Raw genomic sequence first — 96,619 nt, 5'->3', positions numbered from 1 at the left:
GTCGTGGACAGGCTGGCGAGCTTCCGCAGGTCGAGATCGGCGCCGATGCGCCGCCAGGCCTCGAGGCGCACGGCCTTCGGCGCCATCACCGAATCGATGCCGAGCAGCGAGACGCCGCGCAGGATGAAGGGGGCCACGTTCGACGGCAGGTCCATGCCGCCGGCCAGGCCGCACGCCGCGACCGCGCCGCCATAGGAAGTCATCGACAGCACATTGGCCAGCGTGTGGCTGCCGACCGAATCGATGCCGCCGGCCCAGCGTTCCTTGGCCAGCGGCTTGGCGGGCTGGCTGAGTTCGTCGCGCGAGATCACCTCGGCGGCGCCGAGATTGATCAGATAGGGGCTTTCGGCATTGCGTCCGGTCGACGCGATGACGTGGTAACCCAGGCTGGACAGGATGGAGACCGCGATCGAACCGACGCCGCCGGCGGCACCCGTCACCACCACCGGGCCGCGATCGGGCAGGATGCCGTGCCGCTCCAGCGCCATGACGCAGAGCATGGCGGTATAGCCGGCGGTGCCGACCGCCATTGCGTCATGGACGCGCATGCCTTCCGGCAGCGGCACCAGCCAATCGCCCTTGACGCGGGCGCGGCCGGCATAGGCGCCGAAATGCGTCTCGCCGACACCCCAGCCGTTCAGGATGACCTTGTCTCCCTTGCGCCAGTCGGGATTGGAGGACGAGATGACCGTGCCGGCAAAGTCGATCCCCGGCACCAGCGGCCAGCGGCGAACCACCGGCGCCTTGCCCGTAATGGCCAATCCATCCTTGTAGTTCACCGTCGTCGCCTCGACCGCGACGGTGACGTCACCCTCCATCAGGTCGGCTTCGGTGAGGTCCGTCACGGCGACCGACTGTTTCTTGTCGGCGTCGCGCGAAACGAGGATGGCTTTGAATGTTTGGGACATCTTTTTCTCCGCGAACTTGCTTGGCGTCCTGGACTTTGCGGCGATGGCCGCGCGGGGTCAATCTTCGGAAGACTTGGCGTTCGAAGCTCTGGGCTCGCGGCGCCAGCCGATGAGTTCGTCGAAGACGACCAGTGCCGCGCCCACGGAAATGAAGGCGTCGGCAAGGTTGAACACGGCAAAGGACCAGACCGGCGTGTGGAACAGGATGTAATCGATGACGTGGCCATAGACGGCGCGGTCGATCAGATTGCCCAGCGCGCCGCCGATGATCAGGGCAAAGCCGGTGCGGGCGATGACACGGCCCGATGGCGTGTGGGTGGCGAGGTAGAGCACGAAAGCCACGACTAAAGCGGCGATGATCACCAGGCCGGTATCACCGAAGGAGGAGAACATCGAGAAGGCGATGCCGGTGTTGTAGGTGCGAAACAGCGCCAGGAACGGCACCAGGTCGAGCTTTTCCTGGAAGGGCAGGCCGGTCTCGACCAGATGCTTGATCCACTGATCGAGGGCGATGGCCGCGACGACGAGCAGCGCGTAGGGGGACCATGATCTCACGGGCGGGCAACCTTCATTGCTGGTCAGCGATTGGCTCGAGCTTCAGCGCGCCGCGCCGGATCTCGAACAGCATGATGCCGGTGGCGACGGCGAGATTGAGCGAATCGGCGCGGCCCGCTTGCGGGATCCTGAGCAGACGGTCGCAACTCGCCGCAAGGCTTTCAACGAGGCCCTGTTGCTCATTGCCCATCATCAGGAGCACGGGTCCACGGGAAAAATCGACCGAGCGGTAGTCGACCGCGCCCTTCAGATGGGTGCCGGCGACAAGGCCAGAAAAGCCGCCCCGCCACGCAAGGAAGGCCTCGGTCGTTGCCTTCGCCACCGGCACGGAGAAGATCGAGCCCATGCTGGCGCGCACCGTCTCCACGGAAAACGGATCCGTGGTGTCGCCGACCAGGATGACGCCCTTGGCGCCGACGGCATCGACGGTGCGGATGACGGTGCCGAGATTGCCGGGATCGCGCACCCGGTCCAGCGCCACCCAGACATCGCCATTGTCGGCGCGGATGTCCTTCAGGGCCAGGAATCTCTGCGAAAAGACGCCGACCACCATTTGCGGATTGTCGCGGCGGGTGATGGCGACAAGAACTTTTTCCGACACTTCGAGCACCGTGCCGCCGGCGGCAACCGTGCGCGCCGCGACCTTCTCCACCGCCGGGTTGCCGCGCCCGGCCTTGGCGAACACAAGCGTCCTGACCTGCCAGCCCAAGTCGAGCGCATCGATCACCAGCTTCAGCCCCTCGGCCATGAAGGCGTTCTGCTGGTCGCGGAATTTCTTCAGGGCGAGTGCCTTGATGTCCTTGATCAGCGGATTGGCGAGGCTGGTGACTTCCTTCACCTGGCCGGGTGCGCCCACATGCCGTTCGTTCATTCAGGCCACCCAACGCGAAAACAATGAGGTCGAAAGCGCCCTGCCAGCGGACTTTTCGCGGATGATCAGCTCACCCGATTCAACCCTGCCGCCCATGCCGGCGAAGGTGTCGCGCATCAGAGCGTGGATAGCGAAGAAGGAGGCGCGGATGGAATAGGCGGTCAGCACCACCGCAAGCGGCCTTGGGGTCAGGATCGCGCGGCATAGATCGGTCAGGGCAGGCAGATCCTCGAACAATTGCCAGACCTCGCCCTTGGGGCCACGGCCGTAGGCCGGCGGGTCGAACAGGATGATGTCATAGCGGCTGCCGCGGCGTTCCTCGCGCTCGGCGAACTTCACCGCGTCGTCGACGATCCAGCGGATCGGCTTGCCGCCGAGCCCGGCCATCTCCTGGTTTTCACGCGCCCAGCCGATCGCCTTCTTCGAGGCATCGACATGGGTGACCTCGGCACCGGCGCGGGCCGCCACCAGCGAGGCGAGCCCGGTATAACCGAACAGGTTGAGCACCTTGACCGGCCGCCTAGCCGCCGCGATCAGCCCGGCCATGTGGTCCCAGTGCGAGGCCTGTTCGGGAAAGACGCCGACATGGCGAAACGAGGTGAAACGGCCGAGATAATCGATGCCGTCATGCTTCATCGGCCAGGTCTCGCCGAGCGGCATCTTCGGGAAACGCCAGCGGCCGATGCCCTCTTCGTCGGTGTCGCCGGTGAAGATGGCGTCGGCGCGCTCCCACTCCCTCGCCGGCAAGGCTTTCTGCCAGATCGCCTGGCCCTCGGGCCGCACGATGCGGTAGGGGCCGTATTGTTCGAGTTTCTGGCCCGCGCCGCTGTCGAGCAGCGCATAATCTGCATTCGGCGCCACTTCGAGAATCAGCGGAAGCTGCTCGGCGGGCAGGGCGCCGTCACGGCGGGCAAGGATGCGCGGGGCTGAATTCGGTGTGGACTGGGTATCCGGTTTCGCGGCACGCGGTTCGCGCGGCCTGGCGTCCGGCCGCCCACGCGTCTCGTGCGGACGCACTTCACCGGTTCCGCTTTTCACGGTCGGGCGGTTGTCGCGGCGTTTGTCGCGAAAAGACTTCAAGCGGGAGTATCTCCGAGCGGCGTGCCGCTTTTGGCATGAGGACAGCGGCGGTGCAACCAAGTCTGCCACAACCAACTCTGCCGTTCATGTCGGCCAGCGATGGACCAATGTCAAAGAAACGGGCAAATCTGCCCCATGTCTCGCTCCGAACGCCTGCTCGACCTTATCCAGTGCCTGCGCCGGCACCGCCGGCCGGTGAGCGGACAGGTGCTGGCCGATCAGCTCGGGGTCTCGATCCGCACACTCTATCGCGACATCGCCACGCTGCAGGGGCAAGGCGCGCCGATCGAGGGCGAGGCAGGGCTGGGTTATGTGCTCAAGCCCGGCTTCTTGCTGCCGCCGCTGATGTTCACCGACGAGGAGATCGAAGCCATCGTGCTCGGTTCGCGCTGGGTCGCCAAGCAGCCGGACCTGCGTCTCTCAGCCGCTGCCGCCAACGCGTTGGCCAAGATCGCGGCCGTGCTCCCGGACGATCTGCGCGAGGATCTCGATGCCTCGACCCTGTTGGTCGGGCCGCCGATGACGGCCATTGAAGGCATAGATCTTGGCATCGTGCGGCAGGCTATCCGCCATGAACGCAAGCTCGGCTTTCTTTATCGCGATGCCGGGGGTGCTGCTTCGCAACGTGTGGTCTGGCCGTTCGCGCTCGGCTTCTTCGACAAGGTGCGGGTGGTGGTGGCGTGGTGCGAGATGCGGCAGGATTTCCGGCATTTTCGCACCGATCGCATATCCGCCCTCGACGCCATCGATGCGCGCTATCCGCGTCGTCGCCAGGCGCTGCTCAAGGAGTGGCGGGCGACGCTCGATAGGCCGCGCGGGCCATGATGGCTACTGCCAGAATCTGACAGTAGCTCGCTCTATATCGGCCAAGTCGTAACGTTGAAAGCTTGGAGAGCAGTCATGGCAACCCCGAATTTTGTCATCCTCTATGTCGACCAGCCGCTCAGGAGCGGCGCCTTCTACAGCGCGCTGCTGGGTCGCGAACCGGTCGAAAGCGCGCCGACCTTCGTGCTGTTCGTGCTGGACAACGGGTTCAAGCTCGGTCTCTGGTCGCGCCATACGGTCGTGCCGGCGGCGGCGGCGTCCGGTGGCGGCGCCGAGATCGTGTTTGCGCTGGAGACCCCGGAGGCGGTCGACGCCACCCATGCGGACTGGTCCGGACGCGGCTTGAAGATCCTGCAGACGCCGACCGACATGGATTTCGGCCGCACCTTCGTTGCGCTCGATCCCGACAATCATCGCCTGCGTGTCTACTGGCTGTCCGACGGGCAGCAGGCCAATGGAGAACGGAAATGAGCGCGTATTGGATCGCGGTTGCGTCGGCGCAGCATGTGCGGCGCGGCCGCAAGGACGGCTTCATGCAGGTCAACCACGGCAAGGCGGCGCCGCTGCGTCGCATAAAACCCGGCGACGGCATCGTCTACTATTCGCCGACCACGATATTGGGCGAAAAGGATGCCTTGCAGGCTTTCACGGCAATCGGCACGGTGCGGGAGGGCGAGCCCTATCAGGGAGACATGGGCGGCGGCTTCACGCCTTTCCGGCGCGATGTCGACTGGACGAACGCTGAAGAAGCGTCGATCAAGCCGCTGCTCGACCGGCTGGCCTTCACCGCCGGCAAACCGAACTGGGGATATCAGCTGCGCTTTGGCCTGTTCGAAATCACCGATCACGATTTTCGCCTGATCGCACAGGCGATGGGCGTCGAAATGCAGGGAGCGGTAAGCTAGGCCGTAGACTCATAAGCGCGCAGCCACAGGCGCATTGACGCGAGCTGGACCATAGCGAGGAAGTTGTCGGCGAGCTTGTCATAGCGGGTTGAGACGCGACAGAAGTGCTTCAACTTGGAGAAGAAGCGTTCGATCAGGTTGCGCTCGCGGTAGAGCCGCTTGCTGAAGCAGGGCTTCCATTTCCGGTTGCTCTTGGCCGGGATGTTGGGCGTGGCACCCTGCTCCTGGATCAGTTCCCGGATGCGGTCGGCGTCGTAGGCTTTGTCGGCCAGCACGATGGTGCGTGGGCCAAGATGATCGAGAAGCCGATCAGCGATCTGACCGTCATGTGCCTGTCCTGCTGTCAGGCTGAGCCGGATCGGGAGCCCTTGCGCGTCGACGACGACGTGGATCTTCGTCGTGAGCCCACCACGCGATCGACCGAGACAATGATCTGGATCCCCTTTTTTGCCGTCGCAGCCTGCTGGTGCGCCCGGATGGAAGTGCTGTCGATCATCTGTATGGCGCCGTCGTGGGCGGCGCTGATGGCGTCCATCAGGCGGTCCCATACGCCTGCCTTCCGCCATCGCACAAACCGGTTGTAGCAGGTGGTCCGCGGCCCGTAGCGCTCAGGCAGATCCCGCCACGGCGCGCCGGATCGTAGCACCCAGTAAATACCGTTCAGCACGCGGCGGTCGTCGACGCGCGGAACGCCTCGCGATTTGTTGGGTAGCAGCGGCTCGATCACGCGCCATTCGAAGTCGGTCAGATCATATCGGCTCATGCCGACGCTGAATCAGCTTCTCTCGGCTCGGGCAAGCCTTTCAATCGACAACGCTGATCGAAACCGGGGTGCCGTCCGGCAGGTCCTTGGTCTGCGTGTAGATCGAGGCCGTATAGCTGATCCACTCACTCCACGAGCACATCCAGATGTTGTCGGTCTTATACTCTCCACCGAACAGGGGGAGCGTCGTGAAGGCGTAGCACTGGGAGGCGGTTGGGTTCATCCCCGCCGACCGGCACTGATCCACCAGCGGGCGCAACAACCAACCATCTTCATCATTGATGCACCGCTGACGAAACTCCTCCTTAGAAGCAGCGATCTTTGTGATCGAAGCCGCAGACACTTCCAGCATGTGAACTGCACCGTTGGCATCAGCTAAAAATATGTCGGCGAATAGGTTGGCTCCCACGACAAGGCATCGCGCTGGCAAAACGTCCGCCCACCCGCTTAGATCGGCGGCGGTCACCTCATCGGGAAGGAAATCCGAGCGAGCATGGTCCATCGCGCGACCATGAACGGTAAGCCGACCGGCGACAAGCTGGGACGCCTCAGTCTGTATCGTTTATGAGTTTACGACCTAGTCGCCATCGACTCCCTGGCCAATCAGCGCGATAGTTTTGGACAGCAAGGTTCGGATGCGGCCGGAGGGTGCCATGCGAGAATTGCCATCCAACGTCGATGCGGATGCCGTGATTGAGGTTGGCCGTTATCTGGACGATCACGCCAAGACCACAGCGGTTTCATTGTCCGAAGCGCTCCGCGTGATTAGGGGTCGCCTGATCGGCTCGCCGATCGGTGACAGTGGTCTGGAGGAACTGATCATGGAAAGCGCCTCAACCAGACACTTGGCGATCCTGCTTGATAACCGCTAGTGCCGCCGCATCACAGGCCAAAAAAGCAGTCGGCGCGCTAGTCGTTACGTGACAAGGTCGGGTGCGGAAATGGCCCGCTATGGTGTGCAGCCGGCCAGAGACACCGGAAGGTTAAATCGGGCGCTGCTGAGGTTGGTCAGCCACCCATCTTCTTCGCCATCGCGGACTGTTGTCGGTGGCGCCCATGCTTGTGGCTACGAAAGCCGTGTCTGTCGCGGCCTGATATGGCTACAATCGCCTTATGGCAGTTCGAATAGTGGTTGTGCTGGCGCTTGTTTTCGCGTTCGCCTACGGGTTCGCAAAACTGGCGGAACGTTATGGCCGCGTGGGCGGTCGGATCTCTCCATGTCCGGAGTGGTCAAACCCTGATTGCCCGGACCCGAACGCGCCGCCCCGCTAGGCCTTCAGCGCCTTATAAACGGCGATGCCGGCTGCGAGGTCCTCGAGCGCCGCGCCAACCGACTTGAACAGCGTGATCTCGTCGGCGCTCCCACGGCCTTTCTTCTGGCCGCGCGCCAGGCCGTGCAGGTCGGCGACGATGGCGTCCGGCTTCAGCACGCCTGAGGCCAGCGGCTGGACGATGTCGCCGGCTTCCTTGGTGGCGCCGGCGCGGGTGTCGACATAGACTCGGGCGCGGGCGATGGCGTCGTCATCACTTTCACGCATCGTCGGGGTGAAGCCGCCGACCAGGTCGACATGGGTGCCTGGCCGCAACAGCGCGCCCTTGATCAGCGGCGTTGTGGTGATGGTCGCCGAGGAAACGATATCGGCCTCACCAAGCTCGGTATCGAGGTCGGTCGCGGCGCTGGCCGCAAAACCGTCGGCGCGCAAACCGGCTGCGACTCTCTCGGCGTTTGCCGGGGTGCGGTTCCAGATGCGGATGGTTTTGATCGGCCGCACGGCCGAATGGGCCTTGGCCAGGAACGGCGACAGGGCGCCCGCGCCGACCACAAGCAGCCGCGAGGCATCGTCGCGGGCAAGGTATGACGCCGCCAGCCCCGAGGCGCAGGCGGTGCGCCACTGTGTCAGCCGCTGGCCGTCAATCAGGGCTTCCGGTTCGCCCGTTGCGCCGTCGAGCAGGAGATAGAGCCCCATCACGGCGGGCTTGCCGATGGCGTTGTTGTCGGGTGAGACGGTGACGATCTTGACGCCGATATGGCCACTGGAAGACGTCCCGGTGGCGTTGAAATCGGTCCATGCCGGCATCAGCAGCAAGGTCGAGGCGGCACCATCGGGCCGTTCGACCGTGTGGTGATGCCTGACCGGTTGCACCGCACCCTCGCGGAATGCCGTGCGCAATGTCTCGACCAATCCAGGAAAGGTCAGCGCATGATCGACCTCGGCGGCCGAAATGGTCAGCATGGATGGCTCCGTGGAACGAAAGGCGCCGGCCGGCGGCTCAACTGGTCGGTTTTGGCAATGCTGACCCTTGGGCTGACCCTTGGGCCGATCCTTGAGCGGATCCTTGCGGCACCGAGGGCGCGCGGCTGACCGCCTGGCGCAGGCTTTCCGCCTCGACGCCGCGCTGGCGCGCCAGTTTGCGGTAGCGGCCCTGCTTGACCCAGGTCGCCAAGCTGCCGACGATCATGCCGATGGCAAGTGCCAGGAACAGGAAGATGAACAGCGGCAAGGTGAGCGTCAGTTTCGGATTGCCGGGATTGAACGGGTCCAGCGTGAAGGCGACGAGTTCGCGGTTGGCGACGGCCAGTGCGATCAGGATGATCGCCAGGGGCACGAAGACCACGATGAGCATGAAACGATTGAGCATTATGTTTTCCGTCGGAACCTGGCGCTGGCGCCGCGCCTACTTGCCGCCGTTCAGCCTTTCGCGCAGTTCCTTGCCGGTCTTGAAGAACGGCACCCATTTCTCCTCGACCTCGACGGATTCGCCTGTGCGCGGATTGCGGCCGGTGCGGGCGGGGCGGTTTTTCACCGAAAAAGCCCCGAAGCCGCGCAACTCGACCCGGTTGCCCTCGGCGAGAGCGTCGGTGATTTCGTCGAAGATCGCGCCGACGATGTTTTCGACGTCGCGCAGGAAAAGATGCGGATTGCGCGTGGCAATAATCTGCACAAGTTCGGACTTGATCATCAGACGGGTCCCCGTGAAAGCAGTTCGGTCGAAATTATGAGGATGATTTTATTGGCTTTTTCAGCTGTCCCAAACCGCGCTCAAGGGTGCCAGACAGAAACGAGGCCGTCAAGAAACAAGCGGTCGGCGCCAAGTTCGTGGATGACATCGCTGCTGTAGTCGGACAGGCCAAGCGCGCTGCCCACCGTTTTTACCATGGCTTTCGACCACAGGAAGCTGCCGCGCCGCTCCGTGTCCTTCCATTCGACCACCTTGAGCTTGGCGTCGACACCCTTGGTCGCCAGCCAGTCGATCGCCTCGGTTTCGCCGCCGACTGCATCGATCAGCCCGTTGGCGACACCCTGGCGGCCGGTGAAGATCGATCCGTCGGCAAGCGCCAGCGCCTGTTGGTGGGTCATCTTGCGGCGTTCGGCGACGATGCCGACAAACCAGTCGTAGCTGTCAAGGATGAGCTTGCGGACCATGGCGCGCTCGTCGTCATTGGTCGGCTTGAAGGGAGAAGGGGAAGCCTTGAGCGGCGAAGATTTCACTTCCTCCAGCTTGATGCCGAGCTTGTCCATCAGGCCGCTGACGTCGGGATACTGGATCAGCACGCCGATCGAGCCGACGATCGAGGTCTTGCGGGCGACGATGTGGTCGGCCGCACTTGCGATCATATAGCCGGCCGATGCGGCGAGCGTGCCGACTTCGGCCACCACCGGCTTGTCGGCGGCGACCTTGCGCACTTCCTCATAGATCGATTCACCGCCCACGGTGGTGCCGCCGGGTGAATCGATCGCGAGGATCACTCCCTTCACCTTCGACGATTTGCGGATGTCTTCCAGTCGCTTGATCAGTTCATCGTCCTCGGTGATCGTGCCTTCGATCCTGACCTTGGCGATATGGTCGACAGCCGAGCCGCCGAGATCGTCGCGATAGAACCAGGCCGACAGCGCGATCACTCCGAGGGCCACGATGCCGATGGCCGCAACACGCCAGAATGTCAGCTTGCGCCGCAAACGGCGGCGGTCGATCAGGTCGTCGGCTCTCAATGCCATGGTCAGCCTCACAGTCGGCGGGAAGAGACGCTTTTAGACCATGATGTCTTCATCGGGAAGCAGTTCCGTCTTGCCGACGGCGCGGCAATCCGCCCGCGGCGATCCCAACACTGTCCTTTTTGTGACTGGCCTGCGCAAGGGACGCAAGGTAAGGGAGGAGCAGAGATGGTGAAAAAACGGCGCAGGCGCGCCCATTTCTGCTATCAAGTACCGGCTGTTGTGCCGACCTCGTTTTCGTTTGTACAACCACAGTTGTCACATTTTTGCGGTTTTCGTGGGCTTGTGCTTGCTTGAGAGTGCCGGCCCCCCACCTATAGGCGGTGTTCCTTGGCGGGCAGGGTCTAGAAGAAAGCAGTCATGTTAGCGCGATCGAATGAACCGACCAGCCCCGAGACGGCGTTGGCTCCCCCGTCGGATGGCTGGACGCGGGGCGATGCGTTCGACCGCGCACAGCGTCATTCGCGCCGCGTGCGCGTGCTCAAATTCGCCGTGCCCCTGGCCGCGGCGCTGATCGCCGTCGCCTTCCCGATCTATTCCTATCTGGCCGCCCCCGTCTCGGTCGCCGTGCAGTCGGAAGGCGCCGCCTTTTCCAACGGCAAGCTGGTGATGGCCAATCCCAAGCTCAACGGTTTCACCAAGCAGAAGCAGCCCTATTCGATGACGGCCCTGCGGGCGATCCAGGATGTCAACACGCAAGGCATCATCGAGCTCGAAGGCATAGACGCCAAGGTGCCGGTCGGGCCGGACAATGTCGCTGCCATCAAAGCCTCGCACGGTACCTACGATCGCGACGGCAATACGATGAAAATGACCAGCGACGTCATGATCACCACGACCGACGGCATGCAAGCCAAGTTCAAATCGGTCTTCCTCGACATGGGCAAAGGCACTATGAAGACGGACGACCCCGTCGACGTCAGCAGTGGCGGGTCGCAAATCACGGCGGATTCCCTGTCGGTCCAGGACAATGGCAAGATCCTGGTGTTCGAGAAGAGGGTGCGCGTCAACATCGATCCCGCCAGCGTGAAGGCGGCTGAGGCAAAGGGCGAAGAATCGAATGTGGCACAATAGTTCGACACGGCTTGCGGCCGCAACTTCGGCGCTGCTCCTGCTGGGCCTTGTGCCGTCGCTGGCGCAGTCGGGTGCCAGCAGCCAGTCCGGGCTCAAATTGTCCGGCGACAAGCCAATCCAGATCGAAAGCGACAAGCTGGAGGTGCGGCAGGCCGAGAACGTCGCCGTGTTCACCGGCAACGTCACTGTCGTCCAGGGCCCAACGCTGCTCAAGGCCGGCAAGATGATGGTCTATTACGTCAAGGATCCCAACGCGGCAGCCAAAGGTACCGAAGCGGCGGGTGCCGCGATGACCGGCTCCGCCAACATCGATCACCTCGAAGTCAGCAGCAAGGTCTACATCAAGTCGGATGACCAGGTTGCGACCGGCGACAATGGCACCTTCGACATGAAGACGCAGGTGCTGGTCCTGTCCGGCAAGGAAGTGGTGCTGTCGCAAGGCCCCAACGTGCTCAAGGGCTGCAAGCTGACCGTGCAAATGAAGACTGGCCTGGCCAACGTCGATGGTTGCGGGGGACGTGTCATCATGTCGATGACCCCGCCGAAATCGGATGCGCCAAAGGCGGGAGCGACGAACCCCTGATGGCCAGTCTGTCATCGCTGACGGCGCGTCTTCCGGGACGCGCCGCGGCCAAGGTTTCGGCTCCGGCCACGATCACCGTCGACAAGACGAAGTTCAAGGGAACCTTGATCGCCAAGGGCCTGACCAAAAGCTACAAGGGTCGCAAGGTCGTCAGCGGCGTCACGCTTGGCGTGCGTGCCGGCGAGGCCGTTGGCCTGCTTGGCCCCAATGGCGCCGGCAAGACGACCTGTTTCTACATGGTTACCGGCCTGGTGCCGGTGGATGAAGGCACGATCGAGATCGACGGCTTCGACGTCACCTCGATGCCGATGTACCGCCGTGCGCGCCTCGGCATCGGCTATCTGCCGCAGGAGGCATCGATCTTCCGAGGCCTCAATGTCGAGCAGAATATCCGCGCCGTGCTGGAAGTGGTCGAAAAGGACCGCAATGCGCGCGAGCGCAATCTTGACGAACTGCTCGAGGAATTCCACATCAGCCACCTGCGCAAGGCGCCATCCATGTCGCTCTCCGGCGGCGAGCGGCGGCGCCTGGAAATCGCACGCGCGCTGGCGACGCGCCCGGCCTACATGCTGCTCGACGAGCCGTTTGCCGGCATCGATCCGATCGCCGTCGCCGATATCCAGCAACTGGTGCGCCATTTGACGGCGCGCGGCATCGGTGTCCTCATCACCGACCACAATGTGCGCGAGACCCTCGGGCTGATCGACCGTGCCTACATCATCCATGCCGGCCAGGTGCTGACCCATGGCCGCGCCGATGAAGTGGTGGCGAACCCGGATGTGCGGCGGCTTTACCTCGGCGAGGGCTTTACGCTCTGATCGTTTTCTCATGCAATTCCGGGCGGAGGACCGTTTCCGGAAATTTGCCTCAGGCGTGAAATTTGTTTCCTGGCACGATTTTTTGCGTGCCGCGGGCTGATTTTTCGCGATTTTGCTCCGGGATAACGCTCCGGTAAGCGGCTCTTGCTAGGCTTTGCCTTGACAAGCAAAAGCCGGGCCAGTTTGTATGGCCGGCTGCCGAATTCATTTCGGAAGGCCCGGACGCGTACAGGAGGCGTTTGAAACCGAAGCATGGCGTTGGCGGCGAAACTTCAGCTCAGACAGTCTCAGTCGCTGGTGATGACGCCGCAGCTGATGCAGTCGATTCGGCTGCTGCAGTTCACCCATGTCGAGCTTGAGCACTTCATCGACGAGGAGATCGAGCGCAACCCGCTTCTGGAGCGCGCCGAGCCGCAGGATGACGCCGCGAGCGACCAGGCGCAGAAGATCGAGGCAGAGCCGCCAGCGGCCGCCGAGGGCGACTGGTTCGAGAACGAGGCAGGGTGGAGCGCCGAGGCGATCTCGGAAAAACTCGATACGTCGCTGGAGAACCTGTTTCCCGACGATCCCGGCACCAGCGAGCGGCTCGGACCCGACCTGACGGCGCAATGGAAATCGGCTTCAGGCAGTGGCGGCGGCTCCTCGTCCGAGGGGCTCGACGCCGGCGACATGGCGTCGGGCGCCATCACCTTGCGCGATCATGTCGGCGAGCAGGTCGCCCTCGCCTTCGTCGATCCCGCGGCGCGGCTGATCGCAGGCGAACTGGCCGATGGCCTGGACGAGGCCGGCTATGTCAGGGCTGATATGGAGGAGATCGCCGCGCGCCTGGGCATCGATGCAGCCAGCGTGGCCAAGGTGCTGGCGGTGTGCCAGACCTTCGAGCCGACCGGCCTGTTCGCCCGCGATCTTGCTGAATGTCTTTCGCTGCAGCTTGCGGCGCGCGACCGTCTCGACCCGGCGATGAAGGCCCTGGTCGCCAATCTCGAGCTCTTGGCACGGCGTGATTTCCAGACTCTGAAGCGGATCTGCGGCGTCGACGAGGAGGATCTGCTCGACATGCTGGCTGAGATCCGGGCACTCGATCCACGCCCGGGCATGGCGTTTTCGGGCGGCGCCAGCGACGCCATCGTCGCCGATGTCGAGGTGCGCGCGGCCAATGACGGCAGCTGGACCGTCGAACTCAACGCCGAAACGCTGCCGCGCGTGCTGGTCGACCATATCTATTTCGCCCAGGTGTCGCCGCAGGCGAAGAACCAGGCGGAAAAGGATTTCCTGGCCGAATGCCTGCAGAACGCCAACTGGCTGACGCGCAGCCTCGACCAGCGGGCAAAGACGATCCTCAAAGTGGCCTCGGAAATCGTGCGCCAGCAGGATGCGTTCCTGGTCCACGGCGTGCGCCAGCTGAAGCCGCTCAATTTGCGCACGGTGGCCGACGCCATCGGCATGCACGAATCGACCGTCAGCCGGGTCACCGCCAACAAGTACATGCTGACCCCGCGCGGCGTGTTCGAACTGCGCTATTTCTTCACCGCCTCGATCGCCGCGTCGGGCGGCGGCGACGCGCATTCCTCGGAAGCGGTGCGTGACCGCATCAAGCAGCTGATCGACGAGGAGAAACCCGTCGATGTGCTTTCGGATGACGCGATCGTCGACATGCTCAAGGAGAACGGCGTCGATATCGCCCGGCGCACGGTCGCCAAGTACCGGGAAGGCATGAATATTCCGTCTTCCGTGCAGCGCCGGCGCGAGAAACGGGCGCTGGCCAGCGCCGGGCGCTAGGCGCCTGCGATTTTCCACAGCTTTCGAGCTTCATTGACAAGCCGCGGGGAAGTGGCTAGAAGCCCGCCCGCATGAGACGGGCCCGATGCCCGCTAGCGGATGGTCCGTCACGACAATGGCTTCGGGACGGTCAAAAAGGCGGCTTGTGATCAACCGGAAAGTTCGGATTTAAATCGGCGCGAGTGACGCCGCAAAGCTTGTGCGCACGGATCACGAGTATAAACTCGGGCAAGTTTGAAGCCTGAGCAAGGAAGGTCAGTTTTCAGATGAATCTGCGCATATCGGGAAAACACATGGATATCGGCGATGCGTTCCGCACACGCATCAACGATCGTGTCGGCGAAGCGATCGGCAAATATTTCGATCGCGGCTTTGCGGGACACGTCACCGTCATCAAATCGGGCTCGCGCTATTCGGCGGATTGCATGATCCGGCTGGATTCCGGCGCCTCGCTGCAGGCCACGGGCGATGCCCAGGATCCGACCCTGGCCTTCGAGGCCGCGGCCGATCGGCTGGAGACCCGGCTTCGGCGCTACAAGCGCCGTCTCAAATCGCACAATTCGGGCAACGCCAATGGCGAAATGACCGACATCGCCTATACGGTGATGGCGCCGCTCGCCGATGACGACGAGGAGATCCCGGAGGATTTCGCGCCGGCCATCGTTGCCGAATCGACCCTGACGCTGAAGACCATGTCGGTGGCCTCGGCGGTCATCGAGCTCGATACCAAGGACAGTCCGGTGTTCGTTTTCCGCAACGCCGGAACCGACCATCTCAATATCGTCTATCGCAGGCCCGACGGAAACATTGGCTGGATCGACCCGTCCACGACCAAGGTCGCGCAGGGATAAAAGCCAGCCGCACGAGGGGTGGGGACTGGCCACGGCAGGCGAACAAGGGATTTTCAAGCATGGATCTGAGCGATCTTATCAGCGTTCCGGCGATTTTGCCGGCGTTGAAGGCGAACTCCAAGAAGCAGCTTCTGCAATTGCTTTCCGAACGGGCGGCGGCGATTTCGGGCATTCCGGAGCGGGAAGTGTTCGACACCATCCTGCAGCGTGAGCGGCTTGGCTCGACGGGTGTCGGCAATGGCATCGCCATTCCGCATGGCAAGCTCGCCGGGGTGAAGCGCATCGCCGGTGTTTTCGCGCGGCTGGAAACGCCGGTCGATTTCGAGTCGCTGGACGACCAGCCTGTCGATCTGGTGTTTCTGCTTCTGGCGCCTGAAGGGGCGGGCGCCGATCATCTGAAGGCCTTGTCGCGCATCGCGCGCGTGCTGCGCGACGCCGACACGGTAGCCAAGATCAGGGGGACGCGCGACGCCGCGGCGATCCACGCGCTGTTGTCGGACACGCAGGCCTCGCACGCCGCCTGAAGCTGTATTTTGAAAATGCCTGCCAAGGGCCGCCGCGAGCGGCCCTTTTCGTTTCAGCCAACCGGTCGCCTTTAGTGAATGGCGACGGTGGTCAGGTCGTTTTCCATGGCGCCGGCCAGCGCGCGGTCACGCGCGTCGGAAAGCAGGATCGGCTGGCCATTGGCGGCAAACAGCGCCCACAGTTCCAGGCCGGGCGCGATTTCACCGATGTTGGGGAAGCGGCCGAGCAACTCATCGCTCGAGACCTTGCGCAGATAAGCGACCGAGCCTTCGCCGAGATGGGCGAATTCACCGCTGGTCATGGTGATATTCTCGTCAGTTCTGGTCATTTCAAGCCTCCTTGGCGCGAGGACGCCGCTCAAGGCCATCCCGCATGAGAGCCATCGGTAAAGATCAGTCTTTCACCGATATATTTATTTTCCGTACCAGCCGTTCGGACTCCGGCCGATCGAGGTCGATCGACAAAAGGCCGTTCTTCAGCTCCGCCGCGATCACCCGCATGCCGTCGGCCAGCACGAAACAGCGCTGGAACTGGCGCGCGGCAATGCCGCGATGAAGGAATTCGCGCTCGGTGTCGTCGGTCTGACGACCGCGCACGACCAGCTGGTTTTCCTCCGTCGTCACATCGAGATCGCTTTCGGCGAAGCCGGCGACGGCGAGCGTGATGCGCAGCCTTTCGGCCTTGCCGTCGGTGCCGCTGAGGCGCTCGATGTTATAGGGAGGGTAGCTGTCACCGGATTTCGCCAGGCGCTCCAAGGTCTTTTCCATGGCGTCGAAACCAAGGAGAAGCGGGCTGGAGAAAGGCGTCATTCGGCTCATGTTACACTGTCCTCTCAAGAGCGACATAAACTGGAAAAACCCGGATGGCATTTTTCCCGATGGCCTTGATATGGTCCGCCCCGAGACCAAGTTCAAGCCACCACAAGACCCGCCCAAAAAGACCAGGCCTTGGACTCACAGGAATAATCGACATGGCGCTTGAAACGACGCGCGGATGCAAGGAGAAGCCCTGCGGTCGCCCTTCAGTGTGCGATCGATCCGGTGAGCTCACGGCCTCCCAAACAAGGAATTGAAATGCCCCAACCCCGCAAGATCATCATCGACACCGATCCCGGCCAGGACGATGCCGTCGCCATTCTCTTGGCGCTCGGCAGCAGCGAACTGGAGATCGCCGGCATCACCGCCGTTGCCGGCAACGTGCCGCTGAAGCTTACCGAGAAGAATGCCCGCAAGATCTGCGAACTGGCCGGTCGCCCGGAGGTCAAGGTCTATGCCGGCGCCATCCGTCCTTTGGCGCGCACACTGGTCACCGCCGAGGAAGTGCATGGCAAGACTGGTCTCAACGGCCCGCAGTTGCCCGAACCGACGATGAAACTGCAGGAGCAGTATGCCGTCGACTTCATCGTCGAGACGCTGATGAAGGAAGAAAGCGGCACCATCACGCTCTGCCCGCTCGGGCCGCTGACCAACGTCGCGCTGGCGCTGATTCGCGAGCCGAGAATCGCGCCGCGCATCAAGGAAATCGTGCTGATGGGCGGCGGCTTCTTCGAGGGCGGCAACGTCACGCCGGCGGCCGAATTCAATATCTATGTCGATCCGCAGGCCGCTGATCTGGTGTTCAAGTCCGGCATCCCGATCGTGATGATGCCGCTCGACGTCACCCACAAGGCGTTGACTACCACCAAGCGCACGCAGGCCTTTCGCGCGCTCGGCACCAAGGTCGGCATCGCGACCGCCGAGATGCTGGAATTCTTCGAGCGCTACGACGAGGGCAAGTACGGCACCGATGGCGGCCCGCTGCACGACCCCTGCGTCATCGCCTATCTCTTGAAGCCGGAACTGTTCAAGGGCCGCAACTGCAATGTCAGCGTGGAGACCGCCTCGGAACTGACCATGGGCATGACCGTGATCGACTGGTGGGGCGTCACCAGGCGGGAAAAGAACGCCATGGTGATGCGCGACATCGACCATGACGGCTTCTTCGCGCTGCTGGTCGAGCGGCTCGGGCGGCTCAACTGACGTCAGAGCACACTTCGTGAGCACGCGTCTTCACCCATCGAGCAGTCGATGGGTGTCGGCGCCCTGCTTGTGATGTTGCCGCTCAATGGGAATGAGCGAGCCGACAAGATGCGGTCGGCTGACATCGTCGTCAATCGATATCCGCGTGTCGTCGTATGAAGGCGTACAGTCGAGGCACTTCGATATGTCGCTGCAAAAAAGGCGATTGACGCAGTTACTTCGATCTCGAAAACGCCAGCCAGAGGCCGCCGCCGACGAGGAAGCTGCCGCTGATCCTGGACATGAGCTTGATGCGGCTGGCCGACAGCAGGCGCCCTGCGCGGCCGGCGGCGAGCGCGTAGGTCGAATCCGATATGGCGGCGAAGATCATGGCGGTGAGGCCCATGACGGCGATTTGCAACGAATAATTGCCTTGCGGCGCGATGAACTGCGGGAAGAAGGCGCCGAAGAACACCAGGGTCTTGGGATTGCTGAGCGCCACCAGCAGGCCCTGCAGGAAGAAGCCGCCGCGCGGCTTTCTCGCCGTTCCGTCGGCATTCAGCGTGCCCTTGGAACGGAACATCTGCACGCCCATCCAGATCAGGTAGGCGGCGCCGATCAGCCTGACCCATTCAAACCAGTGGCCCATGCCCGCGATCAGCGTGTTGAGGCCGATGCCGACGATGGCGATCATGATGGCAAGCCCGGCCTGCGTGCCCGCGACATTGGCCAGGCCGGCGCGGGTTCCATGGCGGATGCTGTTGGCGATGATCAGCGTGACGGTCGGTCCCGGCACCAGGATGATGACGATGCAGGCGAGAACATAGGCGGCGTAGAGTTCCAGCGACATGATTTTTCCTCAAAATGCCGCCAATGCGGCGTGGCGGGCGGCAATCAATGCATGGCGGCGGCCTCTGCGCAAGCCAGAGACGAAAAGCCGGGCCTTTGCACGCGCGTCAGGCGCCGGCAGGCCAAGGCAGTGTCGTCTCATAGGCGGCGGCCGCCCTCAGCACCGCGAGGTCGCCGCGCGGCCGGCCGATCAACTGCATGCCCATCGGCCGGCCCATGTCGTCGAAGCCGACCGGTACATTAACCGCCGGGCAGCCGCCAAGCGTTGCGAAGGCGGAAACCTGCATCCAGCGGTGATAGCTGTCCATCGACCGTCCCGCGACCACGCTTGGCCAGTGCGTGCCGACCTCGAAAGGGAAGACCTGCGCGGTGGGCAGGGCGATCAGATCGAAGCGGTCGAAGATCGACAGCAACATCCGATGCCATGAGGTGCGCACGACCGAGGCCGCGCGGATCTGCGGTGCCGTCAGCCGCATGGCGTTCTCGATTTCCCAGAGGGCTTCCGGCTTCAGGAGGCCGCGTCTGGAGGGATCGTCGTAGTGGACCTTGAGGGCGCAGCCACTGCTGGCCTGGCGCAGCGTCACGAAGGCCTGCCACAGCGCTTCGAAGTCGAAGTCCGGCAGCAATGGTTCAACGGCGAAGGACTGGTCGGCGAACCGGCCGAGTGCCGCCTGGCACAGGTCGAGAATGCCCGCTTCGATCGGCAGATGGCCGCCGAGATCGCCGAGCCAGGCGATGCGGCCGCCGGTCGAGGGCGATGCAAGCCCTTCGAGGAAGGAACCCGGTTTCTCATAGGACAGGGGCGCTTGCGGATGGTAGCCCGCCTGCACGTCGAGCAGCAGCGCCATGTCGGCGACGTTGCGGGCCATCGGGCCCTCGACGCCCATCTGCGCATGGAAGACCTCAAGATCGGGTCCGGCAGGCACAAGCCCTTGCGACGGCCGGAAACCATAGACATTGTTCCATCCTGCGGGATTGCGCAGCGAGCCGCCGAAGTCGCTGCCATCGGCGACGGGCACCATGTCGAGCGCCAGCGCCACCGCTGCACCGCCGCTCGAACCGCCGGCGGTGAGGGCTGGATCGAAGGCGTTCAGCGTCGGCCCGAAGACATTGTTGTAGGTGTTGGAGCCGAGCCCGAATTCGGGAACATTGGTCTTGCCGATAATGATGGCGCCGGCGTTGCGGATGCGCTCGACGAAGAAATCGTCTTCCTGCGGCACGAAATCGGCGAAGATCGGCGAGCCGAAGGAGGTCCTGAGCCCGGTCGTCGAGGCGAGATCCTTGATGGCGATGGGCAGGCCGAAGAGCGTCCCGGTTTCGTTCGCCTGCCCGGCATCGGCTGCATCGGCCTCGCGCAGGATATCGCCGCGATCGCGCAACGAGACGATGGCGTTGACCAGCGGGTTGACCGCTTCGATGCGGTCGAGGAAGGCCGTCACCACCTCGCGCACGGACAGTTTCCTGCGGCGAATGGCGCCGGCAAGCTCGACGGCGGACAGGCGGCAGATATCGCCGGCCGGCGGCACGGCGTGTTTCGTCTCGGGGCGCATCATTTCAGCTGACTTCCTGCAAGGCCTGATCGACATCCTTGGCCAGCGGGATCGACGGCTGGGCACCGGGTTTCAGACATGCCAGCGAGCCGGCCGTAGCGGCACGCGCCAGTGCCTTGTCGAGCGCCATGCCGGCCGAAAGGCTGGCAGCGAAGTAGCCGCAAAAGGTGTCGCCGGCGCCGACGGTGTCGACGGGCGTGATCTTCATGGCCGCAACGGTCAGGAAATCGCTCGGCGTCGCCGCCATGACCCCGTCGCCGCCGAGGGTGACGACGATGGCGCGGCCGGTTTTCGCGGCGAAGTCGCGCATGCGTGCGGCACGGTCGCGGCCGTTCAGCGCCAGCGCCTCGCCATAGAGGTCGAACTCGGTCTCGTTGGCGACGGCATAATCGGCCTTGCCGAGGAAAGCCGCCGCATCGGCCTGGAAAGGAGCGGTGTTGAGCACGGTGACAGCGCCGGCGGCCCGCGCCTGGTCGAGCGCCGCATCGACGGTGGCCAGCGGGATCTCGTGCTGGAGCAGCACGACGTCGCCCTTTTTCAGGAAGGCCTTGGAAAGGTCGCCGGGCACCACGGACGCATTGGCGCCGGGGACCACGGCGATGATGTTCTCGCCATCGGCACCGACCATGATCAAAGCCGTTCCGGTCGAGGCAAAGGTTTCGCCCACGCCCGACAGGTCGACCTTGGCCTCGCGCAGCAATGCCAGCGCCTCGCCGGCGAAACTGTCCTTGCCGACGGCACCGACCATGCGCACCGGGACGCCGGCGCGCGCGGCGGCCAGCGCCTGGTTGGCGCCCTTGCCGCCAGGCGCCGTCGAGAAACCGGAACCGCTCACCGTCTCGCCGGGGCTCGGCAAGCGGTCGACTTTGGCGATAAGGTCGAGATTGATCGAGCCGACGACGACTATCAAGAAAATGCCTCCCTGCCAGCGCTGGCCGGAAATCAGGATCGACTTTCGGGAAGCACGATGTGGATCGAAGATGGCGAGGTGCGCGGGCGCATCCGTATCGATGCGCCGTCACCCCGGTTGCGCTGGAAGCTAGCGCGTCATGCGATGACTTGCCAGACCATATGGATATCAAAAGGCCATTTGTCGCCTCACTCGCAGAGCACGGTGACGATGCCCTGATAGGTGCCTGCGGGAAATACACCGCTCGACTTGGTGGCGGTGAGATCGACCTGCAGGGCGTGGGTGCCGTTGGTGACCCTTTGCGGCACGCTTCCGTTGATGTCGACCGCCGAGCCATCGAGGCGGAAGACCGAGGCGAAGGTGACATTGGTGCCGCCGCCGCTCGGCGCGGACGAGAACGCGGCGGGCGCCGGCGCCGAAACCGAATAGCAGTCCAGCAGGTTCAGCAGGGTGCACAGAAGCGAGCTCGCCACGATGGTGGCGCTCGCGCTCGACCCGCCCGCCTGTTTCGAGCTCAGCATGCCGATGGCGGGATTTGCGGTCATCGTTCCCGAAGCCCCGACCACGATGGTGCAAGTGCCGATGATCGCCGCCATCGCCGGCTGGCTGACGCCGGCAAAAGCCGCCACCGCAAACCACGCCAGACTATTTCTTCTTCTTTTTCTTGCCATCGCTGTTTCCGGTCCTGATGGTCCAGCCTTCGTTGGCCCATCCAGGCGATGCGGCCGCGGTGGCGGGAGCACTCGTGGCCACGCTTCCCGTCGGGCCGTTGCCGCCGAGGCCCATTTTGAGCAGTTTCAGCTCCAGCTGCAGGCGCTGGACCTCCAGTTCGTAGAGGCGGCTGCAATCGAGTCGTTTCGGCGTGCGCCCGATCGGGATCACCACCCGGCCATAGGTCGCGACGCCATTGTCCGTCTGGTTGTTGCCTCTGATAACACCGAGATCGACATAGGCACCGGAACCAGAAACGGCGGAACGGCAAGTGGTGCCGTCCGCGGCATGGACCTCGTCCTGGCCCTGGGGCAAGGTGACACCGGGCAAATTAAAGCCGTTCTCGTTCTGGTTGAGATTGTAGATCTGGTCCTGGGCCTGCGTTGCAACGGTGCCTGTGACAGCAACCGCGAGTGCCAGCGTCAGGACTTGCGGTGCCCAAAGAACTTTCCGCATATCTGCGCCCTTATCTGCGTCTGCTGGTTGGGGAAGGGGATGCTTTCGGTACAGATACGTACTTTACGTTCGGCAGCGCCGCCGAAGGGCACGACCACAAGGACAGGACGGGAGGCCTGGGCACCCAGCTGGAAGGCAGCCGGTAATATCCGGGCGTCCACCGGCTGGAAATCCTGATCGTAGACGTGGATTTCGATCTTGATCTTCTGGTCGTATGGATTGGCCGGGAAGACGCGGACCGCGAAGACGTCGGTGAAACTGTTGACCTCGCCGCGCATCGGCGACATCGACTGGGCCGCCGCGGCAGCAGGGATCAGGCCGACTGCCAGCGTCGTCGCCAGGGTTCGAAAAAGTGTCAAGGATGCCTCCTTCCCCCAGCGCTACTCGCAGCGAAGCGTTACCGTTGCCTGATAGTTGCCGTTGGCGAAGCGGTTGCTGCCGCCCTTGGTGCCGGCGAGATGGACCGAGACAAGGTCGGCGCCGGGTGTGCTGATGGCGGTCGCGGAACCGGTCTCGACGATGGAGTGCGCACCGGCGGACGAGTAGGTCGGTGTCCAGGTGGTCGATGTCGTGTCGGCCGACGGCACGGTCGTGGTGGTAACCGGATCCACGCTGAGCGACACGCCGCCTGTCGTCGTCAGCGTGACGGTTCCGGCCGAGCCGCCGCTGTTGTGGGAACTGAGGGTCTGGAGGTCGGGACTGATCGTCATCGTGCCGTTGGTGGCAATGACAAGCGTGCAGGTCGGGGTGATCGTGCCATTGAAAATGACATTTTGCGTCGTAGCCAATGCAGGCTGGCCCAGGCACGTGACCAGCAAGGCTGCACCGAAGGCGGTGCGAAACAACTTCATCGAGACCTCCTATTAAGTCGGATCGCCCGAATTAACAGGTGTCATGATCACTTTATCGTGGTTAATTTAGCGTAAACTAAAATAATTCGCCGAAATAGTATATTACAAAAAACCGAAGGTTGTCCCCGGTTGTATCGTTAATTTGCGACAGTATCCAAGTAATACTTCCTGTTATCCATGATCTATAAATTTCTTCGCCGGAAACTGGAAAAAACGATATTTACGACGACACTTGGCCCGCCTCCCAGCCAAGGATGGCGCGCTTGCGGGTCAGGCCCCAGTGGTAGCCGGTGAGGTCGCCGGACTTGCCGATCGCGCGATGGCAAGGCACCACGAAGGAGAGCGGGTTGGCGCCATTGGCGGCGCCGACCGCGCGGCTTGCGCTTGGCGCGCCGATGCTGGCGGCGATCGAGGAATAGGTGCGGGCCTTGCCCATCGGGATCTGCAGCAGCGCCTCCCAGACGCGAACCTGGAAGTCGGTGCCGATCATGACGACATGCAGCGGCTGGTCGGGGCGCCACAGCGTCGGCTCGAAGATGCGCGCGGCGTAAGGACCGGTCGCGGCCAGGTCCTCGACATAGATGGCGTTCGGCCAGCGGCTGGACATGTCGGCGAAGGCGGCGCGCTCCTCGCCGGGGTCGCTGAAGGCAAGGCCGGCAAGCCCACGATCAGTGGCCATGATCAGGGCGGTGCCGAAAGGCGAGGGGTGATAGCCGTAGCGGATGGTGAGGCCGGCACCGCGCGTCTTGTAGTCGCCCGGCGACATCGCCTCATGGGTGACGAAGAGGTCATGCAGCCGGCCGGGGCCGGACATGCCCAGTTCGAACGAGGTTTCGAGCAGCGGCATGCCGGAATCGAGCAGCCGGCGCGCGTGGTCGAGCGTCACCGCCTGCAGGAAGGCTTTGGGCGACAGGCCGGCCCAGCGGGTGAAGAGTTTTTGCAGGCCGGTTGGCGTCTCGCCGACCTCCTCGGCAAGCTCCTCGAGCGACGGTTGGTCGCGGTAGTCGAGACTGATCTTCTCGATGGCGCGGCGGACGATTTCGTAGTCGCTGCCTTGCGGCGTGATGTCCTTTTTGAGGACGGCTGTCTGTGTGCTCATCGAACTATCTCCTTGGCCGGGAATATCGCCCCTTGGGGCGGCGATCGCCACCCGAAACTTGCCTTCTTGCCGCGCATACCCAGATAGACTCGGGGTTTCGTGCCAGGAGTCGCTCATGGCCGGCGAGAAAGTGCATCTGACCGGGGCAAAGGAAACCTTGCTGATGACGCTCTACGGCAAGGCGCTGGAGAGCCGGCTGCCCCATTCGCTGCTTGGGGACCATTTCGCCGACGAGGCGGTGCGCAAGATCGACTATGACTTCTCCAGGCTCAAGGTCGACGAGAATCTCGGCATCGGCCTGGCGATCCGGGCCAAGACCCTCGACGTTCGCGTCGAGGATTTTCTGGCCAGGAATCCCGGCGCCATCGGGCTGCATCTGGGCTGCGGGCTCGATACGCGCGTCTTCCGTGTCGACCCGCCGCCAGCGGTGGACTGGTACGATGTCGACTATCCCCAGGTCATCGAACTCAGGCGAAAGCTTTACCCGTCGCGCGACCATTACCACCTCATCGCTTCGTCGGTGACCGAGCCCGGCTGGCTGGCCGAAGTGCCCCGCAACCGCCCGGCCATCGTGGTGGCGGAAGGGCTGACGCCCTATCTCCCTGCCGACGAAGGGCTGCGCCTGGTGTCGCGTCTTGTCTCGCATCTTGTAGGCGGCGAACTGATGTTCGACGCCTACAGCCGTTTCGGGCTGACGCTGCTTCGCCTCAATCCGACCATCAAGGCGACGGGCGCGGAGGTCCACTGGGCGATCGACGATCCGCACGAGTTGGAACTGGCGGTCCCGAAACTGCGGTTCGTCGAAGATATTTCCGCCTACATGCCTGAACACGCCGCCCGCATGGGCTGGTCCGCCAAACTCTTCGTTCGCCTTTGGAAACACATTCCGGCGCTGCGCAAGGTCGGCAGGCTGTTGCGGTACCGGTTCTAGATTCAGCGTGCCTTGGCGGTCGCCAAAGCGCGCGAAAAGGCGGTGGCAAAGCTCTCGCGGGACTCGGGATCGAGAAAGCCGCCGATCGGCACGTTCTGGCCTTGGCCTTCAACCGTCATCTTGGTGATGCCGATCTCGGCGTGACGGGCGACCGAAAACCGTGCCCAGAACGGATTGAAGCGGTGGGCTTCCGATTTTCCCGAAGGGGCTGTCTTGCGAATGTCGAGGGTGGTGCGCGAGACCGATACCTCCTCGCGGGCGCGGGCGGCGCGGTAGTTGGCGCGGAAGGCGATGTAGACGGCGACCACGTCGAGACCGAAGAAGCCGAATACCGGCCAGGCGCCCCGCGACAGGAAGAACGCGCCGGTCACCAGCCAACCGAACGACAGCGCGCCCATCAGGACCAGGAACCCCGTCCTGCCCAGCGACCGGTGTGGGGTCAGCAATGCGTGAAAGAAGGGCTCGTCAGCCTGGAACGAGGCGTTTGTGTCGCTCATGACAGGATATTATAGGAGGGAAATGGCAAGCCCCAAGTCTAAAGATTCTTCCATGCCCGAACAAGATCTGCCAGCCGGACGACGCGACGGCTCGAACGCCAAGCCGCGCCCACGGCCGGTGCGGCGCACGTCACGCTACAGTCCGGCCGACGTACACGAGATCTTCCGCCGCCTTTCCGTCCAGCGGCCGGAGCCGAAGGGTGAGCTCGAACATGTCAACGCCTTCACGCTCTTGGTGGCGGTGGTGCTTTCGGCGCAGGCGACGGATGCCGGCGTCAACAAGGCGACAAGGGCCTTGTTCAAAGCCGCCGACACGCCGCAGAAGATGCTGGCGCTGGGCGAGGCCAAGGTCGGCGCTCATATTCGGACCATCGGCCTTTGGCGCAACAAGGCCAAGAACGTGATCGCGCTGTCGGAAGCGCTGATCCGCGACCATGGCGGCGCGGTGCCCGAGGACCGCGAGGAACTGGTGAAGCTGCCGGGCGTCGGGCGCAAGACCGCCAACGTCGTGCTCAACATGGCCTTCGGCCAGCATACGATGGCCGTCGACACGCACATTTTCCGGATCGGCAATCGCCTCGGCCTGGCGCCCGGCAAGACACCCGAACAGGTCGAGCAAGGGCTGCTGAAGATCATCCCGGACGAATATATGCGCCATGCGCATCACTGGCTGATCCTGCATGGTCGCTATGTCTGCAAGGCACGCAAGCCGGACTGCCCGGCCTGCGTCATCGCCGATATCTGCAAGGCCGAGGAAAAGACGACCAGCATTCCAGCGCCGTTGGTGCCGATCGTTCCGCTCGATCCATTGGACGAGGTTCAGGCTGAGACCAAAGCCGACTAGCGCGAGCTTCAACTCTCCTCCACGAACACCTCTTCGCGCTTCTTCTTGACCGAGGGCACGAAGACGATGACGAGCACGGCCAGCGCGACCAGCAGCAGGCCGGCGCTGATCGGCCGCGTCACGAAGGCGCTGGGGTCGCCGCGCGACAGGATCATGGCGCGGCGCAGGTTTTCCTCGAGCAGCGGGCCGAGCACGAAGCCGAGCAGCAGGGGTGCCGGTTCGCAGCGCAGCTTGGTCAGGACATATCCGATCAGGCCGAAGAAGGCGACGGCATAGAGATCGAAAGCATTGGTGTTGACGCTGTAAACGCCGATTGAGCAGAACGCCATGATGATCGGGAAGAGCACGTAATAGGGGATCGTCAGCAGCTTCACCCAAAGGCCGATCAGCGGCAGGTTGAGGATGATCAGCATCAGATTGCCGATCCACATCGAGGCGATGATGCCCCAGAACAGCGCCGGCTGCTCGGTGGCGACATTGGGGCCAGGCACGATGCCCTGGATGATCATGGCGCCGATCATCAGCGCCATCACCGGATTGGCTGGAATGCCCAGCGTCAGCATCGGGATGAAGGAGGTCTGGGCGCCGGCATTGTTGGCCGATTCCGGTCCGGCGACGCCCGCGATGGCGCCCTTGCCGAACTCCTGCGGGGTTTTCGACACGCGTTTCTCGACCGTGTAGGAAGCAAAGGCCGCAAGCACCGCGCCACCGCCGGGCAGGATGCCGAGCGCCGAACCGATGATGGTTCCGCGCACGATGGGTGCCGCCATGCGCATGAAGTCGTTGCGGGTCGGCATCAGGCCGGAGACCTTGCTGATCAGCACCGAGCGCTCATGCTCGTTTTCGAGATTGCGCAGGATCTCGGCGACGCCGAAGACGCCGACCGCCACCGCGACGAAATTCAGCCCGTCGGCATATTCGCGGATGCCGAGCGTGAAGCGCGGCGCGCCGGTGTAGATGTCGGTGCCGACGATCCCGAGCAGCAGGCCGAGCACGACCATCGCCAGCGCCTTGACGATCGAGCCATGGGCGAGCGCGATGGAGGAGACGAGGCCGACGATCATCAACGAAAAATACTCCGCCGCGCCGAACCGCAGCGCTATCGCCGTCAACGGCGGGGCAAAGACGGCGACGAGGAAGGTCGACACCGTGCCGGCGAAGAACGAGCCGATCGCGGCGATCGCCAATGCCGCCCCGGCGCGGCCCTGGCGGGCCATCTGATAGCCGTCGATGGCGGTGACGGCCGACGAGGATTCGCCGGGCATGTTGATGAGAATGGCAGTGGTCGAGCCGCCATACTGGGCGCCGTAGTAAATGCCGGCGAGCATGATGAGGGAAGAAACCGGGTCGCCGATCTGGAAAGTGATCGGCAACAGCATGGCGATGGTTGCGGTGGCGCCGATGCCGGGCAGGACGCCGATCAGCGTGCCGAGCAGGACGCCGATCAGGCAGAAACCGAGATTGGCCGGTGTCGAGGCGGTCGAAAAGCCGAGCGCGAGGTTGTTGAGCAAGTCCATGTCAGCGCCTCACAATGCCAGCCATGAGGGCAGCCAGGGACCGAAGCGCTGGAACGGCAGGCCGAGCGCGTAGCTGAAGACGAGGACCGAGAACAGCGTCAGGCCAGCCGACAGCACGAGCGCGGTGAGCGGCTTCATGCGGCCGCTGGCGAACGCGGCGATCAGCGCCGTCAGGAAGATCGACGGCACGAAGCCGAGGCCGCGCACCGTCAGGCCGAAGAAGATCGGCGCCGGCAGGATGAACAGCATGCCGCGCCACGCCATTGAGCCGATCGGCTCGCCCTCGACGCGTATCGCCTGGACCAGGATGATGGCGCCCAGCAGGATCAGCACGATCGCCAGAACCAGCGGGAAATAGCCCGGTCCCATGCGCAACGCGGTGCCGATTTCGAGGCTGAGCGACTGCAGCGCGAAAAACGCACCGAAAAAGATGAACAGCGCGGCGCACAGTCCGTTGGTCCTGTCGATTGCGAAAGGTTTCATGACGGTCCTTCCAGGCACTGGGGCCTGCCGTTGCAAATGTGAAATCGGATCGAAGCGACGGGGCGCCGAGGGCGCCCCGTTCAAGCCATCAGTCGGCGTACTGGCCGGCGGCTTCGATGATCGGCTTCCAGCGCGCGATCTCGCTTTCCAGCTTGGCCTTCAATGCCGGCGGAGTCGCGTCCGCCTCCAATGACGGCCTGGTGCCGAGTTCGGCGAAGCGGGCGATGACGTTCGGGTCCTTCAGGGCGACCTGGAGCGATTTCGACAGGCGGTCGGTGATCTCGGCCGGCGTGCCCTTCGGCGCGTAGAGGCCGTGCCAGATGCCGACCTGCACCGCGGGGAGGCCGGCTTCGATCGTCGTCGGCACATCCTTCAGCACGTCGAGGCGCTCCGACGAGGTGACGGCATAGGCCTTGATCGTGCCGCCCTGGATCTGCTTGGTGGTGTTGGTCGTCTGGTCGCACATGATGTCGACCTGGCCGCCGAGAAGATCGGTCATGGCCGGGCCCGTGCCCTTGTAAGGCACGGTGACCAGCGGCGTGCCGATGGCGCTCATGAACAGCATGCCGCACAGATGCGAGGCCGCACCGATGCCGGCATTGGCGACGGTGATGCTGTCCTTGTTGGCCTTGGCGTAGTCGACAAGCCCTTTCAGATCGGTCGGCGGAAGCTCCTTGCGGCCGACGATGGTCATCGGCACTTCGGTCACCAGGCCGACATACTCGAAGGCGTTCAGCGTGTCGTAGGCGAGTTTTCTGTAGAGCGTGGCACTCGTCGCCATGCCGATATGATGGAGGAGCAGCGTGTAGCCGTCTGGATCGGCGTTGGCGACGCGGCCCGCGCCGAGCGTGCCGCCGGCGCCGCCGACATTCTCGACGATGACCTGCTGGCCGAGATCCTTCGACATGGCTTCCGCGACGAGGCGGGTGACGGTGTCTGTCGGACCGCCGGCCGCAAACGGCACGACAACGCTGATGGTGCGTTCGGGATAGGATTGTGCGTTGGCGGTGAACGAATAAAGCGTGACGGCCGCGGCGGCCAGAACGGCAACAAATTTTCGCATTGTAATTCTCCTCCCGGGATATGAATAAACCGCTGCGCGGAACTCCTCTCAATGCCGGCCGCGGATGAAACAACAACCAGCGCATGCCAATAGATTGCAATCGGGCTCAAATGGCAAACTGGAATATCCGCGGCAGCCGGCACGCAACGGATGGATGTTCGAGCCAGAAGGCTGGATCCGAAACGGTCGATATTCGAGCGGCTTCGGTAAATGCCGATTGCAGATCTCTGACCGCTCCCGTTCTATTCCAGATCTATTGGTAGCCGTAGCCGCGCGCCATCGCCGCCGCGAAGACCGGGATCACCAGGAAGACGAAGGCCTCGGCGCGGATATAGGTCTTCACCGAGGCCTGTTCGCCCGCCGGCACGACGAATGAGGGATTGGCGCTGGCCTGCCGGTTCCAGGAAATGATGCGCACGGTCGGGATGATCGAAAGCAGGCCGACAATGCCGAATGCCGCCATCTTGGCCCAGAACATCCAGTTGTAGACGTAGAACTCCCATCCCTTGAGGCCCCAGAGGACACGGCCGATGCCGACGATGATGATGAGTGAGGCGATGATGCCATAGTGGCGGTCGATGCCGGCGAGCCGCTTGAGGGTTACGGCGGGCAGGTCGCCGCGGATCAGCACAAATTCGGCGCCGATGATCCCTGCCAGGGAAAACACCAGCAGATGATGGACAATGGCAAGCACAAGGTCGGTCGTGTCCATGTTTGTTCCCTTGGGTTGAGCGACAGCCCCGCGTCTGAAAGGGGCGCGCCGCAAATGTGCTGAATCAGCCTGCCGGGAAATTAACACCGCCGGGCAGAATTCCCATAGAAAGCTGGTCCCTGTCATAGGCGGCGCTGACGCTCGGTCCGGGCACGTTAGGTACGCAGGGATGACTGGACGGATACGCTCCTGAATCCGATGCCTGACCTGATCCACCTTGCCCTGGCGGAACGCGGGCTGATGACTGCCCATGAGGCCCGGCCGGGCTGCCAGACGAATGACTATCTCGGCTGGATTGCCGTGCCAAGGGCCCGGACATCAAAGCAGAAGGGCTCGACCAGATGCTGGACGAATTGCAACGTGGCGGTGGCTGCATGAACTGGGCCTGGCGCGGCTGAAGATCTGCTTCGGGCCGCTGTTCTGGATGACGGTCCGTCTTCCGCTGGCCCTTGCACCGCACGCGCAGTTTGCTAGGCGCGGGCAAGATCAGCGAGGCAAATCCCATGAACAACCGCAAAGTCACAGTCGCTCCCGTCATCGAGACGCAGCGAACCATTCTGCGGGCACACAGGCTGGAGGATTTCGACGCCTATGCCGCGATGTGGGCCGACCCGACCGTCACCCGCTTCATCGGCGGCAAGCCACGCACGCGCGAGGAAAGCTGGATGCGCTTCCTGCGCCATGCCGGCCTTTGGTCGCTACTCGGTTACGGTTTCTGGGCGATCGAGGAGAAGGCGACGGGCCGCTTCGTCGGCGAGGCCGGTTTTCACGATCTAAAGCGCGACATGGAACCGTCGATCGAAGGCATTCCCGAGGCCGGATGGGCGCTGGCGCCGGCTGTTCACGGGGCGGGCCTCGCCACAGAGGTCGTCGGCCGTGTGCTGGCCTGGGGCGAAGAAGCCTTCGGACGGGTGAAAACCGTCTGCATCATCGATCCCGAGAATACGGCCTCGTTGAATGTCGCTGACAAGATCGGCTATCGCGAGGTGTTGCGAACCACGTATCATGACGCCCCGACTGTGCTGCTGGAGCGGCTGTCGTGAACCGGGATTGCGGTCCTGTCGACTAGCCGGCCTTGCGGCGCAGCTTCCGCGCCAGGTCGGCCCATGGATCGACGCTTTCGGCGGCCGGCGTGACGCCCCGGCCTAGCAGCACCGTCGAGGCATCGAACGGCGTCGGCCTGGCGATCCCGTAGCCCTGCGCATAATCGACGCCGATTGTCTTCAGCGCAGCGGCGATACCGTCGCTCTCGACGAACTCGGCGATGGTACGCTTGCCCATGACCTTGCCGATGTGGTGGATCATCTCGACCATGGCGCGGTCGATGCGGTCGTCCAGCATGTCCTTGACGAAGCTGCCGTCGATCTTGAGGTAGTCGACCGGCAGGTGCTTCAGATAGGCGAAGGACGACATGCCGGAGCCGAAATCGTCGAGCGCGAAGCGGCAGCCCAGGCCGCGCAGATCCGCAATGAAGCGCATGGCATTGGTGAGATTGGCGATAGCGCTGGTTTCGGTGATCTCCAGGCAGATCATGGCAGGCGAAATGCCATGGATGAGGAACTGCTCGCGCAGGAAGCCGAGAAAGCCTTCATCGCCGAACGTCGCGCCGGAAAGATTGATGGCGCATGTCGCGATCGGCGGCGTGCGTGGATCGGCCTGCCGGGCGGCCAGGATGCGGAAGGTGTTGCACACCACCCAGCGGTCGATCGACGGCATCAGGCCATAGCGCTCGGCCGCGGGAATGAAACTCTGTGGGGTGACGAAGCTGCCGTGTTCGTCGGTCAGCCGCAACAGGATCTCTATATGCGCTCCCGCCTCGACGATGTCGTCGTTGAGCGGCCAGATTTCCTGCGCATGAAGCCGGAAACGGTTTTGCTCCAGCGCGTCGTGCAGCCGCTGTACCCAGGCCATCTCGCCGAAACGCTCGCGCAAGTCGAGGTCGCCGTCGTTGTGGATCTGTACGCGGTTGCGGCCCTTCTCCTTGGCCATGTAGCATGCGACGTCGGCGGCCCGCAGCACTTCCTCGATCGTCACCTGCGCGTTGGCGATCTCCACCATGCCGACGCTGACGCTGGTGTTGAACGGCCTGCCATCCCAGACGAAATGCAGGTTCTGTACCGCCGCGCGCAGCCGTTCGGCGATGTCGCACGCTTCATTGGCTTCACAATCGACCAGCAGCACGCCGAACTCGTCGCCGCCCAATCGTGCCAGCACGTCGCCCGGCCGCAATTCGCAGGTCAGCAGCGCCGAGATCTGGCGCAGCAACTGGTCACCCGCCGCATGGCCACACGTATCGTTGACCAGCTTGAACTGATCGAGATCGAGATACATCAAGGCGTGCTGCCGGGGCTGGCCCTGCAATTCGATGAGCGTCCTTTCCAGCCGGCCTTCGAAATCGCGCCGGTTGGCGAGGCCGGTCAACGCATCATGCGAAGCCTGCCACGAAAGCCGTTCGATGTAGTCCTCTTCGCGCGTCATGTCGTGGAGGGCGAGCACGGCGCCGACGACGTCACCGGAAACGAGCAGCGGCGCGCCGGTCAGCGCGACGGGAACAACGGAGCCGTCCGCCCGCTGCAGCAATTGTGGACGGGCGCTGGAACGGCGCGCTTCGCCGGCCAGGAGGCGCTCGACCAACTGCGTTTCTTCAACGCCAGTGTCCTTGTCGACGAGGCGAAAGAACGCTGTGATGGGTTTGCCCCTGGCAGCGCCGACCGGGCAGGCCAGCAGTTTCTCGGCAACCGCATTCATGTAGTCGAGCCGCCCGTCGCGGCCGGTGCTGATGACGGCCTGGCCAATAGAAGCGAGTGTGATCTGGGCGCGCTCGCGCTCGGCATTGAGCGCCAGCTGGAAGGCCTGGCGCTGCGCCAGGAGCTTGCGCGTGCGCCACACGGCAAGCAGGATCAACGACGCGGCGGTGACGAGATTGGCAAAGGTGAGCAGGATCTGGATGAAGCGCGAACCCTCACCCAGACTGTCCGAGAAGGCCTTGGACAATGGGGTGACCTGACGATCGAGCCGATGAATTTCCGCCTTCCAGGCGCTGATCTCGGCTGCCGACGCCGGCCCCTTGCCCAGCGTCGCATGCATCGCATCGCCGAGCCGCTGGATGGCGAGGATCATCGTGTCGGCCGCCGTCCAGTGCCGAATAGCGGTATCGAGATAGCTGAACCTCCGAAAATTCTGGAACAGCCAGATCAGCCCGGCTACGTCGTCCGGGTGGTTTCTTCCCTGCAGAAAGCCCGTTCGCGCTGCCTCTGTATCGGGTTCGGGCTGCTCGAGCGCCAGGCGGGCCGAGCGATCGGCCAGCGGAACGGCGATCGCTTCGCGATACTCGGCGAAGAACGCCTCATTGCCGGTATCCGCATAGAGGCTGAGGAAATAGATGGCGTGCTTTTGCCCCTTGGACCACTGGCTTTCCCCGCCGACATAGGCCCGAACCGCCGAAAGCGTGGACAGGCTGAGGCTGGCGACCAGCGCCTGGATGAGGACGACGGCGATGAACGGCCAGACGAGCCCGAGAAGACGGGGGCTGGCGTCCATCGATGACGGCTTATTCGAATTCACGGACGTGCCATGATCCTGTCAGCGCGTCTGTCCGACTGTTCCACCCGTCGGTTGAGACGATTTTCTTCCCTCATGTCGCGCAAATGGCGACAACAGCCGGATATCACGAGGGGCTTAACAGCCAATAAATAGTTCCGTTCTCTATGAAGCCTTTTCTTGATCTGGAGGGCCGAATATTACGCAACGTCACGAGACTGCTTCAAATTGAATCGGTTTGTATTCGAACCTTGTCGGCTCTTTTAGGCCCGCAGCCGCGCGGGTCAGGGCAGCGCTTCCGCCGCAAGACTTGCCTGTTCGAGCATCGAGGCATCCTCGCCGAATGCGCGGGTGGCGCGGGCCGCCGCCTCGAGCAGCGGCCGTTTCATGCGCTGAAGGAAGGCGGCATCGACGCGCGTGCTCGGCCCAGCCAGCGTCAAGGCGCCGAGCAGCACCCGTCCCGGTCCGAATACCGGTGCCGAGATGCCCGCCGTCTCGGGGTCGCGGTCGCCGACGGCGAGGCAGTTGCAGGTCCTGCGTATGGTTTCGTAGGGTTCGCCCGGCTGGCCGGAAAATGCCGCAAGCACGCGTCCACCCGAACCGACGAGCAAAGGCAACACGTCGCCCTCGCGTATGGTGTAGCGGATCGGGTGCTTGGATTCGACGCGATAAAGACAGGTGCGGACGTCGCCCGAACGAACGTAGAAGGCAACGCTCTCCCAACTGCGCTCCGAAAGGTCGCGCATGATCGGCAGCAGGATGTCGACCGCCACGACCGAACGCTGATAGAGCGCGCCCAGCCGGAAGGTTGCGGGCCCGACACGATAGCGCCCGTCGTCCAGCCGCTCCAGCAGTTGCCCACGCAGCAGCGAATTGGCCAGCCGCAGGATCGTGCTCTTGTAAAGACCGGTGCGCGCGGCGATTTCAGCCAGGCTGAGCGAGCGTTCGGCCGTGGTGAAGGCATCGAGGATGGCGATCGCCCGATCGAGGGCTGCAACGCCTTCGACGGACGCATGCCGGCTTACGGCACCAGTTGATCTGCTTGGCGAGTCCATTGTGGTTCCAACCCCGAGATGCCCGAGGGCCAGTCTGTCGCGCTGCCGGGCCGTTCTGTCCAGCAGAATATCGTTCCCGTTGACAGAACTCGGTAACATCTGCTTGAACTCGATCACGGGTCTGTGAATGCAGGCGCGTTTGGCAGGCACCGGAGGAGGTGTCGTGATCTGGAGGAATCCCATGCTGAACAGACGCAGATTTTTGATGAGCACGGCGGCTGCGGGCGCTGCCGGCCTTGCAGGCCTTCATCTCACGCCGGCTTTCGCCGAAGGCACACAGCAGATCCAGATATTCGTTCCGGCGGCGCCCGGCGGCGGCTGGGACCAGACGGGGCGCACGATGGATCAGGTGATGCGCGCGGAGAAGCTGATCTCCGGCTCGCAGATCACCAATGTCGGCGGCGCCGGGGGCACGGTCGGGCTGCCGCAGTTCATCAGCCAGTGGAACGGCAAGGGCGATTCGCTGATGGTCGCCGGCATGGTCATGGTCGGCGCCATCATCGCCAACAAGGCCGCCAACAATCTGACGCAAGTCACGCCAATCGCCCGTCTCACCGGCGAATTCGAGGCCCTGGTGGTGCCGGCGGAATCACCCTTCAAGACGGCCGCCGATTTCGTCGCCGCGCTCAAGGCCGATCCGACGAAGGTTCCCGTTGCCGGTGGTTCGGCCGGGGGCTCCGACCACATCCTGTTCGGCCTGATCGCCAAGACGGTAGGCGTTCCGGCGACCAATCTTTCCTATGTGCCGTTCGCCGGCGGCGGCGAGGCCTTGTCGGCGCTGCTCGGCAATCAGGTGGCCGCGGGCATCTCCGGCTTCGGTGAATTCTCCGAACAGGTCAAGGCGGGTGCGCTCAGGCTGCTCGCCATCTCGGCCGACAAGCGCCAGGACGGCATCGACGCGCCGACGCTGAAGGAAGCCGGCATCGATGTCGAACTGTTCAACTGGCGCGGCGTCTTCGCGCCCCCTGGCGTGTCCGACGCCGACAAGGCGGCGATGATCACGCTGGTGGAGACCATGGCCAAGAGCGATGCGTGGGCCACCGAATGCAAGAACCGCAACTGGACGCCCATCCTGCTCACCGGCGATGACTATGCGAAATTCGTTGCCGAGGATTCAGCGCGTATCGAAGCCATCCTCAAGGATCTAGGCCTCGCCTGATTTCCCTAGGGGACGGCGCGAGCCGTCCCTCATTTTCTCAGGTCGGTCGATCGCATCGGAGATGAGGTCGGTCATGGCTGACAGCATGAAGGCCGATGACAGCCGTCTTGGCCCGTAGTCCTGGGGAGGACATTCCATGAGCACCATCAACCATCCGACGCCGCCCTTGCGCCTTGCCATGCCAGAATTGCTTGTTGGCATCGGGCTTCTCGCCTGTGCCGGCGCTGTTGCCTGGCAGACGCTGGCGATCCCGGTGTCGCCGCTCTATTCCAAGGTCGGCCCGACCGTCTTTCCCTATCTCACCATGGTCGGCCTGGTGGTGCTGTCGCTGCTGCTCATCCTCGCCGCGTTTCGCGGCGGCTGGCAACCGGAGGAGGAAAAGGAAACGCCGACCGACTGGAAGGCGATGGGCTTCGTCGTCATCGGCCTTCTGGCCAACCTGCTGCTCATTCGGCCGCTCGGTTTCACGGCGGCATCGGTGATCATGTTCGTTCTCGTCTGCTACGGCTTCGGCAGCAAGCACACGCTGCGCGACGCGCTCACCGGCCTTGTACTGGCGCTGGCCGCCTATTTCGGCTTCGCCAGGGCGCTCGGCGTCAATATCGGTGCCGGTTTCATCGAGAACCAGCTGAACACGGTGATCGACGCGATCGCCGGCGCGTTTGGGGCGTGAGGCCATGAACACGCTCGAACAACTCGCCCACGGCTTCGCGGTAGCCTTCACCCCGGTCAATCTTCTGTGGTGCCTGCTCGGCACCACGCTCGGCACCGCCATCGGCGTGCTGCCTGGCCTCGGGCCGGCGCTGACCATCGCGCTGCTTCTGCCGATCACCTATCAGGTCGCGCCGGAAGCCTCCTTCATCCTGTTCGCCGGCATCTATTACGGTGCCATGTATGGCGGCTCGACGACGTCGATCCTGCTCAACACGCCTGGTGAAAGCGCCACCATCGTCACCGCGCTGGAAGGCAACAAGATGGCGCGGTCCGGCCGTGGGGGAGCGGCCCTTGCCACCTCGGCGATCGGCTCCTTCGTCGCCGGCACGCTCGGCACGCTGGGTGTCGCCTTCCTGGCGCCGGTGGTGGTCAAGTTCGCGCTGGCTTTCGGTCCGGCCGAATATTTCTCGCTGATGGTGCTGGCCTTCATCACCGTTTCGGCCGTGCTCGGTTCGTCCTCGGTGCGCGGGCTCACCAGCCTGTTTGCCGGCTTCGTCATCGGCATGATCGGCGTCGACCTGCAGACCGGCCAGCCGCGCTTCACCTTCGGCACGACCGAACTGCTCGACGGCGTCGACGTCATCATCGCCGCCGTCGGCCTGTTCGCAGTCGGCGAGACGCTCTACATGGCCTCGCGCCGCTATGCCGGCAAGGACGAGATCGTGCCGCTGAAAGGCTCGCTCTACATGACCGCGGCCGAATGGGGCCGCTCATGGAAGGCGTGGCTGCGCGGTGCGGCGATCGGCTTCCCGATCGGTGCCATGCCGGCCGGCGGCGCCGAAATCCCGACCTTCCTGTCCTACGCCGTCGAGAAGAAGCTGTCGAACCACAAGGAGGAGTTCGGCACGGTCGGCGCCATCGAGGGCGTCGCCGGTCCGGAGGCCGCCAACAATGCGTCCGCCGCCGGCGTGCTGGTGCCGATGCTGACGCTCGGCCTGCCGACTTCGGCGACAGCCGCGATCATGCTGTCGGCCTTCCAGAGCTACGGCATCAATCCCGGGCCGCTGCTTTTGACCACTCAGGCCAATTTGGTCTGGGGCCTGATCGCCAGCCTGTTCATCGCCAACATCATCCTCGTCATCCTCAATTTGCCGCTGATCGGATTGTGGGTGCGGTTGCTGAAGATCCCGGCGCCACAGCTTTATGCCGGCATCCTGGTGTTCGCGACCGTCGGCACCTATGGCATCTCGCAGTCGCCCATCGATCTCGTAATCCTCTATCTCCTGGGGGCGGCGGGCTTCCTGATGCGGCGCTTCGATTTCCCGACCGCGCCTGTCATCATCGGCATGATCCTGGGACCGCTCGCCGAAACCCAGTTCCGCCGGGCGATGACCATCTCGAATGGCGACTGGTCGGTGTTCTACAAGCATCCGCTGTCGCTGACGCTGTTGACGCTCGCCTTCATCGGCCTGGTCGGGCCGCATATCTGGTCCTTCATCGAGCACCGCCGGCGGCGCGGGCCGGAGCATGTGCCGGGCGATGCCTGATCGATTGAGAAGACATGACTGACCTGCTTTCCGGTATCCGCGTCCTCGACCTGACCAATGTTCTGGCCGGGCCTTATTGTGCCTATCAGCTGGCGCTGCTGGGCGCCGACGTGATCAAGGTCGAGGGACCGCAAGGCGGCGACCTGGCGCGCCAGCTCGGCGGTTCGCCAAGCCTCAACCAGGCCGGCATGGGCGCCTCGTTCCTGGCGCAGAACGCCGGCAAACGATCTGTCATGCTGGATCTGAAGACAGAAGCCGATCGCGAGCGTTTCCTCGATCTGGTCGCCAGTGCCGACGCGCTGGTGGAGAATTTCCGCCCCGGCGTGATGGATCGACTTGGCCTCGGCCACGAAGCGCTGAAGGCGGTCCGCCCCGGCCTCGTCTATTGCGCGATATCGGGTTTCGGCCAGACCGGGCCGATGCGCGACAATCCCGCCTACGACCAGATCATCCAGGGCCTGTCGGGCATTATGAGCATCACCGGCACGCCGGAAACGGCGCCACTGCGCGTCGGCTATCCGGTCGCCGATACACTGGGTGGTCTGGTCGGCGCTTTCGCGATCGCATCGGCGCTGGTCAGGCAGAAGACATCGGGCGAGGGCGCCTTCCTTGACGTCTCGATGCTCGAATGCACGCTTTCCGCGCTCGGCTGGCCGGTGTCGAACTACCTGACGGCAGGGGTCGATCCCAAGCCGATGGGCAATGAGAACATGACAGCGGCACCGTCCGGCGCCTTTCGCACCGGCGATGGGCTGCTCAACATCGCCGCCAACAAGCAAGAGCAGTTCGTGACGCTTTGCCGGCTGATTGGGCGGCCGGAACTGGCTTCCGATCCTCGCTTCGCGGAGCGCGAGACGCGCAAGAAGAACCGTGCGGCGCTGAAAGCCGAGATCGAGGACACCCTGACGGATGCTCCGGCGGCCGCCTGGGAGGAAAGATTGAACCGGGCAGGGGTGCCGGCGGGCCGGGTGCTGACCATCCCGCAAGTGCTGGCCGAGCCGCAAGTGCTCGAACGCCAGGTGATCGCCAATTTTGACGATGTTGCCGGGATGGACAGGCCACTGACGGTGCTGCGCGGCGGCTTCATGGTCAATGGCAGGGCGCCGTTGCCGACGAAGCCGCCACCGGCACTCGGAGAGCATATGGGCGAGATTTTCGCCAGTCTGTCGCCGCGGGCGAAGGCAAAGGCACGGGCATGAGCGACGCGGAGAAGCAGTCAGGCCGTGAGCGCGGCGAGCATTGGTGGCAGACCGGTATCATCGAGATGAGCCCCGGCGTCATCCGGCTGCGCGGTTATGAAATCCAGGATCTGATCGGCCGCGTCAGTTTTCCGGCGATGATCTGGCTGATGTTGCGCGGTGAATTGCCCAGCGAAGACCAGGCGGCACTGCTCGGCATCGCGCTGGGCGCGGCGGTCGACCATGGGCCGCAGGCGCCGTCGATCGCCATCGCGCGCATGGCGGCAACCTGTGGTGTGGGCATCAACAGCGCCATGGCCTCGGCAATCAATGTGCTCGGCGACGTGCATGGCGGCGCCGGCGAACAGGCGCTGTCCTTCTACGGTGATATCGCCATGGCGATCGATGGCGAGGCGGCGCTGGGGGACGCGGTCTCGGCACGGCTCGACCGGTTCTTCATCGAGGAAAAGGGCTATGTGCCTGGGCTCGGCCACCGCTTTCACCCGGTCGATCCACGCGCACCGCGCCTGTTGGAACTGACCCGGGAATTTGCCGCGCGTGGCGTCGTCAATGGACGGTTCGCCGACATCGCCGAGGCGGTCGAGGCGCAGGTCGCACGACGCAAGGGCAAGGTGATACCGCTCAACATCGATGGCGCCACGGCCGTCATCTATGGCGAACTCGGCTTCCCACCGCCACTGACGCGTGGGCTCTTCGTGCTGTCACGCTCCGTCGGCATCCTGGCGCATGCCTGGGAACAGTCGCAGCAGAGCGAGCGCAACAAGGGGCCGCTGCCGCGCGAATGGTTGTGGGCCTATACCGGCATGCCGGCACGCCCTCTTCCCGAAGAGGGCGCTACGAGCGGCTGAGGAATGTCCTCAGGTCGCGTCGGTCGGCGTCGGCTGGGGAAGGGCCAGGGTCTTCACCAGCGTCGAAAGATCCGGTTCGTCGATCAACATCGCCGCGTCGACCGGCGTCAGCCATGCCCGCTGTCGCCGCTTGGCCTCCTGCCAGTTGGCCAGTTCCTCGGTCACTTCAAGCAGGTAGACGATGACGTCGACATGGACAAAGCGGTTGGCCAGCCGCTTCCAGTAGGAATAGGTGCCGGCCGGCTGCTTCAGAGTCTTGCCAAGTACGCCGGCTTCTTCCATCGCCTCGATCGTGGCTGCCTTGCGTCCGTTCTTGCCTTTCATTGGCCATCCCTTGGGAACGATGAAGCGCCTCGTCGTTCTCGACGTGACCAGCATCACCTCGAAACGGCCATCCGCGGTCAAGCGAAAGGGAATCGCCGCCACCTGGCGGATTCTTTCCCCTTTCTTGGCGCGGCGTACGGCCTTTTTCTTCGTGGCTGTCATCTGCAATAGTCCAGTCGGTCAGTGCCCCATAGCGTGACGCGGCGCCTTTGCAAGCCCAAACCGCCGCATGGGCACCCTCAAGGTTCCCTATCATGTAAGTCGGCTAAATAAAAGAAGCCCGCCTGTCAGCGGCAGTTGGTCACGGCCGTGCTGCCGATGATCTGCGTCTGGCAGCCCGGCCTGACCCGCGGTACGACCGGCGGTGGCTGCTGGACGATCACGCGGTCCTGGTCACGGTACTGCTGTTGCTGCTGCTGGAATTGCTGCCGCTGAATGCGGCTCTGCAGGGCCTGCAAATCGTTCTGCTGGATCAGCGCGTTGCTGTTGATCGAGGGATTGGCCACTTGCGCGGAAGCGGGCAGCGCAAAGCCGGCCACAAAAGCCGCGGCCAGCACCGCCGACGCAAGTCTCATCATAGGTCGGCGCCCCGACATCGGCACATTCCCGCGAAAAATCCTGTTCATTCCCGCAATATAGGGTGTTTGTCCGGCGATGCCATGGCTGGTCCATCGGTCACCTCGAAATCAATGGTGACCGCGCTCTGTCCCGGCCATCTGGCCTGCGGTCACGGATTCCGGCCGACGCCAGTTCGCCTCCATGGAAACGCCGGAGTGGAGTTCTTCAAAAAGGGCGGGAGATCGAAGGCCGCTTGGTGGCGGCGCAGAATCTGCCCCGCAACCTCGGATTGCACTTGACGGACGCGATCGATTCGCCGCTCTATCGGGTCGGCGCCAGCCTCGATGTGAATGGCGCCGGCATGTCCGCCAGGCATAGTGGCGCCTTCGAGGAAACGGTCAACAGAATGCAGTCAGCGCGTCTCTCAAGGTCAGTTTCCAGGCTGGCTCGAGGCGAAGCCGGGCGGGAGAGGTCTTGATGAGGAAATACGCGTATTTGGCTGCGATGCTAGGTGCGGCCTGCATCGCCGGCGTGCCGGCAGTGGCAGCGCAGACCAAAGGCGACAAGGTGGCGGCTCCGCCCGCCACGGCTGATGCGCCACAACTGCCGGGCGGGGCATCGGCCTTGTCCGAAACCCATGGCGACTGGACGGTCAATTGCCAGATATCGGGCACGAACAAGGTCTGCAGCCTGTCGCACCAACAGTTCAACAAACAGAGCAACCAGCGGCTGCTGGCGATCGAACTGTCGAGCAAGACCGGCGACGACGCGACAGGCACTCTTGCCCTTCCGTTTGGGCTGGCGCTCGCCAAAGGCGTCACCCTGACCATCGATGACCAGAAGCTGGACGGCAGCCTGGCATTCAACACGTGCCAGGCTGTCGGCTGCCTGGTGCCGGTGGCGTTCGACGCCAATGTCACGCCGCTGCTGAAGAACGGCACGACGCTGAAGATCGACGCCTTCGCGGCGGATACGGGACAAGCGGTGAGCTTTTCCATTCCGCTCAACGGTTTCGGCGGCGCGCTCGCCCGTACGGCGGAACTCTTGTCAAACTGACGGCTGAGACGGAATCTGATGCGCGGCGTCCAACTGGCGCGGGTCAACAGGGGTCAGACGACGATCGCCTTCAGCCGCTCGGCGATGAGGGCGGCGAGCCGCGCCGCTACCTCGTCCTTGGTCATTTCGGGCCATTCCTCGACGCCGGCCTTGGACACGATACGCACCCGGTTGCGATCGCCGCCCATGACGCCTGAAGGGCCGATGCCGCTTTCGTGCGACACATCGTTGGCGACGATCAGATCGGCGCCTTTCTTCGCGAGCTTGGCCTGGGCGTTGCGCAAGAGATCCTGCGTCTCGGCGGCGAAGCCGACGACCAGGCCGGGCCGCTGGCTGTGATGGCCGACGCCGGCAAGGATGTCGGGGTTCTCCACCATGCGCAGCACCGGCGGTCCTTCGCCCGCCACCTTCTTGATCTTTTCGCCGGCCGAATTCTCGCTGCGCCAGTCGGCGACGGCGGCGACGAACACCGCGGCATCGGCAGGCAAAAGTCGTTCGACCGCATCGCGCATCTCTTGCGCGCGCTCGACATGGATGGTTTTCACTCCGGCTGGATCGGCAATGCTCACGGGACCGGAGACAAGGCGCACATCGGCGCCAAGCCTTGCCAATGCGGCGGCGATGGCATGGCCCTGCTTGCCAGAGGAACGGTTGGCGATATAGCGCACCGGGTCGATCGGCTCATGCGTCGGGCCGGAGGTGACGATGATCTTGCGCCCCGTCAGCGGCTTGGGGCCGGCATAGAGCAGCGCCTCGACCGCGGCGACGATCTCCAGCGGTTCAGCCATGCGGCCTTCACCGGCCTCGTTGCTTTCGGCCATCTCGCCCCTGGCAGGGCCGACGAAAGTGACGCCGTCCTTGCCCAAGGTCGCGCGATTGCGGCGGGTGGCCAGATGCGACCACATTTTCGGATTCATCGCCGGCGCCATCAGCACCGGCTTGTCGGTGGCCAGCAGCACAGTGGAGGCCAGATCGTTGGCGTGACCATTGGCGAGCTTGGCCATCAGATCGGCGGTGGCAGGAGCCACGACTAGAAGATCAGCTTCACGCGACAGCCTGATATGGCCGACATCGTGCTCGTCATTGCGGTCGAACAGTTCGGTGAAAACGTGATCGGCCGACAGCGCGCCGACCGACAATGTGGTGACGAATTCCTGCGCCGCCGCAGTCATCACCACGCGGACCGCGGCGCCGCGCTCACGCAACCGGCGGATGAGGTCCAGCGCCTTGTAGGCGGCGATGCCGCCGCCGATGATAAGCAGGATGCGCTTGCCGGAAAGCGTGCCCCGCGGAACGATCTTGCCCGCAAGGGCCGCAACCGGGGTCGCCGCACTGGGCGAACTGGTCAATTCGCGCAAGGTCTTTTCGATCTGGTCGATGCGGCCGGGCCCGATCTGCCCGTCGACAGCGGCCCGGATCATGACCCGCGCCTGTTCTTCCATGGAGCGGTTGTTTTCCGCCGCCAACCGGCGCAGCAGTTCCTTGACCTCATCGTCAAGGTTGCGGATCGTGATGCTTGCCATGTGATTGCATTGTGTCCATCTTGTTCGATGGCAATGATAGCGATGCAATCACTTGACCGCAAGTCGCGGCCCGATCGTCGATGTTCAGGCCTAAAGAATCTTCCAGGCGATATAGAGCAGCGTCAGCGCGATCACCCAGAGCGCCACTCGGCCGGAGCGGCTGTAGCGCGCCTCGGCCTTGCCGATGGCATGGGCCGTGGTCTCATCGAAGCGCAGGCCGTGCTCGGCCATCAGGTCGATCTCACGCGACAGCCGGTCGGTGCGCGCGGCGAGTTCCGGCGCCTGGCGGGCGAGCGCCAGCAGCGCCTTGGCTCCGTCGCGCGCATCGATCATCATGCCGCGCGGGCCAAGGTTTCCCGCGATCCAGCCGCCGACCACCGGCTCGGCGGTCTTCCACATGTTGAAGGCCGGATCGAGCGTGCGCGCCACGCCTTCGACCACCACCATGGTCTTTTGCAGCAGGATCAATTCCGGCCGCGTCGCCATGTCGAAGAGCTCGGTCACCTCGAACAGCAGAGTCAGGAGCTTGGCCATGGAAATGGTCTCGGCCGGCTGGCCGTGGATCGGCTCCCCGATGGCGCGGATCGCCTGCGCGAAGGCTGCGACATTGTGCTGGCGCGGCACGTAGCCGGCCTCGAAATGCACTTCAGCGACGCGCAGATAATCGCGCGTGATGAAGCCGTAGAGGATTTCGGCGAGGAACCGGCGCTCCTTCTTGCCGAGACGTCCGGCAATGCCGAGGTCGACGGCGACTATGGTGCCGTTGGCTTCGACGAACAGGTTTCCCGGATGCATGTCGGCGTGGAAGAAACCGTCTCGCAGCGTATGGCGCAGGAACGACTGGATGAGATTGGCGGCGATCGCCTTCAGATCATGCCCGGCCTCCTCCAGTCCCGCGATGTTGTTCATCTTGACGCCGTCGACCCATTCCATGGTCAGCACGTCACGGCCGGTGCGCTCCCAGTCGACGGACGGCACGCGAAAACCCGGATCGTCCTTGGTGTTCTCCCCAAGTTCGGAGAGCGCCGCCGCCTCGAGGCGCAAATCCATCTCGATCTTGGTTGTCTGCGCTAGCGTCTCGGTCACCTCGACAGGCCGCAATCGGCGCGAGGAGGGGATGTATTTCTCCTGCAGGTGGGCGGCGAGGAAATAGCTTTCCAGATCCTGGAAGAAGCGGCGGCGCACGCCGGGCCGGATGACCTTCACCGCGACCTTGGTGGCCACGCCTTCATGAATGGCTTCGGCGGCATGGACCTGGGCGATCGAAGCGGCGGCGACCGGGTCGCCGAACTCGACGTAGAGATCGCCCACCTTGCGTCCGAGCGAGGTTTCGATGGCCGCGACCGCCTCGGCCTTCGGGAAGGTATGCATCTTGTCCTGCAACATGGCGAGATCGAGCGCCATGTCGTTGCCGACGACGTCGGGCCGCGTCGCCAGGAACTGGCCGAGCTTGACATAGGACGGGCCGAGCCGGACCACCGCCTTGGCCAGCCGGTCGCTGCGCTCATAGGCGAGCGCGCGACGACGGGTGAACAGCCGCGCCAGCCGCCAGCCGAATTTCGGCAGCCCGGACAGTTCCTCGCCCGGCAGGGCGGCGATGACGCCCTCGCGCACCAGCACCCAACCGGCCCGCGCGAGCCTGAAACCGGCGCCGACGCTGCTCATGGCCGCACCCAGGCCAGTTCTTGAGACCGGCATGAGCCATATCGGGAATGGGAAATGCGGGCCAGCCTCAAAGCTTCCAGCCCGAATGAAGCGCGGCAATACCGCCGGAATAGTTGCGGAAGGAAACGCGGTCGAAACCGGCGCGGGAGATCATTGCCGCGAAATTCTGCTGGTTGGGGAATTTCGCGATCGATTCAACCAGATAGGAATAGGGCTCGCCGTCGCCGGTGACCATCTTGCCGATCTTGGGTATGGCGTTGAACGACCAGGCTTCATAGGCCTTGTCGAGCAGCGGCATCTCGACCTCTGAAAATTCCAGGCACAGGAACCGGCCGCCGGGCTTCAGCACGCGGAACGCTTCCGCGAGCGCGACATCGATGCGCGGCACGTTGCGGATGCCGAAAGCGATGGTGTAGGCGTCGAAGGTGGCGTCGGCGAAGGGCAGTTCCTCGGCATTGGCCTCGACGAAATCGGTATTGCCCGACAGGCCCTTCTTTTCGGCCCGGTCGCGGCCGACACCGAGCATCGAGCCATTGATGTCGAGGACGGTGGCGTGGGCGTTGCCATGGCTGGCATCGACGATGCGGAAGGCGATGTCGCCCGTGCCGCCGGCCACGTCCAGGACCCTCCAGCCCGGCCGCTTCGGCGGATTGAGCCAGGTGACCATGGCATCCTTCCACAGCCTGTGCAGGCCGGCCGACATCAGGTCGTTCATCAGGTCGTAGCGATTGGCGACCTTGTGGAAAACATCGTTGACCAGGGACTGCTTCTCGCCTTCCCCCACACGCTTGAAACCATAGGAGGTTTCCATGCCGCCCGCGGCCGTGGTTCTCTCAACTGACATTTTTTTGATCCGTCATAAAACCGGCGGGACCATAGCCGATCGATGCTGTGGGCGCTATTGTTTAAGGCGCGGTGTTCAGCCGCGCTTCCAGGTGGTGGGTTTTCAAGACCTGGACTGACCGACGGGATGTTTGAATGCCTTTGAAAGCGGAACTGCACTGCCACATTGAAGGGGCAGCGGCGCCCGAGCTCGTCATCCGCCAGGCGCAGAAATACGGCAAGGATACCTCGCCCTATATCCAGAACGGTTCCTTCGTCTGGCACGATTTTACGTCCTTCCTCGCGGCTTACGACTTCTCCGCCGATCTGTTCCGCACCGAAGAAGACTACGCGCGGCTGGCAGATCACTATCTGACCAGTCTTGCCCGCGATGGCGCCATCTATTCCGAAGTCTTCACCTCGCCGGACCATGCGGCGAAAGCCGGGCTCTCGCCCAAGGCCTATACCGATGCGCTGGGCGAAGGCATGCTGCGCGCCAAGGCCAAGACCGGCATAGAGGGGCGCATGATCGTCACCGGCGTGCGCCATGTCGGCGTGGAATCGATCGAACGGGCGGCACGCTTCGCCGCGCGCTGCGGGAATCCGCTCGTCACTGGCTTCGGCGTTGCCGGCGACGAGCGCGTGGGGGAGATGGAGGACTATGTCAGGGCTTTCGAGATCGCGCGTGAGGCCGGGCTCGGCATCACCATCCATGCCGGCGAGCTGACGGGCTGGGAGACTGTCCAGGCGGCGCTTGACCATATCCGCCCCTCGCGCATCGGGCACGGTGTGCGCGCCATCGAGAATCCGGACCTCGTCCGGCGCATCGCCGACGAAGGCATCGTCCTGGAATGCTGCCCCGGCTCCAACATCGCGCTCAAAGTGTTCGACAGTTTTGCCGACCATCCGTTTCCCGCCTTGCAGGCGGCCGGCTGCAAGGTGACGCTCAACTCCGACGACCCGCCCTATTTCTGGACCTCGCTGAAGCGCGAATACGATATCGCGGCGGAGCATTTTGCCATGAACGAAAAGGCGCTTGCTGCCGTCACGAGGACCGCCATCGAAGCCGCCTTTGTCGACAGGAAGACCAAGGCCGCACTTCTAGCCCGGCTGAACGGCGCGGCGCGCTGATTTTCTTCCGACAAAGCTGTGGTCGATGGCGGCCAAGCGGTTCCTTGGCCGGTCCATAGTCGCTAGGGTCGTTCCAGCTGCCTGAAGCGCGTCCGCGCGCCGGGCGACACGCATCAGGAGATCATCATGAAGGGCGTCACCGTCGTCGACCATCCGCTTGTCCAGCACAAGCTGACCATCATGCGCAAGAAGGAGACGTCCACGGCCGGTTTCAGGCGGCTGTTGCGCGAGATCTCGCTGCTGCTGGGCTATGAGGTCACGCGCAATCTCGAGCTGACGACGACAACCATCGAAACGCCGATCGAGACCATGGAAGCGCCGACACTGGAGGGCAAGAAGCTGGTGTTCGCTTCGGTGCTGCGCGCCGGCAACGGTCTGCTGGAAGGCCTGCTCGACCTGGTGCCGGCGGCCCGGGTCGCGCATATCGGCCTCTATCGCGACCACGAGACGCTGGAGGCGGTCGAATATTTCTTCAAGGCGCCGAGCGATCTGGCCGACCGGCTGGTGATCGTCGTCGACCCGATGCTGGCGACGGCCAATTCGGCGATCGCGGCGATCGACAAGCTGAAGGGGCGCGGCGCCACAAATATCCGGTTCCTGTGCCTTTTGGCGGCGCCCGAAGGCATCGAACGCTTCACCAAGGCGCATCCGGACGTTCCGGTGTTCACGGCGTCCATCGACCGGCAGCTCAACGAGAAGGGTTACATCATGCCCGGCCTCGGCGACGCCGGCGACCGTATGTACGGGACAAAATAGTACCAGGCACAGTTCCTGGTGCTGTTTACCGAATGTTTACGCAACGGCGAGGTTTTTGGCGCCCGTTAAAGCGGCAAACACTATCCGGCGCTAAAGGATCGGCCATCACGAAGGCCGATCCATGCTGCGCAAGCTTCTCATCCTCGGCGTCCTTGCCGGAACATCGGCATCGATCCCGGTCGTCTATCAGTCGAATCCGAAGATATTCGAAAACCTGCTGAAATCGACGGTTACGGCCAGGCCCGAGGTCGAGGCACAACCGCAGGTCAACCTGGCGTCGGTTCCCGACAGACCGGCGGCGCCGTTGCCGACCGGCCGCAAGGTCGTCGTCACCGCGGACGGTCGCGGGCATTTCTCGTCGACCTTCAAGCTCAACGGCCGTCAGGTCGACGGGATGATCGACACCGGCGCCACGCTGGTCGCGGTCAACACGTCGACGGCACGCAGGATCGGGCTGTCGCTCAATCCGTCCGATTTCAGCCATGAGGTCGATACCGCCAACGGCTCGATCAAGGCGGCGGTGGTGACGATCGACCGCCTGCAGATCGGCAGCATCAGCGTCGACGGCGTGCGAGCCATCGTGCTCGACGACAGGGCGCTCAGCACCAACCTGATCGGCATGAGCTTCCTCAGCCGGCTCGGCAAATATCAGGCCGAAAACGGTGCGCTGCTGCTTGTCCAATAATCAACCGCGCGGCAGGATCCGCCGGATGACGGTTTTGTCCGCCGGGGGTTTCGAGGCGCCGATCGCATAGGCCGAAACCACGGCGGCGGCGGCCGCCTCGGCATCTGAGGGCGAGCGGGCGTGAATCAGCGCCAGCGCGTCTCCGGCATGGACTTCCGCTCCTATGGGCAGCAGCCTGGTGATGCCGACGCTGGGGTCGATCTTGTCGTCAGGCCTCGTGCGCCCGCCGCCGAGACCGACCACCGCAAGGCCGATATCGCGGGTGGCGATCCCGGTGACGAAGCCGTTTGCCGTCGCCCTAACCACGAATTCCGTTGGCGCGTTCGGCAGATAATTTTCCGGCTTCTCGATGAAATCGGTAGGGCCGCCAAGCACTGCCACCATGCGGGCGAAGGTGGCGGCGGCGCGGCCGCTGGTGAGTGTCTCGGTGGCACGCCGCAAGCCATCCTGGTTGGACGACACCAGTCCCGTCGACTGCAGCATTTCGGCCGCCAGCGCCAGCGTCACATCCTCCAGCCGCCGGTCGCGCAGGCGGCCGGTAAGGAAGTCGACGGCGTTGCGCACCTCGACGGCATTTCCGGCGGCCGAGGCCAGCGGTTCGTTCATGCCGGTGATCAGCGCCGAGACCGTCAGTCCGGCGCCGCTGGCGACCTCGACCAGGCTGTTGGCGAGCGCGGTCGCGTCGCGCGACTTCTCCATGAAGGCGCCATTGCCGACCTTGACGTCCAGCACCAGCGAGCCCAGGCCGGCGGCCAGCTTCTTCGACAGGATCGAGGCGGTGATCAGCGGCACCGACTCCACGGTGCCGGTGACGTCGCGGATGGCATAGAGACGGCGGTCGGCGGGCGCCAGATCGGCGGTCTGGCCGATGATGGCGCAGCCGGTTTCCAGCACCGCCCGGCGAAACAAGGCGATATCGGGCTGGCTGATGTAGCCGGGGATCGCATCCATCTTGTCCAGAGTGCCGCCGGTATGACCAAGGCCGCGGCCCGAAATCATCGGCACATAGGCGCCGCAGGCGGCGACGATCGGCGCCAGCATCAGCGAGACATTGTCGCCGACGCCACCGGTCGAATGCTTGTCGGTGACCGGGCCGGGCAGGTCCGACCAGTCGAGCACATCGCCGGAATCGCGCATGGCCAGCGTCAACGCCACGGCCTCGTCGCGGTTCATGCCGTTGAAGAACACCGCCATGGCGAAAGCCGCGGCCTGGCCATCGGTGACGGCGCCCGAGGTCACGCCGCCGATGAAGGCCGCGATTTCACCTGCCGACAGCCTGTGACCGTCTCGCTTGTGGCGGATGATTTCCTGCGGAAGCATCAGCTCTCCAGCAGCCCGTCGCGGAACACTTTGTGCAGGACTGTGGCCAGCCGCGACCCGCCGACTGGCGCCATGTCCTTGGTCTCCTGATGCGAAAGCTCGGCTCCGGTCATGCCGGCCGCCAGATTGGTGATGACCGAACAGGCGGCGACGCGCAGGCCAAGGAAGCGGGCGAGAATGACTTCCGGCACGGTCGACATGCCGACGGCGTTGGCGCCCATGATGCGCGCCATGCGGATTTCGGCCGGCGTTTCGAAGCACGGGCCGGAAAACCACATATAGACGCCCTTGTGCAGCGCGGTGCCGGTTGCCGTGGCGGCGCGTTCGATCGCCTTGCGGATGCCGGCATCGTAGGCTTCGGTCAGGCCTACGAAGCGGCGGTCGCTGGGCTCGCCAATCAGCGGATTGCTGCCGGAGAAGTTGATGTGGTCGGTGAGCAACATCACCGAGCCCGGGGGCATGTCCGGGTCGACCGAACCGGCCGCGTTGGTGAGGATCAGTTTGGTGATGCCGATGCCGGCAAGCACTTCCAGCACCGGGCGCATCGCCGCCGCGTTGCCATGCTCGTAATAGTGGGCGCGGCCGGACAGCATTAGCACCGGCGCGCCGGCAAACAGGCCCGCCACCACTTCCCCAGCATGGCCGCTGACGCCGCTGCTGGGAAAGCCGGGCAGGTCGGCATAGGGGACGCGGATCGGGTGTTCGATCCGGTCGACAAGGACGCCGAGGCCCGATCCCAGCACCAGCGCCGTCGACGGCGCCAGGCCGCCCAGCCTTTCGATCAGATGGTCCACGGCTTTTTCGGTCATTGCAGCCCGCTCTTCATTGGAGCCAGTTCCTCATTTCAGGATATCGCCGCGGAACCCATAGGGCAGCATGTCACCCATGGTCACGGTCTCGGCCACGCCCGTATTGTCGCAGAGGTAGAGTTTTGTGTCCGGCTGGCAGAATTCGGCCAGCCGCTGGCGGCAGCCGCCGCAAGGCGAGCACTTTGCCATGCGTTCGGCAAGGACCGCGATTTCCACGATCTTGCCGCCGCCGCCCATAATGTAGTGACCGAGCGCGGTGGTCTCGGCGCACCAGCCTTCCGGATAGGAGGCGACTTCGATATTGGCGCCGGTGAAGACGCGTCCGTCCTCGGTGCGCAAGGCCGCGCCTACCGGAAATTTCGAATAGGGCGCATAGGCCTTGGCCATGGCGGTCCTGGCCGCTTCAAACAGATCATGCGACATTTCAGTTGTTCTCTCCGATGATCGTGTCCAAAACCCGGCGCGAGGCACACGCCGGGCCGTCAACCCTTAAAGCGCGTCGTGCCGACACCGAGTCAGGCGACGCGCTTAACTCTTTGCTTTGTGCATGTCGTTTTCCCAAAACCGAGATCACTTTTGGGCGGCATGCATTAGCGTTCCTTGACGTAGGGCACGCCGCCGGCGCGCGGCGGGATGGCCTTGCCGATGAAGCCGGCGAGCAGGATGACGGTGAGGATATAGGGCAAAGCCTGCATGAACTGTACCGGCACCTTGCCAATTATCGGCAAGGGCGATCCCTGCAGGCGGATCGCCGCCGCATCGAGGAAGCCGAACAACAGGCAAGCGAACATGGCGTTGACCGGCTTCCACTTGGCGAAAATCAGCGCCGCCAGCGCGATGTAGCCCTTGCCGGCGGTCATGTCCTTCACGAAGCCGCCATTCTGCACCATCGACAGATAGGCGCCGGCCACGCCGGTGAGGATACCGGTGCAGATCAGGGCACGGTAGCGCAGCCAGGCGACCGAAATGCCGGCGGTGTCGACGGCGGCCGGGTTCTCGCCGACGGCGCGCAATCTAAGGCCGAAGCGGGTGCGGAACAGCACCCACCAGGTGAACGGCACCATCAGGAAGGCGAGGTAGACCAGCAGCGAATGGCCTGAGATCAGTTCCGCGTAGATCGGCCCGATGACAGGCACGTCCCTGACCGCGTCGGCGCCGGGCCAGACAATTGCGTCGAACCGTTCGCCGGGCTGCAGCGCCGGCGTGCGCCCGCCCTGCTGGAACCAGGCCTGACCGAGGATGATGGTTGATCCGGCCGCGATGAAATTGATCGCCACGCCGGAAACGATCTGGTTGCCGCGGTGGGTGATCGAGGCGAAACCATGCACCATGGCGAAGGCGACCGAGATCAGGATTGCCATGCCCAGGCCGATAAAGGCCGAATGGAACACGGAAGCAGCAGCGGCGCCGGCGAAGGCACCGACCAGCATCTTGCCTTCCAGCCCGATGTCGAAGATGCCGGAGCGCTCGGAAAAAAGACCGGCGAGGCAGGCTAGCAGCAATGGCACCGACAAGCGGATGGTCGAGTCCAGTATCTGCACGATGGCGATAAAGACATCCATCTCAGGCGCCCCTTCCCTTGACCACTTCCATGCCGACCGACCTTGGACTGAACGAGGCGAACATCGCCTGGATGTAGGGCCTGAACATGTGTTCGAGCGCGCCGGCGAACAGGATCACCAGACCCTGGATGATGACGATCATGTCGCGGCTGATCGCGGGCATTTCGAAGGCAAGTTCGGCGCCGCCCTGATAGAGCATGCCGAACAGGACCGCCGCCAGCACGATGCCGACCGGATGCAGGCGCCCCATCAACGCCACTGCGATGCCGACGAAGCCTGCGCCGGAAACGAAGTCGATCGCGACATTGTGCTGGTCGCCCATCACCGGATTGAGCGCCATCATGCCGGCCAGCGCGCCCGAGATCATCATCGCGGTGATGATGATGCGGGTTTCCGAAATGCCGGCATAGCGCGCCGCCTTGGGGCTGTGGCCATAGGTGCGCATCTCGTAGCCGAGCTTGGTGCGCCAGATCAGCAGCCAGACCAGGAAGGCCATGAGCAGCGCCAGCAGGAAGGTGACGTTGAGCGGCGCCGAGCGGATCTTGGCGCCGAACAGTTCGATGACCCAGTTGAGCTTCGGCAGTTCCGCGCCGGCAAGGAAGTTGCGGGTTTGCGGTGCCTGCGACCCGGCCGGCTTCAGCAGTCCGACCAGCAGATAGACCATGCTCGAGGCGGCGATGAAGTTGAACATGATGGTGGTGATGACGATGTGCGAGCCGCGCCTGGCCTGAAGGTAGGCGGGGATCAGCGCCCACAAGGCGCCCACGAGCGCCGAAGCGACGATGGCCATCGGGAATGTCAGCCACCAGGGCAGCGTGCTGTCGAAGGACAGGCACACGATGGCGATGCCAAGGCCCGCAATGTAGGCCTGTCCCTCGGTGCCGATGTTGAACAGGCCGCAATGCGCCGCGACCGCCACCGAAAGCCCGGTGAAGATGAAGGTGGTGGCATAGAAGAGGGTGAAGGCGATGCCTGTTCCCTTGCCGAAAGCGCCCTCGACCAGGATGACGGCGGCGCGGAACGGGTTCTCGCCGACCAAGAGCACGACGAAGCCGGCGACAATGAAAGCCACGGCCAGGTTGATCACCGGAATCAGCCCATAGTCGGCCCAGGCCGGCAGTTTGGCGTACGGCGTGCTCAAAGTGCTGCCTCCTGGCGCTCGACGCCCGCCATCAGCAGGCCAAGCTCGCCCTCGGTCGCTTCCGGACCGCGCTCCCCGACGATGCGGCCCGCGAACATCACCAGGATGCGGTCGGAGAGCGAGCGGATCTCGTCGAGTTCGACGGAGACCACCAGCACGGCCTTGCCCTGGTCGCGCATGGCGATCAGGCGCTTGTGGATGAATTCGATGGCGCCGACGTCGACGCCACGTGTCGGCTGGCCGACGATCAGCACGCCCGGATCCTGCTCCATCTCGCGCGCCAGAACGATCTTCTGCTGATTGCCGCCGGAGAAGTTCGCCGTCTTCAGGCGCGGATTGCCGGGCCGGATGTCGTATTTCTCGATCTTGTCCTTGGCGTCGGCCACTATGGCATCGACGTTGAGGAATGGCCCTTTGAGATAGCGGGGGTCGTCGTGATAGCCGAGGATGGAATTCTCGTTCTCCTCGAAGGCCAGCACCAGCCCGACATGGTGCCGGTCCTCCGGTACATGGGCGAGGCCGCGGTCGCGCAGTTCGCCGGGGTCGGCCGCACCCGTCAGGTCGATCGGCTTGCCGTCGAGCATGACCGAGCCGGAAACGGCGCGCCTGATGCCGGAAATCGCCTCGAGCAGTTCGGATTGTCCGTTGCCGGCGACGCCGGCAATGCCGACGATCTCGCCGGCGCGCAGGTCGAAGGAGAGGTCATCGACCATGGTCACGCCACGCGAATCCTTCACCGTCAGGTTCTTGACCGCGAGCTTGACGGCGCCGGCTTCCACTTCGCCCTTTTCGACCCTCAGAAGCACGCGGCGCCCGACCATCAGTTCGGCCAGTTCGCCCACCGTCGTCTTGTTGGTTTCGCGCGTCGCCACCATCGTGCCCTGGCGCATGACCGAGACATTGTCGGTGATGGCCATGATCTCGCGCAGCTTGTGGGTGATCAGCACCACGGTCTTACCCTGATCCTTCAATTGCTTGAGGATGCGGAACAGATGGTCGGCCTCGGCCGGTGTCAAGACGCCCGTCGGCTCGTCGAGAATGAGGATCTCGGCGCCGCGATAGAGCGCCTTGAGGATTTCGACGCGCTGCTGCAGGCCGACCGGCAACTCCTCGATGATGGCGTCGGGATCGACTTCGAGCCCATATTCCCTTTCGAGGCGGTCGAGTTCGGAGCGCGCCTTGGCGATGCTGCTTTTCAAGAGGGCATCGCTTTCGGCGCCGAGAATGATGTTTTCCAGCACCGAGAAATTGTCGACCAGCATGAAATGCTGGTGCACCATGCCGATGCCGAGCGCGATCGCGTCATTGGGAGTCTTGATCGATGCCGGCTTGCCGCCGACGCGGATTTCGCCGCTGTCGGCCTGGTAGAAGCCGTAGAGAATCGACATCAGCGTCGACTTGCCGGCGCCGTTCTCGCCGACGATGCCGTGGATGGTGCCGCGCGCGATCTCCAGGTTGATGTCGCGGTTGGCGCGCACGGCGCCAAAACTCTTGTTGATGCCGATCAGTTCGATTGCGGCTTGCGCCATGCAGCCAGTCCCACTCTTATTTTTTTATCGCTTGGTCAAAATGCCTAGCATGACGCCCCGCCCGTGCCAATTGGCCGGAGCAGTATCCACTCTCGGCAAATCCCGGTGCGCTTGTCAATTTCCAACGTGTCCGCAGGCTTCATATTCGCTAATATGGCGACGTCGAAATTCGCATCACGATGCAAGGCATCGTGGTGCAAGATCAGGGACTGCGAATGAACATGCCTGCCGACCGGCTGACGACGCTGGAAATCCGCAGCGCCGAGCAGGAGAAGACCATCGAGGAACTGTCCGGCCAGATCGCCGAGCAGTGGCAGGTGATCGAGCGCATGCAGCGCAAGCTCGATGCGCTGACCGACCGTTTCCTGGCGCTGGAGGAGCAGTCCGCGCCTGACGTGCCGGTGACCAAACCGCCGCATTGGTAGGAGGAACAGATGGCCAGTGAAAGCGATCGCGTGGCGCGGGCCGGCGACTATGTGCTTGGCCTGATGAACGACAGGGACCGCGAGCGCGCCGAGCGCGACCTCGCGATCGATCCCGCCTTCCGCGACGCGGTGATGCGGCTGGCCGAGCGCATGCATGTCTTCGATCGCAACCGGACGTCCGGCAGCGACACCAACTGGCAGGCGATCTCGCAGCGCCTCAGTGAGCTGCCGCAGATGCGTGCAGTCGCGGGCACCGAAGTGAAGCCGGCGCCCGTCATCCATCGCCTGGAGCAGAAGCCTTACGGCTTCGGCGTGCACGCGCTCGGCGGACGCCGCGGCGCCGTCATCGCAATTGTCCTGATCTCAGTCTTTGCGCTGGGCTATCTCGTAGGACAGCTATAGTCGGAGCTCGCGCGACATCAGCAGCATCGGATCGCCGTCCTGCTCAAACGGCTCGACCATTGCCCAGCCGATTGCGGCATAGAAGTCGCGCGCTTCCCACGTATAGAGATAGAGCCTCTCCACACCGACCGAAGCCGCATGCACTTCGATGGCCGCGACCAACGCGCGGGCGATCCCCTTGTTGCGGTATTCCCGGTCGACGACCAACCCCGCCAGCCACGGCGTCAGATGATGCGCGGGTTGCAACTCGTGGCGAACCAGCAGACAGGTCCCGACCGGCATATCACCGATCCGGGCAACAAGCGCCGTCTCGAAGCCATCCCCGTTAAGCAGCTCGCGAAGCCCGGCGACGTCTTCGTCCAGCGTTCTAGCGCTGCCCTCGAAAAAGGCGGCGATGCGCAGGCGCCCCACCGCCTCGACGTCGCTTTCAGTCATGGGGCCGATGATCGGCTTCATTCTTGCCTCTGAAAGTTCCACCCGTCCGAGCCTTCGCATCTTCCCGAACTGCTTGAGTGTCAGACGGTAGAGCCCGATGGCTGCCACAGCTCGATCGGATTGCCTTCGGGGTCGTGGATTCGGCAAAAGCGGCCGACCTCCGAATCCCATTCCGGGCGCATTTCCACGGTGATGCCTGCCGCCTCGAGGCTGGTGATCGCCGCATCGATGTCGTCTACGCGGAAATTGATCAGCCACTGCTGATCGGCACGGCCAAAATAGTCGGTGTCCTCCTTGAACGGTGCAATGATGGTCGGGCCTGCCTGCTGTTTCCAGACCGTCCTGGAGAAATCCGATATGCCGAGATGGGTCTCGTACCATGTCGCCAGCGCTTGCGGGTCGCGGGCGCGAAAGAAGAACCCGCCTATGCCTGTCACTGTCGCCATGTCCTGTTTCCTCGGTCGTTCCCGGGTGGCAAGCGGCGCCCAGTCGCAGGACAGTACAGACACAAAACCGCCGGGCTTTCACCCGGCGGTTCGAAACATCAGTGGCTACCGATCAATACGGGCAGGCGTTGTCGGCGGTGTAGTCGTGCACCTGGATCGTGCCGGCGATGATGTCGGCCTTGGCCTTTTCGACCGCCGCCTTCATCGCGTCGGTGACCAGCGCCTTGTTGTTGTCGTCCATGGCGTAGTCGACGCCGCCTTCCTTGAGGCCGAGATTTTGCAGACCGCCTTTGAAGGTGCCGTTCTTGCCATCCATGAAGGCGGTGTAGACGGCAACGTCGACGCGCTTCAGCATCGAGGTCAGCACCTTGCCTGGCTGCAGGCCGTTCTGGTTGGAATCGACGCCGATGCCAAGCTTGCCGGCATCCGCGGCTGCTTGCAGCACGCCGACGCCGGTGCCGCCGGCCGCGGCATAGACCACGTCGGAGCCCTGGTCGATCTGCGTCTTGGCGATCTCGCCGCCCTTGGCCGGGTCGTTCCAGGCCGCCGGCGTGTCACCGGTCATGTTCTGGATGACGTCGGTGGCACCTGCCGACTTGGCGCCGCCGACATAGCCGCATTCGAACTTGCGGATCAGCGGAATGTCCATGCCGCCGATGAAGGAGACCTTCTTCGACTTCGAGGCCATCGCAGCCATGATGCCGACGAGGTAGGAGCCCTCATTTTCCTTGAACACCAGCGAGCGGACATTGGGCAGATCGACGGCATCGTCGATGATGGCGAAGTTCAGGTCGGGATAATCTTTCGCGACAGCCTTCAGCGCGTCTTCCCAGGCAAAGCCCGCCATGACGATCGGGTTGCGGCCGTCCTCGGCGAAGCGGCGCAGCGCCTGCTCGCGCTGCGAGGCGTTGGACACTTCGAACTCGACATAGGCGACGCCGGTTTCGGTCTTGAACTTCTCGGCGCCATGGAAGGCAGCCTCGTTGAAGGATTTGTCGAACTTGCCGCCCAGATCATAGAGGATGGCCGGCTGGACATCCGCGGCGAAAGCCGGAAGAACCATTGCGGTTGCGGCCAGGAGGCCGAGAACGATACGTTTCATGTGATCCACACCCTGTCGGTTATTTTTTCCGTTACGCCCCGCCTGCCTCCCGGTTCCGCGGCCGGCATGCGACGTCAGCCAGGAGTGTATTCCCCTCCCGCTCGGCGGCAATCTGGCACGGCCCGAAACAAAATTCACGCGGAATTTTGACCTTTTGGAAAAGCATGCCAGGGGCAGGCCGCGCCGCAGCTCGACCTCGCCTGGCGACCTTTGCCGCTCAGTTGGCGGCGAATTGGCCGGTGCGCCGCTGGCGCCTGTAGCCGATGGCGTAGAGCAGGAAGGCCAGCACCGCGAACACGGCAAATCCCGGCTGGTCGAGCACCCAGGCGATGAGGCCATCCCACAAAAGCGGACTGGCCTTGGCGCGGACGAAGGTTTCGAATGCTGCCCGCGTCTGCGGCGAGACCGCGAGCCAACTGGCATTGAGCGGGGTCAGCACAAGCGCCGAAGCCGCCACCGTGCGCGTCGTGTCGAGCACCGCCATGATGACGGAGACTGACAACGCGACCATCGCGGCAAGGCGGAAAATGAAGCGAAACATCCAGGCTCTCCCCCGGCCGATTCTTGACGCTTTCCCAAGGGATCTCCGGCACGTGTCCCAAACGAGAAATAGAATTTGTCTGGCCCGCCCGCAACCGCGATACGCGAATTTGAAGGCCGCGCTTTTCTGTCCCTATGCCACAGGCTTGCGCCTGCGCCGATGGACCAGCCAGATGGCGAGAATGCCGCCGCCAATGGCACCGACCACCAGTCCGGCCAGGCCGATGAAGGCGGCGAAATAGCCGCAGCCGCCCTCGAAGCAGCTCACCTCGGCGACATCGGCGATCACCGAGCCGGCGAAGAAGCCGACCAGGGCACCGACGACGGCGCCCAGAATGATGCCGAGCAAGGCGGCGATGATGGAGACGAAGACCGGCGGCGCTTCGGTTTGCGGCTTGGCATAGACGGACCCGGCGCCCGAGCCGGGGCGCAACAGGTAGATGCAAAGCAGGCCGATGCCGATCTCGATGGCGGTAATGCCGAGGCTCCTGGCGGAGACGACGAATTGCGGCACCGTCAGCACATAGGCCTGTCTTGCCAGAACCCAGACGATGGTGGCGATCTGCCAGATGGTGAAATGGCGAGGGAAACGCCCTGAACGGCCAAAGGCGAGGCCGAGCAGGTAAAGCCCCCACAGGATGGTGATGACATTGGCGACGAGCCCGCCAACAAGGAAATAGAAGATCTTGTCCGGCAGGCCGGAATTGCCGACCAGCCACCATGCCGACGCCAGGCCATAGACCGACCACGCCATGACGAAGATGAGCCAGCCCACAGGGACGTAAAAAAGGTCGCCACCCGGGCGGCCAGGCGGCGCCTGTCCTTTGTCGGGTTGTTCGCTGCTCGATGTCATGTCCGGACGATGCCCCCGCAAAGCCTCCGCCTTACTCGACAGGCGACCGACAGCGAAGTCAAGCGCGGCGGGTCTTGCCGCCTTGCCTGTGCACATCATTCGGCGCTGGCGCCCCCGGGAACCGGTGCGACGGCGACTCGGCGAACCGCCATGCGGCCGGCAAAGCGAATAGAGTGCCGTTATGGCTTGGCATTCGGCGCGGGATCGACTAGATGAGCCCCGCGCCTGTTGCTTCGACGGCTCAGGTGCCGGGGAGGGATGTCCGCTGGTTGGGCGGCATCCATGGCGCGGGACATTCCGCGCCGCGGCCCCAAGGAGATGCATCTCCCCAACCCGCGCGGCGAAACCGGCCGGCGCGAAGGCAAGGACGGAGAGGTGGCCGAGTGGTTGAAGGCGCACGCCTGGAAAGTGTGTTTACGGGAGACCGTAACGCGGGTTCGAATCCCGCTCTCTCCGCCATCTTCCCATTGATCTCGATGTCAGCCGCAAGCGGTCCAAGCGCCTGGACCCAGAGGGTACCCCCGGTCTTCAGGGGAACGATCCGCTCCGCCATGAGTTAGCACTCCATGATGTACACCCAGGAGCACAACGGACGCGGCGCGATGGCCGATCTTATGATCTTGGAACTGGCCAAGGCCAGACTGCGCGTTAAGCGGGCGGAGGTCGCCCTCAGGCGCGCCAGGGCAATGCTGGACGAGGATCGCGGGGTGGGAATCAATATTGCGCTCTGCGGCAGCATAAGAGCCCTCCAGCGGCGTGTCATTGAGGCCAGAGAGCGCCTGACGAAGATCGATTCACTCGCGAGCTCCAATTCTACATAGTTTGGGCTTCGTTCCGCGTCAGGAGCAAGGCAGTGCGGGCCACAGCGCGGCAATTGAGGTTGTGACCTTCTCCACGCCGGTTATCGTCGCCGTCTTGCGACCTCCACTATTCCCGATCCAGCACCGCGGCAACCATGCCCCAGTCGGCGCGGCCAGCAAGCTCCGCGCATTGTGCGCGGCCTTGTGCTCGACAAGAACCGGTCGTCGTGCATGCGCTAGACGGTCTCGGCCAGGCAGGCCAATGATTGTTCGGTTGGCGGATGGCGGCGAGCGCTTGTGCGGGCTCTGGGAGAGGTTGCATAGTCCAACAAGGCGACTCAGCGCGCTTTGCGCATCGCTCGGAGCAATCGTGATTGGACTTTATGACATATGGCCCGCGTTTGTGGTCGTCGCGCTGCTTTGGCCGCTTGCGGGCATGCCGCTGTTTCAGCGGGTAGGTTTCGGATCGAACTCCTCCAGGGTGCGGGCAATAGACGGAATGCGCGGGTATCTGGCGCTTGCCGTCGTGCTTCACCATGCCGTCATCTACCATGAAATGCTGGCGACCGGCGCATGGAAATATCCGCCTTCGGCTTTCTATGGCCCACTGGGACAGGTGGGCGTATCCTTGTTCTTCATCATCTCCGCCTATCTGTTCTGGGGGAAACTGCTGTCGGCAAAGTCCTCCGTGGATTTTCCGACCCTGTTCCTCAAGCGAGCCTTCAGGATCGGGCCGCTCTATGTTCTGGCCGTCGGCACGGCGATGGCTTTGGAAGTCGCCGATGGAGCGATCGACTATTCGGCCTTCGCGACTTACGAGCGGGCTTTTTTCAATCTGCTGTTCGGTGTCTTCGGCTATGTCCCGCTTTCGAGTTCCCGCGTCTGCGTATTGGCCTGCGTAACCTGGACCTTGCCCTATGAATGGCTGTTGTATTTCAGCCTGCCGATCGCTGCGATATTCAGTCGGCATCCGGTGGCCCGCATGGGTTTGCCAGTCGTCCTCCTGGCTTTTTCAATTCTTATGTCAGTGAACGGCGGCAGCCCCACCTACGGCTTTGTGGGACTTTTCGCGGGCGGAATGTTGTGCGCAACGCTTGAAGCGCACGGCCTGCTGGTCAAGTGGCATCGGCATGCCTTGTCCGCCGCCGCCCTGGTGATGCTGGTCAGCATCTTCGCCGTCTATAAGACTGCCTACGCGCCGGGGCCGATGCTGCTGTGCATTTTCACCTTCTTCCTGGTGGTGACGGGCGCTGATTTCTTTGGTCTGCTGACGGCCTCCCGCTCAGTGCGGCTGGGCGAGATCAGCTTTGGCATCTATCTCCTGCAGGGGCTTGCCTTCGTCTCGACATTCTCCATCGCCCCGGTGCGCAGCTTCGCCATGGACAACGCCGCCCAATATTGGCTCGTGATGTTGATTGCGATGGTGCTTCTGGTCCTCATGGCGCTGGTCGCGCACCTTGTGATCGAAAAGCCGGGCGTCTCGCTGGGAAACCGTCTCGCGGCAGTTCTTCGCCTGTCGACGCAGCGCGAGGTGCGTGAGGCGGCACCCACTGACGCAGCGCAGCCCTGGCGTATCCGGGAGGTTTCACAGGACAGTCTGCAGGTCGCGCATAACGCCCAGGAGCGATGATTTCCGGGCCATTTGAGCGCTGATTGGCCTGGGCTGGCGTGAACGATGGGTTGTGCGGGCATGGCGATCAGGGCACGACCGCCGCATTGTTCATATGAAAGCCCACGGCCCGGAACCTCTTGGCCCGCAGCGCGTTTCACGGCGTCCCGTTCGTGGACCAGCCCGGATATTTCTCCTGGCGCTGCTGCAATCAGGAGCCTGCTTCATGCACGACAAGCTGTTTCATTCACCGGTCGCTCTGACCGTCGGCCTCGGCTTCAAGCGCGAGATTGCCTCGCTGGCCGAAATGCACGATTTCCTGACCGATTGGACGACCTCGCGCCGTGGCCCGCTCTATCGCAATGCCGTCGAGGCGTGTGGCCTCGCGCTGGAAGGCTGTATCACCAGGGACGAGGCGCGCCATGCACTCGTCGAGTTCGCAGAAGCGACCGGCATTCTGTGGCCCGACCTCGAGCCGGTCATCGTGGCGCGCGCCGTCGCGCGCGGCTATGGCGGCTACGCCGCCTGAGTCTAAGGCCGCCTCCCATCGTGGCGGCTAACGCCGCCACCATCGAAAGCCCGGCTTGGACTTCCCGAGCCGGGCTTTCGCTTTGCTGCAACGATGACGGGATCGCCGTTGTTCACCAATGATGTTTTCCCCCGGTGCAGGCGATCAACCCGCCGAAGGCGCACGCCGACGCGTCCGCTTGGGCCTCGTCGGAACGGGCTCTTGCGATGACTGCGCTGCGAGACGCAACTCTCTCAGCCTGGCTGTCTTCTCTTCGCGGGCCGCCCGCTCGGCATCGATCACGATCTGCGATTCACGCTTGGCACGCTCGTCGCGCTGGGTGTCGACTTTTGCACGGACCATGTGCTGCTACTCCATTACGAGCCGGCGTTGGTTTGGAACAAATCGCCGCCTCCATCATCTTCCGGCCCCGCATGGTGCAGCGTCGCGGCGGGTGCGGCGATTACAAATGATGGTTGGAACGCTTTTTCATGATGTTCCGGATAGAGAGATGTCAGTCACACCAACCTGACGAGACGACGAGCGACGCCTCGAATATCTGGTGTCCCTCCTCGTCGCGTACCTTGACGGTGATGGCGGTGTGGCCGTTTTCGATGATCTCGTCGCGGACGATGTCAGGCAGAATGCGGATCGCTTCGCGCCGCATGCGCTCTCTCGTCTCGAAGACCTGGCCGTCATCATCGACCGTCAGACCGTCCCCATTGTAGAGGTCAAGATAATATCGAGGCATGATGTGCTGAACCTCAGACTGATGAAAGGGCGAGATATTCAACCGACAATTCGCGGACCACGCAGTGGTTCCATCAAAGGTGGCAGTTGCGGCGGAACAAGCAGCCCCAACAAATGTTAATGCCTATCAGCGGCAAAAGGCTTAGAGCAGCCGAAGCCGCCTTTGCTTCCGACAGAACATAATGCCGATCGGCTGCCGAAGTCCTTTCGCCGGAGATTGCGGTGCTTGAATCCCTCTATCTGAACCTGGGACAGCATGACGCGCTGTCAGACGCCGAGAAGGCGCTGCTCGCGGGCGCGATGACGTTCGAGAGGCATTTCGCCACCGGCCAGGACATCGTCGCATCGGGATCGCGGCCGACCTATTCGACGCTGATCCTCGACGGGCTGGCGGCGCGCTACAAGGTGCTGGAGAATGGCGGCAGGCAGTTCACCTCATTGCAGGTGTCCGGCGATTTCGTCGATCTCCACGCTTTCCTGCTGAAGACCATGGATCACGGCATCGTCGCTCTGTCGCCCTGTCATGTCATGTTCGCGGACCATAGCCGGCTTCGCGCGATCACCGAGCAGGCGCCGCACCTGACGCGGCTGTTGTGGCTGGACACGCTGGTCGACGGGGCCATCCACCGCGAGTGGATCGTCGCCATGGGGCGGCGCTCCAAGACCTCGCATCTCGCCCATCTCGTCTGTGAACTCTTCGTGCGGCTGCAGGTGGTGCAGCGGACCAACGGCATGAGTTTCCACCTGCCGCTCTCTCAGGCTGAACTGGCCGATGTGCTGGGCCTGTCGGTGGTACACATGAACCGGGTCATCGGCGCCTTGCGCAAGGTCGGGGTCGTCAGCTGGGCAAACCACACGGTGACCATTCTGGATTGGCACCGGTTGCAGGAAATCGCCGAGTTCGATCCGACCTATCTCAGCATGACGCGGGAGCCGCGCTAGCTTATTCCAGACGCAGCTCCCCGATCCTGTGAGCGAGAAATTCAAGCCGCTTCGGCTGCTACGTTGACCGCGGTCTCCGCTATCTTGGTCAGGGCCTCGTCCGTGGCCTTCTCTTCCTTCATTGTTGCTTCGAGAAGCGTCACCGCTTCGTTCAGGCCGAGTTCCCCGGCCCATGTCCTCAGCGTGCCGTAACGCGAGATTTCGTAATGCTCGACCGCCTGCGCGGCTGCCAGCAGGCCGGCATCGAGCGCGGGAGATTGCTTGTACTCCTCCATGATCTCGGCGCCTTCCTCGGTGATGCCCATGATGGCGGCACAGGTCTTGCCCACCGGCTTCTTGCCGATTACGCCGAAGACTTTCTCCAGCCTCGCGACATGGCCTTCGGTTTCGGTGCGATGCTTTTCGAAGGCGGCTTTCAACTCGGCGCTTTGCGCTGCCTTGGCCATTTTCGGCAGCGTCGCCAATATCTTCTTCTCGGCGAAATAGATGTCTTTCAGCGTGTCATGAAACAGGTCTTCGAGCATTTTCTGCTTTGCCATCGTCGTCTCCTTCAGGTGGTCCCTCGGGTCGACAATCTCCCGCGGAATGATTCGTTCCCTCCGCGTCGCATGGCGTGGTCGAGCGATCCAATCCGATAAATCCTCGTCGGGACGCCGTCTCACCCGACACCGACGAGCCGGCAAAAAACCTTTATGAAATTCCTATTTCTTTCCGCCCCGCGCCGTCTCGAACCTTTATGGGGATCGGGTCCATATTCCGCATGGGAAAAACGTCGGACGCCGCCATTCGGAATGCGGCGCGCCGTTCTCACATAATTGCAGGCCTGGTCCGGCAGCTGCCGAATAGAAAAACCAAAGCAAGGAACAAGCACAATGGACATCATTGTTCTCGGGATAGGGGTTTTGTTTTTTACCCTGTCCTTGGCCTACGTCAAAGCCTGCGACAGAATTTGAGCTGAAGGTTCGAGCCATGCTTTTCGATTACATCCTCGGCGGCGGCGTAACCTTGTTCCTGCTCGCCTACCTCACATACGCCCTCGTTCGTCCAGAACGATTCTGAAGGCACGGAAAGCCACAGCCATGACACTGAACGGTTGGATACAGATCCTTGTCTTCTGCGGGATCATCGTTTTGCTGACGAAGCCGCTTGGCTTCTACATGCACCGCGTCTTCAACGGCGATCGCACGCCGCTTTCACCGATCTTCGGCCCGCTCGAGCGCGGGCTCTACCGCATTTGCGGCACCAGCGAACGCGAGGAACAGCACTGGACCGCCTATGCGGTGGCCTTGCTGCTCTTCAACCTTGCCGGGTTCCTGCTGCTTTATGCCCTGCAGCGCCTGCAGGGCAGTCTGCCCTACAATCCCGCCGGCATGGGCGCGGTCGATCCGGCGCTTGCCTTCAACACCGCCGCCAGTTTCGTGACCAACACCAACTGGCAGAACTACGGCGGCGAAAGCACGATGTCCTATCTCCTGCAGATGGCCGGGCTGACGGTCCAGAACTTCGTTTCGGCGGCCACCGGCATCGCCATCGCCATCGCACTGATCCGCGGTTTTGCCCGTGCCTCCGGCAAATCGATCGGCAATTTCTGGGTCGATATGACCCGCTGCGCGCTCTACGTGCTCCTGCCTGCCTGCATCGTGCTCACCCTGGTATTTGTCTGGCTCGGCATACCGCAGACGCTTGGACCTTACGTCGACGCCACCACGCTGGAAGGCACCAAGCAGACGATCGCGCTTGGCCCGGTCGCCTCGCAGGTGGCCATCAAGATGCTCGGCACCAATGGCGGCGGCTTCTTCAATGCCAATGCCGCGCATCCGTTCGAGAATCCCGACGCCATCTCCAACCTGATCCAGATGGTGACAATCTTCGCGCTGGGTGCTGCGCTGACCAACGTCTTCGGCCGCATGGTCGGCAACCAGCGCCAGGGCTGGGCGATCCTGGCATCGATGGGCGCGCTGTTCATCGCCGGCGTCGCCATCTGCTACTGGGCGGAGGCCGCGGGCAATCCGCTGATCCATGCGCTGGGCATCGACGGCGGCAACATGGAAGGCAAGGAAACCCGCTTCGGCATCGCTCTGTCGGCGCTGTTCGCCGTCATCACGACGGCCGCTTCCTGCGGTGCGGTCAACGCCATGCATGACAGCTTCACCGCGCTCGGCGGCATGATCCCGCTGATCAACATGCAGCTTGGCGAGGTCATCGTCGGCGGCGTCGGCGCCGGCTTCTACGGCATCCTGATGTTCATCGTCGTCGCGGTCTTCGTCGCCGGCCTGATGGTTGGCCGCACGCCCGAATATCTCGGCAAGAAGATCGAAGCCAAGGAGGTCAAGATGGCGATGCTGGCCATCCTGTGCCTGCCGCTCGCCATGCTGATCTTCACGGCGATCGCCGTTGTCCTGCCGAGCGCCGTGGCCTCGATGGCCAATGGCGGTCCGCACGGCTTCTCCGAGGTGCTCTACGCCTACACGTCGGCGGCGGCGAACAACGGTTCGGCCTTTGGCGGCCTCAGCGGCAACACGCCCTGGTACAACATCACCATCGGCATCGGCATGTTGATGGGCCGCTTCCTGGTCATCATCCCGGCGCTCGCCATCGCCGGCTCGCTGGCGGCGAAGAAGACCGTGCCGGCTTCGGCCGGCACCTTCCCGACCGATGGGCCGCTGTTCGTCGGGCTGCTGATCGGTGTCATCATCATCGTCGGCGGCCTCACCTTCTTCCCCGCGCTCGCCGTCGGGCCGATCATCGAGCACCTGGCGATGATCCATGGGCAAACCTTCTGAGGCGGCCATGTCCTTGTTCAGCAGCAAGCATCGCAAGGCCAGGCCGCCGGCCGGCAGCGAGGGGGAGGCAAAGCCTCCTCCCTTCCCGACCGTGTCCACGTTCCTGGGGATTGCGGCCGTTATGATCGTGATCTGGCTGCTGGTCTACGGCCCACCCTTTTCGGCATCCAATCACGCGGTGCCGCCCAACAACACTGAAGCCGGAGCTTCAAAATGAGCCAGCTAAAATCAACCGCCATCTTGGATGCCCGCATCCTGTGGCCCGCCATTGGCGGTGCCTTCCGCAAACTCGACCCGCGCACGCTGGCCCGCAACCCCGTCATGTTCGTCGTCGCCGTCGTTTCGGCGCTGACGTCGGTGCTGTTCGTCAGGGACCTCATCACAGGCGGCGGCGACCTGCGCTTCACGTTGCAGATCATCATCTGGCTGTGGTTCACGGTGCTGTTCGCCAATTTCGCCGAGGCGGTCGCCGAGGGGCGCGGCAAGGCGCAAGCGGACTCGCTGCGCAAGGCGCGCACCGAAACCCAGGCCAAGCTCCTGGCCGGCGAGGACAGGAGCAAGTTCAAGCTCGTGCCCGGCACCAGCCTGAAGGTCGGCGACATCGTCCTTGTCGAAGCCGGTGACATCATCCCGTCCGACGGCGAGGTGGTGGAAGGTGTGGCCTCGGTCAACGAGGCGGCCATAACAGGCGAATCTGCGCCGGTGATCCGCGAATCCGGCGGCGACCGTTCGGCGGTGACCGGCGGCACGCAGGTGCTGTCCGACTGGATCCGCGTGCGCATCACCGCCGCTGCCGGCCACACTTTCCTCGATCGCATGATTTCGCTGGTCGAAGGCGCCGAGCGCCAGAAGACGCCGAACGAGATCGCGCTCAACATCCTGCTCGTCGGCATGACGCTGATCTTCGTGCTGGCCACGGCCACCATCCCGAGCTTTGCGTCCTATTCCGGCGGCTACATCTCGGTGACGGTGCTCGTCGCGCTGTTTGTCACCCTGATCCCGACCACCATCGGCGCGCTGCTGTCGGCCATCGGCATCGCCGGCATGGACCGCCTGGTGCGCTTCAATGTGCTGGCGATGTCTGGCCGTGCCGTCGAGGCCGCGGGCGACGTCGACACGCTGCTGCTCGACAAGACCGGCACGATCACGCTCGGCAACCGCCAGGCGACGGAGTTCCGCCCGGTCAAGGGCGTCACCGAACAGGAACTGGCCGATGCGGCGCAACTCGCCTCGCTTGCCGACGAAACGCCGGAGGGCCGTTCGATCGTCGTGCTGGCCAAGGAGAAATACGGCATCCGCGCCCGCGACATGGCGACATTGCACGCCACCTTCGTGCCCTTCACCGCGCAGACCCGCATGAGTGGCGTCGATGTCGACGGCTCGTCGGTGCGCAAGGGGGCGGTCGATTCCGTGCTCGCCCATGTCAACCAGTCGACGGTTGCCGCCCACGGCGCTCGCCCAAGCAGCGACTCGGTTCGGGACCTGCAGGCGATCGCCGACGAGGTCGCCAAGTCCGGCGGCACGCCGCTGGCGGTCGAACGTGACGGGCGGCTGCTCGGCATCGTCCACCTTAAGGACATCGTCAAGGGCGGCATCCGCGAGCGTTTCGCCGAGCTGCGCAAGATGGGTATCCGCACGGTGATGATCACCGGCGACAACCCTTTGACGGCCGCCGCCATCGCGGCGGAAGCCGGCGTCGATGACTTCCTGGCCCAGGCCACGCCCGAGGACAAGCTCAAGCTGATCCGCGACGAGCAGGCCAAAGGCAAGCTGGTCGCCATGTGCGGCGACGGCACCAACGATGCGCCGGCGCTCGCGCAGGCCGATGTCGGGGTCGCCATGAACACCGGCACGGTCGCCGCGCGCGAAGCCGGCAACATGGTCGATCTTGACAGCGATCCGACCAAGCTCATCGAGATCGTCGAGATCGGCAAGGCGCTGTTGATGACGCGTGGCTCGCTGACCACCTTCTCGATCGCCAATGACGTGGCCAAGTACTTCGCCATCATCCCGGCCATGTTCGCCGTCTTCTATGTCGCACCGGGCCAGACCACCGGTCCGCTGCAGGCGCTCAACATCATGCATCTGGCGACGCCGCAGAGCGCCATCCTGTCGGCCATCATCTTCAACGCGCTCATCATCATCGCGCTGATCCCGCTGTCGCTGCGCGGCGTCAAATACCGGGCGATCGGCGCCGGCGCGCTGCTCAGCCGCAACCTTCTCGTCTACGGCCTGGGCGGCATCATCGTGCCGTTCGTCGGCATCAAGATAATCGACATGGCCGTCACGGCCCTTGGCCTTGCATAAGGATCATTCCGATGCTCAAGCAAATCAGACCCGCGATCATCATGATCGTTTTCTTCACCGTGCTGACCGGCCTGATCTATCCCCTGGGGATGACCGGCATCGCCCAGGCGCTGTTCCCGCGCCAGGCCAATGGGAGCCTGATCGAGAAGGACGGCAAGGTCATCGGCTCCGAGCTGATCGGCCAGGCCTTCGCCAGCGACAAGTATTTCCATGGCAGGCCGTCGGCGGCCGGCAATGGCTACGACGCAACCGCCTCCGGCGGCACCAACCTCGGCCCGACCAACCCCAAGCTGATCGAGCGCATCAAAGGCGATGCCGAGAAGCTGAAAGCGGAGAACCCGAATGCGCCCGTGCCGATCGACATGGTGACGACGTCCGGCAGCGGCCTCGATCCGCAGATCAGCCCGGAGGCCGCCTATTTCCAGGTTCCGCGCGTCGCCAAGGCCAGGGGCATCGACGAAGCCAAGGTCAAAGCGCTTGTCGACGGCCAGGTCGAGGGCAGGGAGCTCGGCTTCATGGGCGAGCCGGTGGTCAACGTGCTGGCCCTCAATCTGGCGTTGGACGCCGCTAAATAGTTGATGGCGAGGCCCGGGGATCGACAGCATCCCCGGACCTCGCCATGATCGATCCTGATGCCGGAAGACAGAAGCAACGAAAACAGACCTTCTCCCGACGCGCTGCTCGAGCATGCCGAGCGGGAGGGACGCGGCCGTCTGCGGATATTCCTCGGCGCGGCACCCGGTGTCGGCAAAACCTACGAAATGCTGATGTCGGGCCGTGCCAGGCTGGCCGACGGCATCGATGTGGTGATCGGCGTCGTCGAGACCCATGGCCGCAAGGAAACCCAGGCCCTGGTCGAGGGCTATGAAGTCATCCCGCGCCGCAAGGTCGACTACAAGGGGCGCATCCTCGACGAGATGGATATCGACGCCATCCTTGCCCGGCGCCCGGCGCTAGTTCTCGTCGATGAACTCGCCCACACCAACGCGCCCGGCAGCCGCCACCCCAAGCGCTATCTCGACGTCCAGGAGATCCTGGCGCGTGGCATCGACGTCTACACGACGCTCAACGTCCAGCATGTCGAAAGCCTGAACGACGTCGTCGCGCAGATTACGCGGGTCAGGGTGCGCGAGACGGTTCCCGATTCCATCATTGACCAGGCCGATGACGTCGAAATCATCGATCTTACGCCCGACGACCTGATCAAGCGGCTGGAAGAGGGAAAGGTCTATTTCCCAAACACCGCGCAGCGCGCCATCGAGAACTATTTCTCGTCAGGCAACCTGACGGCGCTGCGCGAACTGGCGCTGCGCCGCACCGCCCAGCGTGTCGACGAGCAGCTGCTCAACCACATGCAGTCCCATGCCATCCAGGGTCCCTGGGCCGCGGGCGAGCGGGTGCTGGTCTGCGTCGACCCACGCCCGGGGGGTGCTGCCCGCATCCGCTACGCACGCAGGCTGGCCGATCGGCTCCGCGCGCCATGGACGGCGCTGCATGTCGATACGCCTCGTTCGGCCGTCATGTCCGAGGAAGACAAGGACAGGCTCGCCACGCTCATGCGCCTTGCCGAGCAGCTCGGAGCCGAGGTGACGACCATTCCCGGCCAGAATGTCGCGCAAGACATCGTGCGCCATGCGACGGCGAACAATTTCACCCATATCGTGGTCGGCAGGCCGACGCGGTCGCGCTGGCGCGAATTGATCGAGGGTTCGCTCACCTACGATCTGATCCGCAATGCCGGCGACATCAGCGTGCATGTCATTTCGGGGACCGAGCGGGATGCCGAGGCAAATTCGCGACGGGTCAAGGCGGCGGCCGAGCAGAAGCAGTTCCAGATCTGGCCCTATCTGCTCGCCACGACCTATGTCGCGGGGTCATTGGCCGTCAGCGCTGTCCTCGACCAGTTTCTCGACGTCCGCAATCTGGCCATCGTCTTTCTCTTGGGGGTTTTGACGTCGGCGGTGGCCGGCGGCCTTTGGCCGGCGCTCTATGCCTGTTTCCTCAGTGCCCTTGCCTTCAACTATTTCTTCCTCGAGCCGCGCTACACGCTGACCATTCGCGATCCCGAGAGCATCGTCGCGCTCGCCGTCTTCCTTGCCGTCGCGGTCATCGCCAGCAATCTCGCCGCGCGCATGCAGCGCCAGGCTGTCGCCGCCCGCTCGCGGGCACGGGCCACCGAGGACATCTACCTCTTCTCCAAGAAGCTCGCCGGCGCCGGCACGCTCGACGATGTGCTGTGGGCCACCGCCTTTCAGATCGCCTCCATGCTGAAGCTGCGCGTGGTGCTGCTTCTGCCGGAGAACGGCACCATCACCGTCAAGGCCGGCTATCCGCCCGACGACACGCTGGCCGAGGCCGATATCGCGGCCGCACGCTGGGCCTGGGAGCACAACCGCGCCGCGGGGCGCGGCGCTGACACGCTGCCCGGCGCCAAGCGTCTCTATCTGCCCTTGCGCACAGGCCGCACCGCGATCGGTGTCGTCGGCCTCGACAATGACAAGCAGGGTCCGCTGCTGACGCCCGAGCAACAGCGCCTGCTCGACGCGCTGGCCGACCAGGCGGCGGTGGCGATCGAACGCGTCCAGCTCGTCGCCGATGTCGACCGCGCCAAGCTGGCGGCCGAAGCCGACCGGCTGCGCTCGGCCTTGCTGACCTCGATTTCGCATGATCTGAAAACGCCGCTCTCGGCCATCATGGGAGCGGCCGGTACGCTCAAGGAATTCGCACCTGATCTGCCCGAGCAGGACCGGGCGGAGCTTCTATCGACGGTGATCGACGAATCGGAGCGACTGAACCGCTTCATCGCCAATCTGCTCGACATGACCAAGATCGAATCCGGGGCAATGGAGCCGAACTATGCCCTGCATTTTGTCGGCGATGTCGTCGGCACGGCGCTCAACCGTGCCCGCAAGATCACCAGCGAACACAAGATCGAGGTCGATATTCCGCCCGACCTGCCGATGCTGAAGCTCGATCCCGTGCTGTTCGAACAGGTTCTGTTCAACCTTCTCGACAATGCATCGAAATATTCGCCGCCCGGCTCGACGATCCGCGTGCAGGGATGGACCGACAATGGATCCATTATGGTGCAGATCATGGATGAAGGGCCTGGCATCCCGGCGCAGGACCTCGAACGCGTGTTCGACACTTTCTACCGGGTTCGCAAGGGCGATCAGGTCCGCGCCGGCACCGGGCTCGGCCTGTCGATCTGCCGCGGCTTTGTCGAATCTATGGGCGGCACGATCTCGGCCGCCAACCGGACCGACCGCCCCGGTGCCGCCTTCACCATCAGGATGCCGGTGCCGACAGAAGCGCCCGATATCGACAATCGCGGCGAAGACGCCAGCATGGATCAGCTTCGATGACAAATCTGAATGTCAGGATACTGGTCGTCGATGACGAGCCGCCGATCCGCAAGCTGCTTCGGGTCGGCCTTGGCAGCCAGGGCTATGCAATCAGCGAGGCGCCGAACGCCAAGGTGGCGATCGAACTGATGGAACAGGAAAAGCCGGACCTGGTGCTGCTCGATCTCGGCCTGCCCGGCATGGGCGGCCATGAGCTGCTGCGCACATGGCGCGACGAGGGTCTCGACATTCCCGTCGTCATCCTCTCCAGCCGAACCGACGAAGCCGGCATCGTCCAGGCTCTGGAACTCGGCGCCGACGACTATGTCACCAAGCCGTTCGGTATGAACGAACTGGTGGCGCGCATCCGCGTGGCGCTGCGGCACAAGTTCCAGAAACAAGGCGAGAAGCCGGTTTTCCAGAGCGGCGACCTCAGCGTCGATCTGGTCAAGCGCATCATCAAGGTCGAAGGCAAGGACGTAAAGCTGTCGCCGAAGGAATACGACATATTGCGCATCCTGGTGCAGCATGCCGGCAAGGTGCTGACCCACCATTTCATCCTGAAGCAGATCTGGGGCGATACGACCGACGTGCAATATCTCAGGGTCTATGTGCGGCAGCTCAGGCAAAAAATCGAAAAGACGCCCGACCAGCCGCGCTACATCACCACCGAGACCGGTGTCGGCTATCGGTTGCGTGTCGATTGAGACAGCTCGAATTGAACCCGCGTCAGCTGACGGCTTCCAGCGGCCGAGTTGCGGCGACCGACGTCCGCAAGGCGGCGAGGCAGCCGAGGATGCCAAGCGGGACGAAGGCAAGGAACAGCCAGCTCGCGACATTGGCCGCCGCGTCGTGGTTCAAGCCTTGCGAGAAGCCGCTGGCATTGGCGACAATGCCGGCAAGGGCGGCCCCCACGGCATAGCCGATGCGCTGCATGGTCGGAACCGCGGCCGAGGCGATGGTCTGTTCGTCGTCCGGGGCGGAGGCGACGATGACGCGGGTCAGGAACGGCCAGGCAATGCCGAAGCCGCCGCCCTGCAGCAAGGCGCAGATCAGGATCAGCGGGATCGAGCCCAGCGGTATCGTATAGGCGAAGCCGGCGATGCCCGCCGCGATCATCAGCGCGCCGGTGACAATGATCAGCCGTTCACGCTGCGGCGGCGCGTTGGCGACGAGGATCGACAGGATCGACCAGGCGATCGATTCGGCGGCGATGATATAGCCCGTGGTCAGCAGCGGGATGTCGTGCAGGCTGGTCAAAAGCAGCGGCCCGTAGACGCCGAAGGAGCAGGTGGCGACGGAAAAGGCGGCGACCATGGTCATGCCGGCACCGACCGGAGTGCGCCACGAAAACAGCCGCGCCGGGAACAGCCGCGAGCGCGGCTTCAGCGCGTCGATGGCGAAAAACAGCGCGAGCCCGGCGAGGCCCAGCACGATCAGCAGCGAGGAGCGCAGCAGGGCGATGTCGACGCCGGCCGAGGCGATCAGCACGACGGCGACGGCAAGGCAGGCGAGGGCGGCGAACGGGAAAGGCGGGGCCTTGCCGGCGCTCGTGCTGGGCTTCTTCGCCTCCGGCGTGTTCAGCACAAGGAAGCTTGCCAGCGCCATGGCGGTGCCGCCGAGGGTGAAGACGCCGAAGGCCCAGCGCCACGACAGGAATTCGGTCATGATCGCGCCCAGCAACGGGCCGCTGAACGCCGCGACGCCCCAGATCGCCGACATGATGCCGAAGAGCTGCGGCCAGATGGCGCGCGAAAACAGCCGCTCGACCGAGACGAAGGCAAGCGACACCAGCGCGCCGCCGCCCAGCCCCTCGATCAGCCGGCCGGCGAGGAACAACTGCATGGAAGGCGAGGTGGCGCAGATCAGCGCGCCGGCGGCGTAGAGCAGGGCCGCGACCACCATATTGGTGCGCAACGGCACGTAGCTCACCAGCCGCCCCGCGGCAGCGCCAGCGACGATGGCGCCGAGTTCGTAGATCGCCAATGACCAGCCGACGAGCTGCACCCCGGCCAGTTCGCCGACCATGGCCGGCATGACGGTTGCCACCATTGTCTCGTTGGTGGCGTGCAGCAAGATGCCGAGGCTGATGAAGCAGAAGCGCGCCAGGTCGCCGTTCGCCCACAATGCGCGCCAGTCGACCCTGTTCGTACCGATTTCAGTCATGTCCACCCCATGCTTTGCATATCGCGATGCCGGCCCACGGCACCAGAAGCCAGCAAGGCTTTCCGGCAGGACCATGCGCGGCAATAGCGCCGGATAGCGTGCCCATCGGCGTGCCGGTCCGGTCGGACTGGGCTTGTAGGACCTCAACCGCGGTTGAGCTCAAGCGGTTTTTCAAGAAATCAGTTCTCGGTGCTGCGCAACTGGAACTGGCTGACGCCGATGGCGAGATTGATGCCGGTCTGCGTCTGCAGGCTGAGCGGCTGAAGGGTGAAGGCCTGCGAGGAGCCGCCGACCAGGAGATTGGCGCCGGCGCCGACGGCCGCCGTCACCTCGGCGCTGGCGCCGATATAGTCGCCCGCCAGCGCACCCGGCGCGTAGATGTTCTTCAGCGGCGTCAGCACCAGCCAACGCATCACCGCCTGTTTTGTCGTGCCGATGTCTAGGCCGTATTTGTTGACGGCGCCGAAATAGGCCTCCGGCGCGAAGCTCTTGTCGGTCGGGGTGAAGGTGCAGCTCAGATCCTTGGTCGAGCCGAAGATGAAGCCGGTGCCGCCGCCAATGGCGCATTCAAGGGTACCGAGTTCGACGCCTCGGTCCTGCGCCTGCGCCTGTGCCGCGCCGAGCACGAGTGCAATCACGGCAGCGGCTGTCTTCGGCATGTCGTTCCCCTCAAATCAAACGGCGCGGAACCATCCTATATGGTTCCGCGCCGCAAGGTAGAGAGGAGCGCGTGGCTCCGTTCGATCACTTCAGCGAATGGATCAGCTGAAGCGAGGTCACGGCCACTGCAAGGTTGACGCCGGTCTGCGCCTGGACGCTGAGCGGCTCCAGCATGAAGGCGCCGTCGAAGCCGCCGACCAGCAGGTTGGCACCGCCGCCGGTGACGACGCTCGCCTCGGCATTCACGCCATAATAGCTGCCGGCAAGGTCGCCCGCATCGCGGTCACGGGTCGCGGCCAGAACCGCCCAGACGAGCTGGCCCTGATGCGTCTGGCCGAGATCCACGCCGATCTTGGAGATGACGCCGGTGTAAATCTCCGACGGGCCGTGGTGGTAGGGACGGAAGACGCAGGACACCCCCTTGTTCGAGGCGACGATGTAGGCGGTGCCGCCGTCGATGGTGCAGTCGAGCGTGCCGAGCTGCAGCTTTCCGGCGCTGGCCGGAGCGGTAGCGAATACGGTCGTTGCAAGGGCGGCGGCGCAGACGAGTTTCTTGATCATGGGAGGGTCCTTTCGCAAATCGCTTGGATTAACGGCTTTAGTGACCAGACCGTTCCGCTGAAAACTTGGCGCGATCAAGGCAAGGGTTAACGGCCTGGTGCGGGGGTTAACGCGCGGTCGCCGGATCGGCGGCGATCTTCGGCGCGACGTGTCCTTTCGGACACGCCGACGTCCCCACAATGTTTAGCCGGACATGCTAAAGCCGATATCAGCTGACGCGGGCGAGGCCGTCCTTGGCCGGCTGGTAGTTGGGATTGAGGCGTACAGCTTCCTTATAGGATTTCGCCGCCTTCGCCTTGTCGCCGCGCCGCTCGTAGATGAGCGCCTGGTTGGCCCAGGCCTCGGCGTTCTGGCCGTCGAGCTTGATGGCCATGTTGAAATCGGAGAAGGCGTTGTCCTCGTCGCCCGTCGCCAGATAGGAAAGGCCACGGCCGTTGTAGGGCTCGGCGGCATCCGGCGCCAGCGAGATGGCGGTCGAGAAATCCTCGATGGCGAATTTATGCTGGCCCTGGCTTTGATAGATCAGGCCGCGATTGTGGTAGGCACGGGCGTCCGTCGTGTCGAGCTGGATCGCCTTCTGGAAGTCGTTGAAGGCATCCTGGGTGCGGCCCGCCTTGCGGTAGAGATTGCCGCGGCCGATATAGGCGGCGTCATAGTTGCCGTTTATCTGGATCGACTTGTTGTAGTCGTCGAGCGCGGCCGCCTGATTGCCGAGGAAGCGCTGGATGAGCGCCCGGTTGGAATAGGCCTGGTAGAAATTCGGATTGAGCTGGATGGCCTGGTTGAAGTCCTTGAGCGCCGCCTGATACTGGCCGCCGCGGCCATAGGCCGAGCCGCGCACATTGTAACCTTCGGGATCCTGGGGATTGCGCTGGATGACAGCCGACAGCGAGGAGATATTTTCGCTCGACCCCTGCGCCTTGTCGATGTTGTTGAACTCGCCGGTCGGGCCCGATGTCTGGCAGCCGGCCAGCACCAATCCGGAAAGCAGGGCCGCCGTCAGGGCGAAACCACGCAATGCGGCCCCGCGCTCCACGCTTATTGCGTTCATGTCTGCCCTGTCCTCACTTCATGCGCGTCGTTCAGGTCCGGATCCCCCCTCCGGGCCGGGTCACAATCAAAATAAAAAGGTGGCGGCGATTCCGCATCGCGCCACCTTGGTATCCTTCGAAAAGGACGAAATATTGGCGATAATCAGCGCGGCGGACGCGCTGCGCCAGCAGCACCACCGGCGGCCACCGGACGCGGCGTCATCGGCAGCAGGCCTTCGCGCTGGGCGCGCTTGCGGGCCAGCTTGCGGGCGCGGCGCACGGCCTCCGCCTTTTCGCGGGCGCGCTTCTCGGAAGGCTTCTCGTAGTGACCGCGCATCTTCATTTCGCGGAAAATGCCTTCGCGCTGCATCTTCTTCTTAAGCGCGCGAAGCGCCTGATCAACGTTATTGTCGCGGACGAGTACCTGCACGGGCAATCCTGTCTTTCGGGTTTGATATCAACAGGCAAGTAGCCATAGCCACTAGCCTCCGCGGCGGTCGACACCACGAATTGTGGCGGCTGATAGCAGAATCAGGCCGCGCTGTCCACAGTGGAAATGCAGGACGGCAGCCAAATTGCCACGCTCGCCCCGAGATAAGGCGCCAACTATGTCGTGGCCAGGTGCAGCCGCTCGAAATCCTCGAAGAATTCGCCGTAGTCGCAAGTCATCTCTTCGCCGGCGGCGATGTCGCGGGTCGCGGTCGCGCCGCCATATTGCGAAAAATCGGTGTTCGGGGTCGCCGAATGGTTCATGAAGCGGCCATTGTCGACCTCATAGACCATGAAGCCTGGCCGATCCGGGCTCGGATAGGCATAGCGGTCGAGCAGTTCCTTCAGAGGCTGGGGTGCAGCCTCGTATTTGTCCATCGGGATGAGCCGGTCGAAATCCGGGTCGAGGCGCCAGATCGAGGCGCCCTTCCGGATAGGCTCCGCGGCGAACATGCCGACTCCCTCGATTGCGCTCGCGGCCACATAGGTTCGGACCAGCATCATGATTTCGGGACCCGTTTCGACACGAAACGGAATCGCCAAATCGCGCGGAAAAAGCAAGACCGGGTGCCTGCGGCAAAGCGGCGAACCGGCCTGTTCGCCGTAAAAAACTTCACGTCCGGTTGATCGAGACGCCGCCGTCGGCGAACAGCGCGGTTTCGCCAGCGATCGGGATGCTCGGTCGCAGATGCGGCGGGGAGGAACCGCCCGATCCCTGCGAAGGCAGCGTTGACTTGACCTACTGCTTCAGCAGCCAGCCTAGCCGGTCGAGCGAACATGCGTAGCTGATGGCAATGAGCAGGGCGACGACGATGCCCGTGGCCATGTGACCCGCGACATAGAATCCGGCAGCGCCGCCGAACAGGATGACCAGTTCGAGCGCCAGCCGCACCGTGCCCGGAACCGGCACCGGTGCGCGGCCCGACCGGCTTGGGTCGTTGAGCACCGCGAAAGTACCCCACAGCACGGCCGCGATGATCGGCAAGGCCAAAGCCAGGGCCCAGCGCCACCATCCCTCGGAAAGGTGCCAGCCGGCAATGCCGAGGCCAAGCAGGGCGGCAAGCTCCAGCAGGAAGCGCAAGGTCAGATTCCACCACGCATTGCCCATATCGGTTCTCCAGAATCGCGCGACGGACAATGTGGCTGAAGGCAGCCGCGGCAACCAGCCCTGATGGTCTTTCTCGTCGTGGCGCAAAACGGCAAGCGCCGTCGCAAACAGCGCAAGGGTGGCAGCGTCGTTTCGCTAGTGATACACCTCGCGCGCCGGGGCCGAGTGAACGCCCTGCCGCCATATGCCATGCCGTTTTGGCGCGAGGGTTGCGACGTTGAAAAAATATTCGGTATTCGCCATCGCCCGCGAGGCCATGCGCGGCCACAAGGGTTGGGAGGAGCAGTGGTCCTCGCCGGAGCCCAAGAAGGAATATGACGTCATCATCGTCGGCGCCGGTGGCCATGGTCTGGCCACCGCCTATTATCTGGCCACGGTGCATGGCATCACCAATGTCGCGGTGCTTGAAAAGGGCTGGCTCGGCGGCGGCAACACCGGGCGCAACACCACCATCATCCGCTCCAACTATCTCTATGACGAAAGCGCCGGCATCTACGACCATGCGCTGAAGCTCTGGGACGGGCTCAGCCAGGAGCTCAACTACAACGTCATGTATTCGGCGCGCGGCGTGATGATGCTGGCGCACAATGTGCACGACATCCAGGTGCTGAAGCGCCATGTCCACGCCAACCGGCTTAACGGCATCGACAATGAATGGCTGTCGCCGGAGCAGGCGAAGGAATTCTGCCCGCCGCTCAACATCTCACGGGATGCGCGCTATCCGGTGGTCGGTGCGGCGCTGCAGCGGCGCGGCGGCACGGCGCGCCATGACGCCGTCGCCTGGGGCTATGCGCGCGGCGCCTCGGCGCGCGGCGTCCACATCATCCAGAATTGCGAGGTCACCGGCGTCAAGCGGGCCGCCAACGGCGCAGTCATGGGCGTCGACACGACGCGCGGCTTCATCGGCGCCAAGAAGGTCGGCGTGGTCGCCGCCGGCCATTCCTCGGTCATCATGAACATGGCCGGCGTGCGCATGCCGCTGGAAAGCTATCCACTGCAGGCGCTGGTGTCGGAGCCGGTGAAGCCCGTGGTGCCATGCGTGGTCATGTCCAACACCGTGCACGCCTATATCTCGCAGTCCGACAAGGGCGAGCTGGTGATCGGCGCCGGCACCGACCAATATGTCTCGTATTCGCAGACGGGCGGCCTGCACATATTGCAGCATACGCTCGATGCCATCTGCGAGATGTTCCCGATCTTCACGCGCATGAAGATGCTGCGCTCGTGGGGCGGCATCGTCGACGTGACGCCCGACCGCTCGCCGATCCTGGCCAAGACACCCGTGCCCGGCCTCTACGTCAATTGCGGATGGGGCACGGGCGGCTTCAAGGCGACGCCGGGTTCGGGCCACGTCTTTGCCCACACCATCGCCAAGGACGATCCGCATCCGATCAACGCGCCCTTCACCATCGAGCGCTTCCGCACCGGCCGGCTCATCGACGAGGCGGCGGCGGCGGCGGTGGCGCACTAATGGCTGCCGAGAGGCTTTGCGAGCAACCGGCCATCGGCCACGGCGAATTGTAGGAACAAACAGAATGCTTCTCATCCGCTGCCCCTATTGCGAGGAAGAGCGCCCGGAGCTCGAATTCCGCAACGCCGGCGAGGCGCATATTGCGCGCTCGGCCAACATGTCAGGCGAGAGCGACGACGATTTCGAGAAGTTCTTCTTCATCCGCTCCAATCCCAAGGGCATCATCTATGAGCGCTGGCGGCACATGCATGGCTGCGCGCGCTTCTTCAACGCGGTGCGTGACACCGTCACCGACAAGTTCGTCATGACCTACAAGGCCGGCGAACCCAAACCCGCCAAGCTCCCGGGAGTTGCCAAATGAGCGGCGCGTTCCGCATCCCGAGAGCCGGTCGCCTCAGCCAGGCCAAAACCGCGCGGTTCAGCTTCGACGGCCAGTCCTACACCGGCATAGAAGGCGATACGCTGGCGTCCGCGCTGCTTGCCAATGGCGTGCATCTGGTCGGCCGCTCGTTCAAGTACCACCGGCCGCGCGGCTTCCTGTCGGCCGGCGCGGAAGAGCCCAACGCGCTGGTGCAGATCGTACGCGACGACGCGCGCAAGACGCCGAATGTGCGCGCCACCGTGCAGGAGCTCTATGACGGGCTCGCCGCCAATTCGCAGAACCGCTGGCCGTCGCTGTCCTTCGATGTCGGCGCGGTCAACGACCTGGCATCGCCGATGTTTTCCGCCGGCTTCTATTATAAGACCTTCATGTGGCCGAAGGCGGCCTGGAAAAGCCTCTACGAACCCAAGATCCGCGAAGCCGCCGGCCTTGGCGTTTCGCCCGACAAGCCCGATCCCGACCATTATTCGTCGCGCTACGCGCATTGCGACGTTCTGGTGTTGGGCGGCGGTGCCGCCGGCATCGCGGCGGCCTTGGCTGCGGCCGAGACCGGCGTGCGCGTCATCCTCGCCGACGAGCAGGCCGAGTTCGGCGGCAGCCTGCGGTTCGAGACGGGTGCCAGGATCGACGGCCAGGACGGTTTTGCCTGGGCACAAGCGGCAATCGCCAGGCTGGGCGCCATGGACAATGTCCGCGTGCTGTCGCGCACCACGGCTTTTGGCTATTACGCGCAGAATTTCGTCGGCCTGGTCGAGCGCGTCGGCGACCATTTGAAGGCTCCTGGGCACGACTTGCCGCGCGAGCGGCTGTGGCAGGTGCGGGCCAAGCGCGTCGTGCTGGCCTCGGGCGCCATCGAACGGCACATGGTGTTCGCCAACAATGATCGGCCGGGCATTATGCTGGCGGGCGCCGCGCGCACCTTCCTCAACCATTATGGCGTGGCGGTCGGCAGGAATGTCGGCGTCTATACGGCCAATGACTCGGCTTACGCCGCGGCGATCGATCTGAAAAAGGCCGGCGTCAACATCGCGGCGATCGTCGATCTGCGCGACAACCCGACCGGTCCGGTGATCGACGAGGCGCGGGCGCTCGGCATCGAGATCAATTTCGGCCGCGCGGTGATCCGCGCCGGCGGCAAATTGCGCGTGTCCTCCATGACCGTGCAGCCGAAGAATGGCGGCGGCGAGCGCACCATTTCCGTTGATGCCATCCTGATGTCGGCCGGCTGGACGCCGTCGGTGCATCTGTTCTCGCAGTCGCGCGGCAAGGTCGCCTTCAACGACGAGACCAAGCGCTTCGTGCCCGGCACCTATGCGCAGGATTGCGTTTCCGTCGGTGCCTGCAATGGCACGGACGGCTTGTCGGCGTCGGTGGACGAGGCCTATGCGGCGGGCGCCAAGGCCGCCAGGGATTCCGGCGCGAAGAGCGCCAAGGGCGTGAAGCCGAAGGTCGACGCCTCGGAAAGCTGGTCGCGCGGCATGCTGGGCGCCGCGCCCGGCGCCGGGCCGGACACGACGGTGAAGGCCTTCGTCGACTTCCAGAACGACGTCACCGCCAAGGACATCCGCCAGGCGGTGCATGAGGGCATGCGCTCCATCGAGCACGTCAAGCGCTTCACCACCAACGGCATGGCGACCGACCAGGGCAAGACCTCCAACATGCACGGTTTGGCGATCGCCGCGGAGACGCTGGGCAAGCCGATCCCCGAGGTCGGCCTGACGACTTTCCGCGCGCCCTACACGCCGGTCACCTTCGGCGCGATCGTCAGCCATGCGCGTGGGCCGCTTTTCGACCCGACGCGCAAGACGGCGACGCATCCGTGGGCCGAGGCGCAAGGCGCGGTCTTCGAGGATGTCGGCCAGTGGAAGCGCGCCTGGTATTTCCCGAAAGCCGGCGAGGACATGCATGCCGCGGTCGACCGCGAATGCGTCGCGGTCCGCACGACGGCCGGCCTGTTCGACGCCTCGACGCTCGGCAAGATCGAAGTGGTCGGTCCGGATGCGGCCAAGTTCATGGAACTGCTTTACACCAATCCATGGGAGAAGCTGGAGCCCGGCCGCTGCCGCTATGGCATCATGCTGCGCGAGGACGGCTTCATCTATGATGACGGCGTCGTCGGCCGACTGGCGCCGGACCGCTTCCATGTGACGACGACGACGGGCGGCGCGCCGCGCGTCATGAACCATATGGAAGACTATCTCCAGACCGAGTTCCCGCATCTGAATGTCTGGCTGACCTCGATCACAGAACAGTGGGCGGTCATCGCGGTGCAGGGACCGAAATCGCGCGACATCATCGCGCCGCTGGTTGAAGGCATCGACATGTCCGACGAAGCGCTGCCGCACATGTCGGTGCGCGAAGGCAAGATCTGCGGCGTGCCGACAAGGCTGTTCCGCATGTCGTTCACCGGCGAGCGCGGCTTCGAGGTCAATGTGCCGGCCGATTACGGCCAGGCTGTCTGGGAAGCGCTTTGGGCCGAAGGCCAGAAGCACGGCGCCACCGCTTACGGCACGGAGTCCATGCACGTGCTGCGCGCCGAGAAGGGCTACATCATCGTCGGCCAGGATACGGACGGCACGGTGACGCCGAACGATGCCGGCCTCGACTGGGCGGTCGGCAAGAAGAAGTCCGACTTCGTCGGCATCCGCGGCATGGCGCGGCCGGACCTGGTCGCCAAGGGCCGCAAGCAACTGGTCGGTCTCAAGACCAAGGACCCGAAGGTGGTGCTGGAGGAAGGCGCGCAGATCGTCGAGGATCCGAAGCAGGCAATCCCGATGAAGATGATCGGCCACGTGACGTCCAGCTACTGGTCGCAGAATTGCGGCCGTTCGATCGCGCTGGCGCTGGTTGCCGGCGGCCGCGACCGGATGGGCGATACGCTCTACGTGCCGATGCCCAACGGGGTAATCGAAGTGGAGGTTACCGGCATGGTGTTCTTCGACGAGACGGGAGGCCGCCTCAATGGCTAAGGCTGCTGCAAAGAAGACGGCCGCGGCCGCATCGCCATCGGTCGACCGCCGTCCGGCATTGGCTGGACGGACCACGACGGCGACTGGCGTGAAGGTTGAAGTGCTGCCGCCTGCCGAGCGCATCTCGTTGCGCGCGCCGGAGGCTTCCGTCGCGGCGCTGTCGAAGGCGCTTGGCCTGACCTTGCCGAAGAAGCCGAAGACTTCCGCGTCGAAGGGCGGGCGCACCGTTTTGTGGCTCGGCCCCGACGAGTGGCTTGTCATCGACGAGGGTGGAAACGATCCGCTCGCCGACTGTGCGACGGTCACCGAGCTGCATTCGGCTGTCGGCATCTCACACCGCAATGTCGCGATCTCCGTCACCGGTCCGGCGGCGGAAGCCACGATCAATTCGGGCTGCCCGCAGGACCTGTCGCTCGACGCCTTCCCGGCGGGCGCGGCTTCGCGCACCATCCTCGGCAAGGCGGAGATCGTGCTGTTGCGCACGGCGGACGACGCCTTCCGTGTCGAGTGCTGGCGTTCGTTCTCGGACTATGTCTTTACTTTCCTGTCCGAGGGAGCCCGCGACGCGGCTGGCTGACCCGGAACGTTTTGCCGCCCGCGTTCGTTGTGCGGCAGCAGGTCGAGGGAGAAGTTCGATGCCGTCGAAGTCCGCGCCGAAGTCGCCACTCAAAAAGACGGCGGCCGTACGCTCGCTTGAGCACCAGCAACACGAAGCGTCGAGCGTGGAAGAGGAACTCGAGGAGGGCCTCGAGGACACCTTTCCGGCCAGCGATCCGGTGTCCATCACCAGTTCGGCGATCCCCGGCGCGCCCGCCAAGCCGGGCAAGGCCAAGACCGTTCCTGGTCGAAAAACCCGCAAACCCTGATTTCCCGTTATTTTGGTCGAAGGCATCTTCACAAGACCTCGGCAGATGCGATATTCAAAGCGCTTTGGAGAGGAAAAATGCCGATAAAAGCTATTGTCTGGGGCGAGAACGTCCATGAACAGACCAATGCCGCCGTACGCGACCTCTATCCCTTGACCATGCATGGCACCATTGCCGCGGCGCTCAACCAGGACAAGGGCATCGAGGCAACGACCGCCACCTTGCAGGAGCCCGAGCACGGGCTGAGCGAGAAGCGCCTGGCCGGCACCGACGTGCTTTTGTGGTGGGGCCATGCCGCGCATGGCGAGGTCAAGGACGAGGTCGTCGAGCGCGTGCAGAAGCGGGTCTGGGAGGGCATGGGGCTGATCGTGCTGCATTCCGGCCATTACTCGAAGATATTCAAGCGGTTGATGGGCACGCCCTGTTCGCTGAAATGGCGCGAGGCGGGCGAGCGCGAGCGTGTCTGGGCGATCAACCGCGGCCACCCGATCGCGCAAGGCATCGGCGAATGCCTGGAGATCGGCGAGACTGAAATGTATGGCGAGCCCTTCGCGGTGCCGGAGCCGCTGGAGACGGTGTTCGTCTCCTGGTACGAGGGCGGCGAGGTCTTCCGGTCCGGGCTGACCTACCAGCGTGGCGCGGGCCGCATCTTCTATTTCTCGCCCGGTCACGAGACCTATCCGATCTACCACAATGAAGGCGTGCAGCAGGTGCTGCGCAATGCCGTGCTCTGGGCGCACAATCCGGCACCCGCTTGGTCCGGCATCACCAATGCGCCGAACGTGCCGACGGACAAGGCCAAGGAGAAGATCGTGCAGAAGGGCCTGCGCCTGCATGCCGACGGCGACAAGGGGTTGAGTTGATGGGGAACCTGATCTGATGCATCGCCTGCTCCTGCTCGGCACCGGCTGGATCGCCGGACATCATATCGAAGAGTTCGCAAAGGTTCGGGGCTGCAGCATTGTCGCCTGCGTCGATCAACTGCCTGGCCGCGCCGCGGCGTTTGCCGCTGCCAACGAGATCGGCGCTTCTTTCGAGAGCCTTGGAGCTGCCATCGCCTGGGGCGATTTCGACGCCGCCATCAACGCGACTCCGGACGGTGTGCACAAGGCGACGACGCTGGCGCTGCTTGCCGCGGGAAAACATGTCTTTTGCGAAAAGCCGCTGGCACCGAACCATGCCGATGCGCTTGCCATGACCGAAGCGGCCGAGGCCGCCGGCCTCGTCAACATGGTCAATCTCACCTACCGCAATTCCCCGGCGATCCAGCAAGCACGGCGTCTGGTGTTGGCGGGCACGATCGGGGAATTGCGCCATGTCGAGGCGAGCTACAAGCAGAGCTGGCTGGTCAGCAAATCCTGGGGCGACTGGCGCGTCGAGGACAAATGGCTGTGGCGACTGTCGACCCGGCACGGCTCGACCGGGGTTCTGGGCGATGTCGGCATCCACATCCTCGATTTCGCCACCTATGGCGCGGCCCAGGATATTGTCAGCCTGCACGCCGATCTGGTGACGTTTGCGAAGGCCGAAGGCGACCGGATCGGCGACTATGTGCTGGACGCCAATGACAGTGTGGCGATGACGGCACGGCTGGCATCCGGCGCGCTGGCGACGGTCATGGCGAGCCGCTACACAACCGGCCATGGCAATGACTTGTCGCTGACGCTGCATGGCACCAAAGGAGCGCTCAAGGTCGAGACCGATGGCAAGGCAGCGCGACTGTCGGCGTGCCTGGGAGAGGATGTCGATGTTCAGGTCTGGCGAGAACTGGCCCTGCCCGATGTGAAGCGTAACGCCCAGCGTTTTGTCGACGCGCTGGATGCCGGGCAGAATGGCGACCCGTCCTTCCGCCGCGCCGCCGACATGCAGAAGCTGATCGACGCTGCCTTCGAGAGTTCAGCCAGCAGGCTGCCGATCTCGGTCGGCTGACATCCGGCCATAGCGGCGCTTGGCAGCCTTGGCGCAAAGCGATCAGCCAGGATTGCCGTCGCGCCAGGCGGTCTGCCCCATCAACCGGTTCATGGTCGACAGATATTCGTCTTCCGAGGCCGACCAACGCAGCCTCGCCATTTCCTCGGCGTCCGGGCCGGTGAGATGGCGCCGGCGGGTTGATGGATGCGTCGCCGCCGCATGGATCGTCGCAACGATCTGTTCTTCATCCGCATCCGGGAGCGGGCCGTTCATCATCGACCGCATCATGTGGTCGAAGTAGAGCTTGTTGCCGGCACGGAAACGGCCTGTGACGCCTCCATGGTGTTGGCCGTGAACCTTGGTGGTGCGCATGGCTCCGGGTTCGACCAGCTCGAGCAGGATGTTCTGCGATTCACGTTCGGAGGACAGCGATTCCGACAGGCCTTCGATCGCATGCTTGGTCGCGGTGTACAGCGCCAGCTGTCTCGTCCATGCCCGGGGAAACCCCCGGGCGGGGTGTGCGGTCGATCTTAGAACGCGCTCGGCAGGATCCAGGGATTGATGCTGATGCCAAGGCGCGGGCCCTTGCCTTCATCGGTATTTTCCGCGGTACCCTTCTTCTCGACCGAGCCGGTCGAGGCGCAATCCAGCTTCATATTGGTCTTGGTGTCGACGCAGGTCGCGGCCGGCAGGTGCTTGACCGGCTGGGTGGTGGTGCCGGCGGCGAAGGCCGAGCCGGAAAGTGCCAGCACGGCGGCGAGGGTGAAGAGTGTCTTTTTCATCGTCAGTCTCCGCTTTGGACGGGTAAGTTAAACCGTACATGTACGGTGCTGCGTACACATACGTCCTCCGATCGCGAAGTTCAAGTCAAGATCGTACGCGTACGATAAACTTTTTGTTAACCAAGGATTTGCCCTCGGTTTGGCCGGGGGGTGGCGAGGAAGCGTGGAAACGAAGCAGATGTCGTTCAGCAGTTGACCGGTGTGTCGGTCAATGGCGGCACGTTCTGGGTGCTGAGTGCGGCCAGTTGGAAATCGCACATGCGTTTCACGAAAGAATGCGGGTCGCCGAACGGGTAGAAGGGAAAGGTGATCAGCAACGAGATCGTGCCGTGGCCGACCGCCCACAGCATCGTTGCGATGGCGCGCGCATCGCCGTGCAATTTTCCGGCGGCGACGCAGGCCTCGACCCGGGTGATCAGCGCCTTCATCGCCGGGTTGGCCTCGTGCATTTCTTGAAAACTCCGGCCTTCCGGCGGCCTCGTCTTTTCGGTCATGAAGACAGTGCGATATTCATTGGGATTGCCGAGCCCGAAAGCGGCATATTCGGTCATCACCGCCTGCAAAGCTTCGATCGGATCGTCTGACGAGTGCTCCTCGATGCGGCGGGCCAGCGTCTCGAACGCGTCTTCGGCAAGTGCAAACAGAATGTCCTGCTTGTCGGCGAAATAGGAGTAGACCGACATCGGCGCATAGCCGACCCGCTTGGCCAGCTTGCGGATGGTCAGGCCCTCATAGCCTTCTTCCTGGACGAGCTTGTGCGCGGCTGAGACCAGTTCGGAACGCAGCTCGGCCTTCTGTTTCTCGCGGCGTTTCTGGACGCTCAGCGGCAAGTCCGGTGCCTTTCGGTGGGGTTGGCGGTATCTGGCTAAATTATATACGCTGTACGGAAACGGACAAGGGCAGGGGAAGTTCCCAAACGGCATTGTAAAGGTGGCGGTGGTCAGATGGCGCCGACGCCGCCGTCTATGGCCAGTGCGTGGCCGGTCATGAAGGAGTTGGCCGGGTCGGCGGCGAAGAGGATGGCGGCGATGATTTCGTCGATCTCCGCCACGCGTTTCATCGGCACGCCGCGCGTCAGTTCGGCCAACGCCTCTTCCTCCGGGGCACGCGATGCGCGCACGAAACCATCCAACATTGCCGTCCTTGTGTGGGCCGGGCAGATGGCGTTGATGCGCACACCCTTGGTCGCATATTCGGCGGCCGCCGATTTGGTCAGCCCGACGACACCATGCTTGGCGGCGGCATAGACCGAGAGTTTCGGCGCGCCGACCAGGCCGGCGACCGAGGCGATGTTGACGATGGCGCCGCCCTTGGCCGTCGCCCTGAACTGCCGCTCCATCCACGGAATCTGGTGCTTCATGGCATAGAACACGCCAAGCAGGTCGATCTCGAGCACGCGGCGGGCCTCGTCCGACGGAATCTGCGGCAGGCGCACGAAACTCTGGACGATGCCGGCATTGTTCATTGCGACGTCCAGCCTGCCGAATCTTTCGACCGCCAGCCGGACCAGGTCCTCGGACAAGTTTTCGTCCGCTACGTTGCCGGCCAGGAACGCCGTCTCGGCGGGCAAGGTCGCGGCGAGATCGGCGAGCGCCTTTTCGTCGATGTCCGACAGCACCAGCCGTGCGCCCTCGCTGGCAAAGGCTTTCGCGGCACCCCGGCCAAGGCCGCCGGCCGCACCCGTGATGAGCACCGTTGCTCCGTCAAAGCGACCCATAATGGCTCCCTGTCATGTCTGCTTGTCGATCAGTCTTGCGGCGAGGTTCGACAGCAGCTTCACCGCCTCGCCATAGGTCCTGGCCTTTTCGGGATTGGAGGCATTGCCGTCCAGCGCGCGTTTGTAGACGCCCTGGCAAATCGCCGCCAACCGGAAGAAGGAGAAGGCGAGGAAGAAGGTCCAGTTGCCGATGCCGCCGAGCCCGCGCCGCCGGCAATAGGCAGCGACGTATTCTTCCTCGGAAGGCAGGCCAAGCGCGGCGCGGTCGACACCGCCCAGGCCGCGAAAGCCGGAAGCATGCGGCAGGCGCCATTGCATGCACTGATAGGCGATGTCGGCGAAGGGGTGGCCAGATGTCGACAGTTCCCAGTCGAGCACCGCGATGACCTTTGGCTGGGCCGGCGCGAAGATCAGATTGTCCAGCCGGTAGTCGCCATGCACCAGCGATATCAGCCCGTCATCCGCGGGCAGGTGCGTTTCCAGCCAGGCGATCAGCCGGTCCATGTCGGCAATGATGCCGGTTTCGGAGGCGCGGTACTGGCTGGTCCAGCGTGCCAGCTGCCGTTCGAAATAATTGCCTGGCCGGCCGAAATCGGAAAGACCCACCGCGTCGACATCGACATCGTGCAGGGCCGCGAGCGTGCCGTTCATGGCGTCGTAGATGGCGGCGCGTTCATCGTTGTCACGTGCCTCGGGCAATGCCGGATCCCAGAAGATACGGCCGTCGAGGAAATCCATGACATAGAACATGCGGCCGATCGGCGAGTCCTCGGTCGACAGATGCAGCATTTGGGGCACCGGAACGGCGGTGCCGGCAAGCGCCCTCATCACCCGGAATTCGCGGTCGACCTGATGCGCCGATTTCAGCAACTGTCCCGGCGGCTTGGCGCGCAGCACATAGCGGCCGCTGGCCGCCGTGATGAGATAGGTCGGGTTGGACTGGCCGGCTTTGAATTTTTCGATTGAAGCTAGCCCGGAAAAGCCGGGGATTTCCGCCTCGAGGTAAGGCGCAAGCGCCGCCTGGTCGAGCGCGTTGGGGTCGTTCATGCGGTCTCGGGCTGGCGTTCGATCAGCGTCAGCGTCAGCCAGCGGGCGGTCAGGGCCGGTTTCTTCGAGCCCTCGATCTCGATCGTCACGTCGTGCGCCGTCTGCACCCAGCCCGAGGGCCTCACCTTGACGTCGGCCAGCACGAAACGGGTGCGGATGCGCGCGCCGGTCTTCACCGGGGCCAGGAAGCGCAGTGAATCGAAGCCGTGGTTGACGCCCATCTTGCTGTTTTCCAGCGGCGGCATGGTCTCGAAGGTCATTGCCGAAAGCAGCGACAGCGACAGGAAACCATGCGCGATGGTGCCGCCGAACGGCGTCTCGCGCTTGGCTCGCTCGGGATCGCAGTGGATGAACTGATGGTCGTCGGTGGCGTCGGCGAACTGGTCGATCATGCGCTGCGTCACCACCCGCCACGGGGAAACGCCAACCTCCTTGCCGACACTGGCCAGAAGCACGTCGAGACTGATCGGTTCCACGCTCATTCCTCCAGTTCACCTCCGGCTTCTACGGCCGGAAAATGTCATTCCTTGAACAAGGTCAATCCATGCTGCACCGACTGCCCTCCATCGATCGGCAGGATGGCGCCGGTGACATAGCTGCCTGCACGGCTGCACAAATAGAGCGTTGCGCCGGCAATGTCATCCGGTGCGCCGATCCGGCCGATCGGGACACGGCCGCCGACATGTTTGGCCTGTTCGTCCGTACCGGTGGCAAAGGCCGTCATCCGGCTCTGGAAAGGGCCGGGGGCAAAGGCGTTGACGGTGATGCGGCGGGCGGCGAATTCGAGCGCGAGCGTACGCGTGAGATGATGCACCGCGGCCTTGGACGCCGTGTAGGAATAGGCGTCGTCGGCCAGCGGCTGTGTCCCCATCACCGAACCCAGATTGATCACCCGGGCCGGATTGGCATCGCTTGCCGCGGCTTCAAGCAGCGGCAGCAATTCGCGGGTCAGGTGGAAGACGGCGGTGACATTGACGCCGAACACCTTGGCCCATGCCGAATAGGGAAAGGCCTCCAGCGGCGCGCCCCAGGAAACGCCGGCGTTGTTGATCAGGATATCGAGTTTGCCGGTCCGCGCCTTGACCTCGGCGACGAGTGCGGCGATGCCGGCCTCGCTGGAGACGTCGCCGGCGAAGCCCTCGGCCCGGCCAGGGGCGCCAAGTCCGTTCAACGCGTTGGCGACCTTGATGCAATCCTCGCCCTTGCGCGAAGCGATCATGACGCTGGCGCCGGCCTCGACCAGCGCTGTCGCCGCCATGCGGCCGATGCCGGTCGCCGCGCCCGTCACCAGCGCGGTCTTGCCGGCTACCGAAAACAGCTCGTCGAGATAGGCCATTCCAATCCTCCGCGCTTTGCCCTGGGCAAAGAGTTCGCGTTGACAAGGCTATCCGAAGTACGGTCATCCTTGCCACGGGTAAATTGCCGGGCCTCGATGAAGGGTTAGCGACCGATGACGGAGATGAATCTCGGCATAACCGAGCGGCTGAAGCCGATCCACGCGCGCGTCGCGGCCATGGTGCGTGACGAGATCATGCCGCTCGACAAGGAATTCCTGGGCGAAGTGGGCAAGGCGGGCGACCGCTGGGTCTACAGTCCACGCCAGAGCGAAATTCTCGAAGGGCTGAAGAAGACCGCCAGGGAGCGCGGCCTGTGGAATTTCTGGCTGACCGGCTCGGAGCGCGGCTATGGACTGTCCACGGTCGAATACGCCTATCTGGCGGAGGAGATGGGCAAGGCGCATCTTGGCGCCGAAACCTTCAATTGCTCGGCTCCCGACACCGGCAATATGGAGGTGCTGGAGCGCTACGGCTCGGCCGACCACAAGAAGGCGTGGCTGGAGCCGCTTTTGGACGGAGAAATCCGCTCGGCCTATCTGATGACCGAGCCGGATGTCGCCTCGTCCGACGCCACCAACATCGCGATGCGCTGCGAGCGGCAGGGCGACGACTATGTGCTCAACGGCGAGAAATGGTGGGCCTCCGGCGCCGGCGATCCGCGTTGCGCCATCTACATCGTCATGGTCCGGACCGCTGGCGACGAAGAGCCGACACATCGGCGGCATTCGATGATCCTGGTGCCTTCCCACACGAAAGGCGTGACCAAGGTTCGGGCGATGCAGGTTTACGGCGACGACGATGCGCCGCATGGCCATATGCACCTGCGCTTCGACAATGTCAGGGTACCGGCAGCGAACCTGATCCTCGGCGAGGGCAAGGGTTTCGAGATCGCGCAAGGACGGCTCGGTCCCGGCCGCATCCATCACTGCATGCGCGCCATCGGCCAGGCCGAGATGGCGCTGGAGATGCTGTGCCAGCGCTCCGTGCGCCGCGAGGCCTTCGGGCAGAAGCTGGCGAAACTCGGCGCCAATTTCGACATCATCGCCGAATGCCGCATGGAGATTGAAATGGCCCGGCTGCTCTGCCTCAAGGCGGCATGGATGATCGACCAGGGCGATGCGCGCGCCGCTGCCCCCTGGATCAGCCAGATCAAGGTCATCGCGCCGCGCGTCGCGCTGAGGATCACCGACGAGGCGGTACAGATGTTCGGCGCGCAAGGGATCAGCCAGGACACGCCGCTGGCGCGGTCGTGGACACATCTGAGGACATTGCGTCTCGCGGACGGGCCGGACGCCGTGCATCGCCGGCAGGTGGCGCGGACGGAGCTGAAGAAGTACACGCAGGAGAAGCTCTGAGCAGCAACTCGGTCCGCCGCGCCAAGGGCGTTCCGCCAACACAAGGAGTGTCACCGATGACCATTCCCTCCGAAATGAAGGCGTTGCTGCTGGTCGGCGACGGCTACACCAAGACGCCGAGCGGCAGTGCGCTCGAGGCGATGGAGCCCTATCTCGAGCCGGGCCGCGTCGCGGTGCCGTCGCCAGGCCCGAGCCAGGTGCTGATCAAGGTCAGCCTGGCTTCGATCAACCCATCCGATGTCGCCTTCGTCAAGGGTCAGTACGGTCAGCCGCGCGTCAAGGGCCGGCCAGCCGGCTTCGAGGGTGTCGGCACGGTCGTCGCCGGCGGCGACGAGCCTTATGCCAAAAGCCTCGTCGGCAAGCGCGTGGCCTTCGCCACCGGCCTTAGCAACTGGGGCTCGTGGGCTGAATATGCCGTCGCCGAAGCGGCGGCCTGCATTCCGCTGCTCGATACGGTGCGCGACGAGGACGGCGCGGCGATGATCGTCAATCCGATCACCGCCATCGCCATGTTCGACATTGTCAAGCAGGAGGGCGAAAAGGCCTTCGTCATGACCGCCGGCGCCAGCCAGCTTTGCAAGCTGATCATCGGCCTGGCCAAGGAGGAAGGGTTCCGGCCTATCGTCACCGTGCGCCGTGATGAGCAGATCGCGCTGCTGAAGGAGATCGGCGCTGCCCATGTGCTCAACGAGAAGGCGCCGGATTTCGAGGCCACGCTGCGCGAGGTGATGAAGGCGGAGCAACCGCGCATCTTCCTCGATGCTGTCACCGGGCCGCTGGCCTCCGCTATTTTCAATGCGATGCCGAAACGGGCGCGTTGGATCATCTATGGCCGGCTCGACCCGGACGCCACCATCATCCGCGAGCCCGGCCAGTTGATCTTCCAGCACAAGCATATCGAGGGCTTCTGGCTGAGCGAATGGATGCGGCAATCCAGGGAGCGGCGCGGTCCAGCGATCCTTGAAGCGCAGAAGCGCTTTTCCGATGGGCGCTGGTCGACCGACGTGACGGCCGTCGTGCCGCTCGCCGAGGCCATCGCGCGGGTGCCGGCGGAACTGGCCAAGCCCAACGGCAAGGTTTTCATACGGCCCTGATGCTGTTCGAAGCCGCGCCGGAAGCCCGAATACGAGGCTTTCGGCGCGTCTTTCCTGTCAGGACGCCCCGGCGTCCAGGCATCCGCAGCGGCCCGCCGATGTCACAAGCGCGTCCTTCAGCCCTCTATGCCTCGCCGCTTTGTCCGTGATATGCCGCCGCCATCGTATGCCGGGACAGTGCTGGACTGAGCCTGTTTCGGGTGTCGCGGGGTGTCTTGATGTCGATGTCCAAGCCGGTTTTCGACCGTTTGGGATTTGGCCTGTGGATCGGGGCGTTCCTGATCGTTCTTGTGCTGGTCTTGTGGTCTCCCCACACGCGGACGGTCTGGCAAGCCTATGTAGACGGCAGTGAGGCGCTGTTGGCCCGCCAGCCGCTCTACAATACCCAGTCCGAGATGGGATATCTCTACGCGCCGGCCTTTGCCGCGCTTTACGTTCCGTTGGTGAAGCTCGGTCCGCATCTGGGCGGGCCGGTGTGGCATACGATCGGCTTCGCGGTGCTGACCTTTGCCGCGATGCGACAGGTGCGCAAGCTCGGCGGCGGGGAATTGCCATGGCTGCTTTCCTTCGGACTGTTCCTGGCCCTGCCGATGGCGCTGGGGGCGATCCGCAACGGACAGGCGACGATACTGCTGACCGGTGCCTGCTGGCTTCTCACCTTGTCGGCGCTTGAAGGACGGCGTGCCGAGACCTTCTTCTGGGCTTCGGTTGCCATCATCGCCAAGCCGACCGCGATCATCACCCTGTTGTTGGTGGGCGCCCTGCGTTTGCGGCTGATACCGGTGCTGGTGCTGGCGGTGCTGTTCGTGCTCGCCTTGCCCTATGCGTTCGCTCCCGCCAGCTACCTCAACGACCAGTACCGTGCTTTTGGCGGGATGTTGACCTCGATGGCTGTCGACAATACCAGCCACTTTGTCCCCACCGATTTCACGGCGCCCTTCACCAAAATCGGGCTGCCCATGCCGGAATTCGGCGCCACCGTCGTGCGCATCGTCATGGCCCTGTTCACGCTTTCATTCGTCATCTGGTTCGACCGAAAGCTCGAACGCGGGACGGCGGGTCTCGCCATCTTCCTGACGGCCACGTTCTACATGTGCGTCTTCAACCCGCGCGTCGAGCCCAACACCTATGCCATGATCGCCGTGCCCGCCGGTCTCGCTATCGCCTTGTTGTGGCGCGAGGAACGAGGGGGTGTCCTGGCTTCGGTGCTGTCATTGGCCCTGTTCCTGACGGGGCTGACCGGCGTCGAACGCCATATCCAAGATTTAACGTACCCCTGGTTCCGGCCGATTGCGGTCACCTTTATCGCCGGCTCCCTGATCTGGTGGTTCTGGGCCAAGGCTCCCGGCAAGGTGACGCGAGACAAGGTGATGAATGAAAGGCCTGTCGCAAATGGCTGAGTCGCGGCCCGTTCTCGATATCGTCGCGCCGTTCTTGAACGAGGCGCAATCGGCATCGGCCTTTGCCGCATTGCTCGACGAGCTCGAAGCCGAAGTGTCGCAACGTTTCGGCATGGACGTCCACAAGATCCTGGTGGATGATGGCAGCCGCGACGACGGCGCCCAGCGATTTTCACAGGCGCTGTCGGGTTCCTGGGAGATCGTGCGGCTCAGCCGTAATTTCGGCAAGGAAGTCGCGGTGCTCGCCGGCCTCGACCAGTCGCGCGGCGCAATGGCACTGGTCATGGACGCCGACCTCCAGCATTCCATGGACACCAGCCTGAAGATGATCGCCGAACTGGTGGAGAATCCGGATATCGACGTCGTCTACGCACAGAATGACCGACGTGAGGCCAGTTGGCGGCGCAGCCAGCTGGCGAAGCTGTTCTACGGCCTGATCAACAGCAGCCAGCGTTTCGACATTCCAGAAAATGCCGGGGACTTCCGCGTCATGCGTGGCGCCGTGGTGCGCGCGCTGACCAGCCTGCGTGACAAAAGGCGCTTCAACAAGGGCCTGTTCGCCTGGGCCGGCTTCCGTCAGAAAGCCATGACCTATTCGCCGGAAAACCGTGTCACCGGCAAGTCGAAATGGAGCCGGCTGAACCTGATCGCCTTCTCGCTGGAAGGGTTTACGTCCTTTTCCGTCATCCCGTTGCGCATCATCAGCCTGAGCGGGATGCTGGCGGCGTTGGCGGGCATCATCTACGGAGCCAAAGTGTTCTTCGAGGTGATGTTCTACGGCATCGCCGTCCCCGGCTATCCCAGCCTCATGGTCGCCGTCGTCCTGCTCGGCGGCCTCAACCTCACCTTGCTCGGCCTGATCGGCGAATATGTCTGGGTCACGCTTTCGGAAAGCAAGGACCGCCCGGTCTATATCGTGCGCGATGTCGTGCGCGGCGTTTCGGACAGGCCGCCAGGCGCATCCGGCGCATGACGCGGCGCATCCGCCTGATCGCCGACGATTACGGCCTGGCGCCCGGCGTTTCCGCTGGAATTCTCGATCTGCTCGATCGCGGTCGCCTGACCGGCACCAGCTGCATGACCGGCTTTGCGGAATGGCCCGATGCGGCGGAGCGTATCAAGCCGCTGTGCGGGCGCGCGGCGGTCGGGCTGCACCTGACCCTCACCGACCAGCCAGCCGTCACCGGCCGGTCGAGCCTGGCGCCGGAAGGGCGGCTGCCGCCGCTGCGTTCGCTGGCGCTGCCGGTGCTGGGCGCCAGCATTGACGAGCGGGATGTCCATGCCGAGCTCGACGCGCAGCACAGCCGCTTCGTCGAGGCGCTTGGCCGCCAGCCCGACTTCATCGACGGGCATCAGCACGTGCATTTCCTGCCCGTCGTTCGCGCATGGCTGCGGACGCATTTTTTCGAAGCCGGCGGCAGGCCGGCGCTGCGTGGCGCTCCGGCGCTGGGCGATGCCGTCGTCGCGCCGAAGGTCGCGGCAATCGCCGCCGTGGCCGCCGGCTTCAACCGGTCGATGGCCCGCGCCGGCTTCACCCTTTTCGAGCCGCTCGCCGGCATCTATGACTGGCGGCAGCCCGAACGGTTCGCGCCGGTTCTGCAGGCCGCCCTCAAGGCGCTGCCGGAACGAGGCCTGTTCATGTGCCATCCCGGCCATGTCGACGACACGCTGCGGGCGCGCGACCCGATGCAAGGCGTGCGCGAGGTGGAATACGCGCACCTTGCCTCGGATGCATTTGGCGACAGCCTGGTCCGCGCCGGCGTCGAGATCATGGACGGCAAGGGATGAGCGACGCGGACCAGCCTCGGCGTTCGACCGGCAGCAAGATCGTGCGTTTTGCCATAGTCGGGCTGGCGAATACGGCGATCGATCTTGCCGGCTTTTTCCTGCTGCTCAACCTGCACGTTCCGCCGCTGCCGGCCAACGTCATCTCATGGTCGGTCGCCGTCATCTTCTCTTTCGCGGCGAACGGCTTCTGGTCGTTCGAGCGCAACCAGGCCATCCGGCTGCATGACGCCTTCCTGCGTTTCGTCTCGCTTGGTGCGCTGATTTCGCTCGGCGTCTCCAGCCTGTCGATCGCACTTTTCGCCAGTGTTGCCGGCGTGTGGCCGGCGAAGATCGGCGGTGTCATCGTGGCGGCGG

Annotated in this window: 108 protein-coding genes and 1 tRNA gene; 50 read left to right on the top strand and 59 right to left on the bottom strand. The window is 63.9% G+C overall.

Annotation, left to right across the window (positions count from 1 at the left end; translation table 11 throughout):
• The 4 genes from acuI to C1D09_RS06160 all read right to left on the bottom strand — a co-directional run.
• Window positions 1-908, bottom strand: a 908-nt coding sequence (gene acuI / locus C1D09_RS06175) for an acrylyl-CoA reductase (NADPH) (RefSeq protein WP_143973472.1), incomplete at its 3' end; no start/stop codon positions are given.
• A gap of 57 nt (window positions 909-965) precedes the next feature.
• On the bottom strand, window positions 966-1,463 hold the full coding sequence (gene lspA, locus C1D09_RS06170; protein ID WP_143973471.1) for a signal peptidase II: 498 nt from the start codon (window positions 1,461-1,463) through the stop codon (window positions 966-968).
• A 13-nt stretch (window positions 1,464-1,476) separates the two neighbouring features.
• Window positions 1,477-2,334, bottom strand: a complete 858-nt coding sequence (locus tag C1D09_RS06165; RefSeq protein WP_143973470.1) for a TrmH family RNA methyltransferase — start codon at window positions 2,332-2,334, stop codon at window positions 1,477-1,479.
• Window positions 2,335-3,414 (bottom strand): RsmD family RNA methyltransferase, encoded by a 1,080-nt coding sequence (locus C1D09_RS06160; protein ID WP_143973469.1) that lies wholly within the window; start codon window positions 3,412-3,414, stop codon window positions 2,335-2,337.
• 135 nt (window positions 3,415-3,549) lie between these two features.
• Here C1D09_RS06160 and C1D09_RS06155 point away from each other — a divergent pair, with 135 nt between their 5' ends.
• From C1D09_RS06155 to C1D09_RS06145, 3 genes are all read left to right on the top strand, one after another.
• Window positions 3,550-4,239, top strand: coding sequence for a helix-turn-helix transcriptional regulator (locus C1D09_RS06155; protein ID WP_143973468.1), 690 nt, complete (start codon window positions 3,550-3,552; stop codon window positions 4,237-4,239).
• A 75-nt stretch (window positions 4,240-4,314) separates the two neighbouring features.
• On the top strand, window positions 4,315-4,710 hold the full coding sequence (locus C1D09_RS06150; protein WP_143973467.1) for a VOC family protein: 396 nt from the start codon (window positions 4,315-4,317) through the stop codon (window positions 4,708-4,710).
• On the top strand, window positions 4,707-5,144 hold the full coding sequence (locus C1D09_RS06145) for an EVE domain-containing protein (protein WP_143973466.1): 438 nt from the start codon (window positions 4,707-4,709) through the stop codon (window positions 5,142-5,144). The genes C1D09_RS06150 and C1D09_RS06145 overlap by 4 nt, the downstream gene beginning before the upstream one ends.
• Here C1D09_RS06145 and C1D09_RS06140 read toward each other — a convergent pair.
• Window positions 5,141-5,907, bottom strand: a protein-coding gene (locus C1D09_RS06140; protein ID WP_143973465.1) for an IS5 family transposase whose coding sequence is annotated in 2 segments (ribosomal slippage) — window positions 5,141-5,595 and window positions 5,595-5,907 — 768 coding nt in all. Because the reading frame shifts where the segments join, the coding sequence is not laid out codon by codon here. The two genes, C1D09_RS06145 and C1D09_RS06140, sit on opposite strands and share 4 nt — an antisense overlap.
• A gap of 40 nt (window positions 5,908-5,947) precedes the next feature.
• Window positions 5,948-6,409, bottom strand: coding sequence for a T6SS immunity protein Tdi1 domain-containing protein (locus C1D09_RS06135; protein WP_143973464.1), 462 nt, complete (start codon window positions 6,407-6,409; stop codon window positions 5,948-5,950).
• 151 nt (window positions 6,410-6,560) lie between these two features.
• Between C1D09_RS06135 and C1D09_RS06130 the strand changes: the two genes are divergently transcribed.
• Window positions 6,561-6,779: a hypothetical protein gene (locus tag C1D09_RS06130; RefSeq protein WP_143973463.1), complete on the top strand. Its 219-nt coding sequence runs from the start codon at window positions 6,561-6,563 to the stop codon at window positions 6,777-6,779.
• Between the two features lie 396 nt (window positions 6,780-7,175).
• Here C1D09_RS06130 and lhpI read toward each other — a convergent pair whose 3' ends face one another.
• The 4 genes from lhpI to sppA form a co-directional block, all read right to left on the bottom strand.
• Window positions 7,176-8,141, bottom strand: coding sequence for a bifunctional Delta(1)-pyrroline-2-carboxylate/Delta(1)-piperideine-2-carboxylate reductase (gene lhpI / locus C1D09_RS06125; RefSeq protein WP_143973462.1), 966 nt, complete (start codon window positions 8,139-8,141; stop codon window positions 7,176-7,178).
• Between the two features lie 37 nt (window positions 8,142-8,178).
• The gene (locus tag C1D09_RS06120; protein ID WP_143973461.1) at window positions 8,179-8,547 is read right to left on the bottom strand and encodes a DUF1049 domain-containing protein; all 369 of its coding nucleotides are present in this window, start codon (window positions 8,545-8,547) and stop codon (window positions 8,179-8,181) included.
• Between the two features lie 36 nt (window positions 8,548-8,583).
• Window positions 8,584-8,868, bottom strand: coding sequence for an integration host factor subunit beta (locus C1D09_RS06115; protein ID WP_006200394.1), 285 nt, complete (start codon window positions 8,866-8,868; stop codon window positions 8,584-8,586).
• A gap of 80 nt (window positions 8,869-8,948) precedes the next feature.
• Window positions 8,949-9,905: a signal peptide peptidase SppA gene (gene sppA / locus C1D09_RS06110; protein ID WP_143973460.1), complete on the bottom strand. Its 957-nt coding sequence runs from the start codon at window positions 9,903-9,905 to the stop codon at window positions 8,949-8,951.
• Window positions 9,906-10,262: 357 nt separating this feature from the next.
• Here sppA and lptC point away from each other — a divergent pair, with 357 nt between their 5' ends.
• The 6 genes from lptC (at window position 10,263) to ptsN (ending at window position 15,531) form a co-directional block, all read left to right on the top strand.
• A complete protein-coding gene (gene lptC / locus C1D09_RS06105; protein ID WP_143973459.1) occupies window positions 10,263-10,976 on the top strand; it encodes an LPS export ABC transporter periplasmic protein LptC in 714 nt (237 codons plus the stop codon).
• Window positions 10,963-11,559, top strand: coding sequence for an LptA/OstA family protein (locus C1D09_RS06100; RefSeq protein WP_143973458.1), 597 nt, complete (start codon window positions 10,963-10,965; stop codon window positions 11,557-11,559). The genes lptC and C1D09_RS06100 overlap by 14 nt, the downstream gene beginning before the upstream one ends.
• Window positions 11,559-12,377 (top strand): LPS export ABC transporter ATP-binding protein, encoded by an 819-nt coding sequence (gene lptB, locus C1D09_RS06095; protein ID WP_143973457.1) that lies wholly within the window; start codon window positions 11,559-11,561, stop codon window positions 12,375-12,377. The genes C1D09_RS06100 and lptB overlap by 1 nt, the downstream gene beginning before the upstream one ends.
• A gap of 252 nt (window positions 12,378-12,629) precedes the next feature.
• Window positions 12,630-14,156: an RNA polymerase factor sigma-54 gene (rpoN, locus tag C1D09_RS06090; RefSeq protein WP_143973456.1), complete on the top strand. Its 1,527-nt coding sequence runs from the start codon at window positions 12,630-12,632 to the stop codon at window positions 14,154-14,156.
• Window positions 14,157-14,422: 266 nt separating this feature from the next.
• Complete coding sequence (gene hpf / locus C1D09_RS06085) at window positions 14,423-15,007, top strand: ribosome hibernation-promoting factor, HPF/YfiA family (RefSeq protein WP_143973455.1); 585 nt, start codon at window positions 14,423-14,425, stop codon at window positions 15,005-15,007.
• 59 nt (window positions 15,008-15,066) lie between these two features.
• A complete protein-coding gene (gene ptsN / locus C1D09_RS06080; protein ID WP_019861194.1) occupies window positions 15,067-15,531 on the top strand; it encodes a PTS IIA-like nitrogen regulatory protein PtsN in 465 nt (154 codons plus the stop codon).
• 71 nt (window positions 15,532-15,602) lie between these two features.
• Here the strand turns inward: ptsN and C1D09_RS06075 are convergent, their stop codons facing one another.
• Both C1D09_RS06075 and C1D09_RS06070 read right to left on the bottom strand, forming a co-directional pair.
• Window positions 15,603-15,860, bottom strand: a complete 258-nt coding sequence (locus C1D09_RS06075; protein ID WP_032920755.1) for a BQ00720 family protein — start codon at window positions 15,858-15,860, stop codon at window positions 15,603-15,605.
• Between the two features lie 64 nt (window positions 15,861-15,924).
• Window positions 15,925-16,350 carry an Hsp20 family protein gene (locus C1D09_RS06070; protein WP_096450220.1) on the bottom strand — a complete coding sequence of 142 codons (426 nt, stop codon included), beginning with the start codon at window positions 16,348-16,350 and terminating at the stop codon, window positions 15,925-15,927.
• Between the two features lie 255 nt (window positions 16,351-16,605).
• On the opposite strand from C1D09_RS06070, the gene C1D09_RS06065 reads away from it, so the two are divergent.
• On the top strand, window positions 16,606-17,550 hold the full coding sequence (locus C1D09_RS06065) for a nucleoside hydrolase (RefSeq protein ID WP_143973454.1): 945 nt from the start codon (window positions 16,606-16,608) through the stop codon (window positions 17,548-17,550).
• A 214-nt stretch (window positions 17,551-17,764) separates the two neighbouring features.
• Here the strand turns inward: C1D09_RS06065 and C1D09_RS06060 are convergent, their stop codons facing one another.
• The 8 genes from C1D09_RS06060 to C1D09_RS06025 all read right to left on the bottom strand — a co-directional run bounded on the left by C1D09_RS06060 (window position 17,765) and on the right by C1D09_RS06025 (window position 23,955).
• Window positions 17,765-18,379, bottom strand: a complete 615-nt coding sequence (locus tag C1D09_RS06060) for a LysE family translocator (RefSeq protein ID WP_143973453.1) — start codon at window positions 18,377-18,379, stop codon at window positions 17,765-17,767.
• A 106-nt stretch (window positions 18,380-18,485) separates the two neighbouring features.
• Window positions 18,486-19,931 carry an amidase gene (locus C1D09_RS06055; RefSeq protein ID WP_143973452.1) on the bottom strand — a complete coding sequence of 482 codons (1,446 nt, stop codon included), beginning with the start codon at window positions 19,929-19,931 and terminating at the stop codon, window positions 18,486-18,488.
• 1 nt (window position 19,932) lies between these two features.
• Window positions 19,933-20,838 (bottom strand): ribokinase, encoded by a 906-nt coding sequence (locus C1D09_RS06050; RefSeq protein ID WP_143973451.1) that lies wholly within the window; start codon window positions 20,836-20,838, stop codon window positions 19,933-19,935.
• Between the two features lie 188 nt (window positions 20,839-21,026).
• Window positions 21,027-21,509 (bottom strand): hypothetical protein, encoded by a 483-nt coding sequence (locus C1D09_RS06045; RefSeq protein WP_143973450.1) that lies wholly within the window; start codon window positions 21,507-21,509, stop codon window positions 21,027-21,029.
• Window positions 21,484-22,005 carry a hypothetical protein gene (locus C1D09_RS06040; protein ID WP_143973449.1) on the bottom strand — a complete coding sequence of 174 codons (522 nt, stop codon included), beginning with the start codon at window positions 22,003-22,005 and terminating at the stop codon, window positions 21,484-21,486. The genes C1D09_RS06045 and C1D09_RS06040 overlap by 26 nt, the downstream gene beginning before the upstream one ends.
• On the bottom strand, window positions 21,972-22,292 hold the full coding sequence (locus C1D09_RS06035) for a hypothetical protein (protein WP_425463404.1): 321 nt from the start codon (window positions 22,290-22,292) through the stop codon (window positions 21,972-21,974). The genes C1D09_RS06040 and C1D09_RS06035 overlap by 34 nt, the downstream gene beginning before the upstream one ends.
• A 93-nt stretch (window positions 22,293-22,385) precedes the next feature.
• Window positions 22,386-22,856 carry a hypothetical protein gene (locus C1D09_RS06030; RefSeq protein ID WP_143973447.1) on the bottom strand — a complete coding sequence of 157 codons (471 nt, stop codon included), beginning with the start codon at window positions 22,854-22,856 and terminating at the stop codon, window positions 22,386-22,388.
• 220 nt (window positions 22,857-23,076) lie between these two features.
• Complete coding sequence (locus C1D09_RS06025) at window positions 23,077-23,955, bottom strand: methylated-DNA--[protein]-cysteine S-methyltransferase (RefSeq protein WP_143973446.1); 879 nt, start codon at window positions 23,953-23,955, stop codon at window positions 23,077-23,079.
• A gap of 115 nt (window positions 23,956-24,070) precedes the next feature.
• Here C1D09_RS06025 and C1D09_RS06020 point away from each other — a divergent pair, with 115 nt between their 5' ends.
• The gene (locus tag C1D09_RS06020) at window positions 24,071-24,886 is read left to right on the top strand and encodes a class I SAM-dependent methyltransferase (RefSeq protein WP_143973445.1); all 816 of its coding nucleotides are present in this window, start codon (window positions 24,071-24,073) and stop codon (window positions 24,884-24,886) included.
• A 2-nt stretch (window positions 24,887-24,888) separates the two neighbouring features.
• On the opposite strand, the gene C1D09_RS06015 is transcribed toward C1D09_RS06020, so the two are convergent.
• Window positions 24,889-25,383 (bottom strand): DUF2244 domain-containing protein, encoded by a 495-nt coding sequence (locus C1D09_RS06015; RefSeq protein ID WP_143973444.1) that lies wholly within the window; start codon window positions 25,381-25,383, stop codon window positions 24,889-24,891.
• A 22-nt stretch (window positions 25,384-25,405) separates the two neighbouring features.
• Between C1D09_RS06015 and nth the strand changes: the two genes are divergently transcribed.
• Complete coding sequence (nth, locus tag C1D09_RS06010; RefSeq protein ID WP_143973443.1) at window positions 25,406-26,227, top strand: endonuclease III; 822 nt, start codon at window positions 25,406-25,408, stop codon at window positions 26,225-26,227.
• Between the two features lie 8 nt (window positions 26,228-26,235).
• Here the strand turns inward: nth and C1D09_RS06005 are convergent, their stop codons facing one another.
• The 4 genes from C1D09_RS06005 to C1D09_RS05990 all read right to left on the bottom strand — a co-directional run bounded on the left by C1D09_RS06005 (window position 26,236) and on the right by C1D09_RS05990 (window position 30,002).
• Window positions 26,236-27,744: a tripartite tricarboxylate transporter permease gene (locus C1D09_RS06005; protein ID WP_143973442.1), complete on the bottom strand. Its 1,509-nt coding sequence runs from the start codon at window positions 27,742-27,744 to the stop codon at window positions 26,236-26,238.
• Between the two features lie 9 nt (window positions 27,745-27,753).
• Complete coding sequence (locus C1D09_RS06000) at window positions 27,754-28,227, bottom strand: tripartite tricarboxylate transporter TctB family protein (RefSeq protein ID WP_143973441.1); 474 nt, start codon at window positions 28,225-28,227, stop codon at window positions 27,754-27,756.
• Window positions 28,228-28,315: 88 nt separating this feature from the next.
• Entirely contained in the window at window positions 28,316-29,290 is a 975-nt protein-coding gene (locus C1D09_RS05995) for a tripartite tricarboxylate transporter substrate-binding protein (RefSeq protein WP_143973440.1), read from the bottom strand.
• Between the two features lie 253 nt (window positions 29,291-29,543).
• Window positions 29,544-30,002, bottom strand: a complete 459-nt coding sequence (locus tag C1D09_RS05990) for a DUF2214 family protein (RefSeq protein WP_143973439.1) — start codon at window positions 30,000-30,002, stop codon at window positions 29,544-29,546.
• A gap of 503 nt (window positions 30,003-30,505) precedes the next feature.
• Here C1D09_RS05990 and C1D09_RS05980 point away from each other — a divergent pair.
• Window positions 30,506-31,045 (top strand): GNAT family N-acetyltransferase, encoded by a 540-nt coding sequence (locus C1D09_RS05980; protein WP_143973438.1) that lies wholly within the window; start codon window positions 30,506-30,508, stop codon window positions 31,043-31,045.
• Window positions 31,046-31,067: 22 nt separating this feature from the next.
• Here C1D09_RS05980 and C1D09_RS05975 read toward each other — a convergent pair whose 3' ends face one another.
• Window positions 31,068-33,542 (bottom strand): EAL domain-containing protein, encoded by a 2,475-nt coding sequence (locus C1D09_RS05975; protein WP_143973437.1) that lies wholly within the window; start codon window positions 33,540-33,542, stop codon window positions 31,068-31,070.
• 284 nt (window positions 33,543-33,826) lie between these two features.
• Complete coding sequence (locus tag C1D09_RS05970; protein WP_143973436.1) at window positions 33,827-34,597, bottom strand: IclR family transcriptional regulator; 771 nt, start codon at window positions 34,595-34,597, stop codon at window positions 33,827-33,829.
• Between the two features lie 181 nt (window positions 34,598-34,778).
• Between C1D09_RS05970 and C1D09_RS05965 the strand changes: the two genes are divergently transcribed.
• The 5 genes from C1D09_RS05965 to C1D09_RS05945 all read left to right on the top strand — a co-directional run bounded on the left by C1D09_RS05965 (window position 34,779) and on the right by C1D09_RS05945 (window position 40,004).
• Window positions 34,779-35,756 carry a Bug family tripartite tricarboxylate transporter substrate binding protein gene (locus C1D09_RS05965; protein WP_143973435.1) on the top strand — a complete coding sequence of 326 codons (978 nt, stop codon included), beginning with the start codon at window positions 34,779-34,781 and terminating at the stop codon, window positions 35,754-35,756.
• Between the two features lie 136 nt (window positions 35,757-35,892).
• On the top strand, window positions 35,893-36,429 hold the full coding sequence (locus C1D09_RS05960; protein WP_143973434.1) for a tripartite tricarboxylate transporter TctB family protein: 537 nt from the start codon (window positions 35,893-35,895) through the stop codon (window positions 36,427-36,429).
• A gap of 4 nt (window positions 36,430-36,433) precedes the next feature.
• Entirely contained in the window at window positions 36,434-37,957 is a 1,524-nt protein-coding gene (locus C1D09_RS05955; protein ID WP_143973433.1) for a tripartite tricarboxylate transporter permease, read from the top strand.
• Between the two features lie 14 nt (window positions 37,958-37,971).
• Window positions 37,972-39,156, top strand: a complete 1,185-nt coding sequence (locus tag C1D09_RS05950) for a CaiB/BaiF CoA transferase family protein (protein ID WP_143973432.1) — start codon at window positions 37,972-37,974, stop codon at window positions 39,154-39,156.
• Complete coding sequence (locus C1D09_RS05945; protein WP_143973431.1) at window positions 39,153-40,004, top strand: citryl-CoA lyase; 852 nt, start codon at window positions 39,153-39,155, stop codon at window positions 40,002-40,004. Before C1D09_RS05950 ends, C1D09_RS05945 begins: the two co-directional genes overlap by 4 nt.
• 9 nt (window positions 40,005-40,013) lie before the next feature.
• Here the strand turns inward: C1D09_RS05945 and C1D09_RS05940 are convergent, their stop codons facing one another.
• Together C1D09_RS05940 and C1D09_RS05935 are read right to left on the bottom strand one after the other, a co-directional pair.
• Complete coding sequence (locus tag C1D09_RS05940) at window positions 40,014-40,490, bottom strand: NUDIX hydrolase (protein WP_143973430.1); 477 nt, start codon at window positions 40,488-40,490, stop codon at window positions 40,014-40,016.
• A gap of 125 nt (window positions 40,491-40,615) precedes the next feature.
• On the bottom strand, window positions 40,616-40,885 hold the full coding sequence (locus C1D09_RS05935; RefSeq protein WP_342780208.1) for a hypothetical protein: 270 nt from the start codon (window positions 40,883-40,885) through the stop codon (window positions 40,616-40,618).
• Window positions 40,886-41,363: 478 nt separating this feature from the next.
• Here C1D09_RS05935 and C1D09_RS05930 point away from each other — a divergent pair, with 478 nt between their 5' ends.
• Window positions 41,364-41,942: an invasion associated locus B family protein gene (locus tag C1D09_RS05930; protein WP_143973428.1), complete on the top strand. Its 579-nt coding sequence runs from the start codon at window positions 41,364-41,366 to the stop codon at window positions 41,940-41,942.
• A gap of 53 nt (window positions 41,943-41,995) precedes the next feature.
• On the opposite strand, the gene coaBC is transcribed toward C1D09_RS05930, so the two are convergent.
• The 3 genes from coaBC to ubiE all read right to left on the bottom strand — a co-directional run bounded on the left by coaBC (window position 41,996) and on the right by ubiE (window position 45,974).
• On the bottom strand, window positions 41,996-43,465 hold the full coding sequence (gene coaBC / locus C1D09_RS05925) for a bifunctional phosphopantothenoylcysteine decarboxylase/phosphopantothenate--cysteine ligase CoaBC (protein WP_208760351.1): 1,470 nt from the start codon (window positions 43,463-43,465) through the stop codon (window positions 41,996-41,998).
• 90 nt (window positions 43,466-43,555) lie between these two features.
• Window positions 43,556-45,130 (bottom strand): 2-polyprenylphenol 6-hydroxylase, encoded by a 1,575-nt coding sequence (gene ubiB / locus C1D09_RS05920; RefSeq protein ID WP_143973427.1) that lies wholly within the window; start codon window positions 45,128-45,130, stop codon window positions 43,556-43,558.
• 67 nt (window positions 45,131-45,197) lie between these two features.
• The gene (ubiE, locus tag C1D09_RS05915) at window positions 45,198-45,974 is read right to left on the bottom strand and encodes a bifunctional demethylmenaquinone methyltransferase/2-methoxy-6-polyprenyl-1,4-benzoquinol methylase UbiE (RefSeq protein WP_143973426.1); all 777 of its coding nucleotides are present in this window, start codon (window positions 45,972-45,974) and stop codon (window positions 45,198-45,200) included.
• A gap of 134 nt (window positions 45,975-46,108) precedes the next feature.
• Between ubiE and C1D09_RS05910 the strand changes: the two genes are divergently transcribed.
• The 3 genes from C1D09_RS05910 (at window position 46,109) to C1D09_RS05900 (ending at window position 48,524) form a co-directional block, all read left to right on the top strand.
• A complete protein-coding gene (locus tag C1D09_RS05910; RefSeq protein WP_143973425.1) occupies window positions 46,109-47,083 on the top strand; it encodes an adenosine deaminase in 975 nt (324 codons plus the stop codon).
• 126 nt (window positions 47,084-47,209) lie between these two features.
• Window positions 47,210-47,839, top strand: coding sequence for a uracil phosphoribosyltransferase (gene upp, locus C1D09_RS05905; protein ID WP_010911460.1), 630 nt, complete (start codon window positions 47,210-47,212; stop codon window positions 47,837-47,839).
• Between the two features lie 121 nt (window positions 47,840-47,960).
• A complete protein-coding gene (locus C1D09_RS05900) occupies window positions 47,961-48,524 on the top strand; it encodes a TIGR02281 family clan AA aspartic protease (protein WP_143973424.1) in 564 nt (187 codons plus the stop codon).
• Here C1D09_RS05900 and deoA read toward each other — a convergent pair whose 3' ends face one another.
• The 6 genes from deoA to C1D09_RS05870 form a co-directional block, all read right to left on the bottom strand.
• Window positions 48,525-49,844, bottom strand: a complete 1,320-nt coding sequence (gene deoA, locus C1D09_RS05895) for a thymidine phosphorylase (protein ID WP_143973423.1) — start codon at window positions 49,842-49,844, stop codon at window positions 48,525-48,527. It lies immediately after the preceding gene.
• Window positions 49,844-50,653, bottom strand: coding sequence for a purine-nucleoside phosphorylase (locus tag C1D09_RS05890; RefSeq protein WP_143973422.1), 810 nt, complete (start codon window positions 50,651-50,653; stop codon window positions 49,844-49,846). The genes deoA and C1D09_RS05890 overlap by 1 nt, the downstream gene beginning before the upstream one ends.
• 30 nt (window positions 50,654-50,683) lie before the next feature.
• On the bottom strand, window positions 50,684-51,076 hold the full coding sequence (gene cdd, locus C1D09_RS05885) for a cytidine deaminase (RefSeq protein ID WP_010911456.1): 393 nt from the start codon (window positions 51,074-51,076) through the stop codon (window positions 50,684-50,686).
• Window positions 51,077-51,243: 167 nt separating this feature from the next.
• The gene (locus tag C1D09_RS05880; RefSeq protein WP_143973421.1) at window positions 51,244-52,215 is read right to left on the bottom strand and encodes an ABC transporter permease; all 972 of its coding nucleotides are present in this window, start codon (window positions 52,213-52,215) and stop codon (window positions 51,244-51,246) included.
• A gap of 1 nt (window position 52,216) precedes the next feature.
• A complete protein-coding gene (locus C1D09_RS05875; RefSeq protein ID WP_143973420.1) occupies window positions 52,217-53,356 on the bottom strand; it encodes an ABC transporter permease in 1,140 nt (379 codons plus the stop codon).
• Window positions 53,353-54,885, bottom strand: coding sequence for an ABC transporter ATP-binding protein (locus tag C1D09_RS05870; protein ID WP_143973419.1), 1,533 nt, complete (start codon window positions 54,883-54,885; stop codon window positions 53,353-53,355). The genes C1D09_RS05875 and C1D09_RS05870 overlap by 4 nt, the downstream gene beginning before the upstream one ends.
• Window positions 54,886-55,100: 215 nt before the next feature.
• Between C1D09_RS05870 and C1D09_RS05865 the strand changes: the two genes are divergently transcribed.
• A complete protein-coding gene (locus C1D09_RS05865) occupies window positions 55,101-55,310 on the top strand; it encodes a SlyX family protein (RefSeq protein WP_143973418.1) in 210 nt (69 codons plus the stop codon).
• Window positions 55,311-55,319: 9 nt separating this feature from the next.
• Window positions 55,320-55,712 carry a hypothetical protein gene (locus C1D09_RS05860; RefSeq protein ID WP_143973417.1) on the top strand — a complete coding sequence of 131 codons (393 nt, stop codon included), beginning with the start codon at window positions 55,320-55,322 and terminating at the stop codon, window positions 55,710-55,712.
• Here C1D09_RS05860 and C1D09_RS05855 read toward each other — a convergent pair.
• The 5 genes from C1D09_RS05855 to C1D09_RS05835 all read right to left on the bottom strand — a co-directional run bounded on the left by C1D09_RS05855 (window position 55,707) and on the right by C1D09_RS05835 (window position 59,088).
• Window positions 55,707-56,168, bottom strand: coding sequence for a GNAT family N-acetyltransferase (locus C1D09_RS05855; RefSeq protein ID WP_143973416.1), 462 nt, complete (start codon window positions 56,166-56,168; stop codon window positions 55,707-55,709). The two genes, C1D09_RS05860 and C1D09_RS05855, sit on opposite strands and share 6 nt — an antisense overlap.
• A gap of 59 nt (window positions 56,169-56,227) precedes the next feature.
• Window positions 56,228-56,593 (bottom strand): VOC family protein, encoded by a 366-nt coding sequence (locus C1D09_RS05850; protein ID WP_143973415.1) that lies wholly within the window; start codon window positions 56,591-56,593, stop codon window positions 56,228-56,230.
• 112 nt (window positions 56,594-56,705) lie between these two features.
• Window positions 56,706-57,695 (bottom strand): BMP family lipoprotein, encoded by a 990-nt coding sequence (locus C1D09_RS05845; protein WP_143973414.1) that lies wholly within the window; start codon window positions 57,693-57,695, stop codon window positions 56,706-56,708.
• 217 nt (window positions 57,696-57,912) lie between these two features.
• Window positions 57,913-58,236, bottom strand: coding sequence for a hypothetical protein (locus tag C1D09_RS05840; protein ID WP_143973413.1), 324 nt, complete (start codon window positions 58,234-58,236; stop codon window positions 57,913-57,915).
• Between the two features lie 132 nt (window positions 58,237-58,368).
• A complete protein-coding gene (locus C1D09_RS05835; protein ID WP_246135660.1) occupies window positions 58,369-59,088 on the bottom strand; it encodes a hypothetical protein in 720 nt (239 codons plus the stop codon).
• Window positions 59,089-59,457: 369 nt separating this feature from the next.
• On the opposite strand from C1D09_RS05835, the gene C1D09_RS05830 reads away from it, so the two are divergent.
• The 4 genes from C1D09_RS05830 to C1D09_RS05815 all read left to right on the top strand — a co-directional run bounded on the left by C1D09_RS05830 (window position 59,458) and on the right by C1D09_RS05815 (window position 62,026).
• Window positions 59,458-59,547: transfer RNA gene (locus C1D09_RS05830), tRNA-Ser, on the top strand.
• Window positions 59,548-59,654: 107 nt separating this feature from the next.
• Entirely contained in the window at window positions 59,655-59,909 is a 255-nt protein-coding gene (locus tag C1D09_RS05825; RefSeq protein WP_143973411.1) for a hypothetical protein, read from the top strand.
• Window positions 59,910-60,258: 349 nt separating this feature from the next.
• Window positions 60,259-61,518: an acyltransferase family protein gene (locus C1D09_RS05820; RefSeq protein WP_143973410.1), complete on the top strand. Its 1,260-nt coding sequence runs from the start codon at window positions 60,259-60,261 to the stop codon at window positions 61,516-61,518.
• A gap of 205 nt (window positions 61,519-61,723) precedes the next feature.
• A complete protein-coding gene (locus C1D09_RS05815; protein WP_143973409.1) occupies window positions 61,724-62,026 on the top strand; it encodes a DUF982 domain-containing protein in 303 nt (100 codons plus the stop codon).
• 493 nt (window positions 62,027-62,519) lie between these two features.
• Here C1D09_RS05815 and C1D09_RS05805 read toward each other — a convergent pair whose 3' ends face one another.
• Complete coding sequence (locus tag C1D09_RS05805) at window positions 62,520-62,756, bottom strand: DUF6894 family protein (protein ID WP_143973407.1); 237 nt, start codon at window positions 62,754-62,756, stop codon at window positions 62,520-62,522.
• Window positions 62,757-62,977: 221 nt separating this feature from the next.
• Between C1D09_RS05805 and C1D09_RS05800 the strand changes: the two genes are divergently transcribed.
• The gene (locus tag C1D09_RS05800) at window positions 62,978-63,697 is read left to right on the top strand and encodes a Crp/Fnr family transcriptional regulator (RefSeq protein WP_143973406.1); all 720 of its coding nucleotides are present in this window, start codon (window positions 62,978-62,980) and stop codon (window positions 63,695-63,697) included.
• A gap of 41 nt (window positions 63,698-63,738) precedes the next feature.
• Here C1D09_RS05800 and C1D09_RS05795 read toward each other — a convergent pair whose 3' ends face one another.
• The gene (locus C1D09_RS05795) at window positions 63,739-64,236 is read right to left on the bottom strand and encodes a YciE/YciF ferroxidase family protein (RefSeq protein ID WP_143973405.1); all 498 of its coding nucleotides are present in this window, start codon (window positions 64,234-64,236) and stop codon (window positions 63,739-63,741) included.
• Between the two features lie 430 nt (window positions 64,237-64,666).
• On the opposite strand from C1D09_RS05795, the gene kdpF reads away from it, so the two are divergent.
• The 7 genes from kdpF to C1D09_RS05760 are packed head-to-tail and all read left to right on the top strand — an operon-like array spanning window position 64,667 to window position 72,838.
• On the top strand, window positions 64,667-64,756 hold the full coding sequence (kdpF, locus tag C1D09_RS05790; protein ID WP_019861144.1) for a K(+)-transporting ATPase subunit F: 90 nt from the start codon (window positions 64,667-64,669) through the stop codon (window positions 64,754-64,756).
• Window positions 64,757-64,776: 20 nt separating this feature from the next.
• Window positions 64,777-66,480 (top strand): potassium-transporting ATPase subunit KdpA, encoded by a 1,704-nt coding sequence (kdpA, locus tag C1D09_RS05785; RefSeq protein ID WP_143973404.1) that lies wholly within the window; start codon window positions 64,777-64,779, stop codon window positions 66,478-66,480.
• The gene (locus C1D09_RS05780; protein WP_143973403.1) at window positions 66,464-66,697 is read left to right on the top strand and encodes a hypothetical protein; all 234 of its coding nucleotides are present in this window, start codon (window positions 66,464-66,466) and stop codon (window positions 66,695-66,697) included. The genes kdpA and C1D09_RS05780 overlap by 17 nt, the downstream gene beginning before the upstream one ends.
• Complete coding sequence (gene kdpB, locus C1D09_RS05775; protein WP_143973402.1) at window positions 66,694-68,787, top strand: potassium-transporting ATPase subunit KdpB; 2,094 nt, start codon at window positions 66,694-66,696, stop codon at window positions 68,785-68,787. Before C1D09_RS05780 ends, kdpB begins: the two co-directional genes overlap by 4 nt.
• An 11-nt stretch (window positions 68,788-68,798) precedes the next feature.
• On the top strand, window positions 68,799-69,362 hold the full coding sequence (gene kdpC, locus C1D09_RS05770; protein WP_143973401.1) for a potassium-transporting ATPase subunit KdpC: 564 nt from the start codon (window positions 68,799-68,801) through the stop codon (window positions 69,360-69,362).
• Between the two features lie 57 nt (window positions 69,363-69,419).
• Window positions 69,420-72,152 (top strand): sensor histidine kinase, encoded by a 2,733-nt coding sequence (locus tag C1D09_RS05765; RefSeq protein WP_143973400.1) that lies wholly within the window; start codon window positions 69,420-69,422, stop codon window positions 72,150-72,152.
• Window positions 72,149-72,838, top strand: coding sequence for a response regulator transcription factor (locus tag C1D09_RS05760; RefSeq protein ID WP_143973399.1), 690 nt, complete (start codon window positions 72,149-72,151; stop codon window positions 72,836-72,838). The genes C1D09_RS05765 and C1D09_RS05760 overlap by 4 nt, the downstream gene beginning before the upstream one ends.
• A 22-nt stretch (window positions 72,839-72,860) precedes the next feature.
• Here the strand turns inward: C1D09_RS05760 and C1D09_RS05755 are convergent, their stop codons facing one another.
• The 7 genes from C1D09_RS05755 to C1D09_RS05725 all read right to left on the bottom strand — a co-directional run bounded on the left by C1D09_RS05755 (window position 72,861) and on the right by C1D09_RS05725 (window position 78,146).
• Window positions 72,861-74,297 carry an MFS transporter gene (locus C1D09_RS05755; protein ID WP_143973398.1) on the bottom strand — a complete coding sequence of 479 codons (1,437 nt, stop codon included), beginning with the start codon at window positions 74,295-74,297 and terminating at the stop codon, window positions 72,861-72,863.
• 179 nt (window positions 74,298-74,476) lie between these two features.
• Window positions 74,477-74,956: a DUF992 domain-containing protein gene (locus C1D09_RS05750; RefSeq protein ID WP_143973397.1), complete on the bottom strand. Its 480-nt coding sequence runs from the start codon at window positions 74,954-74,956 to the stop codon at window positions 74,477-74,479.
• Window positions 74,957-75,041: 85 nt separating this feature from the next.
• Entirely contained in the window at window positions 75,042-75,518 is a 477-nt protein-coding gene (locus C1D09_RS05745) for a DUF992 domain-containing protein (protein WP_143973396.1), read from the bottom strand.
• 208 nt (window positions 75,519-75,726) lie between these two features.
• Complete coding sequence (locus tag C1D09_RS05740) at window positions 75,727-76,569, bottom strand: tetratricopeptide repeat protein (RefSeq protein WP_143973395.1); 843 nt, start codon at window positions 76,567-76,569, stop codon at window positions 75,727-75,729.
• A gap of 143 nt (window positions 76,570-76,712) precedes the next feature.
• Entirely contained in the window at window positions 76,713-76,979 is a 267-nt protein-coding gene (gene rpsU, locus C1D09_RS05735; protein ID WP_010911429.1) for a 30S ribosomal protein S21, read from the bottom strand.
• A 176-nt stretch (window positions 76,980-77,155) separates the two neighbouring features.
• On the bottom strand, window positions 77,156-77,542 hold the full coding sequence (locus C1D09_RS05730; RefSeq protein ID WP_143973394.1) for an SET domain-containing protein: 387 nt from the start codon (window positions 77,540-77,542) through the stop codon (window positions 77,156-77,158).
• 235 nt (window positions 77,543-77,777) lie between these two features.
• Window positions 77,778-78,146, bottom strand: coding sequence for a YrdB family protein (locus C1D09_RS05725; protein ID WP_143973393.1), 369 nt, complete (start codon window positions 78,144-78,146; stop codon window positions 77,778-77,780).
• A gap of 217 nt (window positions 78,147-78,363) precedes the next feature.
• Here C1D09_RS05725 and C1D09_RS05720 point away from each other — a divergent pair, with 217 nt between their 5' ends.
• From C1D09_RS05720 to C1D09_RS05690, 7 genes are all read left to right on the top strand, one after another.
• The gene (locus C1D09_RS05720) at window positions 78,364-79,617 is read left to right on the top strand and encodes a sarcosine oxidase subunit beta (protein ID WP_023778582.1); all 1,254 of its coding nucleotides are present in this window, start codon (window positions 78,364-78,366) and stop codon (window positions 79,615-79,617) included.
• Window positions 79,618-79,681: 64 nt separating this feature from the next.
• Window positions 79,682-79,978, top strand: coding sequence for a sarcosine oxidase subunit delta (locus C1D09_RS05715; protein WP_143973392.1), 297 nt, complete (start codon window positions 79,682-79,684; stop codon window positions 79,976-79,978).
• Window positions 79,975-82,968, top strand: a complete 2,994-nt coding sequence (locus C1D09_RS05710) for a sarcosine oxidase subunit alpha (protein WP_143973391.1) — start codon at window positions 79,975-79,977, stop codon at window positions 82,966-82,968. Before C1D09_RS05715 ends, C1D09_RS05710 begins: the two co-directional genes overlap by 4 nt.
• Window positions 82,961-83,545, top strand: coding sequence for a sarcosine oxidase subunit gamma (locus C1D09_RS05705; RefSeq protein ID WP_143973390.1), 585 nt, complete (start codon window positions 82,961-82,963; stop codon window positions 83,543-83,545). The genes C1D09_RS05710 and C1D09_RS05705 overlap by 8 nt, the downstream gene beginning before the upstream one ends.
• Before the next feature lie 58 nt (window positions 83,546-83,603).
• Entirely contained in the window at window positions 83,604-83,834 is a 231-nt protein-coding gene (locus C1D09_RS05700; RefSeq protein WP_143973389.1) for a hypothetical protein, read from the top strand.
• A gap of 77 nt (window positions 83,835-83,911) precedes the next feature.
• Complete coding sequence (locus C1D09_RS05695; protein ID WP_143973388.1) at window positions 83,912-84,697, top strand: ThuA domain-containing protein; 786 nt, start codon at window positions 83,912-83,914, stop codon at window positions 84,695-84,697.
• Between the two features lie 16 nt (window positions 84,698-84,713).
• Entirely contained in the window at window positions 84,714-85,763 is a 1,050-nt protein-coding gene (locus C1D09_RS05690) for a Gfo/Idh/MocA family protein (protein WP_143973387.1), read from the top strand.
• A 42-nt stretch (window positions 85,764-85,805) separates the two neighbouring features.
• On the opposite strand, the gene C1D09_RS05685 is transcribed toward C1D09_RS05690, so the two are convergent.
• The 7 genes from C1D09_RS05685 to C1D09_RS05655 all read right to left on the bottom strand — a co-directional run bounded on the left by C1D09_RS05685 (window position 85,806) and on the right by C1D09_RS05655 (window position 90,627).
• The gene (locus C1D09_RS05685; protein ID WP_143973386.1) at window positions 85,806-86,117 is read right to left on the bottom strand and encodes a hypothetical protein; all 312 of its coding nucleotides are present in this window, start codon (window positions 86,115-86,117) and stop codon (window positions 85,806-85,808) included.
• 158 nt (window positions 86,118-86,275) lie between these two features.
• The gene (locus C1D09_RS05680) at window positions 86,276-86,527 is read right to left on the bottom strand and encodes a DUF680 domain-containing protein (RefSeq protein WP_143973385.1); all 252 of its coding nucleotides are present in this window, start codon (window positions 86,525-86,527) and stop codon (window positions 86,276-86,278) included.
• A 185-nt stretch (window positions 86,528-86,712) separates the two neighbouring features.
• On the bottom strand, window positions 86,713-87,357 hold the full coding sequence (locus tag C1D09_RS05675; protein ID WP_143973384.1) for a TetR/AcrR family transcriptional regulator: 645 nt from the start codon (window positions 87,355-87,357) through the stop codon (window positions 86,713-86,715).
• Between the two features lie 110 nt (window positions 87,358-87,467).
• Window positions 87,468-88,244 carry an SDR family NAD(P)-dependent oxidoreductase gene (locus C1D09_RS05670; protein ID WP_143973383.1) on the bottom strand — a complete coding sequence of 259 codons (777 nt, stop codon included), beginning with the start codon at window positions 88,242-88,244 and terminating at the stop codon, window positions 87,468-87,470.
• A 12-nt stretch (window positions 88,245-88,256) separates the two neighbouring features.
• Window positions 88,257-89,291 (bottom strand): phosphotransferase, encoded by a 1,035-nt coding sequence (locus tag C1D09_RS05665; protein WP_143973382.1) that lies wholly within the window; start codon window positions 89,289-89,291, stop codon window positions 88,257-88,259.
• Complete coding sequence (locus C1D09_RS05660; protein WP_010911413.1) at window positions 89,288-89,773, bottom strand: MaoC family dehydratase; 486 nt, start codon at window positions 89,771-89,773, stop codon at window positions 89,288-89,290. The genes C1D09_RS05665 and C1D09_RS05660 overlap by 4 nt, the downstream gene beginning before the upstream one ends.
• A gap of 38 nt (window positions 89,774-89,811) precedes the next feature.
• A complete protein-coding gene (locus tag C1D09_RS05655; RefSeq protein WP_143973381.1) occupies window positions 89,812-90,627 on the bottom strand; it encodes an SDR family oxidoreductase in 816 nt (271 codons plus the stop codon).
• Between the two features lie 114 nt (window positions 90,628-90,741).
• On the opposite strand from C1D09_RS05655, the gene C1D09_RS05650 reads away from it, so the two are divergent.
• The 6 genes from C1D09_RS05650 to C1D09_RS05625 form a co-directional block, all read left to right on the top strand.
• Window positions 90,742-91,983: an acyl-CoA dehydrogenase family protein gene (locus C1D09_RS05650; RefSeq protein ID WP_143973380.1), complete on the top strand. Its 1,242-nt coding sequence runs from the start codon at window positions 90,742-90,744 to the stop codon at window positions 91,981-91,983.
• 56 nt (window positions 91,984-92,039) lie between these two features.
• Window positions 92,040-93,077, top strand: a complete 1,038-nt coding sequence (locus tag C1D09_RS05645; RefSeq protein WP_143973379.1) for a zinc-binding dehydrogenase — start codon at window positions 92,040-92,042, stop codon at window positions 93,075-93,077.
• A gap of 218 nt (window positions 93,078-93,295) precedes the next feature.
• Window positions 93,296-94,477, top strand: a complete 1,182-nt coding sequence (locus C1D09_RS05640) for a glycosyltransferase family 87 protein (protein WP_143973378.1) — start codon at window positions 93,296-93,298, stop codon at window positions 94,475-94,477.
• Window positions 94,470-95,450 carry a glycosyltransferase family 2 protein gene (locus tag C1D09_RS05635; protein WP_143973377.1) on the top strand — a complete coding sequence of 327 codons (981 nt, stop codon included), beginning with the start codon at window positions 94,470-94,472 and terminating at the stop codon, window positions 95,448-95,450. The genes C1D09_RS05640 and C1D09_RS05635 overlap by 8 nt, the downstream gene beginning before the upstream one ends.
• Window positions 95,447-96,265 (top strand): ChbG/HpnK family deacetylase, encoded by an 819-nt coding sequence (locus C1D09_RS05630; protein ID WP_143973376.1) that lies wholly within the window; start codon window positions 95,447-95,449, stop codon window positions 96,263-96,265. The genes C1D09_RS05635 and C1D09_RS05630 overlap by 4 nt, the downstream gene beginning before the upstream one ends.
• A partial coding sequence (locus C1D09_RS05625; RefSeq protein WP_143973375.1) for a GtrA family protein occupies window positions 96,262-96,619 on the top strand: 358 nt, incomplete at its 3' end. The genes C1D09_RS05630 and C1D09_RS05625, both read left to right, overlap by 4 nt.

The sequence above is a fragment of the Mesorhizobium intechi genome (genome assembly GCF_002879535.1).
Taxonomy (GTDB): Bacteria; Pseudomonadota; Alphaproteobacteria; order Rhizobiales; family Rhizobiaceae; genus Mesorhizobium; species Mesorhizobium intechi.
Note: the sequence above shows the minus strand (reverse complement) of the source record. Positions and strands in the feature narration are given on the sequence as shown.

What these genes read in the sequence shown, in the direction of transcription:
- C1D09_RS06165 (WP_143973470.1), bottom strand. Translation starts at nt 2,334, where the DNA reads ATGAACGAACGGCATGTGGGCGCACCCGGCCAGGTGAAGGAAGTCACC.
- C1D09_RS06155 (WP_143973468.1), top strand. Translation starts at nt 3,550, where the DNA reads ATGTCTCGCTCCGAACGCCTGCTCGACCTTATCCAGTGCCTGCGCCGG.
- C1D09_RS06150 (WP_143973467.1), top strand. Translation starts at nt 4,315, where the DNA reads ATGGCAACCCCGAATTTTGTCATCCTCTATGTCGACCAGCCGCTCAGG.
- C1D09_RS06145 (WP_143973466.1), top strand. Translation starts at nt 4,707, where the DNA reads ATGAGCGCGTATTGGATCGCGGTTGCGTCGGCGCAGCATGTGCGGCGC.
- C1D09_RS06135 (WP_143973464.1), bottom strand. Translation starts at nt 6,409, where the DNA reads ATGGACCATGCTCGCTCGGATTTCCTTCCCGATGAGGTGACCGCCGCC.
- C1D09_RS06130 (WP_143973463.1), top strand. Translation starts at nt 6,561, where the DNA reads ATGCGAGAATTGCCATCCAACGTCGATGCGGATGCCGTGATTGAGGTT.
- lhpI (WP_143973462.1), bottom strand. Translation starts at nt 8,141, where the DNA reads ATGCTGACCATTTCGGCCGCCGAGGTCGATCATGCGCTGACCTTTCCT.
- C1D09_RS06120 (WP_143973461.1), bottom strand. Translation starts at nt 8,547, where the DNA reads ATGCTCAATCGTTTCATGCTCATCGTGGTCTTCGTGCCCCTGGCGATC.
- C1D09_RS06115 (WP_006200394.1), bottom strand. Translation starts at nt 8,868, where the DNA reads ATGATCAAGTCCGAACTTGTGCAGATTATTGCCACGCGCAATCCGCAT.
- sppA (WP_143973460.1), bottom strand. Translation starts at nt 9,905, where the DNA reads ATGGCATTGAGAGCCGACGACCTGATCGACCGCCGCCGTTTGCGGCGC.
- lptC (WP_143973459.1), top strand. Translation starts at nt 10,263, where the DNA reads ATGTTAGCGCGATCGAATGAACCGACCAGCCCCGAGACGGCGTTGGCT.
- C1D09_RS06100 (WP_143973458.1), top strand. Translation starts at nt 10,963, where the DNA reads ATGTGGCACAATAGTTCGACACGGCTTGCGGCCGCAACTTCGGCGCTG.
- lptB (WP_143973457.1), top strand. Translation starts at nt 11,559, where the DNA reads ATGGCCAGTCTGTCATCGCTGACGGCGCGTCTTCCGGGACGCGCCGCG.
- rpoN (WP_143973456.1), top strand. Translation starts at nt 12,630, where the DNA reads ATGGCGTTGGCGGCGAAACTTCAGCTCAGACAGTCTCAGTCGCTGGTG.
- hpf (WP_143973455.1), top strand. Translation starts at nt 14,423, where the DNA reads ATGAATCTGCGCATATCGGGAAAACACATGGATATCGGCGATGCGTTC.
- ptsN (WP_019861194.1), top strand. Translation starts at nt 15,067, where the DNA reads ATGGATCTGAGCGATCTTATCAGCGTTCCGGCGATTTTGCCGGCGTTG.
- C1D09_RS06075 (WP_032920755.1), bottom strand. Translation starts at nt 15,860, where the DNA reads ATGACCAGAACTGACGAGAATATCACCATGACCAGCGGTGAATTCGCC.
- C1D09_RS06070 (WP_096450220.1), bottom strand. Translation starts at nt 16,350, where the DNA reads ATGAGCCGAATGACGCCTTTCTCCAGCCCGCTTCTCCTTGGTTTCGAC.
- C1D09_RS06065 (WP_143973454.1), top strand. Translation starts at nt 16,606, where the DNA reads ATGCCCCAACCCCGCAAGATCATCATCGACACCGATCCCGGCCAGGAC.
- C1D09_RS06060 (WP_143973453.1), bottom strand. Translation starts at nt 18,379, where the DNA reads ATGTCGCTGGAACTCTACGCCGCCTATGTTCTCGCCTGCATCGTCATC.
- C1D09_RS06055 (WP_143973452.1), bottom strand. Translation starts at nt 19,931, where the DNA reads ATGATGCGCCCCGAGACGAAACACGCCGTGCCGCCGGCCGGCGATATC.
- C1D09_RS06045 (WP_143973450.1), bottom strand. Translation starts at nt 21,509, where the DNA reads ATGGCAAGAAAAAGAAGAAGAAATAGTCTGGCGTGGTTTGCGGTGGCG.
- C1D09_RS06040 (WP_143973449.1), bottom strand. Translation starts at nt 22,005, where the DNA reads ATGCGGAAAGTTCTTTGGGCACCGCAAGTCCTGACGCTGGCACTCGCG.
- C1D09_RS06035 (WP_425463404.1), bottom strand. Translation starts at nt 22,292, where the DNA reads ATGTCGCCGATGCGCGGCGAGGTCAACAGTTTCACCGACGTCTTCGCG.
- C1D09_RS06030 (WP_143973447.1), bottom strand. Translation starts at nt 22,856, where the DNA reads ATGAAGTTGTTTCGCACCGCCTTCGGTGCAGCCTTGCTGGTCACGTGC.
- C1D09_RS06025 (WP_143973446.1), bottom strand. Translation starts at nt 23,955, where the DNA reads ATGAGCACACAGACAGCCGTCCTCAAAAAGGACATCACGCCGCAAGGC.
- C1D09_RS06020 (WP_143973445.1), top strand. Translation starts at nt 24,071, where the DNA reads ATGGCCGGCGAGAAAGTGCATCTGACCGGGGCAAAGGAAACCTTGCTG.
- C1D09_RS06015 (WP_143973444.1), bottom strand. Translation starts at nt 25,383, where the DNA reads ATGAGCGACACAAACGCCTCGTTCCAGGCTGACGAGCCCTTCTTTCAC.
- nth (WP_143973443.1), top strand. Translation starts at nt 25,406, where the DNA reads ATGGCAAGCCCCAAGTCTAAAGATTCTTCCATGCCCGAACAAGATCTG.
- C1D09_RS06005 (WP_143973442.1), bottom strand. Translation starts at nt 27,744, where the DNA reads ATGGACTTGCTCAACAACCTCGCGCTCGGCTTTTCGACCGCCTCGACA.
- C1D09_RS06000 (WP_143973441.1), bottom strand. Translation starts at nt 28,227, where the DNA reads ATGAAACCTTTCGCAATCGACAGGACCAACGGACTGTGCGCCGCGCTG.
- C1D09_RS05995 (WP_143973440.1), bottom strand. Translation starts at nt 29,290, where the DNA reads ATGCGAAAATTTGTTGCCGTTCTGGCCGCCGCGGCCGTCACGCTTTAT.
- C1D09_RS05990 (WP_143973439.1), bottom strand. Translation starts at nt 30,002, where the DNA reads ATGGACACGACCGACCTTGTGCTTGCCATTGTCCATCATCTGCTGGTG.
- C1D09_RS05980 (WP_143973438.1), top strand. Translation starts at nt 30,506, where the DNA reads ATGAACAACCGCAAAGTCACAGTCGCTCCCGTCATCGAGACGCAGCGA.
- C1D09_RS05975 (WP_143973437.1), bottom strand. Translation starts at nt 33,542, where the DNA reads ATGGACGCCAGCCCCCGTCTTCTCGGGCTCGTCTGGCCGTTCATCGCC.
- C1D09_RS05970 (WP_143973436.1), bottom strand. Translation starts at nt 34,597, where the DNA reads ATGGACTCGCCAAGCAGATCAACTGGTGCCGTAAGCCGGCATGCGTCC.
- C1D09_RS05965 (WP_143973435.1), top strand. Translation starts at nt 34,779, where the DNA reads ATGCTGAACAGACGCAGATTTTTGATGAGCACGGCGGCTGCGGGCGCT.
- C1D09_RS05960 (WP_143973434.1), top strand. Translation starts at nt 35,893, where the DNA reads ATGAGCACCATCAACCATCCGACGCCGCCCTTGCGCCTTGCCATGCCA.
- C1D09_RS05955 (WP_143973433.1), top strand. Translation starts at nt 36,434, where the DNA reads ATGAACACGCTCGAACAACTCGCCCACGGCTTCGCGGTAGCCTTCACC.
- C1D09_RS05950 (WP_143973432.1), top strand. Translation starts at nt 37,972, where the DNA reads ATGACTGACCTGCTTTCCGGTATCCGCGTCCTCGACCTGACCAATGTT.
- C1D09_RS05945 (WP_143973431.1), top strand. Translation starts at nt 39,153, where the DNA reads ATGAGCGACGCGGAGAAGCAGTCAGGCCGTGAGCGCGGCGAGCATTGG.
- C1D09_RS05940 (WP_143973430.1), bottom strand. Translation starts at nt 40,490, where the DNA reads ATGACAGCCACGAAGAAAAAGGCCGTACGCCGCGCCAAGAAAGGGGAA.
- C1D09_RS05930 (WP_143973428.1), top strand. Translation starts at nt 41,364, where the DNA reads ATGAGGAAATACGCGTATTTGGCTGCGATGCTAGGTGCGGCCTGCATC.
- coaBC (WP_208760351.1), bottom strand. Translation starts at nt 43,465, where the DNA reads ATGGCAAGCATCACGATCCGCAACCTTGACGATGAGGTCAAGGAACTG.
- ubiB (WP_143973427.1), bottom strand. Translation starts at nt 45,130, where the DNA reads ATGAGCAGCGTCGGCGCCGGTTTCAGGCTCGCGCGGGCCGGTTGGGTG.
- ubiE (WP_143973426.1), bottom strand. Translation starts at nt 45,974, where the DNA reads ATGTCAGTTGAGAGAACCACGGCCGCGGGCGGCATGGAAACCTCCTAT.
- C1D09_RS05910 (WP_143973425.1), top strand. Translation starts at nt 46,109, where the DNA reads ATGCCTTTGAAAGCGGAACTGCACTGCCACATTGAAGGGGCAGCGGCG.
- upp (WP_010911460.1), top strand. Translation starts at nt 47,210, where the DNA reads ATGAAGGGCGTCACCGTCGTCGACCATCCGCTTGTCCAGCACAAGCTG.
- C1D09_RS05900 (WP_143973424.1), top strand. Translation starts at nt 47,961, where the DNA reads ATGCTGCGCAAGCTTCTCATCCTCGGCGTCCTTGCCGGAACATCGGCA.
- deoA (WP_143973423.1), bottom strand. Translation starts at nt 49,844, where the DNA reads ATGCTTCCGCAGGAAATCATCCGCCACAAGCGAGACGGTCACAGGCTG.
- C1D09_RS05890 (WP_143973422.1), bottom strand. Translation starts at nt 50,653, where the DNA reads ATGACCGAAAAAGCCGTGGACCATCTGATCGAAAGGCTGGGCGGCCTG.
- cdd (WP_010911456.1), bottom strand. Translation starts at nt 51,076, where the DNA reads ATGTCGCATGATCTGTTTGAAGCGGCCAGGACCGCCATGGCCAAGGCC.
- C1D09_RS05880 (WP_143973421.1), bottom strand. Translation starts at nt 52,215, where the DNA reads ATGGATGTCTTTATCGCCATCGTGCAGATACTGGACTCGACCATCCGC.
- C1D09_RS05870 (WP_143973419.1), bottom strand. Translation starts at nt 54,885, where the DNA reads ATGGCGCAAGCCGCAATCGAACTGATCGGCATCAACAAGAGTTTTGGC.
- C1D09_RS05865 (WP_143973418.1), top strand. Translation starts at nt 55,101, where the DNA reads ATGAACATGCCTGCCGACCGGCTGACGACGCTGGAAATCCGCAGCGCC.
- C1D09_RS05860 (WP_143973417.1), top strand. Translation starts at nt 55,320, where the DNA reads ATGGCCAGTGAAAGCGATCGCGTGGCGCGGGCCGGCGACTATGTGCTT.
- C1D09_RS05855 (WP_143973416.1), bottom strand. Translation starts at nt 56,168, where the DNA reads ATGAAGCCGATCATCGGCCCCATGACTGAAAGCGACGTCGAGGCGGTG.
- C1D09_RS05850 (WP_143973415.1), bottom strand. Translation starts at nt 56,593, where the DNA reads ATGGCGACAGTGACAGGCATAGGCGGGTTCTTCTTTCGCGCCCGCGAC.
- C1D09_RS05845 (WP_143973414.1), bottom strand. Translation starts at nt 57,695, where the DNA reads ATGAAACGTATCGTTCTCGGCCTCCTGGCCGCAACCGCAATGGTTCTT.
- C1D09_RS05840 (WP_143973413.1), bottom strand. Translation starts at nt 58,236, where the DNA reads ATGTTTCGCTTCATTTTCCGCCTTGCCGCGATGGTCGCGTTGTCAGTC.
- C1D09_RS05835 (WP_246135660.1), bottom strand. Translation starts at nt 59,088, where the DNA reads ATGACATCGAGCAGCGAACAACCCGACAAAGGACAGGCGCCGCCTGGC.
- C1D09_RS05825 (WP_143973411.1), top strand. Translation starts at nt 59,655, where the DNA reads ATGATGTACACCCAGGAGCACAACGGACGCGGCGCGATGGCCGATCTT.
- C1D09_RS05815 (WP_143973409.1), top strand. Translation starts at nt 61,724, where the DNA reads ATGCACGACAAGCTGTTTCATTCACCGGTCGCTCTGACCGTCGGCCTC.
- C1D09_RS05805 (WP_143973407.1), bottom strand. Translation starts at nt 62,756, where the DNA reads ATGCCTCGATATTATCTTGACCTCTACAATGGGGACGGTCTGACGGTC.
- C1D09_RS05795 (WP_143973405.1), bottom strand. Translation starts at nt 64,236, where the DNA reads ATGGCAAAGCAGAAAATGCTCGAAGACCTGTTTCATGACACGCTGAAA.
- kdpF (WP_019861144.1), top strand. Translation starts at nt 64,667, where the DNA reads ATGCTTTTCGATTACATCCTCGGCGGCGGCGTAACCTTGTTCCTGCTC.
- kdpA (WP_143973404.1), top strand. Translation starts at nt 64,777, where the DNA reads ATGACACTGAACGGTTGGATACAGATCCTTGTCTTCTGCGGGATCATC.
- C1D09_RS05780 (WP_143973403.1), top strand. Translation starts at nt 66,464, where the DNA reads ATGGGCAAACCTTCTGAGGCGGCCATGTCCTTGTTCAGCAGCAAGCAT.
- kdpB (WP_143973402.1), top strand. Translation starts at nt 66,694, where the DNA reads ATGAGCCAGCTAAAATCAACCGCCATCTTGGATGCCCGCATCCTGTGG.
- kdpC (WP_143973401.1), top strand. Translation starts at nt 68,799, where the DNA reads ATGCTCAAGCAAATCAGACCCGCGATCATCATGATCGTTTTCTTCACC.
- C1D09_RS05765 (WP_143973400.1), top strand. Translation starts at nt 69,420, where the DNA reads ATGCCGGAAGACAGAAGCAACGAAAACAGACCTTCTCCCGACGCGCTG.
- C1D09_RS05760 (WP_143973399.1), top strand. Translation starts at nt 72,149, where the DNA reads ATGACAAATCTGAATGTCAGGATACTGGTCGTCGATGACGAGCCGCCG.
- C1D09_RS05755 (WP_143973398.1), bottom strand. Translation starts at nt 74,297, where the DNA reads ATGACTGAAATCGGTACGAACAGGGTCGACTGGCGCGCATTGTGGGCG.
- C1D09_RS05750 (WP_143973397.1), bottom strand. Translation starts at nt 74,956, where the DNA reads ATGCCGAAGACAGCCGCTGCCGTGATTGCACTCGTGCTCGGCGCGGCA.
- C1D09_RS05745 (WP_143973396.1), bottom strand. Translation starts at nt 75,518, where the DNA reads ATGATCAAGAAACTCGTCTGCGCCGCCGCCCTTGCAACGACCGTATTC.
- C1D09_RS05740 (WP_143973395.1), bottom strand. Translation starts at nt 76,569, where the DNA reads ATGAACGCAATAAGCGTGGAGCGCGGGGCCGCATTGCGTGGTTTCGCC.
- C1D09_RS05730 (WP_143973394.1), bottom strand. Translation starts at nt 77,542, where the DNA reads ATGATGCTGGTCCGAACCTATGTGGCCGCGAGCGCAATCGAGGGAGTC.
- C1D09_RS05725 (WP_143973393.1), bottom strand. Translation starts at nt 78,146, where the DNA reads ATGGGCAATGCGTGGTGGAATCTGACCTTGCGCTTCCTGCTGGAGCTT.
- C1D09_RS05715 (WP_143973392.1), top strand. Translation starts at nt 79,682, where the DNA reads ATGCTTCTCATCCGCTGCCCCTATTGCGAGGAAGAGCGCCCGGAGCTC.
- C1D09_RS05710 (WP_143973391.1), top strand. Translation starts at nt 79,975, where the DNA reads ATGAGCGGCGCGTTCCGCATCCCGAGAGCCGGTCGCCTCAGCCAGGCC.
- C1D09_RS05705 (WP_143973390.1), top strand. Translation starts at nt 82,961, where the DNA reads ATGGCTAAGGCTGCTGCAAAGAAGACGGCCGCGGCCGCATCGCCATCG.
- C1D09_RS05700 (WP_143973389.1), top strand. Translation starts at nt 83,604, where the DNA reads ATGCCGTCGAAGTCCGCGCCGAAGTCGCCACTCAAAAAGACGGCGGCC.
- C1D09_RS05695 (WP_143973388.1), top strand. Translation starts at nt 83,912, where the DNA reads ATGCCGATAAAAGCTATTGTCTGGGGCGAGAACGTCCATGAACAGACC.
- C1D09_RS05690 (WP_143973387.1), top strand. Translation starts at nt 84,714, where the DNA reads ATGCATCGCCTGCTCCTGCTCGGCACCGGCTGGATCGCCGGACATCAT.
- C1D09_RS05685 (WP_143973386.1), bottom strand. Translation starts at nt 86,117, where the DNA reads ATGCGCACCACCAAGGTTCACGGCCAACACCATGGAGGCGTCACAGGC.
- C1D09_RS05680 (WP_143973385.1), bottom strand. Translation starts at nt 86,527, where the DNA reads ATGAAAAAGACACTCTTCACCCTCGCCGCCGTGCTGGCACTTTCCGGC.
- C1D09_RS05670 (WP_143973383.1), bottom strand. Translation starts at nt 88,244, where the DNA reads ATGGGTCGCTTTGACGGAGCAACGGTGCTCATCACGGGTGCGGCCGGC.
- C1D09_RS05665 (WP_143973382.1), bottom strand. Translation starts at nt 89,291, where the DNA reads ATGAACGACCCCAACGCGCTCGACCAGGCGGCGCTTGCGCCTTACCTC.
- C1D09_RS05660 (WP_010911413.1), bottom strand. Translation starts at nt 89,773, where the DNA reads ATGAGCGTGGAACCGATCAGTCTCGACGTGCTTCTGGCCAGTGTCGGC.
- C1D09_RS05655 (WP_143973381.1), bottom strand. Translation starts at nt 90,627, where the DNA reads ATGGCCTATCTCGACGAGCTGTTTTCGGTAGCCGGCAAGACCGCGCTG.
- C1D09_RS05650 (WP_143973380.1), top strand. Translation starts at nt 90,742, where the DNA reads ATGACGGAGATGAATCTCGGCATAACCGAGCGGCTGAAGCCGATCCAC.
- C1D09_RS05645 (WP_143973379.1), top strand. Translation starts at nt 92,040, where the DNA reads ATGACCATTCCCTCCGAAATGAAGGCGTTGCTGCTGGTCGGCGACGGC.
- C1D09_RS05640 (WP_143973378.1), top strand. Translation starts at nt 93,296, where the DNA reads ATGTCGATGTCCAAGCCGGTTTTCGACCGTTTGGGATTTGGCCTGTGG.
- C1D09_RS05635 (WP_143973377.1), top strand. Translation starts at nt 94,470, where the DNA reads ATGGCTGAGTCGCGGCCCGTTCTCGATATCGTCGCGCCGTTCTTGAAC.
- C1D09_RS05630 (WP_143973376.1), top strand. Translation starts at nt 95,447, where the DNA reads ATGACGCGGCGCATCCGCCTGATCGCCGACGATTACGGCCTGGCGCCC.